This is a genomic window from Nocardia sp. NPDC004123 (genome assembly GCF_053603795.1).
Window position 1 is genome coordinate 1 of sequence record NZ_JBSGGG010000036.1, and the last position, 101,553, is coordinate 101,553.

The window sequence follows — 101,553 nt, forward strand, 5'->3', positions numbered from 1 at the left end:
GCCGGCCATGGCCTGCAGGCGGCCGAAATGCTCGGGAGCCGTGTCGCGCAGCTTCCGTGCGCCGCGTGCGGTGAGCACCGCCATCACGGCACGGCCGTCCTCCGCCGAGGCGCGGCGGCAGACCAGTCCCTGCTGTTCCAGGCCGGTGATGAGCCCGGTAACCGTTGCGCGCGTAACGCCGAGCACGGTTGCCAGCTGTGAGGGCGACAGCTCGCCCTCGGCGTCCTCCAGTGCGGCGAGCAGGCGGTAGCGTCCGGCCGAGAGTCCGAATCGCGCGAAGTGCGCCTCGGTCGCCTGGGTGAGCCTGGTACCGGTGGCCAGCAGCCGCACGGCGACGAGCACGACCTGCGGGTCGATGTCGTCTTCGAGGCCGTAGCGACGGATCTGCGATCGCGCCTGTTCCAGGGTGGGAGCCACGAGATCGTCGTCCGGATCCATCGCCATGGATTTAATATGGCACCTAACTATCTGTTCCGTCAAAGTTGAAACGAGATCGCCGTGGCCCCCTGTCTCGCCGGTGTGCACCATCTGAAGCTGCCTGTGTCCGATCTGCCGACCGGCATCGCCTGGTTCGAGACCGCGCTCGGCGCGCGACGAGTGGAGAGGTTCGACCACCGCCATCCCGACGGCACCCTGTTCGGCGTCATCATGCTGCTGCCCGGCGTCGCGATCCCGGTGGAATTGCGCCTGAATCCGGTGGCGGCCACCGCTATCGCGGGCTTCGATCCGGTCACCCTCGGCGTCGACGGGATCGAGGACCTGCGGGCCTGGGTGGCCCATCTCGACGCGGTCGGCATCGAGCACTCACCCATCCTCACCGGATTCATCGGACATCTGATCGAATTCCGCACCCCCGATGGACTTTGCGTGAGGATCTACACCAACCCGTCGGACGGGTTCGCCGAGGCTCGCATGCGTAGTCCCCAGGAATTGGAGTGACTCAGCACCGGGCTCGCGCGCGGTACACGACCCAGCCGTGCCCATCGCCGCGGGGTAGGCGTTTCCATGTGGGCGGGTTGACGTCGCCGCCGTGCGGCAACCGCGGCGGGCTGGATCCGGCCGACGGGCGCGGCGGGTTCGGGCTCTGATCGCCGGGGTCGGCGGATGCCGGGTCCGATCCGAAAAGCAGTGCTGCTCAGAGGAATCCGGTGCCGATAGCATGGCGAAGGCGGATCTTGCCGGGTGTGGTGGACATGGGTGCTCCTGAGGTCAGTGCGCGGACGCGGCGGTGCGGGATACTCGTTCGACGACCACGGCGGGACCGTCGCCGATGTCCCCGAGATGTGGGCGCAGGTCGCGGAAGAAGCGGTCCGGGTCGATCAGGGCTTCCGGGGGATGGACGCCCGGCCGACGTGCGGTGCCGTCGATGACCTGGGATAGGCCCAGTGCCAGCGGGATTCCGGTCGCGCGGCTCATATCGTCGATGAAAAGCGGTGCACCGGCGGCGGAATCGTCGGCCACGCGGGCCAGGACCAGTTGCGATAGTCCGTCACGGCTGCCGCGGACCGCGGCGAAGAACAGCGGCAACGTCTCGGGGGAGCGGAACCGTCCCGCCGCGGCTCGACCAGCACCAGGTGCGCAGCTGGGGATCGTGGCACCGCACCGCTGGACCCTGCTGGCCATGCTCGCCCACGCCTTCCTCACCGTTCTCGCTGTCGCCCACCGCACCGGCACATTCTCCACCGGCCTGATTACGTTGACCCGCAACGAAATCCGACATCTGCTCACCACGCTGTTCTCGCACCGGTCCACGCTGTCCGCCGATCGAGGATCCAGCTGCCGGCGCCGACGGTCGACACGCCGTAGATGACATCTGTGTTGCTGGTTGCGACCGGAACGGGCCGAGTCGGCTGCGTGAGGCGGGACGACGGGTGCGATCATCGGAGGCGCCCCCCGTACGCCACGAGCCCGAGCATCGAGGGCACTGGAATCTGGCGTTCGCGCCAGGAGTTTGTGCAGCACATCAGTGATTGCCACTGGTTAGCCTTCCGTGTGTTCTCGTGCACTCGAACACCGGTCGGTCAGAAGTGGCACGCATGCCGCGAAGGTGTGCGCGAGGCGGGACTCGGACCCCTCTGCGTGGCATCCGTGCCGGTCCGCCCGTGAAACCCGGGGCTTGTCCGGGAGAACCCGCGATGGTGTCGTGGTCTACGCGGGAGGACGGGTTGACGTGCTCGCTGTGAGAGGTCGTTGAGAGGGAGTGTTGGTGGAGGATCTGGCGCGGGGCGTGCGGCATCGGGCGGAGCTGACGCAGGAGTTGCTGGCCTACTTCGGGTCGATGGCCGAGATCGAATTGGCGCCGGAGGACGACATTTTCGCGCTCGGACTGGTGAATTCACTGCGGGCGCTGGAGATTGTCGTGCACGTGGAGAACACCTACGGGATCTCGGTCGATGTCGATGATCTCGAGCTCGACAACTTTCGGAGTGCCGCGCGTGCGGCGGCCTTCGTTGTCCGAAAGCAGGGCGGGGACAGCCACTCGTGATCGACGTGGACGACCTCGTGCAGGCTGCGGCCCGCGATGCGGCACGGTGGGATCGGGACGGTCTGCCCGACGAGATGATCGAGCTTGCGGCTCGGAATGGGCTGCTGGGAGCGGATCGGCCCGCGTGCTTCGGTGGTGCGGAGCTCGATGCGCGGGAGCTCGGGCGATTGGCCGCGACGCTCGGGCACGCGTGCACCAGCCTGCGTTCGCTGGTGACCGTGCACGGCATGGTGGCCGCGGCGGTGGATCGGTGGGGTACGGCCGCGCAGCGCGAGGCGTGGCTGCGCCGGCTCATCGCCGGTGAGGTCATCGCCGCGCTGGCGGCGACCGAAGCCGGTGCCGGAACCGAGTTGTCCGCTGTCACTACCGCTTTCGAGCCCGAGGGCACGGATATCCTGGTGTCCGGTACCAAGCTGTGGGTGACCTTCGGTCAGCGTGCGGACGTCTACCTCGTGCTCGGTCGAGCGCCGGGTGGACTGTGCGCCGCACTGGTGGATCGGGACCGGCCCGGGGTCGGTGTGGAACCTGCCGAGAGCGGTCTCGGGTTGCGCGGCGCCCGGCTGGCGACCGTCCGGTTCGACCGCGTGCGCATACCCGCCACCCAGCTGATCGCACCACCGGGGTTCGGTCTGTCCCATGTCCTCGGCACCGCATTGGATCACGGCCGCTACACCGTCGCCTGGGGTGGTGTCGGGCTGGCCCGCGCCTGCCTCGGCGATGCGGCCGCCCATGCGGCCACCCGCGTGCAGGGCGGCACCGCGCTGGCCGAACATCAGCTGATCCGCGCCACGCTCGGCCGCTGCTGGGCGGATGTGGAAGGCGCGCAAGCCCTCTGCGAACGCGCGGCCGATGCGCGGATCACGGGATCGCCCCAGGCGCTGATCTTCACGATTGCCGCCAAATACGCCGCCGCCGGTGTCGCGGCGGCGGTCAGCGAACGGGCCGTGCAGGTACTCGGCGCGGCGGGCTGCGCACCGGACAGCCGGATCGGGCGCTTCTATCGCGACGCCAAAGTCATGCAGATCATCGAGGGAGCACAGGAGGTCGCCGAGGTGGCCATGGGCGAGCACGTCATGCGGGGTGCGCGATCATGAACGAACGCGTGCTGCTGGGTCCGGTCGCGACCTGGTTCCCGGACCGGATCGCCGCGGTCGCCACGCTCGCGGAGTTGGCCGATCTGCCCCCGAACCGCCGGGAACACGCCCTGGCCCTGGGCATCGACACGGTGCGCGCCGCTGACGACATGACCGAGGTCGATCTTGCCGCCGAGGCGGCACGCGCGGCGCTGGACGAGGCCGGTCTCGCGGCCGCCGAGCTGGACGCGCTGATTCTGGTCACCGGCCGCGCGCCGCAGTACCTGCTCGCCTCGGAAGCGACCCGGCTGCAACACCGCCTCGGCGCGGCCCGCGCCTTCACCACGGCGGCCGGGGACCTCGGCTGCGTATCCGTCTCCGCCGCACTGACTCTCGCCGCCAGCCTGGTTCGCGCCGATGCCCACTGCCGCAATGTCCTGGTGGTCACCGCCGCCAGGACGCCCACCCGGAATCGCTACCGCGCCCCCATGACGCTGCTCGGTGACGGTGCGGCCGCACTGCTGGTCACCACCTCCGGCCCCGGCCGCTGGGAGTTCGTCGACCAGATCGTGCGCAGCGAAGGCAAATACGCGGACCTGTTCCGCATCGACTACCGCGATATCGACTCCGGCGAGTGGGCCGAGGTATGCGCGGACGAGTCCACCTACTCGTTCCGGCTCGCGGTCGAGAGCAAGAAGCGATTCGACGCCATTATTCCGGAACTGCTGCGGCGCAATGGCATTCGAGACGACGAGGTGGGACCGATCCTCATGCAGAACCTGTCGGCCGGCGCCTTCGCCTTCTGGGAGGAGGCCCTGGATCGCCCGGTCGACAAGGTCTGCCGGACCAATCTCGCGGCCTACGGCCACCTGGGCTCGATGGACATGATGATCAATCTGGAGGCTGCCGCGGCCACCCGTGCACCCGGTGCATACGCGCTGCTGTTGAACAGCAGCCCGGTCGCCGCGTGGAGCGCCGGCCTGCTACGGAGGGTGTAATGGCGGCGACAGTGAAATGCCTGGTCTGGGATCTCGACGATACGGTGTGGCCCGGCGTTGTACTGGAGTCGGACGGCGGCACACCGAAACCGGAAGCGCTGCATGCAATCCGGACACTGGATGAACGCGGCATCCTGCATGCCGTCGCAAGCCGTGGCGAACCAGATGCGGCCACAGCGCATTTGCGCAAGCACGGTATCGAGGACATGTTCTCGGCCGTCGAGATCAGCTGGGGACCCAAGTCGGAGGCCATTCGCCGGATCGCCGAATCCCTCAATATCGGCCGGGACACGATCGCCTTCGTCGACAACGATCCGTTCGAGCTGGCCGAGGTGGCCGCTGCCTTCCCGGAGGTCCGATGCTATCCGGCCGACCGGATCGCCGAACTCCCGGACCTTCCCGAATTCATCGTGGCCACAACGTCATCCGAGGCACGGCAGCGCCGGTTGCTGTATCGCGCGGAACGGGAGCGCACGACATCCGAAGCCGAATTCAGCGGCTCGGACGCGGATTTCCTGGCCTCGCTGGATCTGGTCATGACCGTCGGCGAGGCGACCGAGGCGGATCTGGTTCGCGCCCACGAGCTGACCGAACGCACCCACCAGCTCAACACCACCGGCGTCACCTTCGGCATGGACGAGCTGCGGGCATTGTGCGCGTCCCCGCGTCACGAGGTGCTCGTCGCTGCCCTGACCGACCGTTTCGGCGGCTACGGCACGATCGGGCTGGCGGTGACCGAACGGCGCGGCCCCGATGCGGTTCTGCTCCTGCTGCTCATGTCCTGTCGGGTCATGTCGCGCGGCGTCGGCACGACTCTCATCGCCGAGGTGGTGCGCCGTGCCCGCGCGGCCGGTTTGCGGCCTGCGGCGGAATTCGTTGCCACGCCACGGAATCGGGTCATGCTCGTGACTTTGCGCTTCGCCGGGTTCGAAGTGGCCGAGAAGGACGGCGATCGCATTCTGCTCGTGTGCACCGTGCCCGCCGAAAACATCGGCGGCACCGGCCATGTCGAGGTGGTTCGATGAGCGTGGATCTGCTCGGCGGCCTGATGTGCCAGTTCGAGCGGGTGCCCGATCGTCTCGCGGTCGTGGTCGGGGATCGGTCGCTCACCTACCGCGAACTGGACACCGCGACAATGGCTCTCGCACGCCGCCTGCTCGTGGCCGGGGCGCGGCCCGGGCAGACGGTCGTCGTCTACCAGCGGCAGACCCTGGACACCGTGATCGGCATGATCGCGGCCCTGCGCGCCGCCGCGGCCTGGTGTGTCATCGAACCCGGCCACGGCGGCGAGTCGTCGCTCGGTGCGGCGCTGGCGGCGCTGGACTGTGCCGCGGTGATCATCGACGGCCGGGATCCGCTCACTCCGGGCGATACGGCGGCGGCGCTGGCGGACGCGACGAATGGTCCAGCGGTGATCGACATCGCGGCGCGGGTGGATCCACCCGGGATCCCGCTGCCCGGCCCGCCGCCGCGGCTCGCCCCGGCCTACGCCATCACCACCTCCGGCTCCACCGGTGTTCCGAAGGCGGTGGTCGTCTCCCGCGCCAACCTCGCCACCCAGATCGGGTCCCGGAACAATGCGCACACCGATGGTGCGCTGGTCACCTTCTCGGCCCTGCGGCTGATCTGGGACGGTTCCCTGCTGGGTGTGGTCTGGCCGCTCGCGGTCGGCGGCACCAGTGTGTTCCCCGATTACCGGATGGTGCGAGATGTCGACGCCGTCGCCGAACTCGCTCGCAGCCGACGTGTTTCGCACTTCATCGCGACGCCGTCGTTCTATCGGCTGGCGCTGCCACGGCTGGCCGAGCTACGGCCGACGCTGCGAACGGTGATCCTGGCCGGGGAGGCGGTCCCGCCGCGCCTGGTGGACGAGCACCGCGAAGTCCTGCCCGCCGTGGCGCTGCACAACGAATACGGCCCCACCGAGGCGACGATCACCTGTATCGGCCCGTACGTCGCGGACACGCCGCGGCAGGTCGTCCCGATGGGCAAGCCGGCCGCGGGCACGACGGCTCACCTGCTGGACGACAAGCTGCGCCCCGTGCGCCGCGGCACTCGCGGCGACCTGTACCTCGGCGGCGGGCAGATCGCCGACGGTTATGCGGCCCGTCCCGGACTGACCGCGTCTCGATTCGTGGCCGACCCCTTCGCCACCGAACCGGGTGCTCGCATGTACTTCACCGGCGACCTCGCCCTCACGGACGAGAACGGCGACATCGAATTCCACGGCCGGGTCGACACTCAGGTGAAGGTCCGTGGCGTGCGGATCGAACGCGGCGCGGTGGAGGCGGTGCTGGAAGACCATCCCGCCGTGCGTGAAGCGGTCGTGCTGCCCGTCGCCGATGTCGACGACTCGGTATATCTGGCCGCCTTCTGGGTGCCGCTGGACACCACGGCGACCCCGCCCGCATCGAGCACGCTGGCCGGATTCTGCGCCGAACACCTCGTGCCGGAAGCGGTTCCGGCACGGTTCGTGACCGTCGATGCCCTGCCCATCACGCCGGGCAGCAGCAAGCTCGACGAGGCGGTGTTGCGCGCGCTGCTGACCGGTTCCACGGTCCGGCCGGCGGTGTCGCGGGACGACTGGACCGAGACCGAGCGTGCCCTCGGCGAGATCTGGTCGGAGGTGCTGCTGCACGACGAATTCGATCGCGCGGACCGCTTTCTCGACGTGGGCGGCAACTCCCATCGCGTGGTCGCGCTGCACATGCGCCTGCAGGCGCGCTGGCCGGGCGCCATCTCGGTGGGCCTGCTGTTCGATCTGGACACCGTGGCCGCGCAGGCGGCCGCACTGCCCGCCGACCTGTTACAGCCCGCCGCACCGGCGGACGTTCCCCTGGCATTCGAAGTGTGAAGGACATCGTGACCGCACCCGCACCACGCGACGGCGACATCGCCGTCATCGGCATCGGCGCGCGCTTCCCGGACGCGGCGAACCTCGACGAGTTCCGCGAGAACCTCGCCGCCGGCAGGGATTCGATCGGCCCCATGCCGGAGTCTCGCGCCTCGGCGACCGCCCTGGACCGCCGCGTCCGGTATCTGCCCATGGGGCACCTCGTCGATATCCACACCTTCGACTACGCGTTCTTCGGCCTCTCCAAACGTGAAGCGGCCCTGATGGATCCGCAGCAGCGGATCGCCCTGGAGCTGGCGCACCGCGCCATCGAGGATGCCGGCTACGCACCCGCCACCCTGCGCGCGGCCCCCACCGCGGTGGTGTTCAGCGCGCCCATGCCCAGCTATCACGCCATGGCCGTCGACCCGGGCCCCCTTGCCATGCTGGGCAATCTGCCCTTCGGCGTCCCCGCCCGCATCGCACACCTGCTCGGCTTCGACGGCCCCTGCTACGCCGTCGACAGCGGCTGCAACGCCTCCCTCATCGCCGTCCACCACGCCTGCCGCGAATTGCGCAGCGGCGACGCCGACTACGCACTGGCCGGCGGAGTCAGCGTCCGCGCGCACGGCGCTCCGGCCTGGGCTTTGCAGACCATGACCGAGATCGCTTCACCGAGCAGCCGGGTCCGAGCCTTCGACGCCGACGCCGACGGCACTGTCCCCGGCGAAGGCGGTGCGGCGCTACTGCTGACCACGCTCGAGCGTGCCCACGCCGACCGTGCTCCGGTCTACGCGGTCATCCGGGGCAGCGCCGTCCTGCACAACGGCCATGCCGCCGCAACCATCAGCACCCCCAGCGCTGCCGCACAGGCCCGGGTCATCGCGCGCGCCTGGCGCCAGGCCGGTGCCGATCCCCGTGATGCCGGATACCTCGAAGCCCACGGCTCCGCCACCCGGCTGGGCGACGCCGTCGAACTGGAGGGCCTGCGCACCGCGTTCGCCGAGCGCGCCACCGTCCTCCCGATCGGATCGGTGAAGACCAATATCGGCCACCTCGATCACGCCGCCGGTGTGGCCGGCCTGGTGAAGGCCGTCCTGTCGGTCGCCGACGGACAACTCTTCCCCTCTCTCCATTTCCACCGTCCCACCGGCGATCTCGACTTGGCCGCGGCCGGCCTCGAGGTGGTCACGCAACCGAGACCGTGGCGGTGCGACGGCCCGCGCCTGGCCGGTGTCAGCTCCTACAGCCTCGGCGGCGCCAACGCCCACTGCGTCGTGCAGCAGGCCCCCGATGCGGTACCGCAGCCGGAAGCCGAACCGGCCGAGGCGAGTCGCGAGCCGGTGTCCCGGCTGATCGGGGTTTCGGCGCGGACGGCGACTGCGCTCGCGGACCTGTGCGGCTCGCTGGCGGGGCGTATGCGGGACGATTCGATCGATCTCGCGGATGTGGCGTTCACGCTCGGCCGGGGCCGTGCGCACTTCGGCCATCGAATCGCGGTATGTGCGAGCAGCACAACGGAATTGGCCGATCTGCTCGAAACACGCGGCGCTGCCCTCGATTCGGACGGTGTGCAGCCGGTCGCGCCGCGAGTGGCGCTGTTGCTCTCGCCGGGTGCTCGGCCGACCGGGCAAGGTGGCGCCGCACTGCCGGAACAGTTGCCCGCGAACGGGGAGACGGCCGCGGTGCTCGCGGCACAGCTCGCGGTGCACGATCGATTGCGGGCCTGTGGGATTCAGTTCGCGGCCGTGCTCAGTGGGGGCGCGTCGAAGTTCGCGGCACGCTATCTGCTCGGGTCGTGGGAGCCTGTCGACCCCGGCGAAGTGGCTGTTGCCGCGGAGACGCCCGCGGTGGACCGGGCGCGTCTGCTCGCGGCGGCGGAACTGCTCTTGCGAGATGGGCCGGTCGTCTTCGTCGATCCCAGCCGGGACGGCATGCTCGGGCGGTACCTCACCGAGGACCTCGCGGGTCGTGCGGATGCCGAGATCCTGTTCGGCTCCGCCGATTCCGCGGGGGCGCTCGGCATCCTGGGGCGGCTCTACGAGCGTGGAGTGGATCTCGACTGGGCGCGGGTGCAGGACGGGACCGGTCGCAGGATGCGGTTGCCCGGGCACCCGCTGCACGGCACCCGGTGCTGGGTCGAACCGCCCACTGCGGCACAGCATGCCGAGATCGCGTCCGAGCCCGTCGAAGCTGTCGCCGCGCCCGAGCCTCCGGTGGCCGCCGTGCCGTCGGATGCGGCGGAGTGGTTGCGCGCAGTGCTGCGCGAACTGCTGCACGCGGAGACCGAAATCGGGCTGGATGACGACTATTTCGATGTCGGCGGCAATTCGATCATTGCCGTGCAGTTGGTCGAGCGGGCGGAGGAGGCATTCGGGTTCCGGCCGAAACTGCTCGATGTGTACGAGCGACCCAAGGTGGCCGAGTTCGCGGACCTGCTGCGGGAAGGGGCGCGCCCGGCGCCCGAGGTGATGCCGGGAGCCCGCGGGCTGCCGGCCATTACCCGCACCGACGAGCTGGTCATGTCGCCCGGGCAGGAACGGATGTGGTTCCACCATCAGCTCGTTCCGGACACCACGCTCTACAACTATCCGGTGGTCAACGTGCTGCGCGGGCCGATCGACGTCGACGCGGTCAAGGGAACATTCGAGGATTTCGCGGAGCGACACGAACCGCTGCGCTACAACCTCGTCGAGGTCGACGGTGTGCCGGCGGTGCGAGTGCGGCCCGCTCTCGGCGAGTTCTTCAGGGTCATCGATGTGTCCGGTGCAGGCGATCCGGTCGCCCGGGCACGCGAGCTGCTCCGGGAGGCCGCGGCCCGGCCGTTCGATCTGGGCCGCGACCCCATGGTGCGGGTGCTGGTGGTCGAGCTCGCTCCGGATATGCATGTGCTGCAGGTGGTGTGCCATCACTGCGTCACCGACGGTCAGACGCCGGGGATTCTCGCGCGCGAGATTCCGGTGCTCTATGCCGCCCGGCGGGAGGGGCGCCCGGCCGAGCTGGAACCGCTGCCGATCCGCTACCGCGACTACGCGCGCTGGCACCGGGAGCTGCTCGACTCCGGCGCGCTCGTGCACGAGCTCGAATACTGGACGCATATGCTGCGTGGCGCGCCGAAACTGCGGCTGCCCACCGACTTCCCGCGACCGGCGCGCAAGACGTTCGCCGGTGAGCTGGAGCCGTTCACGGTGCCGGCGACGCTGCTCGCCGCGGCCCGCACGGTCGCGAAGCGGGAGTCGGTGTCGCTGTTCGTGGTGCTGCTGTCCGCCTTCTATCTGCTGCTCGCCCGGCGCAGTGGTCAGCGCGACCTCGTCGTCGGCACGCCGACCACCGGCCGCACCCGCCGCGAGCTGGAAGGGCTGATCGGCTTCTTCAACAGCACCGTCGCGCTGCGCGCCAACCTCTCCGGTCCCGCGACGCTGGGCGATCTGCTCGAACGAGTGCGTGGAATCGTGCTGGGCGCGTTGGAGAATCAGGAGATCCCATTCGAGCGGGTGGTCAATGCCCTCGACGATCAGCGCGACATGTCCCGCACCCCGATCTTCGATGTGCTCTACGTCCACCAGGACCTCACCGGCGCCGGCTCGGCCAACCCGCTCGGCGGCGGGGCGACGGAGTTCTTCGACTCGGAGCACACCATCCACAATGCCTTCGGCGGATTGCCGCCCGGCACGGCCAAATTCGACCTCAGCCTGATCACCTACGATCGCAGCGACGACCTCGACATGCTGGCCTGCTTCGAGTACAGCACCGAGCTGTTCACCCAGCGCACCGCCGCGGGGTTGGCCGCGGCCTACCTCGAGATCCTCACCGAGGTCGTGGAGTCGGCTCCGGCTCGGTCGATCGAGGAACTGCTCGTCACCGTGCCATCGCCTGCCGGCGTGGATGCGGCGGAACAGGCTGTGGCACTGGATATTCCGACAGATCGCCCGCGCGGAACCGGCTCGGCCCGATACACGCCGGGGACGGTGCGCGAGCGGCTCGATGCCGTGCCGGGCGATGCGGACCTGCTCGCCGCCTGGGCGGCACTGCTGAGCTGGTACTCCGGCTCCGATGACGTAGTGGTCGGCTCGGCTACCGGCACCGCCCGAATGGACTTCGCCGACGAACCCACCGGGGCCGAACTGCTCGAACGAACCGTCGCGGAGTTGGCCGCGTCGGCCCAGGGTGACAGCCGGGCCGGGGCCATCTGGTTCGGCGACACCCCGCCGGACACTGCGGAACTGGCGCTCGACCGGGATCCCGGTGACCGTGCGGTCCTGAAACTGGCTTACGCCACAGAACTTTTCGACGAATCGACCGCGCAGCAGATGCTCTCGGATCTGACCCGGCTGCTGCACGGCCTGCTGGCGGCACCGAATGATCCGGTGCCGGATATCGCGGTGCGCTGCATCACGGAAACGGAGGTGACCCGATGACCGGAGTCGTGGCAGTGATCGGCGCGGGCACCATGGGCGCCGGCATCGCACAGTGCCTCGCGCAGGCGGGACGCGATGTCATTGTGGTCGAACCCGATCCGGCCGCCGTGGAGCGGGCGCGCCGCGGCCTGAACGAAGCGGTGCGCCTGGCGCTGCTGCTGGGCCGCGGTGATCGGCGGACGGCGCTCGAGACTGCTCGCCGGGTGTGCTGGACCGACCGCCTCGATGACCTCGACGCGGTCGAGTTCGTCATCGAGTGCGCGGTCGAGCGGATCGAATTGAAAGAGAAGCTCTTCGCCGAACTGGACCGTATCTGCCCGGCCGACGCCGTGCTCGCCTCCGCGACGTCGGCCATCCCCATCGCCCGGCTGGCCGCCGCGACCGGTCGCCCCGATCGCGTGCTCGGCCTGCACTTCATGAACCCGGCCCCGCTGACCGATGCGGTGGAAGTCGTTCGCGGGGCACAGACCTCGGCCGGCACCATGGCGCGCGCCACCGAACTGCTCACCGCGCTCGGCAAGCAAGCCCTCGTCGTCGGCGACCGCCCCGGGTTCGTCATCAACCGCCTCCTCATGCTGAGCATCGCGCAGGCCGCCGCCACCCTCGACACCGGTACCGACGCCGCGACGGTGGACGCCCTCTTCGAACGCTGCCTCGGCCACCGCATGGGTCCGCTGCGTACCGCCGACCTGATCGGCCTGGACAACGTCGCCGACACCATCGAGGTGCTGCGGCACGAGACCGGCGAGGACCACTACCGCATTCCGCCCGCGCTCGCGACGCTCGTCGCCGCAGGACATTTCGGCCGCAAGACCGGACAAGGATTCCATGACTATCGTTGAGACCACCCGCATCGCGACGGCCGGACCGCAGGTCCCCAGCGATACGCAACGCGCCGCCCTCGCGGCCGGTGATCGCTATGTCGACCTGTACATCGAACTGACCGGCTCGGTGGACGCGGACGCCCTGCGCCGGGCCATCGACGCCGTCATGACGGAATGCCCGTTGGTGCACAGTGTGTTCCGCGATGACGCAGGCGCGATCCAGGTGTCCCGGAACCCGCCCGCCCCGACTGCCGTGCTCAGCGCCGACGGGACGGATCCGGGAGATTTCGTCGCCGAGTGGATCGCGCACGAACGTGCGCGCCCGATGGATATCGCACACGGGCCGCTGTACCGGCAGGCCGTCTTCCGATTCCCCGATGGCCGACTCGGCTGGTACCAGCGCTATCACCGCCTGGTCAACGACCACCCGGGAGCGCTCGCGATCCTCGCGCGAGTGCGCGACCTCCTGGCCGGTGCGACCACCACTCCCGGTACGAATCCGCCGTTCGGCGCGACAGCGGACCAGCTGGAAAACGAACGCCGATACCGCGAATCAGGCGCGTGGTCCGCCGACCGGGACTACTGGGAGCAAACCCTCGTCGATGCCGCCCGGCCCGAACCTGCCGCCGCGGGTATCGCGCCTCCCTCCGGTGGTACGCCGGACGGGGCGGTCTGGGCAGCGGTGGGGGCAGTGGCGGAGCTGACCCGGATCGCGCGTACGTGCGGCGGCGGTGCGCCTGCGGTGGTGCTGGCGGCGTTGGCCGTCTATGCGTCTCGCCTGGCGTCTGCGGGGGAGTGCGTGCTCGCACTCGATACCGGGGAAACGACGGTGCCGCTGCGGATTCCGGTCACCGCGCAGGCGGGGTTCCGCTCGATCGCCGAACAGGTGGGGCGGGAGCTGCGCAAGGCACGGCGGCACAGGTTCATCCCCGATATCGATGAGCCGTGGGTGGATTCGCCGGTGCACGGGCAGTGGCCGCTCACGGTACGCATGCTCGGCGGTGTGGCGGTCGACGGTGTCGGCACGGCATCGGTGACCGAGTGTTTCGGGGGCGGCGACGAGTTCACCGTGTGCGTCGACGATCGGGCGGCCGGTGGCTGGCGGATCGCCGTTCCCGGAGCGCATCGTTCGCACCGGGACCGGCTGGTTCGGCTGCTGGAGCAGTTGGTCCGCACGCCGCATACGCCCATTGCCCGGATCGACATCGCCGCACCGGGGGAGATCGAGCATCTCATCGGCAGTCCCCCTGCCGACGTGGTCACGGCGTCCACGACACTCGCGGCTCTGTTCGCCGAGCAGGCGGCCCGCTCGCCGGAGGCGTCGGCGATCGTCGGACGCGATCCCGGCATGACCTACGCGGACCTGCACGGTGACTCGAATCGGCTGGCGCGCAGGCTGATTACCCTCGGCGTCGGGCCGGAACGAGTGGTGGCGCTCGCTTTCGGGCCATCGGCCGAACAGATCCTCGCGGTGCACGCGGTGCTGGCAACCGGCGCCGCATACCTGCCGCTGGACCCGGAGCATCCGCGTTCGCGTCATGCTCAGGTGCTCGACATCGCACAGCCGGTGTGTGTCCTCACCACGCGGCGGGACGGGTTCGACGCTCCCGATGGCGTCCGGGTGATCCACATCGACGAACTCGACCTGGCCGCCGACTCGGGCGCCACGGTCACCGACGACGATCGCGTCGCCCCGCTGCGTCCGGAAAACCTGGCGTACGTGTTGTTCACGTCCGGCTCCACCGGGCAGCCGAAGGGCGTGGGCGTCACCCACGCGGCGGTGTGCGCTCATCTCACCTGGATGCAGCACCTGCACCGCCTCGACGACACCGACACGGTCGTGCGCAAGACCGCCCTGACATTCGATGTCTCGGCCTGGGAGGTGTTGTGGCCGTTCACCGTCGGTGCTCGGGTCGTGGTCGCCGGGGCGGGTGCGCACGGCGATCCGAGCGAGCTGGCGCGAGCGATCTTCGACCACGATGTCACCACGGTGCAGTTCACGCCGTCCACGCTCGCGGCGCACCGGCAGGCGGTGGCCGCGCCGATGGCGCCGAGTGTGCGTCGCATACTGCTCGCCGGTGAGGCGCTCACGCCCGCACTCGCCGCAGCTCTGCCGACTGTCGCTCCGGGCGCCCGCTACGACAATCTCTACGGTCCGACCGAGGCGACAGTCGCCGTCACCCGGCACGCGATCGGTGAGAGCGGCATTGCCGCAGTGCCCATCGGTGCACCCGCGTGGCGGGTCCGTGCCCACGTGCTGGACGCCTTTCTGCGGCCCGTTCCGGCGGGCGTGCCGGGCGAGCTCTACCTCGGTGGCGCGACGCTCGCGCGCGGCTACGTGCGCCGGGCGGGGCACACCGCCGCACGTTTCGTCGCCGACCCGTTCGGTGATTGCGGGCAGCGGCTCTACCGCACCGGTGACATCGTGCGGTCCACCGGTCACGGCGAGCTGGAGTACCTCGGCCGCAGTGACTTCCAGGTGAAGCTGCGCGGTGTGCGCATCGAACTCGGCGAGCTCGAATCGGTGCTCGCCGCACAGGAATCCGTGGCCCAGGCGGTTGCCATCGTTCAGGACGCCGACCCTGCCGGTGGGGCCGGTGGTCGCCTGATCGCCTATGTCACCCCGGCCGCCGGGCACAGCATCGATCCGCACGCTCTGGACCAGCGGTTGCGTGCCGTACTGCCCAGGCACCTGGTGCCCGCCGTGATCATCGGTCTACCCGCACTGCCGGTGAACCGTTCCGGCAAGGTGGATCGAAAGGCCCTGCCCGCACCCGATGTCGAGACGGTGGCCTTCCGGGCCCCGCGCACCGACACCGAAACCGCGCTCGCCGCCGCCTATGCCGAGGTGCTCGGCCGGGACGGCATCGGTGTGGACGAATCCTTCTTCGCGCTCGGCGGCGACAGCATCATGTCGATCCTGCTGGTGTCGCGGGCACGGTCGCGCGGTATCGCGGTGACCGCGCAACAGGTCTACGAGCACCGCACCGTCGCCCGCCTGGCGGCCATTGCCGAAACCGCGGGCGGAGAGGAGATTCCGCCGCTCGCCGAACTTCCGGGCGGCGGCGTCGGCGAATTACCGCTCAACCCGGTGCTCCGGTTCCTGGTCGAGCGCGGTGGCACCTTCGACCGTTTCTGCCAGTCCATGACACTGGACCTGCCGGCCGGAATCGACCGCGGTGCACTGGTTTCCACCCTCTCCGCCGTCGTCGATCACCACGACATGCTGCGCTCGCGGCTCTACCGCGACGGCTCGGGGGACTGGCATGCGCGGGTCACGCCGCCGGGCAGCGTCGATGTGGACTCCCTCGTCCACCAGGTTGCCTACGACGCCGGCCTCACCGGTGATGAACTCGGGGCACTCGCCGAATTCGAACTGAACGCGGCCATCGACCGGATCGACCCGTCCGTCGGCGCGGTACTGCGGTTCGTCTGGCTGACCCCGGATTCGGGCACCGCTCCCGGAATGCTCGTCATCGCCGCGCACCACATCGCCGTCGACGGCGTCTCCTGGCGAATCCTGTTGCCCGACTTCATTGCCGCATGGGCGGCGGTCGCGGCGGGGAACACCCCGCGGCTGCCGGCGGTCGGAACATCCATGCGCCGATGGGCGCACGCCCTCGTCGACGCCGCGCACACCGAGGCGCTCACCGCGGAGCTGCCGCTCTGGCGCGAGATCGTCGAGGGCCCGGCGCCGTCCTTCGGCGAGCGGCCCTTCGATCCACACCGCGATATGGCAGCCGACGTCGCGCACACCTTTGTCGAACTCGACGAACGTGATACCGCCGCCATCCTCACCGCCATTCCCGAGCGCTACCGGGCCCGCGTCGCGGACGCGCTGCTGACCGCGCTCGCGCTGGCGGTGACGCGCTGGCGGTCGCGGCGCGGCGAGGACGAGCGGTCGGTGCTGCTGCGCCTGGAAGGCCATGGCCGCGAACAGGATGCGGTGCCCGGGACGGAACTGTCGCGCACCGTCGGCTGGTTCACCTCCATCGTCCCGGCGCGGCTGGACCTGACCGGAGTGGATCTCGACGACGCCTTCGGCGGCGGCCCGGCCCTGGGAGCCGCGATCAAGGCCGTCAAGGAACAGCTGCGGGCAGCGCCGCACAATGGCTTCGGCTACGGCCTGCTCAGATACCTGAACGAGGACACCGCCGCCGCACTGCCGGTGGGCGAGCCGGGGGAGATCTCGTTCAACTACTTCGGGCACATCACCGGCCTCGACATTCCGGAGGAGCTGGCCGGAATCGGCTTCCTGCCCTCCACCGACTTCGGCATGCTGGCCATTCGTCCCGACGCCCGCCGGGGCGCGCTGGGTGCCGTGGAAGTGGATTCCATCGTCCTCGGCCAGCGCCTGGTGACCGGCTTCGGTTACGCGCGAGGCATATTCGGCGAGGCCGCGGGTGCGGAACTGGTCGAGCTGTGGCGTGCGGCGCTGGGCGCGCTCGCGCGCCACGCGCGCGATCCCCATACCGGCGGCGGGCACACCCCATCCGACTTCCCGCTCGTGACCGTCACACAGGGCGATATCGACACCTGGGAACAGCGGTACCCGACGCTGAGCGAGGTGTGGCCGGCTGCGCCGCTGCAATCCGGCATGATGTTCCACGCTCTGTTCGATCCGGACGCGGTCGACGTGTACACGGTGCAGCTGGTGCTGGGTCTGGAGGGCGCGGTCGACGCGGCGCGCCTGCGGTCGGCCGCGGCGGCCGTGCTGGAGCGACATGCCAACCTGCGCACCGCCTTCGAGGTGGATGCCGCCGGGACCCCCGTCCAGATCGTCACCGGCGATGTGGTCCTGCCCTGGCGCGAGGTCGATCTGTCCGCGGCGGGCGGCGATGACCAGGGCCTCCTCGACGCCGAACGCACGATGCCGTTCGACCTCACCGCGCCGCCGCTGCTGCGCTTCCTCCTGCTCCGCCTCGGCGACGGGCGGACCCGGTTCGCCGTGACCTGCCACCACCTGCTCCTCGACGGTTGGTCCATCCCCCTGCTGCTGCGCGAGATCATGGCCGGTTACGCCGGTCTCGCGCTCGAACCTCCGCATCCTTACCGCCGCTACGTGGAATGGCTTGCCCGGCAGGACAACTCGCTTTCGCGACAGGTATGGGCCAAGGCCCTGGCCGGGGTCACGGAGCCGACGCTGCTCGCGGATTCCGCCGCCGTGCACGCCCCCACCACCCTGCCCCGGGAGCGGGCGTTCGACCTGGACGAGGCGCAGACCCGGGCGCTGACCCGGCTGGCGACCGAGTTCGAGGTGACGATCAATACCGTCGTGCAGGCGGCCTGGGCGATCCTGCTGGCGCGCACCACCGATCGCGACGACGTCCTCTTCGGCACCACGGTCTCCGGCCGCCCCGCCGACCTCGCGGGCGTCGAGAACATCGTCGGATTGTTCATCAATACGATCCCGGTGCGCATTCGACTGACCCCGGGCGAGTCCGTGGGTGCGCTACTGCGTCGCGTACAGCGCGAGCAGTTCGAACTGACGGCCCACCACCACCTGGGCCTGCCGGATATCGGCGCGCAGACGCAGGTCGGTGAGCGGAACCTGTTCGACACGCTCCTGGTCGTCGAGTCCTACCCCGTCGACGAGGCGAAACTGCGGTCGGACGCCCTCACATTCGCCGGGCTGGCCATCGGCGGATTCGAGTCCAGGGAGGCGACGCACTACGCGCTGACACTGACTGTCCGGCAAACCGATCGGCTGCACCTGCTGGCCGGCTGGTGGCCCGAGCTGCTCGACGCGGAGACCGTGTCACGACTGGGCGAACGGCTGACCCGGGTACTGGCGGCGCTCGCCGCGAATCCGAATGCCCCTGTGGCGGAGATCGATCCGATCGGCGAGGCGGAACACAACCGGGTGCGGGGCTGGCAGCGCCCCGCCGCGCCGGTGCCGGACGTGACGCTCGTGGATCTGTTCCGTGCCCAGGCCGCGGTGCGCGCAGATGCCGTCGCGGTGCGCTGCGGCGACCGCGCGCTGACCTACCGCGACCTCGACGCGGCCTCCGATGACCTGGCCCGCGCGCTCGCAGCGCACGGCGTCGGCGTGGAATCGCTGGTCGCCGTGGGTGTTTCACGATCAGTGGAGCTCATCGTGGCGCTCCTGGGAGTTCTCAAATCGGGCGCGGGTTACGTTCCGCTCGATCTCGGCAATCCGCCGCAGCGGCTCGAATTCATCCTCGGCGAGACCAACCCGGTCTGCGTCGTGACCACGGCCGCCGACCGTGCGGCACTGCCCGCGAGCGACCGGCCGTATCTGGTGCTCGACGGTGCCGACCGCGGCCACGCCAACGGCGCCGAGTCCTCGATCGCGCCGGGCCCGGACAATATCGCCTACGTGCTGTACACCTCGGGTTCCACCGGGCGTCCCAAGGGCGTGAGCGTGACGCATCGCAATGTCGTCGCCATGCTCGCCGCGACGCGCGGTCTGCTCGATACCGGCCACACCGATGTGTGGACCATGTTCCACTCGCATGCCTTCGACTTCTCGGTGTGGGAGATGTGGGGTGCGCTCGCGAGTGGCGGCACGCTCGTCGTCGTGGACGCCGGGTTGACACGCTCGCCCGACGAGTTCGCCGAACTGGTTACCCGCGAAGGCATTACGGTGCTGAGCCAGACACCCTCGGCCTTCGGCGCGCTCCTCGGCACCGGACTGCGCCCCGCCGCCGTGCCCGCGCTACGGCATATCGTGCTCGGTGGCGAAGCGCTGGATCCGGGCAGTCTGCGGGCGTGGTACGACACGGATCGGGCGGGGACGGCCCGGATCTCGAACCTGTACGGCATCACCGAGGCGACCGTGCACGCCACCCACTTCGCGGTGGACCGTGCACACGCCGGGTCGGCGCAGACCAGCGTCGTCGGTCGTGGTCTACCGGGAGTGACTGTGCGCGTGCTGGATTCGCGCCTGCGGCCGGCGCCGGTCGGCGCGCGCGGCGAGATCTATCTCGCGGGAGCCCAGCTCGCCCGTGGCTATCACGCCCGCCCCGCGACCTCCGCGGAGCGCTATGTGGCCGATCCGTTCGGTGCGCCCGGTGCCCGCATGTATCGCACCGGTGATCTGGCGCGCTGGAACGGCGGCGGGCAGCTCGAATATCTCGGCCGCGGTGACCAGCAGGTGAAGATTCGCGGCTACCGCATCGAACCGGGGGAGATCGAGGCCGCGCTGCTCGAGCACGAGTCGGTGGCTCGGGCGGTCGTCGTGGCCCGGGCCGGGGATTCCGGATCGGCACGCCTGATCGCCTATGTGGTTCCCGCCGTCGAGACCGCACCCGCGGTCGAATCGTTGGAAACGCATATCGCACACCGTGTTCCCGTCTACATGCGCCCGGCTGCCATCGTGCTGGTCGATACGCTGCCGTTGACCGGCAACGGCAAGCTGGACGTGGCCGCGCTGCCCGATCCCGTTCTGGTGCCGCGCTCGGATCGAGCGCCGCGGACCCCCGCCGAACAGGTGGTGGCCGAGCTCTTCACCGAGGTGCTCGGTGTCGGCCGGCCGGGCGTGGACGACTCGTTCTTCGCGCTCGGCGGGGACAGCATCATCTCCATTCAGCTGGCCTCACGGGCGCGGGCTCGCGGCCTGCACTTCACGCCGCGCGAGGTGTTCGAGCGCCGGACGGTGGCCGGGATCGCCGCTGTCGCAAGGACACCGGAGGCGGATGCCGACGCACCTCGGATGCTGCCGGAATTGCCCGGTGGCGGGGTCGGCGACATGCCACTGACGCCCGTGGTCCGGTGGCTGGCCGAACGTGGCGGCGGTTTCGGCCGGGTCAATCAGACCCTCACCATCGAACTGCCCGCTCGCACCGGGCACGATCACTTGATCCGGGCCGTCTCGGCGCTGATCGACCGGCACGATATGTTGCGCAGCAGGTTGTTCCGCGACGACTCCGGCGAATGGCGATTCGAGACCATGTCGACGGATGCGCTCGATGCGTCGGAGCTGGTGCACCGCGGCACCTTCGAGGATGCCGCGGACACCGATACCCTGCGCGAGCTCGTCACCGCGGAACTCGACGCCGCGTTGGATCGCCTCGATCCCGCCGCCGGGGTGATGGTGCAGTTCGTCCGGCTCGATGCCGCGCGGGGGAGTGTGCCAGGCCGATTGATCATCTCCGTGCACCATCTCGCCGTGGACGGCGTGTCCTGGCGCATCCTGCTGCCCGACCTGTTCGCAGCCCTCGCGAGTGCCGCGAGTGGCGTGGTGCCGCAGCTGGATCCGGTGGGAACCTCCATGCGCCGCTGGGCGCACGGTCTGGTCGACGCGGCGAACGCGCCGCAGCGGGCCGCCGAGCTCGAATTCTGGCGGCGGGTGTGCGCGACACCGGATCCCCTGCTGGGCTACCGGCCGCTGGATCCCGCCGTCGATAACGCCTCCGGGCTCCGGACGGTCGAGGTCGCCGTGGACGAAACGGTCACCGAGGCGCTCGTGCGGACTGTTCCCGCACGCTTCCACATGGGTGTCGACGAGGTCCTGATCGCCGCGCTGGCCGTGGCGCTCGCGGTCTGGCGTGCCCGGTGGGGCACGCACGCTCCGGTTTCCCTGCTGCGGCTGGAAGGCCACGGGCGAGAGGAACAGATCGCGCCGGGCGCGGACCTGACCCGGACCGTGGGATGGTTCACCTCGCTGTACCCGGTTCGGCTCGATCTTCGTGAGATCGGTATCGAGGCGGCGTTGGCCGGGACCGAGGCGATCGGTGCCGTGCTCAAGACCATCAAGGAACAGCTGCGTGCCATCCCCGACCACGGAATCGGCTACGGATTGCTTCGCTACCTGAATCCCGAGGCCGCCCAACAGCTCCCGGCGGCCATGCCCGGACAGGTCGGCTTCAACTACCTGGGCCGCGTCGACGACCTGGGTGCGGGAGTGCTCGCGACACCGGCTGCCGACCCGGATCCGGACCTGCCCGCGGCTGTCGCCGTCGACGTGAACGCGATCGTGACGGGCACCGAGTTGCGCGCCGGATTCACCTATCCCACCACGCTTCTCGACGACGCGGCGGTCTCGCACCTGGCGCAGCTGTGGGTGACCGCGCTCGGAGCCATCGCCGGCCACGCCCGGGACGAACGCGCGGGCGGGCACACGCCGTCGGACTTCCCGCTGGTGCAGGTGAGCCGCGAGGACATCACCGGCTGGGAGCAGGACTACGGCCCGCTCACCGACGTGTGGCCGCTCGCGCCTTTGCAGTCGGGGCTGTTCGTCCACGCCGTCATAGCCACGGCGGCCGCCGCCGACGTCGCCGATGTCTACAACGTGCAGACGGTGTTGCGGCCCGGTGGCGCGATCGACCGCGACAGGCTGCGACAGGCCGGGCAGCGCATCCTGCAGCGCTATGCGAACCTGCGTGCGGCCTTCGTCTTCGACGCTTCGGGCACGCCCCTCCAGGTGGTGCCCGAAACGGTCGAACTGCCCTGGCGCGAAGTGGATCTGGCCACCGCGGACGATCTCGTGGAGCTGGCCGCACAGGAGCGTGCACGTCGATTCGATCCGGCCCGTCCGCCGCTGCTGCGCTTCACGCTCGCGCGTGTCGCGGGGGCCGAGACGGTGCTGATCGTGACCTATCACCACATCCTGTTCGACGGCTGGTCGCTACCGCTGGTGCTGCGCGATCTGCTCGCGCTCTACACCGGTGGGGAGCCGCTGCCCGCACCGGCAGGATCCTTCCGCGACTACCTCGCCTGGAACCACGACCGGGACCCGGCCGCATCCACCCGGGCCTGGCGGCGAGTCCTGGACGGCGTGAGCGCACTGACCCTGGTCGCCCCGCCCGCCCGCACTCGCGAAAGCACGGTCACGACAGGGGAATACCGCTGGTCCCTCGATGCGGAGACCACCGGCGAACTCGGTGGGACCGCCGCCGAACTCGGCGTCACTGTCAACACCGTGGTGCAGGTGGTCTGGGCAATCCTGCTGGGACGCAGGCTCGGACGCGGTGACGTGGTCTTCGGAGTGACCGTCTCCGGCCGCCCGGCCGCGCTGCCCGGCGTGGAATCCATTGTCGGACTGTGCATCAACACCGTGCCGGTACGCGTGCAATTCGGTCCGAACACGCCCGTGGCGGATCTGCTGCACGCGGTGCAGGCCGAACAGGCCGAAATGATCGAACACCACCAACTCGGGCTGAGCGAGATCCACGCTGCCGCCGGTCTGCGCGACATGCTGTTCGACACGGTGGTCGTCTTCGAGTCCTATCCGGTGGATGCCGAGCGACTCGACGCCGCGCTCGCCGGGCTGGACGGTGTGACCGGCGCGCGCCTCGAACTCACCGACGGCACCCACTATCCGCTGTCGGTCACCGTCGATCCGGGACCCGAACTGAGAGTCCGAATCGGTTATCTCCACAGTGTTTTCGACGAATCACAGGTGGCCGAGATCGGATCCGTCATGCGAGACCTGCTGACCGCCATCGCCCGAAATCCCCACGCGACCATCGAGGAGCTAGCATGACCCGGCGCCTACCGCTGACGCGCGCGCAACAACACGTCTGGGTCGCACAGCAACTCGACGACACCGGGCAGCGTCTGATCGTCGGCGGCTACGTGCAGATTCACGGCGCGCTCGACGAGCAGGTGTTCGAAAGGGCACTGCGCCTCGTCATCGCCGGGGCGGAGTCACTGCGCGTGCGCTTCGACACCGAGGCCGACGGATCGGTCGTGCAGGTGGTGGAAGAAGTATCGGACTGGCCGTTGTACCGCAACAGCTTCCGCGCCGCCGCGGACGCGCACGGCGAGGCGCTGCGGTTCATGGAGACGGCCCTTGCACGGCCGTTAGACCTGGGGCGCGCGCCGCTGTTCGAACACCATCTGCTCGATGCCGGCGAGGCGGGCACGCTGTGGTTCATTCGCTCGCATCACGTGGTGCTCGACGGGGCGTCCTCGGCCGCCTTCATCCGGCGTGTCGCCGACACCTACACCGCGCTGCTCGACGGGCGTCCGGTCGCCGAATCGGTGTTCGACCGGGTGGCGGATCTGGTCGCCGAGGACGAGCGGTTCCGGACTTCCACGCGGTTCGCGGCCGACCGCGAATTCTGGGCGCAGCGGCTCGCCATCGGCGGGTCCTACGAGCCACCGCAGTTCGCCGCCGCGCCGGCGGCCGCGGACGGCAATCGGTACCTGCGGCAGGCCGGAGTGCTCGCCGAGGCCGAGTGGAAGACACTGCGCGCCCGGGCGGATGCCACCGGGACCCCGTGGCCGGTGTGGATGCTCGCCGCCATCGCGCTGCTGCTGCACGCGGATTCGGGCACACGCACGGTCACTGTCGGTCTGGCCGTGCCCGCCAAGCGCTCCCGGCACGCACTCGGCATGACGGCGAACATCCTGCCGCTGCGGATCACGATCGATCCGGCCGCCACCCTCGGCGAGCTCCTCGCCGCCGTGCGCGCCGAATCCCTGATCATCCTGCGCCACCAGCGTTTCCAGTACGGCGATATGCTCGCCGACCTGGGCGGGAGCGGGCTCGAGGGCGGCATCCTCGGGCCCACCGTCAATGTGATGCCCATGCAGCAGGATCTGCGCTTCGGATCCGAATCCGCCTCCCTGCGGCATTTGGCGGCCGGACGCTCCGACAATCTGAACATCAGCGTCTACGACAACGGCGACCCGGCGCTGTCGGTGGTGCTGGAATCGACGGCGCTGCGGTACTCCGAGCACGACCTCGCCGCGCACCACCACCGGCTCACCGAGACCGTCGCCGCCCTGGCCGTGGCCCCGGAGGACCTCCCGCTCGGCATGCTGCGGCCCACACTCGATCCGGCCGGGCCCGCGGACACCGACGAGGTAGCCGAAACACTCGTCGATCGATTCGACCGCATGGTGGCCGCGAACGGTGGGGCCGTCGCCGTGGTGCACGGCGACGAGCAGCTCACCTATGCCGAACTCGACGAGCGGGCTCGCAGACTGTCCCGGATCATTGCCGGATACGGGGTCGGCCCGGGGGAATTCGTCGGCCTCGCACTACCGCGCTCCATGGACCTCATCGTCGCCATCATCGCGGTGCTGCGCGCGGGTGCGGCCTATGTTCCGCTCGATCCGAGCTATCCGCGGGGGCGGCTGCGTGCGGTCCTCGACGATGCCGCACCGGCGCTCGTACTCACGGGTGCTGGAGTCGAACTCCCGGAGGGGATCTCGGCCGCGCCCGTCCTGCGCCTCGGGGACCCGGTGCAGGTCGTTCCGAGCGAGCGCGCTGTGCTGCGGTCGCCGCACTTGCCTGCCTACGTGATTCACACCTCCGGAACGACCGGCCGCCCGAAGGGCGTGGTCGTCACACACGCGAATGTGGTCCGGCTGCTCACCGCGACCCGGCCGTGGTTCGAGTTCGGGCCCGATGATGTCTGGACCCTTTTCCACTCCGCCGCATTCGACTTCTCGGTGTGGGAGATCTGGGGAGCGCTGGGCCACGGCGGCAAGCTGGTCATCGTCGACGCCGAGACGGCACGATCGCCGCGCGAATTTCTCGAACTGCTGGTGACGCAACGAGTCACGGTGCTCAATCAGACGCCTTCCGCCTTCGGGATGCTGGTCGACGCCGAGGCGAGCCGGCCGGCCGAAAGGGACCGGCTCGCACTGCGTTACGTGCTGTTCGGCGGTGAGCCGGTGGAGCCGTGGCGGCTGGCCGAGTGGTGGTCGCGGCATGAACCGCGGGCGCCGCGGCTGGTCAATATGTACGGCATTACCGAGACGACGGTGTTCACCACCGGAACGCCGCTGACCGGTGTCGCGTCGGCCGGCGAAATCGGCACGGCTATACCGGATCTGGCCGTGTACATCCTCGACGCCGCGCTGCGGCCCGCCGCGCCCGGGGTGCCGGGTGAGCTCTACGTCGCCGGTCCCGGCGTCACCGCGGGATATCTGCGCCAGCCGGGCCGCACCGCCGTGCGCTTCACCGCCGATCCCTTCGGCGGGCCCGGCGCCGTCATGTATCGCAGCGGCGATGTGGCGCGGTGGACCGAGAGCGGGACACTCGAATACCTCGGGCGAGCCGACCGGCAGGTGAAGATCCGTGGCTTCCGCATCGAACCGGGCGAGATCGAGGCCGCCCTGTGCGCACTCCCGGCGGTGCGTGCGGCGGTGGTGCTGATCGTGGAACACCGGCCGGGTGACCGGCGGCTGGCCGCCTATGTCGCCGGCCCGGGTATCGACATCGGCGCGGTGCGCAGCGCGATCGCGGAACGGCTTCCCGCACATGCTGTTCCGTCCATCATCGTGGCGGTCGACGCCATCCCGACGACCTCCAACGGCAAGATCGACGAACGCGCTCTGCGCGCGCTCACCGTTGATGGCACGGCGCCCGCCGACGGTGTTTCGCCGCGTGGCGATGCCGAGGCCCGGCTGCGCACCGTGTTCGAGGAAGTGCTCGGGCACAAGGGTTTCGGCGTCGAAGACGGTTTCTTCGCCATCGGCGGGGACAGCATCCTCGCCATCCGGCTGTCGGACCGGGCCCGGGCCGCCGGGCTCGCGATCACACCGCGGGATGTGTTCGAGCACCAGAGTATTCGTGCGCTGGCGCGCACGGTCGGGACGCCTTCGCCGGTACCCGCCCGAGCGGCGGTGAGCCCGCTCGCCATGCGCGACGGCCGTACCCTCCTGCCCGCGACTCCCTTGCAGGCCGGGCTGTTGTTCCACTCGCTGTACCAGGGCGGGGAAGGCGAGGACCCCTATCTCATACAGGTTGTGCTGACGGTGGACGGCCCGATCGACGCGGAGCGGCTGAGCGCTGCCCTGCGCGCGGTGCTCGATCGACATCCGCACCTGCTGGGCCGGTTCGTCGTGGATGGCGACACACCGGAATACGAGATTCGCGCTGACATCGAGTTGCCCTGGCGGGTAGTGGATCTCGGCGATCCGACTTCGGACGAGCGTGACGAGGCGGTGGAGCGGGTGCGCGCCGAGGACGCGCACACGGAGCCGCTGGTGGGTCCGTTGCTCACGGTCACTCTCGTTCGCACCGGGCCGAACTCCGCGACCCTGCTGGTGACGCACCACCATGCGCTGCTCGACGGCTGGTCGCTGGGCATCCTGCTCCGTGAACTGCTGCTGGGCTACCGCGGCCTCGAATTGCCCGCTGCCACACCGTTCACCGCATTCCTCGAACGGTCCGCGGCGCAGGACCGCGACGGCGCGCGCCGAGCCTGGGCCCAGGCCCTCGCCGGAGCCGAACCGTGCAAGGTCGCGCATGCCGACCGGCGGCGGTGGCGGCGGCCCGACGAGCGCAGCTTCATCCTGCCCGCCGCCACGGTCACCGCGCTGCGCGAACAGGCCGCGGCGCACGGGCTCACGCTCAACTCGATGATCCAGGCGCTGTGGGCGCTGGTGATGTCGAATCTCACCGGAAGCGACGACGTCGTCTTCGGCATCACCGTCTCCGGCCGCGATGGTGGTGATCTGGACGGTGCCGTCGGGCTGCTCATGAATACCGTGCCGCTGCGGGTGCGCTCGCGCATGCCGGAGACGCCGATCGAACTCGCGGTCCGGATTCAGCGCGATCGCGTGGCGTTGATGGAGCACGACCATCTCGGGCTGCCCGACATCCTGGCGGCGGTGAGTGCGAGCGACCTGTTCGACACCTCGCTCGTCTTCGAGAACTTCCCCATCGATACCGCTCTGCTCGACGATCCGGACGCGGACTTGCGGGTGACCTCCGTGAATGTTGTCGGCGGAACACATTTCCCGCTGACCGTCATCGTGGAGCCCGCTGCGGGCGCGCTGACCTTCCGAATCGCGGTGCAGCTCGAACAGGTCGATGCCCTCACCGAGGTCGATGAGCTGTGGTCGCGCATCCTGGTCGCCGCGGCGGCGCTCACCGCACCGCGGCAGTCCCCGGTCGGGCAGCTCGACCTGCTGCCGCCCGCGCGCCGGGCCGAACTGCTCGCCGCCGGACGCGGCACCGCGGCCGAAATCGGCAATGGCGGGCTCGCAGAGTGTTTCGAGTCGACCGTACGGGTGCACGCACACGATGTCGCGCTCTGGTGCGACGGTGCGGAGCTCACCTACGCCGAGTTGAACGCGCGCGCCAATCAGGTCGCCCGCTGGCTGCGCACCCGCGGTGCGGGACCGGGCGTGCCGATCGGCATCGCAGTGCCGCGCTCGGTCGATCTCGTGGTCGTTTTTCTCGCCATCGCCAAGTTGGGCGCGGTCTGCGTACCGCTGAGCGACCGCTACCCGCCCGCGCACGTGCGGCGGCTGCTGGCGTTCACCGGTGCCGAACTGGTGATACATGAACTCGACAGTGCGGCAACCGAGTTCGACGTCAGCGATCTCGGCGTCACCGTACTGCCCGATGCCGTGGCCACGCTCATGTTCACCTCCGGATCGACCGGGGCGTCCAAGGGCGTGGAGGTCACCCACCGCAATATCGTGGCGCGCGCCCGCGACCGGATCGGCCGGGACGACGGGCACCAGCGAATGCTGATGCATCTGCCCTACACCTGGGACATGGTGGTGTGGGAGCTGTGGCTGCCGCTGCTCAACGGCCACGCCGTGGTGCTCGCACGATCCGGCGTCCTCGATGTGCACGACTACACCGAGGTACTGCGCGCGGGCCGGGTCACCTCGATCATGCTGCCGCCGGGCCTGTTTCACCTACTCGCGGAGCAGATTCCGAATGAGCTCGCCGAACTGCGGATGATCGCGTCCGCCGGGGATGTGCTGCCGCCGCGGGCCGCCGCGACGGTACGGCGGGGTGAGCACCCGCCCGTGGTGAGAAATCTGTACGGGCCGGTCGAGGCGACCAGCTTCGCGCTCCACTTCGCGCTCCCGGCCGACATGTCTCCGGACAGTCCGGTCCCGATCGGACATCCGGCCGGCAATACCCGGGTCGTGGTACTGGACTCGGGCCTGCGACCGGTACCCGCCGGGGTGACCGGGGAGATCTACCTGTCCGGTGCGGGACTCGCCAACGGCTACCACCGGGACCCGGTCCGCACCGCGGAACGCTTCGTCGCCGACCCGTTCGGCCCGGCCGGTGCGCGCATGTACCGCACCGGTGATCTCGGGCGCTGGGGCGCCCACGGCCGGCTGCACTTCCTCGGCCGTGCCGATCGGCAGTTGAAGATCAACGGTTTTCGCGTCGAACCCGGAGAGGTCGAGGCGGCCATCCGGCGTGAACCCGGCATCACCGCGGCGATCGTCACGGCGCGCCGGGCCGCGAGCGGACAGTCGCTCATCGCGCACGTCGTCGGGGACAGCACCGTCGACACCGCCGCGCTGCGGACCCGGCTGGCAGCGTCCCTGCCGTCGTACCTGGTTCCGTCGGCCATCGTGGCCATGGACGAATTGCCATTGACTCCCATCGGCAAGCTCGATGTCGGCGCATTGCCGATGCCCGTCGCCGGTGATCACGTTCCGGTTCGCACGCAACGGCAGCAGGTCATCGCGACGGCGTTCGTGCGGGCGCTGGGTGTGGCGGAAGTCGGTGTCACCGATGACTTCTTCGCGCTCGGCGGCAACTCGCTGTCCGCGATCCGCGTCGTCGCAGGCTTGCGGTCCGCGCTCGGAGTCGCGGTATCGCTGCGCGATCTGTTCGAATCGCCGACCATCGCCGCCCTCGAGCAGACCCTGGATCGGCGCGAATCCCGGGATCTCCCGCAGCACATCGCCGCCGGGCGCCGCACGGACCCGATCCCGCTCGCGCCCGCCCAGCAGCGGCTGTGGACCGTGAACTATCTCAGCGGCAACCGCCCCGACTATCTGATCGCCACCGGACTCGAGCTGCACGGGCCGCTCGATGTGAGGGCGGTGGACGCGGCGGTGAACGATGTGGTCGAGCGGCACGAGATCCTGCGAACCGTCCTGCCGTATGCCCTGGACGGTCCCATTCAGCGCATCCTGCCCATGGAGTCCGCGCGGCCGGATTTCCGCGTCGTGGACGTCTGTGACAGCGAAACCATCGATAGGACAATCGATTCCGAGCTGCAACGCGGCTTCGACCTCACCACGGAACCACCTCTGCGCATCCGTCTCTTCCGCTCGAGCCCGGAGCATCACGTCCTGCTCGGCGTGCTGCACCACGCCGCCGGCGACGGCGAATCCCTGGCCGTGCTCCAGCGGGACCTGCTCACCGCCTACCGTGCGCGCGCTACCGGGCAAGCACCCCATTGGCACACTCCGGCAACACAGTTCGCGGACTACACCCTGTGGCTGAGGCAATCGCTCGACGCTGCCGGCGCGCACGGAGGCCTGCTGACCCGGCAGGCGCGCTACTGGCGCACCACACTCGACGGTCTGCCACCACATCCGGTGTTGCCCACCGACCGTCCGCGCGCCGAACGTCGGGAGAACATCGCGGCAGCCGTCCCCGTCCACATCGACGCCGCCACCCACCGCGCCCTCGCCCGCACCGCCCGCACCCACCGCGCGAGCACCTACATGCTCGTCCACACCGCCCTCGCGCTCGCCCTGTACGACCGGGGCGCGGGCCCCGACCTGCCCATCGGCGTCGCCCTGAGCGCCCGCGACGCCGAGGGCCTGCAGGACCTGGTCGGCTGCGTCGTCGACACCGCGATCGTCCGCGTCGACCTCTCCGGCGACCCGCCCCACTCCGACCTCGTCCAACAGGTCCGCGAACGCGTCCTCGCCGCCTACGACCACAAGGAGTTCCCGTTCGACAATCTCGTCGAACTCCTCAACCCACCCCGCTCTCGAACCCACCACCCGCTCTTCCAGGTCATGGTCACCTACCTTCGCGGAACCGAAATCGCCACAGCCGGAGCCGAACTGACCATCCGCCACCGCCCGGTCCCGGTCCGCCACACCCCCTGGGAACTTCTACTCAACCTGCGTGAGGAGTACACCCCCGACGGCGACCACGCCGGGATCCACGGCGAAATGATCTACGCCGCCGAACTGTTCGACCACGCCACCGTCGAATCCATTGTCACCGCCATGGCCTCCGCCCTGGAGACGCTGTGTACCGAACCGGCGCCCACCGCTCACCCGCACCACCGGGCAGACCACGGGGATCAGGTCCTACCCCAGTAGGCGGCCGATCCGGAGTCGGTGATCCGCGAGTCGCGGCGAGCGCACCCCAGGTGAGGAGCCAGGCGGGATCTCCTACGGCTCGCCGTACGGGGCGTCGTCGGCGCCGAGGCGATGAACCGCCACGGCGTGCCGTCGGAGGTGGACGCCCGGCGTGCTCAACCGCTGGTTCCCGGACGTGGCCTGGCAGGACAACGTCGTGTCGCGGCGGTTCGTCGAGCCCCGACGGCCCGTTACATTTTCGATAAGGCTGTAACAATTTCGGCGAACGGCTAGCGCCGAGTGCGCCTCCGCACTAGCTTCTACTCATCAAACTCGAACTCGAATCGATTACGAGTAATGTCACCTGGACCGCACGCGGCCCTCGATCCACAGGAGCATGACCATGGGCACCAAGCGAATAGTCTTCATCGGGGCCGCGGGCGAGATGTGTCGGCTTGCCATTGAACGGTTCGCCGTCGCTGGTGGGGACTGGGAGCTGGCCCTGTACGACATCCGTCCCGAGCTGCTCGATCAGCTGCTGCAGCGGCTGCCGTCCGGCCTGGCGACCGCCGCACAGCTCGACCTGTACGACCGCGAAGGGCTTCGCACGGCCATCGAGGGGGCCGCGCTGGTGGTGCTCGGCGCCGGTCCGTACAACCGCACCGCCGGTCCCGTGATGGAGGCGTGCCTGGAGGCCAGGGTGCCCTATCTCGATTTCGACGACGATATCGAGAGCACCCTGCACGCGCTGTCCATGCACGACGACGCCCGGGCGGCCGGAGTCCCGATGTACATCGGCTGCGGTGCGTCGCCCGGCTTCACCAACGTGCTGGTAGCCGACGCGGCCGGCGAGCTGGACCGGGTCGACAACATCGACGTGTACTGGGTCGTCGGCGATGAGCGCGGAGCCGTCGGCCGCGCGGTTCTCGACCACATGCTGCGGGTTGCCGCGGGTCCCTGCGTGACCTGGGAGAACGGCGGACCGGTGTTCCACCAGTCCTGGGTGGAGACCCGCTGGACGGAGCTGGGTGCCGGACTGGGGCTGACCATGGTGCACGAGACCGCTCACCCGGAGCCGGTGACCTTGCCGCGAAAGTACCCGGATGCCAAGAACATTCGCTGCTTCGGCGGGCTCGATCCGGCCCCCTACAACGGCATGGTCCGCGGCGTCGGCCTGGCGGTCCAGAAGGGCGACATGCCGATGAACAAGGCCATCGACTTCTTGGAAGCCGTGATGACGAACAAGTTCGGCAGCGTGAAGGGCTGGCGCAAGGTCCTGTCCGGATTGCGGAACCTCGTGCGTACCGGTGAGGCGACCCGCACCGAGCTGGTCAAGTTCCTTGCCCTGGCGGCGGTGGGCCATACCTTCCCCCACAAAACCGCCCTGAAGGTCGAGGTGACCGGCCTCCGAAATGGCGTGCCCACGGTGGTCAGCCGCCGTACTCCGGTGAGTGGACCTGGCACCTATCTGTTCACCAATATGGCCGCGGCGACGGGAACGGCCTGCGCCGCGTTCATGGTGGTGGCACTCGACGAAGAGCCCGGAACCCACGCAGGGGTATTCACGCCTGAAGAGTGGGCCGAGCCGGAGCGGTTCTACAAGGCCCTCGAACGTGTCGGCACCCCGCGCGAGGAGATCTTCGAAGTCGCGCACTAGGTGTCGGTTCCTCGACACGTCAAATATCGAGCCTCGAAACAAGGTTGGTCATGGATCTCAAAACCGCACTGTACGCACTCGCCGATCTCCTCATGATCGCCGCCGGGTTCACCACCGGCTGGAAGTTCATCCGGGACTACAGAAACTACTTACTCGGCCTCGAATGGATCATCGTCGCGACCTCGGGAACCAACTTCCTCATCTACGGGCTGGTCGGCGCGAACGAAACCAGTCCGATGTATCACCTCGCCTTCTTCTTCGATGCGTTCTCCCGGTCGGTCGGAATCACCGTGATTCTCGTCCTGGGTCTGATGCAGGTCACCCACGGGTTCAAGCCTTCGCTTGCCGGCGATATCGGCGTGTTCGGGCTGGCCATCGTGGGTGGACTGGTCATGTCCTTCTTCGCCGATGAACTCGGGCTGGCCGGGGCGATCTTCTATGTCGTGATGAACGCCCTGACCACCTTGTTCCTGCTCTATTTCGCGTGGCGGCTGTGGAACATCGGTGAGCGCGGTCACGCGATTGCGGTAGCGGCCGTCTCCGCTGCGGCAGCCGCGATAGCCGGGATGTACAACTTCTACCGCATACCCGGCGACGACGAGCACCACACGATCTTCTACATCCTGGCCCTCACCACCTGGGCCTCCCAAATGGTCGTGTACTACTTCGGCTATCGCGCGCTGCAAAAAAGCAATGACCGAATTGCAACTGGTCGAGCACCAGGGTCCTCGGTCGCGAGTTCGGCGGCAGTGTTCGACTGAGTTGATGCCGTCGCCGAAGCCACCTGGTTGAAGGACCTCGAACGTGAAAACTCCACCCTGAAAAGGCTTCTCGCCGAAGCTGAGCTGGAGAAGGCAGCCCTGAAGGAGATCGCCAAGGGAAAAGGTCGGTCCATCGCAGGTTTGTGATGGACCGACCTCCTTCCTGCCCGCATTCTGGCGAGGCTCGGGGGTGTTCAGTTCCCGACGGAACGCGCCTGGCGCCCGTCCATCAGGTCCTCGGCCAATGCCGTGAGGCGGACGGCGGGTCCACCGGTCGGGTAGATTCCGCCGACCGCGAAGGCACCGACGATGGCGAGGTGGAGCTGATCGGCGAGCCGATCGCCGTCCGGGACGCCGAGGCGTGCCGTCAGCGCGCGGAGCCGTCGCGCGAGTTCGTGTTCGTGCTCGGCGCACCGCTGCCGGATCTGCTCCGATTGCGCATTGCTGAATTCCGCGGCTGTGTTGACGAAAGCGCAGCCGCGGTAGCCCTCTCGCGTCGCGACGTCCTGAATCCAGGAGAGCTGGGCGTCGAGTTCGGCCCGTGCGTCGGCGTGACGCGACGCGGTCTGGTCCCAGTGGGCCCAGAACCGGTCGTCGCGCCGCTGCAGCACCGCGAGCACGAGGTCGTCCTTGGTGGGGAACCAGCGATACAGGCTCGCCTTCGCCATCCCCGCCCGTCGCACCACCTCATCGACACCGATGGCACGTACACCGTGGTCGTAGAAGAGGTCGGTCGCGATGCCGACGAGCTTGTCGCGCACCGCGATTCCGCGTAGCTGCTTGGGCTTTTCGGTCACACCGGATCCGTCGAGCTCACCGTGATCGCGGCCTTGCCGAAGCCACGCCGGTCCTTGACCCACTGCTGGGCATCGGCCGCCTGGGCGAGATCGAACTCGGCACCGACGACGACCCGCACCGCGCCCGAATCGACCAACTCCGCGATGGCCGTGAGGGCGGTGGGATCGGGTTCCACCAGGCACGAGGCCACATGGATACCTCGCTCCGCCGCAGCGGCCTGGTATCCCTTGACCGACCATGCGGTCGCCAAGGCGATCACGCCTCCGGGCGTCACGCGGTCGAACAGCGAAGCGCCGAAATCGAATCCGACCAGATCGATCGCCGCGTCGACCTTCCCGATCGCCGTGACAGCGTCCGGGTCGGTGTAGTCCACGCAGGTGTGCGCGCCCAATTCGTACAGTGCGGCATGGTGATCGGGACGCACCAGGGCAGTGACCGTGGCGCCGCGCGCGACCGCCAACTGCACCGCGAGGTGACCCACGCCGCCGGAGGCGCCACTGATCAGAACGTGCTGACCGGCGCGTGCCCCGACCGCGTCGAGCATCTGCCAGGCCGTCAGCGCGGCCATCGGCAAGCACGCCGCCTCCGCGAAGGAAGCCGACTTCGGCATCGGCACAAGGTGATACGCCGGCACCGTCATGTATTCGGCATACGTGCCCGCGGGATAGGGGAACCAGGCCAGACCGTAGAGGCGGTCGCCCACGGCATAGCGCGTCACTCCGTAGCCCACCGCATCCACCACACCAGCGACGTCCCACCCGGGGATGCAGGGCAGCCGCATGGACTGCTCGTAGCCGGAATTGTTGCCGGTGTGCATGTCGATCGGGTTCACGCTGGTAGCCCGCACCGCGATACGGACCTCACCCGCGGCGGGCTCCGGCCGTTCGACGTCGGCGATCTCCAGTGGTGATCCCCAGTTCTCGTGCCGAGCCGCGCGCATGGTGGTGGTGCTCGGCCGGCGAACGCCGACGATCATGACGCCCGCACCAGGGCGCTCGCGTCGACGCCGTACACGGCCATCGCGGCCGCCACGTCCTGTCGGTTTTTCGCCTCTGCCAATCGTTCGACGATCTGGACGGCTTCCCGCACGTCCAGTACCTGCGCAACCATGTTCGACTCGCCTCCATCGGGCCAAAATCGAGACTGACCTGTCTCGATTTCAAGATAGTGGTGGGGCCGCATCCGCGTCAAGCCGGGCGTACGTCGACCGGTCGTGGACTGCGCATGGCCAACGCGCCCGGATTCGTTGGTTCCCAACGCCTCTCGCCGGCTCGAGCGGGCACGCACGATAAAGGCCGCAGGTTCCTGACCTACGGCCTTTGCCATTTCATGCCGCTAGACCGGCGAGCTGGAGGTGAGCTTCGCTCGGCGCAGGGCGCGTAGTTCGTCCGCGCGGGGGTCGGCCACCTCATGGGATTCCGGGGCGTCGAAGACGCGAACGGTGCGGGTGGTGGTGTCGAAGCGGGACCAGCCCGGGTCGCCGTGGGTGGCGAAGCGCACCCAGGCGCGATGCACCTCGTCGGCCAGGGGCTGCGGTGGGTTCGAGCCGGTCAGGGTGTGGGCGGCGGCGAGTTGGTCGAAGACGAAAGGGACCTCGATGACGTGGCAGGCGCCCAGGTCGGCAATGGCTGAGCGCCAGGCGAATTCGTAGACGTGGGCCGGGTTGCCCGCTGCGGCGGTGGCTTCCGCGATGCGCATGGCGTCATCGCGGAAGACGAGGTCGGTGAGGACGGCGGCGAACACGTCCGCGGGTGTGGCGTTCGGCCGGTTGGCGGCGTAGCGCTCGGCGACCGATGGATCCAGACCGTAGCGCGCGAGGAAATGCGGCAGTGTCTGGTCGGTGATTCCGGCGGCGAGACCGGAGGGGAAGGTGAAGAATCGGAATTCCTCGGCGGTCCATCCGGTGAGCAGAGGCACGGTCAGATCCGGTTGAGCGGCAAGGATATCCGCCGGACGGTCCGGAATCACATCGCCGTCGATCATCGGGAAGAAGCTCATGATGCCGAGGCCGTTGGCGACGATCGACGCACCCCAGCGGTCCGGATCCGGGTCGGTCATCAGCGCCAGGGCGAGCGCATCCTGGGCGCTGCGCAGCTCCTGCGGCCCGAGCCGGCCGAAGGCGGACGCGGCGGGTTCGATGCCGAGCAGATCGGCCAGCTGCCGCGCCACCTTGCCCGCGTCCTCCGCGGTGGCGACCGCGGAACCATTGGCGCTCTGTGCGATCGCGCGCCGGAACAGCCCGCGCGCCCGCGGTGACGCGAGCAGCGCCACCACGCTCATCCCGCCCGCGGATTCGCCGAAGACCGTCACATTGCCGGGATCGCCGCCGAAGGCCGCGATGTTCTCGCGCACCCACTCCAATGCGAAGATCTGGTCGAGCAGACCACGATTCGACGCGGATCCGGGAATCGCGGCGAACCCCGAGATGCCGAGCCGATAGTTGATCGACACCACCACGACGCCGTCGCGCGCGAAGGCGGTGCCGTCGTAGATGCGCCGGGCGTTCGACCCACGGACGAACGCCCCGCCGTGAATCCACACCAGCACCGGCAGACCGGACCCCGTGTGATCGGGCGTCCACACATTGACGTTCAGATACTCGTCGCCGGGGATCCCGTCGCTGCCGATGAGGGCGTGAATCGGTGCCGGATACGGGGATTGCACACAGGTGGGTCCGAATTCGAGGGCTTCGCGCACCCCCGACCAGGCTTCGGCCGGTCGCGGGGCTTCGAACCGGGCCGGCCCGATCGGCGCCGCCGCGTAAGGGATGCCGAGGAAACGGGTGACGCCGCCCTCGCGCGTGCCCAGAACCTTGCCGCCGGTGACGGACACGATCTCTGCCATCTTGAACTCCTTCGCCGACATCAACTATCGCGCAGCGATCGCCGGGTGGACCCGATTCCGAGTTTTCCGGCTACGGTGCACGCGACTCGATGCGATGGCGCGATACACGCGCCGAGGAGCGGGCGGCGCGGCGATTTGGCAGACGGTAGGAGACATGTGGCGGACCGGACGTCTGGTCTCGCGGACTGCGTCCGATTATCGGACCACTCACCGAACCGACTCACCTCCCCGGAATCAGGGAAGCGGCCTCCGTAGACGTCAGAGCAGTGCGGGGTGCTCATGAGCGGCTTCCCTGTCGGACTTCGGCTTGGCGGCGGTTTCGTCCGGGCCCACCCCGGACTGGATTCGGCTGCTGGTACAGCACCAGCCGAACTCGGTCACCATCGATGCCATCCGCGCTCGCCGAGAGCGACCGCCGGCCAGGCCGTTGCTGGTGAGGCTGGTGTGGTCGCTGGGGGCACTGCGCGGGTTCGCGATTCCGGCCGCGGTCGGCAACAATCCGCCGATCGGGCATACCCGTGGTTACGATCGGGGTTGTCGGAGCCCAACTCGTCGAAGCAAATGAGCGGGCATGGTCGAACGGGAAAGTAACGGTACGCAGCCTGACCTGCGGATAGGGGTCGCCGAGGAACTCGCCGCGGCCGGGTTGGACGATGCCCTGGAGATCGGGCGGGGTGGTTTCGGGGTCGTCTACCGGTGTCACGAGCATTCGCTGGATCGGCTGGTCGCGGTGAAGGTGCTCGATGCGCGGTCGAGCGGGGATGAGCGGGAGCGGTTTCTCCGGGAACAGCGGGCGCTGGGCCGGTTCGGCGGGCATCCGCACATCGTTCAGGTGCTGTCCGCCGATGTCACGGTCACGGGGCGGCCGTATCTGGTCATGCCCTTCTATGCGCTCGGGTCACTGCAATCGCGGATTCGGGAGCGGGGGCCGCTGCCGTGGCAGGAGGTGCTGTCGGTCGGGGTGAAGATCGCCGGTGCGCTGGCGGCCGCGCACGGGCACGGGATGGTGCATCGCGATGTGAATCCGGCCAATATCCTGCAATCCGACTATGGCGAGCCGTTGCTGAGCGATTTCGGAATCGCCCGCATCAGTGGGGCTTTCGAGACCCGGTCCGGACTAATCGCCGGGACACCGGCATTCACCGCGCCCGAGGTGCTGCGGGGAGCCGAACCTGCCGAGGCCGCCGATATCTACGGCCTGGGCGCCACCCTGTTCTGTCTGCTCACCGGGCACGCCGCCTTCGAGCGCCGCGAGGGCGAGTCGATGGTCGCGCAATTCGTGCGAATCACCTCGGAGCCGGTGCCCGATCTGCGGAGCAGCGAGGTACCGGCGGCGCTGTGCTCGGCGCTGGAATCCGCTATGGCACAGGATCCTTCGGACCGGCCCGAGACCGCGAGGGAGTTCGGTGACCGGCTGCGCAATATCGAATTCGCCTCCGGGCTCGTAGTCGACTCGATGGCGCTGCCGGCCGACGCCGGAGCCCGGACGGTCACACCGCCTGTTCCCGTCCCGCCGCCGCGCTCGAGCCCGGCGCCGGCACCGACGCCGTCCACCCGGTACCGTCCGCCGAGCGCGCCGCGGCAGCCGGTACTGCGCGGGCGCCTGCTCGACCGGCTGCGGGAGGGGCAGGGCCGGCGGCTGGTGCTGATCCACGGACCCGTCGGATTCGGGAAGAGCACGCTGGCCGCGGAATGGGTGGATGTGCTTGCCGCCGAGGGCGTTCGAGCGGCCTGGCTCAGCGTGGACGACGATGACGACAACGTCGTCTGGTTCCTGACTCATGTGGTGGAGGCGATCCGCTACGCCCATCCGGGTGTGGCCGCGGATCTGGAACAGCTGCTCGAGGAGCATGCCAGTGATGTCGCGCGGCACGTCATGACCACCCTCATCGACGAGATCCACAACAGCGGCCAGACCGTGGCGCTCGTGATCGACGACTGGCATCGAGTGACCAGCCCCGCGACCGTGGCCGCGATGGAATTCCTGCTCGACCACGGTTGCCATCACCTGCAGGTGATCGTCACCAGCCGCCACCGTACCGGGCTTCCGCTGGGGCGCATGCGGGTTCGCGACGAGCTGACCGAGATCGACGAGTCCGCACTGCGATTCGACGACGCGGAAACCGCCGCGTTCTTCGCCGACACCAGCGGGCTGACCCTCGCCGCGGCGGAGATCGAGCGACTGCGCGAATCCACCGAGGGGTGGGCGGCGGCACTGCAACTGGCCTCGATGTCGCTGCGCGGCCGCGACGATCCGGGCGCGTACATCGATCAGATCTCGGGACGGCACTACGCCATCGGCGAGTACCTGATGGAGAACGTCGTCGACACCCTCGAACCCGAACTGCTCGAATTCGTCACGCGGACATCGGTTCCGACGCGCATCAACGGTGAGCTCGCCGAGGTGCTGACGGGCGTGAGCAACGGCCAGGACATGCTCGAACAGGTGCGGCAGCGAGATCTGTTCCTGCGCAGCATCGACGACGATCTGCGATGGTTCCGCTACCACGCGCTGTTCGCCGACTTCCTGCGCGAGCGGCTGATCCGGCAGTATCCGGGACTGCTCGAGGAACTGCACCTCACCGCCGCGCAGTGGTTCGAGGCCCACGACCTGCTCACCGAGGCCGTCGATCACCTGCTCGCCGCAGACGAACCCCAGCGGGCCTGCCGGCTGGTCGCCGAGCACGCCGGGCAATTGATAGAGCAGTCGCGCATGGGGACGCTGCTCGGGCTGGCGGCCAAACTGCCGGGCTCGCTCACCGCGTCGAATCCACAGCTGCAGTTGAACATCGCGTGGGCGAACGTAGCCATACAGCGCCCGGCCGCCGCGGAGACCGCCTTGGCACGCGCTGAGACAGCGCTCGCCGCGGCACGCGACCGCGATGGCGCATCCGCCGACCTCGAGCTCGAGCTGAAGCTGGTGCGTATCAGCCTGGCGCTCGCGACCGACCAGACGACGGTACTGGCGCCGGAGCTCGCACAGGAACGGGATTCGGTGCGGCCCTTCATGGCCCACGGGCTGGCAGTGGGGGCGATGATCTCGGCGCTGTATCGCTTCGACTTCGCCGAGGTGCACAGCTGGTATCGCTGGATCGAACCGTACCGCGACCGGGCGCGCGGACCGTTCGGCCCGGTGTACTGCGACTGCGTCGACGGGAGCGCGGCCTCCGAACAGCTCGATGCCGGCACCGCCGAGGCCCGGTTCCGCACCGCGCTCGGTCAGGCGCTGCAGACGGGCAGGCAGTCGCAGGCCACCCGGCTCGCCAGCGCGCTGCTCGGCGAATTGCTGTACGAGAAAGGCCAATTCACCGAGGCCGAGGAACTGCTCGCGGGCGGGCTCGGCGTCGAGGGCGGGGCGGTCGAGTTCCAGATGGCGGGCTACGGCACCGCCGCCCGCCTGGCCGCGGTGCGCGGCGATATCGACGCCATGAACGACCGATTGGACGAGGGAACCAAGCTCGCGGCGAACATGATCCTGCCGCGGCTGGCAGCCCGCATGATCAATGAACGCATCCGGCTGGGTCTGCCGATCACCGACACCGACCGCCGCGACCTCGAACACCTCGAGCCGTATACCGCCCATCCCGATGCTCCCACCGCGGTGGCCGCGGAACTGGCCCACGACTCGGCCATCCGGCTACTCCTCGGCAAGGGCACCCGGGCAGCGGCCGAACAGGCGTGCCGGCAAGCGCAGCGCCTCGTCGACGTGATCTCCACCCAGAACCGCCCGCGCGCGCTCACGAATGCCGAACTCCTGTACGGCTGCTGCCTGTCGGCCGCCGGCCGGACCGCGGACGCCGCGAAGTTCCTCGAGCCGACCCTGACCCGCTGCGCCGAACAAGGCCTGGTGCGCCTGGCCGTCGACACCGGACCGCAGCTGCAACCGGTAATCGAAACCCTGTACGGCGCAACGACATCAGCCCAGCACCAGATTCGAGCCTTCCTCCGTCACGTGCTCACCGAGTTCGAAGACGTACCGCTCCACCGCAACAACTCACCTGAAAACGGCTGACACGGCTCGAGGTCGGCAGCGCCCGTGACTCGCCGGTTCGCAGCCGCCGACTCGGCGTTGCGGTCGGAAATCCGGGTGGGTTCGGAGTTGGGCGGCTCGGGGTGCGGTCGCCATCCAGCGATCGACAGGTCGTCTGTGCGTGCGCTTTCGAGACTTGGCACGCCGAGGGGGAGGGGATGGCAGGGGAATCGTGCGAACTTGTGGCAACCTTGCCGGGGCTTCAGTGAAGGCTGGGATTGCGGATCGAGGAGCGGTGTATGGCGAAGATGGGTAGACGGAAGCGGTCTCGGCTCATTACCCAGGGGGTGATTGGTTCCGGGAAGGCACCGCGGGTCCTGGATGCGCAGGGGGCGAAGGCGGAGTCCGTCGTTTCGGAGGCTGCGGCGCCGGCCGTTTCGGAGCCGGTGGCGGTGGCGGCGGTTGCGGAGACTGGCGCCGCGGCGACGGGCGGAGCGCCGGATATCGAAGCGCTGGCCGAGCGGGTGAAGGCGCGGCGGCGCGAGAACGGGTGGACGCAGGCTGAGGTGGCCAAGAAGGGCGGGCCATCGGCAGGGGTGATCAGTCAGATCGAGCGGTGCCTGGTCGAGGCGCCCGCGGGGGATGTGCTGGACAAGCTGGATGCGGCGCTCGAGTGGCCGGCGGGGACGGCGGACGGCATTCTGCGCGGGGCGTCGGCCGAACTGGTGGGTGCCGCACAGTAGTTGTGGCCGTGGGCCCCGATCGGATCGTCGATCGGGGCCTTGCCGTATCGATCGGGGCCGTGCCGTATTACGTGTGGGCAGCGCCGTCGATGCGGATCTCGGTGCCGCTGATGAAGCGGCCGTCGTCGGAGACCAGCATGGCGATGACGCCGGCCACATTCTCGGGGCCCGCCAGTTCGGCCGGATTGTCCTGGGGCAGAACGGCGATCAGGCGGCCGAACAGCGACCAGTCGGCATCCTGGGGGAGGTAGCCGGGGGTGGCGTCGGTGATGCCGGACTTGATGCCGCCGGGGGCGACGCTCACCGCGCGCAACCCCTGCTTGCCGTATTCGAGGGCCAGGACATGGGTGAGAGTCTGGATGCCGCCCTTGCTGGCGGAGTACGCGGCCATGTACGGGTGGGCGAAGTTCGCCGAGGTCGAGCTGAAGTTGACGACCGTGCTGCGCGGGTTGGCGAGCAGGGCGGGCAGGGCCTCGCGGATCACCAGGAAGGTGCCGGTGAGGTTGACGTTGATGATCTGGTTCCACAGATCCAGCGACGTCTCGTGGGTGTGGGCCGCGCGCAGTATCCCCGCCGCGTTCACCACCGCGTCCAGTCCGCCGAGGGCATCGATGGCGGTGCGCACGCCCGCGACCACCTCGGACTCCACGCCGATATTCATCTCGACGGTGGTCAGCCGCGCGGCGGTGCCCGCCTCGGCGGCCTGCTTGCGGGTCAGGGCGAGGCCCTCGGCATTGACGTCGGCGCCGGCGACGACCGCGCCTTCGGACAGCAGACGGAGGACGGTGGCCTGGCCGATACCGGATCCGGCGCCGGTCACCAGAATGCGGCGCTGCTCGAGACGGTTCATGGATCACTTCCTGATCGGTGGAACTGGTTTCTGACACGATATGCCGAAAATGGCACGTCGCGCCATCAAACGTTTTCGACCTCGGTACAGTTCCCGGGTGACCAGCGAGCGAAACCGTGCCGGACGCCCGGCGCTCAGTGAGACCCGACGGGCGGCCACACGCCGGGAAGTGGCACTGGTGGCCGCCCGCCTCTTCATCGAAAACGGTTATGCCGCAACGACCGTGGACGAGATCGCGGCGGCCGCGGGAATGGGGCTGCGCACGTTCTACCGGTACTTCGCCGGGAAGGAGGACGTCGTCGCGCCGCTGCTCGCCATCGGAACCCAGGCCTGGGCCGACGAACTCGCCGCCTGCCCGCCCGAACTGTCGCTGCGGGAAGCCCTGAGCCGCTCGTATCGCACCGCGACGGTCGGCACGCTCGCGATCGAGGGCATTGCCGAGAGCCGCCTGCGCCCATTGGTCCGGGCCGCGACTCAACTGCCCGCCCTGCGCGCGACCTGGCTGCGCGTCCAATACGACTGCGAAACCCAGCTCATCCCGATCATCGCCGCTCGCACCGGCCGCCCCGCCGACGACCTGGACGTCGCGCTCGCCGCCGCCATGGCCAATACCGCCGTCCGCCTGGCGACCGAAATCTGGGCGGCGGGGGAGGCGTCCGGCTCCGCCGCCGACGTCGTCGACACCTGCCTCGCCCGCCTCGCCGCCAACAGCTTGCTCTAGCACCTGCCGCCGAACCCCGCCGCGCTCACACCGCCGGTTCTCCCGCGTGGTTCGCCCAGCTCGATCCACATTCATTTCCCTTGCTGGAGCGCAGTTTCAGCTGGGCTCGGGAACAGCCCTACAACCGCTGAGCGTCGGCAGGGGTGGTGCGCAGGCCGTCGAGGGTCACCGAGATCAGGCGTTCGGCGGCGTCGGGTGTCGTCTCGCAGGCGACGCCCAGGCCGTGCCCGAGCCGGATCAGATCGCGCGGCTCGATGTCGGCGCGGATGGTGCCCGCCTCCCGCGCCGCCTGTACCAGCAGGGAAGCCGCCCCGGTGATCGCCTCGCGGCACAGTGTGAAGGTCGGCGTGTTGTGGTCCATGCCCGCCTTGAGCGTGGTGGCGAGGACGCGATTGGCCATCACCCACTCCACCTGTTCGCGCATCCAGTACTCGAAAGCCGTCCCGGCCGTGTGGGTTTCGAGGAGGTCGTGGGCGCGTTGGCTCAAATGCTCGATGCTGGAACGGTAGACGGCCTCGATCAGCGCCTCACGATTGGGGAAGTGCCGGTACAGGGTGCCGATGCCGACCCCGGCGCGGCGCGCGATCTCCTCGAGCGGCGCCTCGGGGCCCAGTTCGGTGAAGGCCTGCTGGGCGGTGGTCACGATCCGCTCGTAGTTGCGGCGCGCGTCGGCGCGCATCGGCTTTCCGGTCGACGGTGCTTCCACGAACCCTCCACTAGAAACGGATGGACCCTCCGGTTAGTCTTGCGCAAGTGGAGGAACCCTCCATATGATAACTCCATCGGAAACGGAGGGTTCCTCCGTTTGTATCCCATTCGATGGAGCATTCCTTGTCGACCACCCTTCCCTCGAACGCTGCCGTGCGCGTGCCGGCACCCGCTCGAGCCCCCCGACTCCGGTCGGGAATTGTGCTGGCCATCCTGTTGACCTGCCAATTGATGATCGTCCTCGACATCACCGTGATGAATGTTGCGCTGCCGCGCATCCAGACCGACCTGCACTTCAGCGCCACCGGCCTGTCCTGGGTGATGAACTCCTACAGCCTCGCCTTCGGCGGATTACTGCTGCTCGGCGGGCGTGCCGGCGACCTGTTCGGCCGCCGCAACCTGTTCATTGCCGGCGCCACCCTGTTCACCCTGGCCTCGCTCGCGGGCGGGCTGGCGCCCTCCGCGGGCTGGCTGCTCGCCGCGCGCGTCGTGCAGGGCATCGGCGGGGCCATGGCCGGACCGAACACCCTCGCCCTGCTGACCACCACCTTCAGCGATCCGAAAGCCCGGATGCGCGTACTCGCGCTGTTCTCCGGAATGTCCAGTGCCGGTTTCGCTATCGGCCTCATCGTCGGCGGACTGCTGACCGAATGGCTGAGCTGGCGCTCGGTGCTCTTCATCAATGTGCCGTTCGGGTTGATCGTCGTGGTGCTGGCGCTGCGCTACCTGCCCAGGGCCGAACGGCAGCCGGCCCACCTCGACCTGCCCGGTGCGCTGACCGCCACCACCGGCGTGGCGGCTCTCGTCTACGGCTTCATCAACGCCGCCTCGGACGGTTGGGGGACTGCCACCACCGACATCTCGCTGGCGGCCGGCGCGATCCTGATCGCCGCGTTCCTCGCCATCGAATCCCGTGCGGCCCAACCGCTGCTGCCGCTGCGCCTGTTCGCCGACCGCAATCGCGCCACCGCCTACGCGAACATGTTCCTGGCGCCGATGGCGGGCATGTCGATGTTCTTCTTCCTCACCCAGTTCCTGCAGGACGTGCTCGGATTGAGTGCGCTGGCAACCGGTTTCGCCTTCCTGCCCACCGCCCTGCTGATGTTCACCATGATCCGGCTGATCCCGCGCCTGCTGCCCCGCTTCGGCCCGAAACCGGTGACCGTCACCGGCGCGGCCCTGATGGTGGCCGGCCTGGTCCTGCTCACCCAGCTGACGGCCGACAGCGGCTACTTCCCGCTGCTGTTCATCGCCATGATCCTGATGGGATGCGGTATCGGCCTGTCGGTTTCGCCTCTGAACGTCATCATCATGTCGAATGTCGACACCCATGAGGCGGGTGCGGCCGGCGGTGCACTGCAAACTCTCCAGCAGACCGGCGCGTCCCTCGGTCTGGCCATCCTGGTCACGGTCTTCGGCACCGCGTCCCGCAATGCCGGCGGCTCGCTCCAGCACGCGCTGGTCGGCGGCATGACCACCGCCTTCGCGGCGGCCGCCGCCATCGCGGCCCTCACCTTCGTCGTTGCCCTCACCTTCCGGGCCATCGGTCCGGTGACCACCGCGGCCCGGCGCGGCTAGCCCCGGCGGTATCCACGTCGGAGTAGGTAACCGGCGTGCGGCGAAGGTTTCATCGAACGATCGGCCCACCACGAATCGTGGTGGGCCGATCGTCGTCTACCGAATCCCGGTGCCCCACACGGCGGTCAGCCACACCTGCCGGACGGCGGCCATAGTGCGGGCGGCGGCCGCGGTGTCGGCGGCCGCGGTCTCTTCCCGCAGGACCGCGACCGTCATGGCGACGAGCACGCTGATCAGGGTGGGCAGGTCGGCCGAGGCCGGGCGCATGTGGTGGGAGTCGACCTGGGGCTGGATGAAGGCCACGAGCTTGTGCTCCAGGTTTCCGATGAACGCGTCCCACATGGCGCGCAACTGGGCGTCGGTGTCGCGGGATTGGGCGCAGGCGTTGAGGAGGTGGGCATTGTGGCGCCAGACCGCGACCGCGCCGTCGATCATGCGGATGGTGAAGTCCGCCGGGGGCTCCTGGTTGTCGTAGGAGGTCAATTCGCTTGTCTCCTGGTCTATTTCGGTCCAGACCTGCTCGAGGGCGGCGGCGACCACCGAGTACTTGGACTCGAAATAGAAGTAGAACGCGGGGCGGGAGACGCCGGCGTGCTTGGCGATCCGCAGCACCGACATATCGGTGATCGACACCGTGCGCAGCAGATCGGTGACCGCGTCGATGATCAGGGCGCGCTGCTGGTCGCCTCGGCTGGGCGGGCGGCGGTCCCCTGCGACGTTGCGCGCGGCTGCCTGCGTCATCGACTGCACCTCCGAATCCTGGGTTCGCGGTCAGTCTACCGGCTATTGACACACTGTCAGGTTGGCTGACAGTGTGTCAGGTATGGGTTGCTGTATTGCCGTGGCTTATCTGATCGCCCTCGCCGGGTTCGGCTGGCGGCTGCTGACCCGGCGTGGCGGGGCGCCCCCGACATCGGCGCCGCCGCCCGCCCGGCGGCTCGCGCCCCAGGCCGTGGCTCCCGCGCCGAGGAGTGCCCTATGACGATCGGCACGCTGTATCCACCGGGCAGGCGGACCCGTACGGTCCGGCTGAGCCTGCCCGAGGGCCTCGGCCGGATCGGCACGACGACGCGGCGAAAGCTGCTGCGTGCCATGGCCTGCTGGACCGTGGTGTGGCTGGCCGCCGCCACGGCCGTGCTCGCCGAGGTCTCGCCCGCGGTGACGTCCTTCGCCCTCGGGGCGGTCGTACCGGGCGGCGGCCTGCTCTACGCCGGGCATCCGCTGCTCATGGCGGCGGTCTGGCTGGGCAGCCTGGCGGCGCTGTTCGCCTGGTGGGCTTTCGGTCCGGTGGTGCTGCCGCCGCTGGTGTGGTTCGCATCGGCTCTGCTCGGTGCCGCGATGAGTGGTCACGCGGTGTGGTCCTGGGCGGCCGGGCTGGTCCTGGCGACACCCTTCGCGCTGGTATCGGTCGCGTTCATGGTCTTCCTCGTGCGGCGGGCGTCGCAGCGGAGGCGTGGCCGAGAGCTGAACGCGCGCTTGGAGTCCCGAGTGTTCACGATCACCGGTGCGCCGGAAGCGCCGCCGGTGGCCGAGCACTCGGCGGAAGACCTCGCGGCGCTGCGCTACGCCCTCGATCTCGCGTTGCAGCCGCTGGACCGGTTCGACGGCTTCACCAGGATCGATCAGTTCCGTGAGGCGGCCCTGCGCTACCAGCTCAACGGGCTGGGATACGCGTTGGCGACCGCCCAGTACACGCGAACTCCGGCTTTCACCGGTTATCTCGCCGAGGCGCAGCGCAATGCCATCGTCAAGATGCTGGACCGGCGGGTCTGGGGCTATTGGGCGCTGGAGAATCTCTGGGGCAATCTGCGCTGGAATCCGGACCCGGCCGACCGCGAGAACATCATGCTCACCGGTTTTCTCGGGCTGATGGTGGGGATGTACGAGACGCTCAACGACGATCGGTTCTCCGCCCCCGGCGCACTCACCTTCCGATGGAACGATCGCCGCGCATACCGGAACAGTTTCGGCACGCTCGCGGAATCGGTGCACCGCAATATGATCGCCGGGGACTACACCCTGTACCCGTGTGAACCGAACTGGCTCTACACGGTGTGCAACACCTTCGGGCTCAACACCCTGCTGACCCACGACCGCTTGCACGGCACCGCGCTCACGGCCGATGTCATCGACCGCCTGCACCACGCCTATGAATCGGAGTTCCTGCGCCCCGACGGCCGGATCATCGGCGTCCGCAGCGCCCGGCTGGGCGGATCCTGGAACTTCTGGGCGGGTCCGGCGATCCAGCTCACCACCGCCCTGTGGCTGCACGCCGGGTTGCCGGAGTATGCGCAGCGGGCCTGGTGGATCGTGCGCGACCAGGAAATCCATGCTCGCGGTGAGCATGTCGGGTTTCCGCTGCGGGCGAGCTCGCGGGTCGATGCGGGCAACTATCGGTTCGGCAGTGCCTACGGGCAGGTCATGATCGCTTCGGCCGCCCGTGAGGTGGGCGATGAGGATATTGCGCGGACGGCGCTGGCGGGGATCGAGGAATTCGGTGATCCGGTGAGCGCCAATGGCGTTCGCTACTACCAGGGGCTGTCCGGACTGGGCAATATGTATGCGCTCCAGTTCCGCTTCAATCGGGCCGCCGGTGTGCGCGATCTGATCGCTTTCGGCGCGCCGCCGCAGTGGCGGGCCGGGCCGGTGCTGGCGGAGGCGGCCTATCCGGACGTCCTCGTGGCCCGTGCCGTCACCGACGGCCGCGCCCTCGACCTGGTGCTGAGGCCAGGGAATGGCCTGTGCCGCACCACTTTACGGATATCGCGCCTGGATCCTGGGCGCGCCTACAGCGTGGCCGGTGCGCGGGACGCGGAGTTCACCGCGTCGTACGCCGGTGAAGCCCTCATCGATATCGATCTCGGAGGTCGTCATGAAGTACGCATTGCCCCGCGCTAGGGGCGGACTGATCTCCGGCCGCGCGCTCGCTCGCCGGCTGGCGGCGCTCGATCCGGTACGTGACAACGAGGAGGCCACCCGCCTCAGCATCGAAGTCCGGTACGGTGACGCCATTTTCGTGCATGCCGCCTACACGGTCGCCTTCGCCCGGCAGGTCGCGATCCCATCCATCTCGCGCATCGTGTATCGGCGCGGGACCGGCGACATGATGCACGACGTGCGCCGTCGCAACGACGACACCCTGGTGTTCTTCGGCGAGATGTTGCGTCACGGCCACAGCAGTGCGCGCGGGCGCGCGGCGATCGACCGGATGGAGGCCATTCACAGCCGTTTCGGGATCAGCGATCAGGACAAGCTCTACACCCTCGCCTCGCTGGCCCTCGAAGCGGACCGGATCCTCGAACACCTGGGTCTGGCCGTGTTCACCGACGCGGATCGACTGGCCCGCTTTCACTTCTGGCGCGGAGTCGGTGAGCGTATGGGCCTCGAGGTGCCTGACACCCGAGCCGACCTGCTGGCCTGGACCCTCGACTACGAACACGCCCACTACGCCTACACCGAGGGCGGCCGCGCGCTCGTCGACCAGCTCTTCGAGGACTGGCGGCAACGCTGGTTGCCCGGCCCGCTGCGCCCGCTGGCCGACAATGCCCTGCTGCTCGTCATCGAGGACCCGCTGCGCGCGGTCCACCGGCTCCCGAATCCGCCCGCCGCCCTGCAGCTCATCGCACCGCGAATCATCGATTCCTACATGACTTTCCAGTCCGTCCGCCCCCATCGGCTGGACCGATCCTGGGTCGATCATTTCCGCCGCGGTGACGCCGGCCCCGTCGACCTCGATCGGATCGGATACCAGCCGGGCCGGTACGGAATCGAGCGCCAACGCTGATCAGCATTCGATGCACTCGCGAGCGCGGCCGGGCCGGGAATGGCAGGATCGGGATTGTGAGTGAGCCGGTGCACCCCAACGACATTCGGATCTCCGACGCCGAACGGAAGAAACTCGAGGAGACGCTGCGCCGCGCTGTGGACGCCGGCGTGCTCGATCTCGGTGAGTTCGACAGCCGGGTGCAGTCGATCTGGCAGGCTCGTACCCGGGGCGAGCTGGCCAAGGTGTCCGCTGATCTGCCCGAGATGAAAGAGCCGGGGCCATCGGGCGGGCGGATCGCCATGACGGTGCTGACCATCGTGTGGCTGTCGCTCAGCGGGCTGAACTTGATCGTGTGGCTCTTGCTGGGCGTCACGCTGCAGTGGTTCTATCCGTGGTGGGTGTGGGTGCTGGTGCCGCCGGGGGCGGTGCTGGGGACCTTGTGGGCGTGTGGAATCGGTCGGAAGCCGCGCAACGAGTGACGGATCGTTACCGCAGCATCATCGATGTCCACATCGTCCTGTGGCGCGATGGCCTGGTCCTGCTCGGCGAGCGCGCGAACACGGGCTACGGTGACGGCCTGCTGAATCTACCCAGCGGCCACCTCGAGGACGGCGAATCGGTGGTGGACGGCGTGATCCGTGAAGCCATGGAAGAAATCGGAATCACCATCGACCCCGCCGACCTGCGCTTCGCGCACGTACTCCACCACCGCGGCGAGTCCGGGGCCGCCCGCATCGGCTTCTTCTTCGAAGCCCTCCGCTGGACCGGAGAGCCAGTGAACATGGAGCCCCACAAATGTGCCGGCCTGCTCTGGGCCGACCCGAATGCCCTGCCGCCCAATATCATCCCCTACCAGGCCGCGGGCGTTCGTAACTGTCATCTCGGCACTTCCTTCGCCCTGCACGGGTGGGACTGATCCGCCCGTCAGCTCTCCTGTGGGGCCGGGGTGCGCAGGTGCCGGCTCATGTCGCCGGTCAGCGTGATCTGTACTTGGCGCTCGGCGAACCGCCATTGCCCGGCACTGCGCTCGAAGCGGTCCCGGTAACGGCCCGCTGCCACGGGCTGCAAGGGCAGGTCCGGTGTGGCCTGGAAAACCGTGAAATAGGAACGCGCCGTGGCGGTATCGGTGTCCTCGCCGAATTCGACGGCGATGTTCGTGGTGACGTGATGGGTGCGCGGCGTCCCGTCCTCGTACACGATCACCATGCCCCGAAACATCTTCTCGATCCGCTCACTCCCCGCGACCGACCCACCGCTGCCGCTGAACACCCCGTGCTCGAACAACGCCCCCACTCCTGCGAAATCCCCACTGTCGACCAACTCGGCATACTTCGCGATCAAGTTCGTCACGGCGGTTGTATCAGCGACTGAGCTCATGCCACCCGAGAGTAGGCCACAGTCTCCCCGATCATGGGTCTGTGCACGTCGATCGCGTGTAGGGGCGGGACGGCGGAGATGAACAACCTCGGCGGTGCAAGAACTGCGGTCGAATGGGCGCAAGGTTGTGTGAAACGCAAAGATTTCACTGCCTTGTAGGACCGGTGGTGGGACAGTGGGGTATGGCGTCCGGAGGTTTGCTCAGGTGATGCGGGGCCGGGGTGGCGAGCCGTGACGGTGTTCGTCGGAACATCGGGGTGGCAGTACGCCGACTGGCGGGAGCTGGTGTATCCGCTAGGAATCGGGCAGCGGCGGTGGCTCGAGGTGTATGCCCAGGCATTCGGGGCGGTGGAGTTGAACGCGGCCTTCTATCGGCCGGTGGCCCGGACGACCTTCGAGGGGTGGCACGGCCGGACGCCGGAGGATTTCGTGATGGCGGTGAAGGCCAGTCGGGTGGTGACCCACTATCGCCGGCTGCGGGACGTCGAGATCCCACTGGAGCGGATGATCGATGCGGCGCGCGGACTGGGGGATCGGTTGGGGCCGATACTGATTCAGCTGCCCCCCACCCTGACCGTCGAACCCGAGCGGCTCGACCAGGTGCTAGGGCTGATCCCCGCCGAGTTGCGCGTGGCGGTCGAGCCGCGCCACGAGAGCTGGTGGGACGACCGGGTCCGGGCCGTGCTCGAAGCGCACCGCGCGGCACTGTGCTGGGCCGACCGGCTCGGCCGGCCGATCGCGCCGCTGTGGCGCACGGCCGACTGGGCCTACGTCCGTTTCCATGAAGGTCCCGGCCGGTCCGCACCCCGCTACCCGGAACGCGTTCTGGCCGAATGGGTCCGGCGCATCGAGGACACCTGGGATGGAAATCACGATGCCTACGTCTTCTTCAACAACGATGTCGGTGGCGCGGCCGTCCGCGACGCGATCCGGATCGGTGAGCTGGTCCGCGCCGCAGGACGGCCGGTAGCCCGCACGCCCGATCGACTCCCGCTCACACCCTGACTGCGACTCGCAGCCGTAGATGGCGCGATGAACGGGTAGCGGCCGGCCACCGTGGCGTTCTTGATGAGCCCGAACGCGGGATACATCACCGGCCAGGTCATCAACGTCGACGGTGGAATCGGCATGGGCCACTGAGCTTCTCGCCCAGTACTAGGCGGTAGTGGCGTAACCGCCGGATCCCGGGCACTTGCACTGCTACCCCAGGCATACGTTAAGGGCTTGTCCGGCTGGATATTTCACTATTTGATGGTTTTATGGCCTGGCTATCTGGAGGCAACTGAGGCGAGGCTCTGGGCTGCTGCTTTACGTTCGACCCGAGCTCGCCCCAGCCGAGGTCCTCGAGCTGCCGGGTGCATTCGGGGAGGTCTGGCGAGCCTTTGCGCATTCGGCCGACAACGCGGGTGCGAACCAAGCCTGGGCCGGTAACGGCGTCTGTGCATGGCGTGGTGGCCGCGGTTCCGCGATTGGGGGGCAGTCCAGCTGATATCGGACTGACTCGCGCAGCCGCCGGCTCTCGGCAGTGCCAGTACGGGGAGAGTCAGCGCGCAGAGGCTACCGCGGTGCCACTGCGTGGCTCGGTCGAACATCGGTCGTCCCCATTCCCAAGGGACAGCTGCGCGCCCTAATGCAGCTGCGGGGCAATCCCCGCAGCTACTTCTTCTGAACGGGCGCTCTCGACAGGATGGACGGTCGCGGCAAGTTGCAGCGACCGTTGTTTTCAGCGGTTTTCGCGCTCACCCTGCAGACGAATTCAGACCACTCGAGTACGAGCTCTTCAGTCTCGCATCCCGAATCAGGAGGCGGGCTTGGGCTGGCTCAGCTTCTGGACACCGGTGATCGCATCGAGGATGTTGTCGATGGTGTGAGTGCCCTCGTCGAGTGCCGAGCTGCCGGAGTCGAGCATGGAGGAACCGGCGGACGAGCCGGCCGAACCCGAGGACGAGCCGGCCGAACCCGAGGACGAGCCGGCGTCAGCGGAACCCGCGCCCTGGCTGGTGGCGGGGGAGCCGGCAGCGGAGGCCGCGGCGACCGGGCCGAGGAACAGGGCGGCGGCAGAGAGGGTGGCGGCGGCAACGATCTTGCGGGAGAACACGTATGGAGCTTCCTTTCATCTACAGATAACGACGCCATCACGGCGCATATCAAAATGTTATGAGGAAGAAATCTGCAAATCCACCGCTAATATTGTGGGATTAATCACCGTTAATAATGAGCTAACAGAACATTGTGCCGAGGTGAAGCTATTTGATCTTCATTCCGCCCGCGAATTCAATGATCAAATTCTATTGCTATTTCTACGGTGCTGCGTATCGGCCTGCGGCGGAGGGGATCTCGTAGCGGACCTCCGATCCCGGCACGGCGCGACCTCGAGCTGGACGACACGCTCGGGACCCGCTCGCATGACGGCGATCCGGCGTTCCCGGGCGAGGTATCGCGCGACGCGAGGGTGCGACACGCTCAGAACGCGATATCGTCCTGGACGTCTCCCCCGTGCTGTGCTATAGGGGCCGGTGGCTCGGTGTGACCTCATTGCAGCGCCTACGGCGCGCCGCCGCACCCCTGGATGGTCGGGTCGGTGCCCGTTGACGCGGCGTCCGGCTGCAACGGTAAGGAGGAAATCATCCCCGGTCACACCCACTATGCGGACCTGTTTCAGCGAGCTTCCGTGGCCAAGCTCGGTGCGGTGGTGCCGGACCGGCCACCGCGAGCGCCCGTGGACACACGGCTGGCGTCGACTCCGTTCGACGCCCTAATGCAGCTGTGCGGCAATCCCGGCAGCTACTTCTTCTGAGCGGGCACCCTCGACGGGATGGATGGTGGCGGCAAGTTGCGGCGACCGTTGCTTTTCGCGGTTTCCGCGCTCACCCAGCAAACGAACAGACCGCTTGAATACGAGCCCTTGGCAGTCACTACGCCAGCAGGCGCAGTGCGCTGCCGTGGGTGTGGCTCGCCATCATCTCCACCGGGTGCTCGAAGCCCCGGCGGGACGCGCCGGGGCATGGTGGATGCGGGCCCCTCGGCGAGCGGGCAGGATTGGCTGTTGGGTACCGCGCCCGCCGAGGGGGACTGCCGTGTGCAGCTCCGGCCCCGGTGTTGGCCGGGACCGTGGAGGCCGCCAAGGGCCAGCGGCCAACGGGGATCAGACTATGTCGGCGGCGCGAGTTTGCCCGCGCGGCCCGAGGCCATGCCTCTGCTGATTTGGGCCACCCTCAAACCCGCTGTGACCAGGCGACACGCCCGGGGAGACGCGACATTAGCTGATCAATTGCCGAATTGGGCTGGCGGAGGGGATCGGGTGGGAGATCATCGTCGGCATGCTCGACGACTCCTGGTGTGTCCGTTCGATACACAGCGCGGCAGTGCTGGTCGAATTCGCCGCCGGCCGCTCGATGTCCACAGCCGCCGCACTGGCCGGGACCGGGCTCACCGAAGCCGACCTGGAGGACCCGGAGCTCGAGATCGACATCGGCCAGGAGTTCCGGATCATCGGCAACATCCTCGACACCACCGGCGACGACCCGGGAATGGGCCTGCTGGCGGGGTTTTCGGTGCACCTGCCCATGCTGGGCAGCCTGGGCATCGCCCTGAGCAGCTGCTCCACGGTGCGCGAGATGGCCGAACTGTGGGCCCGCCACGCCGAATTGTCCTTCGCCTACTGCCGATTCACCATCGCCGACGCCGGTGACCGGGTGCTGGTGTCCCTCGACACCGAGCCCGTCCCGCCGCGCCTGCGCGCCTTCGCCCTCGAACGCGACCTGGCCGCCCTGCGCACCATTCAGCGCGAACTGCTGTCCTGGGACGTCCTGGTGCACCGGCTGGAGCTGACCCTGCCGTACGCCCCGGTGTACGAGGCGGTCGGTGTACTGCTCGGCATCGGCGACATCGTCTACGACCAGCCCGCCGACACCCTCTACCTCGACGCCACCGATCTGCAACGCCGGATGCCGCAGGCGAATTCGATGCTGCGCAGGCAGTACGGGCAGCTGTGCGCGGAGGTCGTCGAACGCCGCCGCGCCCGGGTCGGGCTGGCCGGTCGGGTCCGGGCCCTGCTGATGCGGCACGGCCGCGCCATCGATCAGGTCGCCATCGCCGCCGACCTGCACATGAGCGTCCGCACCCTGCGCCGCCGGCTGGCCGAGGAGGGCACCACCTTCCGCGAACTGGCCTGCGAGACAACGGGCCTGCTGGCCGAGGAGCTGCTGGCCGCCGGTTTCACCGTCGACACGGTGGCCGCCCGGCTCGGCTACACGAGCGCGTCAGCGTTCGCGACCGCGTTCCGGGACTGGAAGGGGCAGACCCCCGGCCAGTTCGCGCGTTCCGGCCTCGCCCCGCGGCACCGCCGCCGCACCGGCGGCATCGGCGCGGCGGGAAGCCCCGCCCGCCCGCACCCCGCCACGAATGAGCGCCGCCCTACCGGACAGCATGAAATCTAGGACGATTCGGGCGATCGGGACGCTGAACCCGGTTGCGGCTCAGGCCGGATCGAATCCGGCGAGCCGCGCGGCGTGCAGGGCGATGTACAGCTCGGCGGCGGCCTTCGGGTCCGAGCACCGGCGATCGGTCAGCGTCTCGATCCGCCGCAGCCGGTAGTGGATGGTGTTGCGGTGGTAGTGGAGCCGTTGCGCCACCTCGGTATTGGAGCCACCGCATTCGAACCACAGCTCGAGGGTATCGAGGAGGGTGTCGCGTTCCTCCGGCGGCAGTTCGAGCACCGGGCCCAGGACATCGTCCGCCAATTCCCGTGACGCCGAGGGCGCATGCGCGAGAACGAGCGGGATCGGCGTGCTGCCGTACGCGGTCACGGCCGGGCTGCCGGGCGGCGCGCACCTCCCGGCGAGTTCCGCCTCGCGCAAGGCGGTCGCCGCGGACCCCGGCGTCGGGAAGGGGCGGCTCACCCCGATGCGCCCGGTCGCATGGGCGCGCAGGCGCGACAGCACCCGCTCGTGCGAGCGTGCGGTGGCCACATTGAGCAGCCCGATCCGCGCGCCCGGCTCGGTGAGCCAGATCGACTCGACGAAGTCGGCCCGCAGCCGATCCTCGATCCCGAACAGCGGTTCGATTGCGCCGGAATCGGTTTCGGCGTGCACGACGACGAAACTGCCCAGCGGCGGCAGGTGCAGGGCCCGGGCGATGTCGCGCCGGGTGGGATCGTCGGCCTCGCCGTCGAACAGCCGCCGCAGCATGGCGCGGCGCTCCACGTCGTGGTGGCGGACCCGCTCGGTGAGGTAGTCGGCGTACGCGTCGGCGGCGGCGCCGGAATAGTCGTCCAGGAGCCGCCACATCTCCGAGCCGAGCTGCGGCAGCGCGTCCAGATTCGTCCCCCGCGCCGTGACGAGCGCGCGTTCCCACAGCAGCCGTCCCGCCAGCCGGTACGCGTGCAGCACCGCCGCGATCGGCACACCCAGCTCCGCCTTGACCCGGCCCACCACGGTCGCCGGTTGCAGCCGCCGCCCGGCGCTCCCGGAGAGTTGTTCGAGCAGGGCGGCCAGATTGTCGCGGACGACGAGGTGCAGCTGCGCCTCGGTCAGGGCGGCCTCCGCGTAAGCGTTCTCGCCGGTGAGGATGCGACCGACGAGTTCGGTGGTGAGGTCGTCGACCTCGACGAGCAGGGTGCGCGCTACCGCGGTCGAATCGCTCGGCGGCACTGCGGTCGAACCGCTCGGCGTTACCGCGGTCGAATCGCTCGGCGTTACCGCGGTCGAATCGCTCGGCGGCACTGCGGTGGAGCCGTTGCGCGGCGGGCCGGTGAGCGCTGTCATGGATTCGATAGTAGGCAACTGCTCTCGCCGCCGACTGTGCTCGAGCACAGTCGGCCGGGCGGTATCGGCAAACCCGCGCACATGGTGGGCGGATGCACCTGACCCGCAGTATCGACACCGACAGCGACAGTGACCCGGGTCATAGCCGACCCGGGTCGATCGATGAGGTGGAGAGAGGTGCCGACCGTGTACGACTACATCGTCGTAGGCGCGGGGTCCGCGGGATCCGTGCTGGCCAGCCGATTGTCCGAGGATCCGGCGATCCGGGTGGCCGTGATCGAGGCCGGGCCGCGCGACACCGCCGAGGAGATCCACCTGCCGGTCGCCTTCCCGTCCCTGTTCAAGAGCCCGCTGGACTGGGACTACGACACCGAACCCGAACCCCGGCTGCACAGCCGCCGCGCCTACCTGCCGCGCGGCCGCGTCCTGGGCGGATCCAGCTCCATGAACGCCATGATCTACATCCGTGGCGCCCGCGCCGATTACGACGCGTGGGCCGCGGCCGGCGCGGACGGGTGGAGCTACGACGAGGTGCTGCCGTACTTCGTGCAGGCCGAGGACAACGAGCGCGGCAAGGACGCCTACCACGGTGTGGGCGGGCCGCTGTCGGTCAGCGACAGCCGGTCGAATCATCCACTGGGCGAGGCATTCCTGCGCGCCGCCGAACAGGCCGGGCACACCCGCAACGACGATTTCAATGGCGTCACCCAACTCGGCGTCGGCCGCTACCAGGTGACCCAGCGCAACGGCATGCGATGCAGCGCCGCGGTCGCCTACCTGCACCCGGCGCTGGAGCGGGAGAACCTGACGGTCATCACCGACGCCCTCGCGCACCGGATCGTCATCGAGAACGGCCGGGCCACCGGTGTGGTGATCGGCCGCGAGGGCAGCACCGAGACCATTCGGGCCCGGCGCGAAATCGTGCTGGCCGCAGGCGCTTACGGTTCCGCGCAGCTGCTGTTGCTGTCCGGCATCGGCCCGGCCGAACAGCTGGCGGCCTTCGGCATCGAGACCGTCCGCGACCTGCCGGTCGGGCAGAACCTGCAGGACCACCTGTCGGTGTTCCTCAACTACCGCACCGACCGCGAATCCCTGATGACCGCGCTCACGCCCGAGAACCTGGGTCTGCTCCAGGAGTCCGGCCGCGGCCCGCTGACCTCGAATATCGGTGAGACCGGCGGCTTCCTCGAAACCCGTACCGGACTGGCGGGCCCGGACATCCAGTTCCACCAGGCCCCGGTCCTCTTCCACGGTGAGGGCATGGGCGCGGCGACCGAGCACGGCTACGCGTTCGGCCCCTGCCTGATCAACCCCACCAGCCGCGGCGAACTCACCCTGCGCTCGGCGGACCCGGCCACCGCGCCGCGCATCCGCCACAACTACCTCGATACCGAGGCCGACCGCGCGAGCATCATCGCCGGACTGCGCAGCGCCCTCGACATCGCCGGCCGGCCCGCGCTGCGCGAGCTCACCACCGGCGAATTCCTCACTCCCGCTGGTGATTCCGACGCCGACCTGCTCGACTTCGCCGCCCGCACCGCCCAGACCCTCTATCACCCCACCTCCACCTGCGCCATCGGCGCGGTCGTGGACCCGCGTCTGCGCGTACTCGGCGTCGCGGGCCTACGGGTCGCCGATGCCTCGGTCATGCCGTCGGTGGTGCGGGGCAATACCAACGCGCCCACGATCATGATCGGCGAGAAGGCCGCCGCCATGCTCGCCGAGGACGCCGACTCGGAAGGAAACGCATCGTGACCACCACCGCCGCGGCGACGATCGACGCCACCGTCTCCGCACTCCGGCAGGGCGAAATCGACTGGGCCCGAACCCCGTTGCCCGCCCGGCGGCAGCTGCTCGAACAGGTTCACGCCAATACCGCGCGCTACGCGCGGGAGTGGGTCGAGACCGCCGCCCGCATCAAGAAGCTGCCCCTGGACTCGCCGCTGCTCGGCGAGGAATGGGTGAGCGGCCCCTACTCGCTGCTCACCGGCGCGGCCGCGCTCGCCGAATCGCTGCGGGCACTGGAGCAGGGCCGCAGCCCGGTCGACGGCTACCCGATCCACGCCGCCCCCGGCGGCCGCACCGCGGTCGACGTCTTCCCGCACGGCGTCTTCGATTGGCTGCTGCTCAACGGATTCCGCGCGGAGGTCTGGACCAGGCCCGGCGTCGACGCCGAAACCGTGCGCGCCCGAGCCGGTCTGGGGCAGCGCACCCCGGCCGAGACCGGCGGCGTGGGCGTGGTTCTCGGCGCGGGCAATATCTTCTCGATCGCGCCACTGGACGTGCTCTACCAGCTCTACGCCGACAACCGGGTGGTGGCGCTCAAGCTGAATCCGATCACCGACCCGCTGCTGCCGGTGCTGGAGAAGATCTTCGCGCCCCTGATCGAGGGCGGCTTCGTACGCCTGCTCACCGGCGGCGCCGAGGTCGGCACGGCGCTCGTGCAGCATGCCGGCGTGGACGCGGTGCACATGACCGGCAGCGCGCTCACCCACGACGCCATCGTGTTCGGCACCGGCGAGGAAGGCGCGCGGAACAAGGCGGCGGGCACACCGAAACTGGACAAGCCCATCACCAGCGAACTGGGCGGCGTCTCACCCACCATCGTGATCCCCGGCCGCTGGTCCGACGCCGACCTCCGGTACCAGGCCGAGCACCTGGCCACCCAGCGTCTGCACAACAACGGCTACAACTGCGTCGCCGCGCAGGTCGCGGTGATCTCCGCGGACTGGCCCCAGAAGGACCGGTTCCTCGCCGAACTGCGCGCCGCGCTCGAGCGGGCGCCGCAGCGTCCGGACTACTACCCGGGCTCCGCCGCCCGCGTCGACGGCGCGCGCACGTCCTATCCCGACGCCGAGCGGATCGGCGCGCGCACCCTCATCACCGGCCTGGTGCCGCATCGGGACGAAACCGCGCTGCGCACCGAGTATTTCGCCCCGGTGCTGGGCGTGCTCGAATTGAGCGGCGACGCAGCGGAATTCCTCACGCAGGCCGTCCGCGTGTCCAACGAGGAGTTCGAGGGCACCCTCGGCGTCAATATCATCGCCGACCCCGCCACCATCGACCGGCTGGGTGCGCATTTCGAGCGAGCCATCGCCGACCTGCGGTACGGCACCGTCGCCATCAACGCCTGGACCGGCCTCGGCTATCTGACCGCCCGCGCCTCCTGGGGCGCCTTCCCCGGGCACACCCTCGCCGACATCCAGAGCGGAATCGGCGTGGTGCACAACGGCTTGCTGATCGCCGATCCGGAGCGCACCGTGGTCCGCGGCCCCTTCCGTCCCGTCCCGCGCTCGCTGCTGCGCGGCGAGTTCGCGCTCTCCCCGAAACCGCCGTGGTTCGTGACCAACCGCACCGGCGCCACCACCCTGCGGCGACTGACCAACTTCGCGAAGCGACCCGGCGCCGCCGCCCTGCCGGGCATCTTCGCCTCCGCGCTGCGCGGCTGAGCGCAGCGAACCGGGCCGGGCGCGCCGCTTCCGCGCACGGCGCACCCGGCCCGGTTCACCCCGGGCTGTACCCGAGAAAGACATCTGCACAATGACTTACGACGAGCTCGACCTGCCGATGCCCAGCACCATGCAGGACGAACCGCTGTCCCTGGCCACCCTGTTGCGCTATGCGAGCACGGTGCACGCCGACGCCACCGTCCGCACCTGGACCGGCACCGAATCCCGCGTCCTGACCTACCGTGAACTGGGGGAGCAGGCGGCCCGGCTGGCCCATGCCCTGACCGCACTGGGCATCGGCCGCGGGGATCGCGTCGGCACCTTCATGTGGAACAACAACGAGCACCTCATCGCGTACTGCGCGGTGCCCGCCATGGGGGCGGTGCTGCACACCATCAACATCCGGTTGTTCCCCGAACAGATCACCTACGTGACCGACCACGCCGCGGACCGGGTCGTGATCGTCGACGCCTCCCTGATCCCGGTGTTCGCACCCGTACTGCCGACCCTGCGCACGGTGCGCCACGTCATCGTCGCCAACGGTGACGCCGCGACGCTGCCCGCGCCCGAGGGCGTCACCGTCCATGAGTTCGACACCCTGCTCGCGCAGTATCCGGGCACCTTCGACTTCCCGGTCCTCGACGAGCGCTCGGCCGCCGCCATGTGCTACACCTCCGGCACCACCGGCGACCCGAAAGGTGTTGTCTACTCCCATCGTTCGAACTGGCTGCACTCCATGCAGGCCTGCACCACCGATGCCATGGGCGTGCGTGCCGGCGACCTGATGCTGGCCATCGTGCCCATGTTCCACGCCAACGCCTGGGGCCTGCCCTATGCCGCGCTCATGGCCGGGGCGTCGCTGGTGATGCCCGACCGCTTCCTGCAACCGGAACCGCTGCTGGCGCTCATGGCCGCCGAGCGGCCGAGTTTCGCCGCGGCCGTGCCGACGGTGTGGAACGGCGTGCTGACCGCCGTCGACGCGAAGCCGCAGGACCTGACCCATCTGCGGGCGGTCGTGGTCGGCGGTGCCGCGGTGCCGCCGCAGCTGATGCGCGCCTTCGAGGAACGGCACGGCGTGCCCATCATCCAGGCGTGGGGGATGACCGAGACCTCCCCGCTGGGTGCGCTGGCCTGGCCGCCCGCGGGCCTCGACGGTGAGGCCGCCTTCGCCTACCGCATCACCCAGGGCCGCATCCCGGCCGCGGTCCAGGCGCGGCTCATCGGAGACGATGGCACCGAGCTGCCCCGCGACGGAAAAGCGGTGGGAGAGCTGGAGGTTCGCGGCCCCTGGGTCACCGCCTCCTACTACTCGCCGGATGCCGGGGGAATCGGCGCCGACGCCTTCCGCGACGGCTGGCTGCGCACCGGCGACGTCGGCACCATCAGCGCCGACGGCTACCTCACCCTGGTCGACCGGGCCAAGGACATCATCAAATCCGGCGGTGAATGGATTTCCTCGGTCGATCTGGAGAATGCGCTGATGGCGCACCCCGACATCGCCGAGGCCGCCGTTTTCGGTGTGCCGGACGAGAAGTGGGACGAGCGCCCGGTCGTGGCCGCCGCACTGCGCGCCGGCGCCGAACCCGATGCCGGTGCGCTCCGCGCGTTCCTGTCCGGCAAGATCGCGAAATGGCAACTCCCCGAACGCTGGACCTTCGTCTCCGAGGTGCCCAAGACCAGCGTCGGCAAGTTCGACAAGAAGGTGCTGCGCGCCCGTTACGCCGCCGGTGAACTCGCCATCGTCATCCCCGACTGACCGCTGGCGAGGGTTGTGCGCCGCCGCGGGGAATCCCTGCGGCGGCGCACACTGTCATTTCTCGAAGTAGCGGCGCGGGTTTCGCACCAGGATGGTGTCGATGTCGTCCTCGGTGAGGCCCTTGGCTAGGAGGGCGGGGAGGACATCCTCGCTGATGTGGCGGTAGTTCCACTTCGGGGCGATCTGGGCCTTGGCGGCCGGATCGAACCAGTCCATGAAACAGGCGGCGTCGTGGGCGATGACGATCTTGTCGCGGTAGCCGCGGCGGACGAGTTCCACGATGGTGTTCACGCGGTCCTCGAACGGCAGCAGGACGTCGATGCCGAAGCGGTCCATGCCGAGATAGGAACCCGCATCGGCCAACTCGGCGAGGTAGTCCAGGTCGGTGGAATCACCGGAGTGGCCGATCACCACACGGGTCAGGTCCGCGCCCTCCTCCCGCAGCACCCGCTGGGCCACCAGCCCGGACCGGGTGTGCGGGTTGGTGTGTACGGTGATCGGCGCACCCGTCCGCACCGCCGCCTGACCGACCGCCCGCATCACCCGCTCCACACCCGGCGTCAGCCCGGGTTCCTCGATGGCGCACTTGAGGAATCCCGCGCGCACCCCGGTCCCGGCGATGCCCTCGGTGAGGTCCTTGACGAACAGCTCCACCATGGGCTCGGGCATGTCCATCATCAAACCCGGCCCGTTGTAATGGAATTGGAACGGCAGGTCGTTGTAGGTGTAGATGCCGGTGGCGACGACGATGTTCAGCTCGGTGCGGGCCGCGATCTGCTGGATGCGGGGTATGTATCGGCCCAGCCCCAGCACGGTCGGGTCCAGGATGGTGTCGATGCCCAGCGATTTCAGCTCGTCGAGCTGCTTCACGGCGTCGTCGACGCGGGCCTGCTCGTCCCAGTCGCCGTAGTTCTGCCGGTACTCCTCGCCGAGCACGAAGACGTGCTCGTGCACCAGCACCCGGCCCAGCTCGCTGGAATCGACGGTGCCGGTGACGGTGGGGACGATGCTCATCGGGATGCCTTGTCTGTGAACAGGTTCGGGTCGATGGCGCGCTTGAGGATCTTGCCCGTCGCGCCCTTGGGTAGCTGGTCGGTGAAGGCGAAGCGGTGCGGCACCTTGTAGGCGGACAGGCGTTCCTTGGCCCAGGCGCGCAGCTCCCCGGCATGGAGTTCGACGCCGGGTGCGGTGGCCACCACCGCGCCCACCTCCTCGCCGTAGTGGTCGTCGGGCAGGCCGATCACCGCCACCTCGACGATGCCGGGATGCTCGTAGAGCACCTCCTCGACCTCGCGCGGATACACGTTGTACCCGCCGCGAATGATGAGATCCTTTGCGCGGTCGACGATGTAGACGTAGCCGTCGGCGTCGACGCGGCCCAGATCACCGGTGCGCAGCCAGCCGCCGGACAGCTCGGCCGCCGTCGCGTCGGGCCGCTGCCAGTACCCCTTCATCACGCTGGGCCCGCGCATGAACAGCTCACCGACCGTATCGGCGGGCAGCACCGTGCCCTCCGGATCGCGCACCTCGATCGACGTGCCGGGCAGTGCGGTACCCACCGACCCGGCCCGCTGCTCGCGATCCAGGGGGTTGTAGGTCGCTGCCCCGCTGGACTCGGTGAGCCCGTAGCCCTCGAGAATGGTGCAGCCGAAACGTTCCGTGAAGGACCGGATCACCTCCGCGGGCAGCGACGCGCCACCCGAGCAGGCCAGCCGCAGGCTCGCGAAATCCTCCGGACCGTAGTCGCCGGCGCTGTGCAGCATGGCATTCCACATGGTCGGCACGCCCGCCACCACGGTCAGCCGGTGATCGCGGATCATCTCGATCATCGCCCCGGGGACGAACGGCGACACCATGGAGAACGAACTGCCCGCGTGCAGGGTGGTGATCAGGCACACCGCCTGCCCGAACACGTGGAACAGCGGCAGTCCGGTGCCGAAGCGCTCCTCGGGCGTGAGCCGCAGCTGATCGATGAAAATGCGTGCGGTCTCGATCAGATTGGCGACGGTGAGCTCCACGCCCTTCGGTTTGCCCGTGGTGCCCGAGGTGTAGAGCAGGATCGCGGTGTCGTCGGGTTCGCGCCGGACCGGTTCGGCGGTCGGCTGGGCTGGGGAGGCGTGCGCACCGGGCTCGAGCACCTGCACCGGGATGCCGCGCTCGGCGGCGGCCTGCTCGGCCGCGGTGCGGGCCAGATGCCAGGCGATGGCATACCGGGCACCGGAATCGTCGAGCACATAACCGATTTCGGGTGCGGTCGCCATGGTGTTCACCGGGATGGCGACGGCTCCGATCAGATGCGCGCCCAGGTAGGCGATCACGAACTCCGGCACGGTCGGCGCCACCAGCAACACGCGATCTCCCACCGCGACACCGGATTCGGTGAGCAGACCGCCGAAGGCCGCACTGCGGCGGGCCAGCTCGGCGTAGGAGAGGGTGTCGTCCAGGTGGCGCAGCGCGATGGCGTCGGGGCGTTCGGACGCGTGCTGCCAGATGCGGTCGGCGACATTTGTCATGGAACATCCAGTTATGTAGAGGTCGAATGAGACGGGGTCGGAGTGAGCGGCGTCACGACCCTGTGCGCGACCATATCTGAATCCGGTGTCAACTTCAATGATGCTGCTGCCGCGTGCGCCGGCGGGCCGAAGATCGTCGGCGTGGGACGATATGTGCTGGTATAAGCGGTGATACGGTGGCAATCGGCAGCCGTCCCTGCGACCGAGTGAGTGATCCGCCGTGACGTCCGAACCCATCGACCGCGAGGCCGCGCCTCGCCGGGTACCTCCGCGCACCAAGCGCGGCGAGCGCACCCGTGCCGCCCTCATCGCCGGGGCCCGCGAAGTGTTCGAACGCGACGGCTACCTCGACACCAGGATCGCCGACATCTCCAAGGCCGCAGGCGCCGCCGCCGGCTCGTTCTACACCTACTTCGACAGCAAGGAAGAGATCTTCACCGCCATCGTCGAGGAGGTGCAGGAGGAAATGCTGCACCCGCACGTGCGGGCCCGCACCGGCGTCACCGACCCGCGCGAGCTCGTCGAGGCCGCCAACCGGGAATACCTGCTGGCCTACAAGCGCAATGCGCGCCTGATGGGGGTGTTCGAGGAGGTCACCCAGATCAACGAGAACTTCCGCGCGCTGCGCCTGGAACGCAACCGTGCCTTCATTCAGCGCAATGCCAGGATGATCCGCGAACTGCAGGAATCCGGGCAGGCCAGTGCGGATCTCGATCCGCTGATCACCGCTCAGGCGCTGTCGGTCATGGTCAGCCGCATGGCCTACATGGTCTTCGTGCAGCACCAGCGCATCGCCTTCGAGAAGCTGGTCGGCACCCTGACCCAGCTGTGGGTCAATGCCCTGCAGGTGAAGTCCGAATAACTAGCGACCCACCTGATAGCCGGCGACTCGATAGCTCGCGACCCCGCGTGCGCGGATGGCGCGGTAGCTGCCGCGCGGGTCCGCAATCTGAATCCGGGTTCGAGTTCGTGTCGTTTTCTCGTGCATGACCTCGGCTTTCGAGTGCACTGTGTGCCGTATCACACGAGTTCGACCCCCTCGGCGGTATTGACCGCGGCGGGAGTTTGGCGCATGGTGGCGGAAGAAAATAAGCGCTTAGTAAGTTCCCTGCTCGGGGTCGGCCACGGGGCGCGGCGCGGGACCGCCGTGGCCGCGGGCGACCTGAAAGGACCTGTCCGTGAACAGATTCGAAGGCAAGACCGCCATTGTCACCGGCGCCAGCCGGGGTATCGGCCTCGGTATCGCGCAGCGCCTGGTGGACGAGGGCGCCAAGGTGGTGATCACCGCCCGCAAGCAGGAGGCGCTCGACGAGGCCGTCGCGGCGCTGGGCGGGCCGTCGAAGGCGCTGGCCGTGGCGGGGCGCGCCGACGATTCCGCGCATCAGGCCGAGACCCTCGAGCGGGCCGTCGAGACCTTCGGGAGTGCCGACCTGCTGGTGAACAACACCGGGATCAATCCGGTGTTCGGGCCGATGGTGGAGCTCGACCTCGACGCGGCCCGAAAGATCGTGGAGGTCAACTGTCTTGCCGCGCTGTCGTGGGTGCAGCACGCCTATCGGGCGTGGATGAAGGACCATGGCGGCGCGGTCGTGAACGTCTCCTCGGTCGCCGGGCTCAAGCCCGCGCCCGGCATCGGTTTCTACGGTTCCAGCAAGGCGATGCTGGCCCACATCACCCAGGAGCTCGCGGTCGAACTCGGCCCGGACATCCGCGTCAACGCCGTCGCGCCGGCGGTGGTGAAGACGAAGTTCGCCACCGCGCTCTACGAGGGCCGCGAGGAGCAGATCGCCGCCGCCTACCCGCTCAAGCGGCTGGGCGTGCCCGAGGACATCGGCAGCGTGGTCGCCTTCCTGCTCTCCGCGGACGCCGCCTGGCTCACCGGCCAGCTGCTCGTGGTGGACGGCGGCCTCACGCTGACCGGGGGCGTCTAGAGTGGCGGACATGCGGGCCTGGCGGGTCCACGAACTGGGCGAGCCTGCACAGGTGATGCGGCTCGACACGGTGGAGCGCCCCGAACCCGGCCCACGTCAGGTGGTCGTGCGGGTCACCGGTGCGGCGGCGAACTTTCCCGACGTGCTCATGTGCCGCGGCCTGTACCAGGTGAAGCCGCCGCTGCCGTTCACGCCCGGCGTCGAGCTGTGCGGGGAGGTCGTGGCCACGGGTGCCGAGGTCACCGGGATCGCGGTCGGTGACCGTGTGCTCGGCGGCAGCTCGCTGCCGTACGGCGGTTTCGCCGAGTACGCGGTCCTGGAGGCGGCCCAGACCTTCACCGCGCCAACCGCTTTGGACGATGCGGAGGCCGCGTCCCTGTTCATCGGTTACCAGACGGGATGGTTCGGACTGCATCGCCGTGCCGCGCTGCAGGCGGGGGAGACCCTACTGGTGCACGCGGCCGCGGGCGGGGTCGGCAGTGCCGCCGTCCAGCTCGGCAAGGCGGCCGGGGCCCGCGTCATCGGCGTGGTGGGCGGGCCCGAGAAGGCCGAGTACGCCCGCGCGCTCGGCGCCGACATCGTGATCGACCGCAGGAGTGAGGATTTCGTCGAGGTCGTCAAGCGGGTCACGGACAATCGCGGCGCCGACGTCGTCTACGACCCGGTCGGCGGCGACACCTACACCCGCTCGACCAAGTGCATCGCCTTCGAGGGCCGCATCCTGGTCGTCGGCTTCGCGGGCGGCGACATCCAGAGCGCCGCACTGAATCACGCACTGGTCAAGAACTATTCGATCGTCGGCCTGCACTGGGGGCTCTACAACGCCTACGACCCGGCCGCGGTCGCCGACTGCCACCGCGAGCTGACCCGGCTGGCCACCGCGGGCGCGATCCGCCCCCTGGTCAGCGAACGACTCGACTTGGCGGACATCGCCGATGGCGTCCAGCGCCTTGCCGACGGCAAGACCGTCGGGCGCGTGGTCTGCACGCCCTCGGCCTGATCGACACCGACCTGATCGCACCACAGAGGAGAACATCGTGAGCACGCAGACACCGCGGGTAGCGGTCGTGACCGGCGCGGCCCGGGGCATCGGCGCCGCGATCGCACGGCGACTGGCGGACGACGGAATGGCCGTCGCCGTCCTGGATCTCGACGAGCAGGCCTGCAAACCGGTCGTCGCGGAGATCGAGGCGGCCGGCGGCCGCGCCCTCGCCGTCGGCGCGGACGTGTCCGACGAGCAGGCCGTGACCGCGGCCGTGGATCGGGTGGCCGCCGAATTGGGCGCGCCCACCGTGCTGGTCAACAATGCGGGCATCCTGCGCGACAACCTGCTGTTCAAGATGAGCGTCGCGGATTGGGACGCGGTCATGGGCGTACACCTGCGCGGCGCGTTCCTGTGCACGCGGGCGGTCCAGCGTCACATGATCGAGCAGGGCTTCGGCCGCATCGTCAGCCTGTCCAGCACCTCGGCGCTGGGCAATCGCGGCCAGGCCAACTACTCGGCCGCCAAGGCCGGATTGCAGGGCTTCACCAAGACCCTCGCCTTCGAACTCGGCAAGTTCGGCGTCACCGCCAATGCCGTCGCGCCGGGCTTCATCGAAACCGAGATGACCCAGGCCACCGCCGAGCGCATGGGCGTCTCGTTCGACGACTTCCGGCAGGCGCTCATCTCCACCATCCCGGTGGCCCGCTCCGGCAAGCCCGAGGACATCGCGCACACGGTGTCGTTCCTGGCCAGCGAGGGCGCGGGATTCGTGTCGGGACAGGTCATCTACGTGGCCGGCGGGCCGAAGAACTAGCCGCGCAACGGAATCGAACGGAAGGACGCGAACAATGCGGGTATTCCAGGGGCTGCCCGAACTGGAGAAAGCAGTCGGCACTCATCTCGGCTACAGCGACTGGCACACCGTGACCCAGGAGCAGATCGACCGGTTCGCCGACGCGACCGGCGATCACCAGTGGATCCACATCGATCCGGAGCGGGCCGCCGCCGGTCCGTTCGGGACGACCATCGCGCACGGTTTCCTCACCCTGTCGCTGCTGCCCATGCTCACCGCGAGCGTGTACACCGTCGAGGGGCTGTCGATGGGAGTCAACTACGGGGCCAACAAGGTTCGCTTCCCGTCTCCGGTCCCGGTCGGTTCGCGGCTGCGTGCCGGAGTGGAACTGGTGTCGCTGACGCCGGCGAGCATGGGGTTCCAGGCGGTCAGCCGGGTCACCGTGGAGATCGACGGCGCGGCCAAGCCGGCCTGTGTCGCCGAAGCCGTCTCCCTGCTGGTGCCCTGAGACGAAGGAGCAGGACCGATGAGCGATACGGTTCGCGACGACCTGCGCCGGCGGGTGGAATCCCTGCTGGCCGAGCATGATCCGGCCACCACCGACCCGGTGACCTTCCACCGCGCCCGCTTCGACGCCGGACTGGCCTGGGTGTACTTCCCCGTCGGGCTGGGCGGCCGCGGCGCCGACCGCGACCTCCAGCTGTTCGTCGACGAGCTGTTCGAGCAGGCGGGCGCTCCGGGTCATCAGGCCGAACTCAACGGCATCGGCCTCGGGATGGCGGCGCCCACCATCGCCATCCACGGCACTCCGGAACAGCGGCAGCGCTACCTGCGTCCGCTGTGGACCGGCGAGGAGATCTGGTGCCAGCTGTTCAGTGAGCCGGGCGCCGGATCGGACCTGGCGGCGGTCGGCACCCGGGCCGTCCGCGACGGTGAGGACTGGATCGTCAACGGGCAGAAGGTGTGGACGTCGGTGGCCCACAAGGCCGATCTGGCGATCCTGCTCGCGCGCACCGACCCGGACCGTCCCAAGCACGCGGGCCTGTCCTTCTTCCTCTGCGATATGCGCCATCCCGGCGTCGAGGTGCGGCCGCTGCGCCAGATCACCGGCGAGGCCGAGTTCAACGAGGTCTTCCTCACCGACGTCCGCATCCCCGACACCCAGCGCCTCGGCGGGGTGGGGGAGGGCTGGCGCGTCGCCACCACCACCCTCAACAACGAGCGGGCGGCCATCGGCGGACGCGCGGTGCCGCGGGAGAGCGGGGTGCTCGCCGCGGTCGCCCGCACCTGGCGGGAGAATCCGGACAGGCACACGCCGGAACTGCACGATCGGCTGCTGCGGCTGTGGGTCGAGGCCGAAGCCGGGCGGCTGGCCGCCGCCCGCATGCGGCAGCGGACCTCCGCCGGTCAGCCGGGGCCCGAAAGTTCCGCGCTCAAACTGGCTTTCGCGCGGTCCAACCAGCGGCTGACCGGTCTCGAACTGGAGATCCTCGGCGAGGACGGCCTGCGCTACGACGACTGGACCATGGTCCGGCCCGACCGCGTCGACTTCGCCGGCCGCGGGCCCGGCTACCGCTACCTGCGCGCCAAGGGCAATTCGATCGAGGGCGGCACGTCCGAGATCCTGCGCAATATCGTCGCCGAACGGGTCCTCGGCCTGCCCGCCGAGGCGCGCGGGGACAAGGACACCGCCTGGAAGGACCTGGCCCGATGAGCGACGACATCCTGCTGCTCGATACCGACACCGAAGCGGCGCTGCGGCACGCGGTGCGCGATCTGCTTGCGGCCCACTGTGATCCGGCGGCCGTTGCGCGGGCCTATGCGGGCGATCGGTCGCTGACGCCGGGATTGTGGAAAGCGCTGGCCCGGGACCTGGGGCTGGCCGGACTGCTCGTCCCCGAGGAGCGTGGCGGCGCGGGCGGCTCCGCTCGCGACGCGGCGGTGGTGCTGGAGGAACTGGGGCGGTCCGTCGCGCCCGTACCGTTTCTCACCAGCAGTGTCATCGCCGCCACCGTGCTGCTCGCCGGTGATTCCGACCTGGTCGGGCAGCTCGCCGACGGTGCGGTGACGGTCGCGCTGCTCGCGCCCTTCACCGCCGCTTCGCCGGACGCGGTCCCGTCCTTCCGGAAGGATGCCGACGGCCGCGTGTCCGGCAGCGTGACCAGCGTCGCGGGCGTCCTGGACGCCGATGTGCTGCTGGCCGCGGTCGAAACCACGTCCGGCACCGAGATTCATGCCGTGCCGGTGGCTGCGGCCACGGTGATGCCGGTGGTCTCGCTCGATATGACCCGGCCGCTGGCCGATGTCGTGGTCGACGCCGCGCCCGGGCACCTCGTGGTCCCGGCCGAGGCGGGAGCGGCCGCGCTGCGAACGGCGCTGGAGACCGGCGCGGCGCTGCTGGCCTCGGAGCAGGCCGGTATCGCGGCGTGGTGCCTCGAGACCACCGTCGGCTATCTGAAGATGCGCCGCCAATTCGGCCGCGTGGTGGGCGGATTCCAGGCGCTCAAACACCGTCTCGCCGACCTGTTCGTGGAGGTCGAGGCGGCGGCCGCCAGTGCCCGCTATGCGGCGGGCGCGATCGCGGCGGGCGATCCCGACGCGGCCGTGGGCACCGCGGTCGCCGCGGCCTACTGCGCGGACGTCGCGGTGACATCCGCCGAAGAAGCGCTCCAATTACACGGCGGCATCGGCATGACGTGGGAGTATCCGGTGCATCTGTATCTCAAGCGCGCCAAGGCCGATCAGCTCGGGCTCGGCAGTCCCGGCCGGCACCGCGCGGTGCTGGCCGAACTGGCCGACCTCGGCTCGGCCACCGGAAAACGAAGTTGAATCCGGGTTCAAGTATAGTTTCGCCTGCGCGGCACAGACTATTTCGAGGAGTGAGCATGTTCGACATGACCGATCGGGCCCAGCGCTACCGGGACGATCTACTCGCCTTCATGGACGAGCACGTCTACCCGGCCGAGGCGGTGTACGAGGAGCAGATGGCGGAGTCCGGGGACCCGCACTTCCAGCCGCCGATCGTCGAGGAGCTCAAGACCGAGGCCAAGAAGCGGGGGCTGTGGAACCTCTTCCACCCGCATCCGGAGTGGGGCCCGGGCCTGACCAATCTGGAATACGCGCCGCTGGCCGAAATCATGGGCCGCAGTGCGCATCTCGCGCCGGAGGCCACCAACTGTGCGGCCCCCGACACCGGGAACATGGAGGTGCTCACCCTCTTCGGCACGCCCGAGCACAAGGAGCAGTGGCTGCGCCCGCTGCTGGACGGTGAGATCCGGTCCGCGTTCGCCATGACCGAGCCCGCGGTCGCGAGCTCCGACGCCACCAATATCCAGCTGCGCATGGACCGCGACGGCGACGACTACGTGCTCAACGGCCGGAAGTGGTGGACCTCCAACGCCTTGCACAAGAACTGCAAGGTCCTCATCGTCATGGGCAAGACCGATACCAGCGCCGCGACGCACCGCCAGCAGTCGATGATGGTGGTCCCGATCGATGCCCCGGGTGTGACCGTGCAGCGCGGCCTGCCGGTCTTCGGCTACCAGGACCGCGAGGGGCACGCCGAGGTGCTGTTCGAGAACGTCCGGGTGCCCAGGACCGCGCTGCTCGCCGGTGAGGGCGACGGTTTCATGATCAGCCAGGCCCGCCTGGGTCCGGGCCGCATCCACCACTGCATGCGCGCCATCGGCATGGCCGAGCGGGCCCTCGATCTGATGATCGACCGTGCGCAGTCGCGCGTGACCTTCGGTGAGCCGGTGGCGAATCGGGCCAATATCCAGGACTGGATCGCCGAGTCCCGCATCGAGATCGATATGGCCCGCCTGCTGACGCTCAAGGCCGCGCACCTGATGGACACCGTCGGCAACAAGGCCGCGCGCACCGAGATCGCGGCGATCAAGGTGGCGGCGCCCAATGTGGCGCTGAAGGTCGTGGACCGCGCCATCCAGGTACACGGCGGCGGTGGCGTCTCCGACGACTTCCCGCTCGCCAGCATGTACGCGCACCTGCGCACCCTGCGCCTGGCCGATGGACCGGACGAGGTGCACAAGCGTTCCATCGCGCAGTGGGAACTGCGCCGCCGCGACCCCGAGTGGGGCAAACGCGGCTGACCGCAACGAGTTTCGACACCATCCATTCTCCGAGGAGGATCCCATGGCCGATCCCTGCGTCGTCGTCGCGACCATGATCGCCAAGCCCGGCCAGGAAGACCTGGTCGAGCAGACCCTGCGCGCGGCCGCTCCGGCCGTGCACGCCGAGCCCGGCTGCCTGCGCTACGCGCTGCACCGGCATGCCAAGAACCCCGGGCAGTTCGTCATGATCGAGAAGTGGGCGTCCCGGGACGCGCTGCGCGAGCACGGCCAGGGCGCGGCTCTGCGCGAAGTCGGCACGGCCCTGGCCAACGCCCTCGCGGCACCGCCGGACGTGCAGGTCTTCGAACCGCTGCCCGCCGGCGACCCCGACCAGGGCGCGATCTGAGGAGGCCACCATGACGAAGACACAGCAGGTACGGCTGGCCCAGCGCCCCACCGGACTGCCCGGCGTGGGCACCTGGAAGGTGACCACCGAGGAACTGCCCCCGCTCGGCGCGGGGCAGATCCTGGTGAAGATCGACTTCATCTCGCTCGATCCGGCCATGCGCGGCTGGCTCAACGACGTGCGCTCCTACCTCCCGCCGGTCGGGCTGGACGAAGTGATGCGGTCGCTGGACATCGCGACCGTCGTCGAATCCACCCACCCCGATTTCGCCGTCGGCGACACCGTGAGCGGCACCTTCGGGGTGACCGAGTACGCGATCAGCGACGGCCGCGGCGTGCAGCATGTCGACCTGGGCGTCGCGCCCGGGCCGACCTGGCTGGGCGCGCTCGGAATGCCCGGCATGACAGCATATTTCGGGCTCCTGGAGGTCGGGAAGCTGAAAGCCGGTGAGACCGTGGTGGTCTCGGCGGCGGCGGGCGCGGTCGGGAGCGTCGTCGGCCAGATCGCGAAGGCCAAGGGCGCCACCGTCATCGGGATCGCCGGCGGGGCGGAGAAGTGCCGGCTGCTCACCGAGGAGTTCGGTTTCGACGCCGCGATCGACTACCGCGGTGAGGACGTGCTGCAGCGGCTGCGGGAGCTCGCGCCGAAGGGCATCGACATCTACTTCGACAATGTCGGCGGTGAGATTCTCGATGCGGCGCTGGCCAATCTGCGCCGTGGGGCCCGCATCGTGCTGTGCGGGGCGATCGCGGCCTACAACGACGACCAGCTGCGGCCCGGGCCGTCGCGCTACATGTCGCTGCTGGTGTTCCGGGCGTCCATGACCGGCTTCGTGGTCTTCGACTACGCCGACCGCTACGGCGAGGCGGTGGCGGACATCGCGAAGTGGCTGACCGAGGGCAGGATCAAGAGCCGGGAGCATGTCGTGCAGGGTGGGGTGGAGCATTTCGGCGAGACGCTGAATCTGCTGTTCACCGGCGGCAACACCGGAAAACTGGTGCTAGCGCTCTGATGTAAGACTGTCCAGGTGACCGAATCAGAGGATCGCTCGCGCGCGGACGAGACGCGGGCCCGACTACTGGACGCCGCGGTCGCCGCTTTCGCCGAGCGCGGCTTCCACGGCGCCACCACGCGCGACATCACCTCGATCGCGGGACTGAGCACGGCGGCCATCTACGTCCACCACCGCTCCAAGGAAGAGCTGCTCTACCAGGTTTCGCACACCGGGCACCTGGACACGCTCGAGCGGATGCGGGAGGCGGTGGCCGCCTCGGACGACCCGGTCGAGCAGTTGGTCGCGGTCATGCGGCAATTCGCGATTCACCACGCCCGCGCGCACACCGTGGCCCGGGTCATCAACTACGAACTCGCCGCGTTGAGCCCCGAGCATCAACGCGAGATCAAAGAGATCCGCCACGTCATCGATACCGAGATGCGGCAGTTGATCGAGCGCGGGGTCGACGCGGGCGTGTTCGACAACCCGAATCCGCGCATGGCGGCGGTGGCGCTGCTCTCGCTGGGCATCGACCTCGCGCGCTGGTACCGGGAGGGCGGGCCGCTGTCGCCCGAGGAGATCGGCGACTACTACGTGGATCTCGCGCTGCGGATCGTCGGCGCACGCAAATAGCCTGCGCCACATGGCAATTTCTGCTATTCACCCGCGTCTCTCCACCCTTGAAGCCGACATCGGATTCGGGTAAGCATGTGATGACGCACGTCACATCCGGTCGTCTCGCTGCGAGTGCCGCACGGCGACGGCCGGGTCCGGCGTCCTCCACGCAATGAGACATGGGAGCGACCTCGTGAGCACGCTTTCCCCCGCCACCGCCCGTCTGACCTACCGCGCCCTGGAACCGGTGCACGGCATGATCTACTTCAGCCCGCACGGGCCGCAGGTGTATCGGGAGCTGGGCATCACCGATCCGCGCATGATGTATTTCGCGTCCCGCTCGGCCGCGTTCGGGCCGGTGCCGGCCGAGGTCACCATCGCGACCTTCTTCAATTTCAATCCCGCGGCGGTCCGCGCGGTCCTGCCCGCCGCATGGAACATCGCCGCTCCCACCGACATTCTCCATGCCCGGCTGGCAGCCGCCGACCACTCACTGCGGCAGGCCTGGGGCGTGGACGTCGATGGGCCGGAAGTACGCGAGGCCGCCACCCTGGCGCGGCAGGCGGCTGAACGCGCCTGCGAACGCGCACCCGGACGTCCCCTGTTCGCGGCACACGCGGCCCTCCCGTGGCCGGCCGAACCGCATCTCGTGCTCTGGCACGCGCAAACCCTGCTGCGCGAATTCCGCGGCGACGGCCACGTCGCCCTCCTCCTGACCGAGGGCCTCAGCGGCCTCGAAGCCCTCATCACCCACGCCGCCACCGGCGAGATCCCGCCGGAAGTCCTGCGCATCAGCCGATCCTGGACCGAGCAGGACTGGGCCCGGGGAGTGGCCGCACTGCGCGACCGCAACTGGCTGACCGACCGCGACCTCACCCTGAGCACCCACGGCGCCGCGCGCCGCGCAGCGATCGAGACCCGCACCGACGAACTATCGACCCACCCCTACGAGGCGATAGGACCGGACGGCTGCGACCGCCTGCGAAAACTGTCCTCGGCCTTGTCGATTCGCATCATGGACGCCGACCTCGCCTTCCCGCCCATGCTGGCACAGCGCTACCGTGACACGGTTCGGTAAGGCCGGCGGTCCGGGGATCCGAAATTCGGTCAGAACGCCTTCAACAGTTCCGCGGCCAGCGGGACCGAGGAGGCGGGGTTCTGGCCGGTGTAGAGGTTGCGGTGCACCTGGATGTGCGGGGCGAAGGGGTCGGCTTCGCGGTAGTCGACGCCCAGGGCGATGAGGCGGTCCTGGAGGAGCCAGGTGGCGTTGTCGGCGAATCCGGCCTCTCTTCGGCATTGGTGAACGCCGCCACCCAGTATCCGGCGAACGGTGACCTGCCGTCGGCGAGCGTCCAGTGGTCGACGCCGGTCATGACGAACAGGATCTGTGCCATCGGATTGTTCCTCCGTCTCGCGGTCGATTCGGCGACGGACCGACGTTGCGTAGGGTTCGTCAGCTCGTCCCGGCGACCACGTTAGGAAGCTGTTCCGATACTCAGCGGCCATGGGAGCGTTCGCCTCGCAGGGTGGTGACGATGCTGGTCACCGTGGCGACCGGCTTGCCGTCCGCGCGGGTGATATCGCACTGGTAGTGGGTGATGGTGCGGCCGGAGTGGGTAGGGAAGGCGGTGGCGCGCAGCGTGTCCTGCCATACCGGGCGGAGGAAGACCGCGCGGAGATCGATGCTGGTGAACGTTTCGCCGGGACCCACGACGGTGGAGTGGGCGGTGCCGATGGCGGCATCGGCCAGTTCGGTGAGCAGGCCGCCGTGGACGGTGCCCTGCTGGTTGCCGTGCCGGGCGGGATCGGTGTCCATCTCGACGGTGGCGCGGCCGGGGTCGATGGCCACCAGCCGGATGCCCAGGGTGCGGGAAATGGCGGTGGGGTAATGGAATTGGCAGGTCAGGCCGTCGGTCCCGGTGCCGTCGAGCTGTGCGCGCAGGTAGTCCAGGACGGGCACTTCGGTGGTCGCGATCGTCATGGGAACGGACGGTAGGACGCCGGGTCAGGACGATCAAGAAATTGTCCTAGGTACAGTCGGATGATGCGGACCTACTCCGATGTCGCCACCGCCCTCGCCGGGCAGATCCGGGACGGGCGCTGGGCGCCGGGACAGCGACTGCCGACGCATCGGCAGCTGGCCGCCGAGCACGGTATCGCGGTGGCCACCGCGACCCGGGTGTTCGCGGAACTGAAGCGGGCGGGGCTGGTGGTCGGCGAACCGGGGCGGGGGAGCTTCGTGCGGGATCGGTCGGTGCGGCTGGCCGCGGCCGCGTACGGGCCGGGCGCGGAGACGGTGTGGGCGGATCTGGCCTTCACCCAGCCGCTGTCGCCGCGTCGAGAGGAATTGCTGCGCACGGGTTTACGTGAGCTGGCAGCCTCCGGCGATCTGGACGCCCTGCTGCGGCAGCAGCCGCCGGGCGGGCGGCCGCACGATCGCGCGACAGTCGCCGGGTTCCTCGGGCGGCGGGGGATCGAGGTCGATCCGGCGCGGGTGGTGCTGACCGCCGGGGCGCAGCACGGGCTGGATCTGATTGTGCGAGCGATGTTCTCACCCGGCGATGTGATCGCCGTGGACGAACTCACCTACCCCGGATTCAAGCTGCTGGCCCAGGCGCACGGGCTCACACTCGTGCCGGTTCCGGCGGCCGGGAACGGCCCGGATCCCGACGCCCTGGCGCGGTTGTGTGCGAAAAGGCCGGTGCGCGCGGTCTATACGATGCCGACCCTGCACAATCCGCTCGGCTGGGTGATCGACAGCGACCGGCGGCGAGCGCTCGTTTCCGTTGCGCGCCGGCATGATCTGTTCCTGATCGAGGACGCCGCCTACGCCTTTCTCGCCGATCCGGCCCCGCCGCCGCTGGCGGCCATCGCCCCGGAGCGCACCTTCTGGGTGTCGAGCCTGTCCAAGAGCGTCGCGGCCGGACTGCGTTTCGGCATGCTGGTCCACCCGGCCGTGGCCGCGCCGGCTTTGGCCCGCACCCTGCGCGCCACCATGGCCGGTCCGCCCGGGCTGACCAGCGCCCTGGCCACCCGCTGGCTCGCCGATGGCACCGTCGACACTCTCGAACAGGCGAGCCGCGTTGCCGCGCAGGAGCATCAGCGCATCCTGCACCGGGAGCTCGGCGATCGGAATCCGATCGCCCACCCGCGCTCGTTCTTCGCGTGGCTGCCCATCGATCCGGACCAGCGCATGGACCGGATCGCCGCCGAACTGTCCCGGCGCGGCATTCGCGTCTGCACCGCCGAGGCGTTCGCCACCACTGCGCACGTGCCGCACGGGCTGCGCATCGCGCTGGGATCGCCTGCCCCGGAAGAACTTCCGCTGGTGCTCGCGGAAATGCGCGCGGCCCTGGACAGCGTGCCGCTGTGACACCAGGACCGCGCGAGATCCGGGCCGGGCCGGGTCAGGGCCGGATGACCGTGACCAGATTGATCAGCGACTGCTGTCGCGGATTGTCGGGCGGAGTGCCGCCGAGGTCGTGAATGTAGTCGGTGAGATTGACGCGCTCACCGGTCCAGCCGTGGGCGGTGAACCATTCGATGGCGTCGCTGCGGGGCTCGTTGTAGATCATGTCCACCCAGTCCGAGCCGGTCTCGCCCTCCCCGGTCATCTCGGCGACCGACTCCGCGGGCAGCGGATCCATCTGCTCGATGGCGACCCGGCTGCCGTGCGCGCTGAGCCCCACGATGGCATCGAAGAGCTGGTCCTGCGCAGCCGGCGTCAGATAGATCAGCAGGCCCTCCACCAGCCACGCGGTCGGCGCGGCGGGATCGAATCCGCTGTCGCGCAGGGCCTTCGGCCAGTCTTCGCGCAGATCGACCGCCACCTCGTGCCGCTCGGCGCGGGGCCGGTGCCCGGCCGCGGCGAGCGTGTCCCGTTTGAAGTCGAGCACCTGCGGACGGTCGAGCTCGTAGATCACGGTGCCGTCCGGCCACGCCAGCCGGTAGGCGCGCGAGTCCAGGCCGGCCGCCAGAATCACCACCTGACGCACGCCCGCATAGGAGGCGGCGGCCATGTAGTCGTCGAAATATCGGGTGCGAGAGATCTGATGCTGCTGGAACTGCACCCCGAACTCGGGTGCCAGCAGCGGGTGTTCGGGCAGCCGGCCCGCCAGCAGCTCGGCCCATTCCCCGCCCGCGGCCCGCACGAACAGCTCGGCGAACTCATCGTGCGCCGGCGCATCGATCGCGCGGCCACCCAGCACCCGGGCGGCCGCCACGAACAATGCCGTGGATCCAACACTGGTCTTGATATCCCAGGAATCACCTTCGGTGCGCATATTCGCCAACGTACTCACGCGGGCGCACAAGGTCATTCCGCCGCGCGAAGTCGGCCGGAATCCACCACGGATCCATCATCTCGCTGCAATTCGCATTGTCGAATGTCCTGTCAGCGATCGATCTGGTCATCCTGATCGGCTGGAGCCTCGTAGATCCGCCGCACACCGCGCGCCTTTTCGACGCGGGACCCGTACCGTTCCGGGGCGATCGGCATCAATGCCGGCGGTCCATACCTGTGCCGCGCCGGTCGCCGATCGGGGAGGGGCGGTGGGGGGAATATCGGGCTGTGGCACGGTGGTTCCGCACGACGACAGAACGCACGCCCGGGACCCGGATCCGGCAGCTGTGCTCGGCAGGCAGCGGAGGAGGCCCGGTGAACGCCGGATTCGACCTGTTCGGTGAACACATCCTGTGGACCGACGCCGTCGGCAATCTGTTGTCCCTCGCGGTGGTGTGGCTGGCCATGCGCAAGACCATGTGGACGTGGCCCGTGCAGCTGGCCGGTGCGGTTCTGCTGCTGGCGGCGTCGGTGCACGCCCACGTGCCCGGCAATGCGCTCAAGCAGTTGTTGTTCATCGGGCTCGCGGGCTACGGCTGGCTGGCCTGGCGGCGCGGCACCTCCGAGCACCGGGATCTGATGGTCCGGCCCGCCACCCGCCGCGAACGCCTGACGCTGCTGGCCCTGCTGGCGGTCGGCACGGTCGCGGTGGCCGAGGCGTTCGCCCACCTCGGCTGGCTGCACATCGCGTGGTCCCCGTGGGCCAATGCCTATGTCTTCGTCGGCAGCGCCATCGCGACCTTCGCGCAGAGCCGGGCCCTGACCGACTTCTGGATCATCTGGATGCTCGTCGATCTGGTCGGTGTGCCGCTCGCGATGAAATCCGGCCTGTACGCCTCGGGCGCGGTCTACGGACTGTTCTTCCTGCTCGTGGTGCTCGGGTTCCTGCGCTGGCGTGGCGAATATCGTTCGCGCCGAGACGTTCCCGCCGCCCCGGCGGCCGTCGCTGCGCCCGCGGGCGGCGAGTGAGCCGGTCCCGATACCCGGTAATTCGCTGCTCTGCCCCTATTTGTTCCGGATTCTCGATTTGCCGACAGGGGAGCAGGCTGCTAGGCAGTAGCCACTGATCGAGGTCCATCCAGGCGGGTGGAGTGTTTTCCGGGGCGGGATATGAGTGACGGAACGTTCGGCGACTCGGGGTCGGTGTTCGGGCGGGTGGAACCGCCGAGCTTCGGCAGTACGCTGCGGCGGCTGCGGGAACGACGCGGCGTCTCGCGTGAGCGGCTGGCCTTCGGCTCGGGTGTCAGCGCCAGCTACATCACGCGCTTGGAACGCGGCGATCGCGACCACCCGACCGAGCAGGTGCTGACGGCCATGGTGCGCTATCTGCACAAGGTCGGCCCGGTGACCCCGGTCGAATACCGGCATCTGTTCGAACTGGCCGCCCTGCCGCAGCACCCGGCCGCCGCCCGCGGCCCGATCGCCGCGGACGTCTCGGGCATTCTCGCCGCCCACCTCCCGCACCCCGCGGCCTACCTGGACCGGTATCTGAATGTGCTGGCCGCCAATACCGCTCATCTGCGTACCTTCCCGGGCGTCGGCGAGGACGGCAACTATCTGCGGTGGATGCTCACCAATCCGTCCGCGCGTGCGGTGCTGCCGGCCTGGGAGTCCGATCTGCGGCGTGCGATCGCCACGCTGCGCGGCGTGATGGCCATCGTCGGCGAGGCCGCCGACGATGCCCGGCTGCTGACCGAGTTCGGCCGCTTCGAAATCTTCCGGCGCCTGTGGACCGAGGAGCGCTACAGCCTCACCGGGGCGCCGACGGTCATGCGCCTGCGCGATGCCGAGACCGGTGAACCGTATGCGCTGCTGTGGCAGATCCTGCGAGATCAGTCCACCCAGATGTACCCGGATCAGCCCCTGTTCATCGTCGGACTGCCCACGGCGAGTCGACCCGGAGACCGTCCGGTCGGCTCGTAGGATCGCCCGCGGAAGGTTCTTTCCACCCGGAGGGAGACCGAACGCGGTGCCTGTCTACAGTCTCGACCGGCCGATCGTGGTCGGTGTCGACGCCTCCGAGTCCGCCCTGCACGCCGTGCGCTGGGCCGCCGTGGACGCGGCCCTGCGCGGCGCGGCTCTGCACCTGGTGTTCGCGGTGCCCGCGGGCGGCGAATCGCCCCTGGACGAGAGCCCGGTCCGGCTGCTGCACGATCGGCTGCGCGACACCGCCCAGGCCGCCCTCGACGCCGCGGCCGAGATCGCGCGGAAAGCCGCCGGGGACCGCGAGATTCGCGATATCCGCACCTTCCTCGTCGATGTCCCGGCCGTCATGGTGCTGGCGGAGCTCGCCGCCACCGCCTACTACGTGGTGGTCGGCGTGCGCGGGATGAGCGCCTATCACCGCAGCCTGCTCGGCTCGGTCAGCACCGGTGTGGCGCGGCATGCGCAGGGGCCGGTGGTGGTGGTTCCCGGTGCGACGGACGGGCTGTGGGACCGGCCCGTGGTGGCCGGCGTGGACGGGTCGCCGCACAGCGTCCGCGCGCTCGAGATCGCCTTCGACGAGGCCTCCCGGCGCGGCGTGCCGCTGATCGCGGTCCAGGCGTGGGAGGTGTCCGGGGACAGCGACACCCGCTCCTACGACGACGCGGTCCAGCTGCTCACGCGCATGCTCGATCGCAATACCCGGGACTACCCGGGCGTCGAGGTGAAATCCGTTGTGAAGGAAGGACGTCCAGCCCGAGTTCTGCTCGATGCCGCCGCCGGCGCGCAACTGCTGGTGGTCGGAAGTCACGGGACCCGTGGCTACCCCGGTATGGCGCTCGGCTCGACCGGTCACGCGCTGCTGCACGGCAGCGAGTGCCCCATCGCCCTGGTCCGCTTGCGCAACTGAGCCGGGCGGCACCGCCGATTTCGCGCAGCGCATCCTCGGTTACGGGAGTTTCGCACCGGCACACCGGATTCGGACGCGACCGACCCGCGCGCTGTGCGACTGATGGCCGAACGTCTCCGTGTCAATGGCCGGCAAGCTCGCCGGGTCGTGCACACACGGCCCGCTGACATCGCGGTACGGCCAACAAAAACAGTGCGTGTGTAACTGTTTCGCCAGAAATCAAGAACCCCAGCAATTTTTGGGTACATCATGCGCAAGCCGGGCTCGACCCGGAGGTTATACAAATAAAGAAAGTTACGACCATGCGTAGAGCAACGGCGCTCTTCGCCGCATTACTGTTGGCCATCCTCTTTTCCATCACACACCTGGCGGCCCCGAAGGCCAATGCCGATGTCTGCACCGGTGATTGGGCGATCGGCATCGGCGGACTCGGCGACAACACCTCGTCCATCTTCATCCCGTACGTCGATCAGCCAGTCGGATACAACTCCGCCGACCCGATGTCGGGGTTGAACGAACTGGACCGACTGTTCTGGCAGCACCGCAACGAATGCCCGGGCGACCACATCCGGTTGATCGGGCACAGTGAGGGCGCCGGCATCGTGCACGCCTGGGTCACCGCACACCAGGATGTCGACAATGCCAATGCCATTCTGCTGTCGGATCCCAAGCGGGCCCCCGGCCCGGGTTGGGGCGGATTGTCCTCGACTCCCGGCAACGGGATCATCGGCTATCCGCTGGCCGGCGTCGACGACTGGTTCGGCGACTTCCCGGTTCTGACGGTGTGCAACCACGACGACCAGATCTGCGACACTTCGGCCGGCTGGTGGGGTTACCTCTTCGGGGGTGCACATGGTCGTTACGATTTCAATGTCTGGGACTACGGCGACTGGGATTCCGGCGTCTGGTACCGGTAATCACGTGATTCGAAGGGGATCAGTAGCCGAAAGGCACTGGTCCCCTTTGGCTGAACCCGTGCCCCATCGACGTGCACACGGCCGAGCCATTGAAGGTGATCTGACAGGTCGCGCCGGCATGGGTAATCGAGAACTGCGGATCGTGTCCGCTCACCTGCGCGATGGGGGCCAGACCCGGATTGCCGCCCGCGAGGGTGTGGCTGCCGTTGGAATTCCACTCCGGATGCGCGGGCAGCGCGGTCGAATCGATGGCAATGGCAGGCACATTCGAGAACGGCACCTGCGCCCCGGCATAGAGCACATTCATGGTGGCCGCCGGAACCGTCAGATCACACCCCACCGCGCCGGCCGCGCCGATCGAGCAGTTCCACTCGCCCATGCTGAAATACACGGTGTCGCCGACCTGGGTGGGACCGCCCGCGTCGTCGGCGTACGCGGCGCCCGCCCCGAACAAACCGGCAACAATCCCGAGAATTCCCCCGCAAACCCATGCGGCGGTCGCTTTCACAGCTCTCGACACGGCATCTCCCTGATGCGCATTAAGTGTTATCGGCCGAACCGGCCATAGAGAAAACGTATCACTTTACGGCGCAAAGGCAGAAGTTCTGTCGAGGGGGCTGACACAATTTTCGGCCACCGCGCCGGTCAATTCGCCTCAGCGACCGGCAAATCCTTCCGCGTTTCAGACCTTCAGCCCGTTGCGGGTGACGTAGACGATGTGGAAGGTGATCAGCCCGGCGAGGACCACGAGCCATTGCAGCGTGGTGGCCAGGGGAACGGCGTCGAGGGGCAGTGTATAGGCGAACGCCACCCGGACGACGGCGTCGAGGGTGAACACCGTGCCCCACACCGCGGTCAGCACGCGCAGTTGATGGCGGAAGCGAGAGTCGTTGTCCCAGCGGGCATCCCATCCTCGATAGCCCGTGCGCTTCTGGTCGGGGGTGCGGTCGGGGCCGGGGGTGTGCGGGGTGGTCGCGGGCAGCGCCATGATCAGGCGTCCTTCCGGGTGGCGCGGTCGAAGATGTCGGCGAGTTCCTGGGCGCAGGCCGCGGTGTCGAAGGCCGGGTCGGTGGCGGCGCGCGCGATGGCGGCGTCCACCGAGCCGCGGATGGCCATCAGCATGACGACCGGATCGAACTCGCGGAATGCCCCGTCGCGCTGGCCTTCTCGCAGTCGCTCGACCTGTGCCGCGGACACGCTGTCGAGCTGCTCGACGAGGCCGAACAGGTGCGGATCGTCGGTCCCGGCATTGGCCGCGATATTCGACAGTGCCCGCATGTGTTTCGGATATTCGTCGATCAGGGCCAGGTTCGCGGCGAAGAAGCCGCGCAATCGGCCCCGGTGTCCCGCCTCCGAATCGAGTTTGGCGACAACGTATTCGGCGGAGGTCTGCATGATGCGGGCGACCACCTCGCGGATGAGATCGCCCTTGCCCTGGAAGTGGTACGAGATCATGCCGGTGCTGCTGAGCCCGCCCTGCTTGGCGATCTTGGCGAACGAGGCGTTCGGATAACCCTGATCGGCAATGACCTCGATGGCCGCGTCCACGATCTGTGCGCGCCGGGCGACCTCGGTGAACGTCCGCCCCAATGCTTGCTTGCTTGGGCTGGAGTTTGCTTGCATGAGCAAAAACCCTACGGCGGTTTGCTCGGCCGAGCAAGAGAATCGTCCGATCCGCCGGCACTCATCGACCCGGAGGTAAGCCGAAAGTGGTACCTCGCCGTGTGCCGTCGGCTGATGGCCGCGCCGCGCCGCTCCGGAATCGTCGGAGCAGACACGGTGACGCAGCGGGCGTCGCCCCTCCGATACGAGGTGAACGGATGATTCAGGCGCGTGGGCTCGGCAAGCGCTACGGGGACGTGCCGGCGGTGGACAACCTGTCCTTCGATGTCCAGCCCGGCGTGGTGACCGGCTTCCTCGGTCCGAACGGGGCCGGGAAGTCGACCACCATGCGGCTCATGCTGGGCCTCGATCACGGCAGCGGCCGCACCCTTTTCGACGGGCAGCCCTACGCCGAGCTGACCGATCCGCTGCGCTCGGTCGGCGTCATGCTCGATGCCCGCGCCGTGCATCCCAAGCGCACGGCCATCGGGCATCTGCGCATGATCGCCGCCGGGGCGGGCATCGGCGAGGGCCGGGTCGAGGAGGTGCTGGGCCTGGTCGGCCTGTGCGATGTGGCCGGGAAGCGGGCGGGTGGGTTCAGTCTCGGGATGCACCAGCGGCTGGGTCTGGCGGCCGCGCTGCTGGGTGATCCGGCCACCCTGATCCTGGACGAGCCCGCCAACGGGCTGGACCCCGAGGGTGTGCGCTGGCTGCGCGATCTGCTGAAAGAGCTTGCGCACCAGGGGCGCACCATCTTCGTCTCCTCGCATCTGCTGAACGAGATGGCGCACCTGGCGGATTCGCTGGTCGTCATCGGCGCCGGGCGGCTGCTGGCCGCGGAATCGGTGCGTGAGTTCGTCGCCCGCAACTCCGCGCCCCACATCACGGCGCGCACCGATCGGCCCGCGGAACTGGCGAAGACGTTGAACCGCCATGGATTCCGCGCCCGGGTGGAGGCGGACGGCACGGTGACCGTCGAAGGTCACGACCGGCAGGGTGTCGCCGCCCTGGCCCTGCGCGCCGGGCTGCTGATCACCGAGCTGACCCAGGCGCGCACCAGCCTGGAGGACGCCTACTTCCAGGCCACCGCCGATTCCGCCCAGTACCGCGGCCACGTTGTCGCCTGACATCGAACAGGAATTCCGCTCATGTCCAATGCCATCCGCTACGAACTGACCCGGCTCGCCACCCTGCGCTCCACCTGGGCGCTGCTCGCGCTCGGCCTGGCCCTGCAGACCTTCATCGCCTATCTGTCCGCGGCCCGCGACTATGCCACGCCGAGCGAGCAATTCGCCGCATCGGTCTCGGGGCTGCCGTTGCTGCTGGCCGCACTCTTCGCCACCGCGGTGGCGGTCAATGCCTTCGGGCACGAATACCGTTACGGCACCATCACCACCACCGTGCTCACGGTGCGGCGGCCGGGCCGGGTCCTCGCGGCGAAGGCACTCACGGTGGGCGTGCTCGCCGCTCTCTACGGCCTCGCGCTGGTGGGCGTGAGCGTGCTCGTGCAGCTGCTGGTCTCGACGCTACCGGCCGAAACCTCGCATCTGGCAAGGGCTTTCACCGCAGTGCCCGTGTATGTGACGCTCGCCGCCCTGGCCGGTATGGGCATGGCCGCCGTCACCCGCAATGCGACCGTCGCCATGGTGGTGGCCATCGGCTTCCCGACCGTAGTGGAGACCGGTGCGGTGCTGGCCGGCGTCAGCCCGAAGATGATGCCCTTCCTGTCCGCCGGGCAGCTGGTGCAGCCCGGCACCGGGAATCCCGCCCTGCTGGTGTTGCCGCTGACGCTGGTGGCGGCCGGGTTGCTGGCGCTCGGACGCGTGCTGCTCGCGCGCCGTGACGTCTGAGAATGCCGAGCCCGACTAGGGTTGCCGGAATGAGCACGACGCGACGGATCGGCACGGTGATCCTCGACGTCGTGCTCGCCGCGCTGTTCGGCGCGGCCGGTTTCGAGGAGGTGCACACCTCCGCGATCGGCCTGCTGCCCGCCGCCGCGGGCCCGCCTGTGGCCGTCGTGGCCGGTGTCGCCCTGCTGGCGCGGCGCTTCCGGCCGCTGCCGGTACTCGGGGCGGCGCTGCTCGGACAGCTGCTGGTCGGCGCGTTCGCGCCCATGCTGCTGGCGATCTACACGGTCGCCCGGCGCTACGGCAACCGCCGCCCGACCTGGCTGGCGGCACTCGCGTCGGTGATCGTGGCGGTGGTGCCCTGGGGCGCGGGCAGCTGGTGGGAGCTGTTCTTCCACCGGGGCGTCATTGTCACGGTCGGACTCGCGCTGCCGCTGCTGCTGGGATTGTGGACCAACCAGCGCGCCGAAACCCTTGCGGCCCTGCGGGAACGCGCCGAGCAGGCCGAGCGCGAACGCGACCTGCGCGCCGCGGCGGCCGTGGAGGCCGAGCGCCTGCGCATCGCGGGGGAGCTGCACGATATTGTGGCGCACCGGATTTCGCAGATCACCGTGCTGGCCGGGGCGCTCGAGGTGTCCGCCGACGGCAAGCCCGCCGAGATCGCCGGCACCATCCGCGCCACCGGATCGCGCGCCCTGACCGAGATGCGGGAGCTGCTCGGCGTGCTGCGCGCCCGCGACGGTGGGGAGGCAGCGCCACTGCGTCCCGTGCCCGACCTGGGCGCCATTGCCGAGCTCGTCGCCGAGGCGGTCGCCGCCGGGCAGCAGGTGGACCTGTCGTTGCCGCCGGACCTGCCGCCGGTGCCGGGACCGGTCGGCCGGGCGGCGCATCGACTGGTGCGGGAGGCGCTGACCAATGCCGCCAAGCATGCGGCCGGGGCCGAGGTGCGGGTGGCGCTCACCATCGCCGACGATCGTCTCGACGTCGATGTCCGCAACGGCCCCGGTGAGCGGACCGCCCTGGCTGCCCAGGGTTCCGGCTTCGGTCTGCTCGGCATGCGCGAACGGGTCGAACTCGCCGGTGGGACCGTGCATTCCGGTCCGCTGGCCGGCGGCTACCGGGTGCACGCGACGTTCCCGCTGACGGCCGACGAATGACGATGTGGTGAAGGAGGTTTCGTGATCCGGGTGGTGCTGCTCGACGACGAGGAACTGGTGCGCTCCGGCATCGCCATGATCCTGGAGGCCGGCGGCGATATCGAGGTGGTCGCCCAGGACGGCGACGGCCGCGCCATCGTGGACCTGGTGCACCGGCACCGCCCGGATGTGGTGGTCACCGATATCCGCATGCCGCACGTGGACGGCCTCGAGGTGACCCGCCGGGTCCGCGGCCTCCCCACGCCGCCGGCGGTGGTCGTCCTCACCACCTTCGGACTGGACGAATATGTCTACGCCGCACTGGAATCCGGCGCGGCGGGCTTCCTGCTCAAGGACACTCCGCCCCGCGAACTCGCCCGCGCGGTCGAGGTGGTCGCCGCCGGTGACGCCATCCTCGCCCCCGCCATCACCAAACGCATGCTCACCGCCTTCACGCAGGGTCCCGGCGCGCAGCAACCGGACGCGCTCGCCCAGCTCTCCCAGCTCACCGATCGGGAACGCGAGGTCGCGCGGGCCGTCGCCACGGGTGCGGGCAATGCCGAGATCGCCCGCACCCTCCACATGAGCGAGTCCACGGTCAAGGTGCACATCAGCCGCGTCATCGCCAAGCTGGGTCTCGAAAACCGCACGCAGATAGCTATTCTCGTGCTGCGCGCCGGATTGGCCTGAATGCCGGTCAGTCCGGATCCCGCCAGTCGATGGTGAGGGAACCGCCGCCGAAGCGGGTGAGGTCGCGGGTGAGGATGTCGCGGATGCGGTGCAGGGCCGTGGCGTCGGTCGCGTCGATGCGCATCACGAGGGCCTCGGGTTCGGCGGTGAGGGTGCAGTGGCCCCAGGGGCCGAAATGGGCTGTGGTGCGGGTATCGGTGCTCTCGACGCGCAGGTGGATCTCGCCCGCGGCCCGGGGATTGCCGGCGTGGACGCGGTGGCCGCGCGGGGAGGCCATCGCCTCGGCGTGGGTGCGGAACTGACGCAGGTAGCGGGCCGATCGGTCGGTGGGGACACGGGATTCGAGTGCGGGCATGGGAATCACTGCCGGGTGAGGGCGGCGAGCCAGGCTGCCACCGGGGTCGGGCTGGGAAGGATGTCGAGGGTGGCAGGTTCGAGGGAATCGAGTCGCCAGCCATCGGTGAAGGCGGACTCGATATCGGTGCGGCTCAGCCGATGCGGACCCCAGGTGCCGGGCTGTCGATCGCTGAAACCGAGCAGGAAGTAGCGTCCGCCCGGCGCAATGATCGTGGCCAGGCCGTCGACCAGGGCGATCCGGTCCGCGCCGTCGAACAGGTGGAACAGGCCGCAGTCCAGCACGGTGTCGAAGGTCTCGCCGAGGGTGGCCAGGTCCAGGGCGCTGTGGCGCACGAACCGCGCCTGCAGGCCGCGTTCCGCCGCCTTGTGCCGGGCCAGTTCGAGCGCCTGCGCGGATTGGTCGATCCCGGTCGCGTGGAGACCCAGGCCGGCGGCGAGCAACGCGTGTTCGCCGGTGCCGCAACCGAGGTCGAGGACCCGGCCGCGCAGGGCACCGGCCTCGGCGAGGGCGGTGAAGGCGGGCTGGGGCCGGTCGATGTCCCACGGCGGTTTCGTCGCGTACAGGGTGTCGGGTGCGTTGGGGTCGTGGTATTCGGGGTGGGGGTCGTCGGTGGGTGGGAACACGGAATTCTCCTGTCGGGAGGGCCGGCCGTGACCTGATGCCTCGAATTTATCGAGACACTGTGTCTATGGTCAAGAGTTTGTGTCTGCAGGGCTGTCAGTCTGTATGGTTGAGCCGTGCCGAAGCTGTGGAACGAGACGATCGACGCCCATCGCCGCGAGGTGCGGGACGCGATCCTCGACGCCACCGCGGCCCTCGCCTTCGAGCAGGGGCTGCGCGGGGTGACCATGTCGCAGATCGCCACTCGCGCCGGCATCGGACGGGCCACCCTGTACAAGTACTTCCCGGATGTCGAGACCATTCTGCGCACCTGGCATGCCCGCCGGATCGAGGCCCACCTCGGGGAACTGGTCAAGGTCCGCGACGGCGAGGGCAGTGCGAGCGGCCGCCTCGACGCCGTCCTCACCGCCTACGCGCACATCACCCGCCAAACCGGCAGCCACGACCGGGAATTGGTGACATTCCTGCATCCCGACGCGCACATCGTCGCCGCCCTGAACCAGCTGCGCGACCTGCTCCGGCAGCTGATCGAAGAAGGCGCCGCCACCGGCGAACTGCGCGCCGACGTCCCACCCGACGAGCTGGCCGCCTACTGCCTGCACGCCCTGTCGGCCGCGGCCGACGCGACGTCGGAGGCCGCGGTGGGGCGCCTGGTATCGGTCACCGCGGCGGGACTGCGCGCGGTCTGATCCACCGCGCGGCTCCCGCCGGCCTGGGTCGGCGCGCTTCGGGCGGGAGCCGGGATCTCAGATCCGGTCGCGCGTAATCGTCGACCGCACAAGCGGTTCCAGCTGTGTGGCGATGCGATCCAAGGGTTCCGCGCTCTGCTGTGCGCGGCACATGGCCACGCTGCCCTCGACGGCGGCGACGATCAGGGTGGCCGTGCGCTCGGCCTCGGCGCGCTCTGCCCCGTGGGCACACATCGAGTCGGTCAGCAGCTCGGTCCAGCGGCTGAACGCCGCGGCGGCCGCCTCGCGCGGTGCGCCCTCGGCTTCGGGCAGGTCTTCCACGGCGACCGCCAGCACCGGGCACCCGGCGCGGAAGTCGGTGTCCACCACGACCTTCCGCCACATCTGCAGGAAGGCTCGCATCCCTTCGACCGGCCCCTGGTCCAGTTCGCGGGCGAGCAGTGCCGCCACGTGATCCCCGGCGAAGGTGACCGCCTCGGTCGCGAGCTGGGTCTTGCCGCCGGGGAAGTAGTGGTACGTCGAACCCAGTGGCGCCCGGGCGTATTTGGCGAGCTCGCGCACACTGGTCGCGTTCAGGCCGCGCCGCCGGATCATGTCGGCCGCCCCGGCCACGAGTCTGCCGCGCGAATCCGCGGCATCGCCCGGCGTCCCCGCCATCGACTCCTCCTTGTCTATAACAACCGTCATAGAGTACCGTCCCTCGATTATAACGACTGTTATAGACGGTCGGCCGGAAGCGAAGGAGCACGTAGATGCCGATGATTCACCTGACCCTGCCCGCCGGAGTGCTCACCGGGGACGCACGGGGCGAGCTGTCGCAGGCGCTACCCCAGACCCTGCTGAAGTGGGAGGGCGCACCCGACACCGCGTTCTTCCGTGCGCAGGCGTGGTGCCGCATCGAGGAGGTCGCCGATGGCGGATTCGGAGCGCTCGCAGACGATCTGCCCCGCTTCCTGGTCGACGTGACCGTCCCCGAGGACGCGCTGTCCGAACGCCGCAAGGCCGGTCTCATCGCCGAGGTCACCGAAAAGGTGCTCGCCGCAGCGGGTCTCGGTCAGAGTGAGGCGCTGCGGGTGTGGGTGCTGATCCACGAGCAGCCCGAGGGCACCTGGGGCGCAGCCGGAGCGGTCGTGAAGTTCAAGGAACTGGCCGCCCTCGCCCAGGGGCAGCGGTCGGATGCGTGAGCTGCAGTTCGTCCGGACCGGGCCCGCCGCTTGGGAGGACGCGCCCGCGGCGTACGCGGCGCACACCACCGAGCTGGTCCTGCACCGCGAGCGCCTCACGGTTTCCGAACCGGGCGACTAGTTTGCCCGTTGGGCTGCGGTTCGGCACGGGATTACCGCACACTGGGCTCCTGGCAAACGCCGTGTGAGGGCGGCGTTTTCACTCGGGAGCTAGCATGACCGCAACCCAGCCTCGATCCGATGATGAACGGCGGCTCGCCGAACTCGGTTACAAACAGGAATTGGCGCGATCCTGGTCCGGATTCTCCAATTTCGCGATCAGTTTCACCATTGTCTCGATTCTCACCGGCGGCCTGGCGAGTTACGGGATCGGCCTGTCCAATGGCGGGCCGATCACCATGGCGTGGGGCTGGCCGCTGGTCTCGGTCATGGTGTTGTTCGTCGGGCTGGCCATGGCCGAATTGGCCTCGGCCTATCCGACATCGGGCGGACTGTACTGGTGGGCGTCGGAGCTGGGTGGGCCGGTGTGGGGCTGGTTCACCGGCTGGTTCAACCTGATCGGGCAGATCGCGGTGACCGCGGCCATCGATTACGGCGCGGCCATCTTCACCACCGCGGTGCTGAACGTGATCGGATGGGATATCGGGACCGACCGCAACGCCATCTTCGCGGTGTTCTCCGGGATTCTGGTGCTGCACGCGGTGCTGAACATCATCGGCCCGCACCTGTCGGCGGTCATCAACAATGTGTCGGCCTGGTGGCATGTGGGCGGTGTGGCCATCTTCGTGGTGGTGCTGGGTTTCGGTGCACGCCACCACCAGAGCATCGGCTTCGTGTTCACCAAGACCGTGGACAACAGTGCGATCGGGTTCGGCGGGGTGGCGTTCAGCTTCCTGCTCGGGCTGCTGCACGCGCAGTACACGTTCACCGGGTACGACGCGTCGGCGCACATGTCGGAGGAGACGCACGACGCCTCGCGCATGGCGGCCAAGGGGATCATCAACACCATTGTGGTGTCGGCGATCGCGGGGTACCTGCTCATCATGGCGGTGACGTTCGCGATCCCGAATCTCGACGATGCGCTGGATCCGGCCAAGAACAGTGGCTATCCGGTCATCTACATCCTGCAGAATTCGCTGAATTCGTTCTGGTCGGGGCTGCTACTGATCATCGCCGCCGTCGCCCAATTGTTCTGCGGCTACGCCTCGGTCACCGCGGCCTCCCGCATGCTGTTCGCCTTCGCCCGCGACGGCGCGGTGCCGGGATCCAAGCTGTGGGCGAAGCTGTCGGCCCGCCGGGTGCCGGTGAACGCGGTCTTCTTCGTCTCGGTGTTCGCGTTCATCCTGCTGATTCCGTCGATGCTGGTGCCCGCCGCCAATGCCCCGACCGCGTACGCCGCCGCCACCTCGGTGGCCACCATCGGCCTCTACATCGCCTACGGGATTCCGGTGCTGCTGCGGCTGTTGCGCGGCAACCGATTCCAGGCCGGGCCGTGGCAGCTGGGCCGCTGGTATCGGCCGATCGGGATCATCGCGCTGGTCTGGATCGTGATCATCAGCGTGCTGTTCATCCTGCCGACCGACGACCACGGGTATCCGTGGGTGGACGGATTCACCTGGAACGCGGTGAATTACGCGCCCCTCACCCTGGTGGGGGTGGTGGGCGCGATCGCCGTCTGGTGGTTCGTCTCGGCCCGGCGCTGGTTCACCGGGCCCAGACGAACCGTGGAGGAGCCGCCGGAAGTCGACCAGGCCCCCGTCGGCGCCTGAACCGCAGCGCCCGAAAACCGTTGCGCTACAGGGGCGTCACGTACGCGCCCGCAATACCGCCGTCGACCATGAACTGCGAGGCGGTGATGAAGGAGGAATCGTCGCTGGCGAGGAAAGCCACGGCGGCGGCGATCTCCTCCGGCTCGGCGAATCGGCCGACGGGAATGTGCACCAGGCGGCGCGCGGCGCGTTCGGGATCCTTGGCGAACAGCTCCTGCAACAGGGGAGTGTTGACCGGTCCGGGACACAGCGCGTTCACGCGAATGCCCTGGCGTGCGAACTGGACTCCCAGCTCCCGGCTCATGGCCAGCACGCCGCCCTTGGAGGCGGTGTAGGAGATCTGGGAGGTGGCCGCGCCCATGACGGCCACGAAGGACGCGGTATTGATGACCGAGCCCCGGCCGCGTTCGAGCATGTGCTCGATGGCGTACTTGCTGCACAGGTAGACGGAGGTCAGATTGACCTCCTGTACCCGTTTCCAGGCGTCGATGCCGGTGGTGAGGATCGAATCGTCCTCCGGCGGTGAGATGCCCGCGTTGTTGAATGCGATGTCGAGGCCGCCGTAGGTGTCGACGGCGGCCTGGAACAGGTCCCGCACCTGCTCCTCGTCGGTGACGTCGACCTTCACGTAGAGCCCGCCGGCCTCGGCCGCGGCGGCCTCGCCGCTGGTGGCGTCGATATCGGCGACCACGACCTTCGCGCCCTCCTGGGCGAAGCGCCGGACGGTGGCCAGCCCGATGCCGCTGCCGCCGCCGGTGACGACCGCGACTCGATCCTGTAAGCGCTGCAACGTATCTCCTTCGATGAGGGGCGGGTTACTCGGTGGCGAGGAAGACGTTCTTGGTCTCGGTGAAGGCGCGGGCGGCGTCGGGGCCGAGTTCGCGCCCCAGACCGGACTGCTTGAATCCGCCGAACGGCGTCCAATAGCGCACGGAGGAATGGGAATTCACCGACAGGTTCCCGGCCTCGACCCCGCGGGCCACCCGCAGCGCCCGCCCGACATCGCTGGTCCAGATGGAGCCGGACAGACCGTAGGGGGTGTCGTTGGCGATGCGCAGGGCGTCGGCCTCGTCCTCGAAGGGCACCACCGCCACCACCGGGCCGAAGACCTCCTCGGTGAGCACCCGGTCCTCGGGGCTGGACGGGAGAACGACGGTGGGGGCGAACCAGTATCCGGGGCCGTCGGGGCGGGAGCCGGTGAATGCCACCTTGGTCGACGGTTCGAGGAATCCGGCGACGCGGTCGCGGTGGGCGGCGGAGATGAGGGGTCCCATCTCGGTCGACTCGTCGGACGGATCGCCCACCCGCACGCCCTGGACCGCGGGTTCGAGCAGTCCCAGGAAGCGATCGAAGACGCTGCGCTGCACCAGGATCCGGGAGCGGGCGCAGCAGTCCTGACCGGCATTGTCGAAGACGCCGTAGGGCGCGGTGGCGGCGGCGCGCTCGAGGTCCGCGTCGGCGAAGACGATATTGGCGCTCTTGCCGCCCAATTCGAGGGTCACCCGCTTCACCTGCTCGGCGCAGCCGGCCATGATCTGCCTGCCCACCTCGGTGGAACCGGTGAACACCACCTTGCGCACGGCCGGATGGGTGACGAGGCGGGCCCCGACCACCGCGCCGCGACCCGGGATCACCTGGAAGACGTCCTCGGGCAGGCCCGCCTCCACGGCGAGCTCGCCGAGCCGGATGGCGGTGAGCGGGGTGAGCTCGGCCGGTTTGAGCACCACGGTGTTCCCGGCGGCCAGCGCGGGACCGAAGCCCCAGGCCGCGATGGGCATGGGGAAGTTCCAGGGCACGATGATGCCGACCACGCCCAGCGGCTCGCAGAAGGTGATGTTCACGCCGCCCGGGACCGGAATCTGATTGCCCAGCAGGCGTTCCGGCATGCCCGCGCTGTAGTGCAGGACGTCGCGGACATTGCCGGCCTCCCAGCGGGCATTGCCGATGGTGTGGCCGGCATTGCTGACCTCGAGCCGGGCCAGCTGCTCGATCTCGGCGTCCACCGCCTCGGCGAAGCGGCGCAGCAGCCGCGCCCGGTCGCCGGGGGCGACGGCGCGCCAGCTCGCCGTCGCCCGGTGCGCGCGTTCGATGGCGGCGTCGGTGGCGGCCGTGTCGGCCGCGGCGATGGTGGCCAGCACCTGCTCGGTGGCGGGATTGACGATGTCGGTGGTTGTCACGGGGTGCGCTCCTTTCCGTACTGTGCCGCATGGTCGACCAGGGCCCGCATGAGGCGGAGGTCGGTCGGGTTCTCCTCGGGATGCCATTGCACGCCCAGCAGGAACGGGCCCTCGCGGGTCTCGGCGGCCTCGATGATGCCGTCCGCTGAGTGCCCGGTGGCGGTGAGGCGGGGGGCGAGCGTGCCGATGGCCTGATGGTGGTGGCAGTGCGCTTTCGCCTCGGGACCGACGATGGCGGCGAGGCGGCTGCCGGGGACCGTGGTGACGGTGTTGACCGTGAAGACGCCGGGGGAGCGGGAGTGGTCGGTGTGCCCCACGGCATCCGGGACGTGCTGCAGCAGGGTGCCGCCCAGGGCGACGTTCACCAATTGCAGTCCGCGGCATACGGCCAGGACCGGCAGGCCCGCGGCGCGGGCGAGCGCGAAGAGCCCGAACTCGGACTCGTCGCGGTCGGGGCGCAGGCCGCCGGTGGCGGGATGCGGTGGCGCGCCGTAGCGGGCGGGATCGAGGTCCGCGCCGCCGGTCAGCATCAGGCCGTCGAGCCGGTCGACGAGCTCGGGGCGCGGAGTTCCGCTGGGCGGCAACAGGACCGGGATGCCGCCCGCACGTTCGGTCAGGTCGACGTAGGTGCGGGCCAGTACCGCGGCGTCGACGTCCCAGTGACCGAAGCGGGTGCGTTCGGAGTACGTGGGCAGGCCGATGACGGGCCGGCGCCCGGGGTCAGAGTCGTTCGAAGCCACGGATCCGCTCCCAGTCGGTCACCGCCGCGTCGAAGGCGTCCAGCTCGACCTGCGCGGCATTGCGGTAGTGCCGCACCACCTCCGGACCGAACGCCTTCTGGGCGATCTTGCTGTCGCCGAACAGCTGCGCGGCCTCGCGCAGGGTGTGCGGGACGCGCGGGCGGTGCGAACGGTAGGCGTTGCCGTGGAACTCCGGCTCCAGCGGGAGCTGCTGCTCGATACCGTGCAGACCGGCCGCGATGGCCGCGGCGACCGCCAGATACGGGTTCACATCGCCGCCCGGGATGCGGTTCTCCAGGCGCAGCGACGGGCCGTGGCCGACGACGCGCAGGGCGCAGGTGCGATTGTCACGGCCCCAGGCCAGGGCGGTGGGCGCGAAGCTGTCGGCCTGGAATCGTTTGTAGGAGTTGATGTTCGGGGCCAGCAGGTAGGTGAGTTCGCGCAGGCAGTCCAGCTGGCCCGCGATGAAGTGGCGCATCAGTGCCGAGGGGTCGTCGCCGTCGGCGAAGACCGGCTCGCCCGCGCTGTTGCGCAGGCTCAGGTGGATGTGGCAGGAATTGCCTTCCCGCTCATTGTATTTCGCCATGAAGGTGATGCTGCGGCCCTCCTGGGCGGCGATCTCCTTGGCTCCGGTCTTGTAGATGGTGTGGTTGTCGCAGGTGACCAGGGCCTCGTCGTAGCGGAAGGCGATCTCGTGCTGACCGGGATTGCATTCGCCCTTGGCGGACTCGACATACATTCCCGCGCCGGACATGTCGGTGCGGATGCGGCGCAGCAGCGGTTCGATGCGGGCGGTGCCGAGCATCGAGTAGTCGACGTTGTACTGGTTGGCGGGGGTGAGATCGCGGTAGCCGCTGCGGAAGGCGGACTCGTAGGTGTCGTCGAAGACGAGGAATTCGAGTTCCGTGCCGACATAGGCGGACAGGCCGCGCTCGGCCAGGCGATCCAGCTGGGCGCGCAGCACCTGCCGGGGTGAGGCGGCCACGGGCTGCCCTGGCCGGCCGTGCGGGTCCACCTGCTCGACGTCGCAGAGCACCAGCGCGGTGCCCGGCCACCACGGCACCAGCCGTAGCGTGCCCAGGTCCGGGCGCAGCACGAAATCGCCGTAGCCGGTGTCCCAGGAGGACATCTCGTAGCCCTCGACCGTGGTCATCTCCACGTCGACGGCCAGCAGGTAGTTACACGCCTCCGTCGCCCGATCCAGTACCTCCTCCACGAAATACCGTGCCGAACAACGCTTTCCCTGTAATCGCCCCTGCATGTCGGTCATGGCCACCAGCACCGTGTCCAGCGTTCCCGCCTCGACCCGTGCCACCAGCTCCGCCACGCTCAGCATCCCGGCCCGCATTCTTGACCCCTCTCGACGTCAACCCCGCTCACGCTAGGCGAACCCGGGCTCCGTGTGTGCCCGAATACGGCAAGTGATCACCCGCGTGTCCATACCGTTTCGGAGCTGGAGGCCGGTGCCGCGTGGGCGAAGGCTCGATGCGTCGCGAAGCGCGGGCCGGCGCTAGCGGCCGACTTCGGTGAGAATCCGCCAGGCGATCGGCGCGGCGAGACCCAGGACGGTCAGGACGATCAGCAGTGCGAGGACCGTGCTCGTCGAGCACGCGCCGCCGGCTCCGCCACCGCCCCCGCCGCCTGCCAGCCGTCCCGATTCCCGTGCTGCCTCGAGCGCCCGTCGCGAGGCCTCGGACCCCTGCCAGTGTGGAGAGTTCATCGCCGTGCCGCCCTTCCTCCCGAATATGCCGACACCGCAACAGTATTGACCGACGCGGCACGCCGAATCCGCCGAAGTACTCAGCGCCGTTACTCACGGCCGGGGAGTCGGGCGACTCGCCGGGAGCGGAAATGTCGCTGCGGGGGCGGCGGCCCGTCGGCTACCGTCCGGACCATGCCCGGTCCTGGTGAATCCTCCGCCGTCTATCTGATCACCGGTATTCAGGCCGCCGGGAAATCGACCGTGGCGCAGGCCCTCGCCGAGCGGCTGCCGCGCTCGGCCCATGTGCGCGGTGACGTCTTCCGGCGTTTCCTGGTGGGAGGGCGCGCCGACATGACCCCCGAGCCGAGTCCCGAAGCGCTCGAACAGCTCCGCCTGCGGCACCGCCTCGCCGCCGAGGTGGCCGACTCCTACGCGGCGGCGGGGTTCACGGCGGTGGTGCAGGATGTCGTGCTCGGCGACCTGCTGCCCTACCTGATCGGCCGGATCCGCACCGACCCGCTCTACGTCGTGGTGCTCGCTCCGACTCCGGACGCGGTGGCGCGGCGCGAGGCCGCCCGCCCGAAGAACACGTACGGAACCTTCACCGTGAACGACCTGGACAGCGTCCTGCGCGCCGAAACCCCGCCCCTCGGCCTCTGGCTCGACAGCTCCGATCTCACCGTCGGCGAGACGGTCGATGCGATCCTCGCGAACGCCCGGCCGTTGGCCCGCTGACGAATGTTGCTGGGAAGCCCCGACTCTGGAGGTTGCCCAACATCCTCAGCGCCTTCAATGCCTTGGCTCGGCGCGATCACTCACTGTCACGAGGGTCCTTGCGGCACACCATCATTTGATCGGCACCCTGCTGGAATTCGTACTCGACCTCGACGACGTCGCTGGTGATACCGAGATTCAGAAGGTCACCGCGCAGTTCATTCAACCGCGGATAGACCTGCGCCGATCCGGTGGGCACCAGAGGGAAGATCCGCACGTCGCCGCGGCTGACCCGGATCAGCTCGGTGATCGTGCGCACGTGGAAGTCGTATCCGAGTCCGTCGGCATAGGAGAAGAGCAGATGTGAGCTCAGCACCAAGTCGAAGGCGTTGTCAGGGAACGGAAGTCGAGGCAGTTCCGCAGGAACATATCGATCCGGATTTCGCTGCCGATCGGCGACGAAGAGTTCGACCGCCGACCGCCGCCGCCGATGGTGATCATCCGGATCGGTGAAGAACGTCCAGCAGTAGTCGCCCGGATGGGCCCGGACATACCGGTCGCCTAGATCGGTCTGGGCTCGGCAAACCTCCCCGACCTCAACGCCATCGAAGTCGAAATACGCCGCGTCACAGGCGGTCACATCACCCCCGAACCCCGCCACCTCGGCGGCGAAGCTCGCCGCCCCAGCAGGGCAATCAAGGATCCGACCCCCGAGATCTGCAGGCCCGAGACCGAACATCGCCCGATACTCATCCAGCCCCCGCGAGGTGATCAGAAACCCGCCCACCTCATCGCCGAAACCCGTGTCATCGCCGAAGCTCATCCCGCAATCCTTTTCCTCTCGAATCAGCCACACCGACCGGAACAGGAAGCCGCAGAACACAAATCATGGCCGCCCGATGTGGCGGCCCAAACGCACAGTTCAAAGCCGCTGAGAAAGCAGCCACCAGCCCTGCGCAGACATCATCACGCCCCGATTGAACCACATGCCTCCACCCGCCACGCGACCGAATTCCCAGCCGGCAGTGATGGCATCGTGAACCCGCGCACAAGGTGCTGCGGCGGCCGGCCTTCGCCTAACCTGACCGTGACTCGATGGCGTTGCGGATCAATACTCGAGCCGGTTCGCCGGTTACCGATTGGCCGGCAAGCCCTTTGAACGCCCGGCTGTAGGTCGCTACCTCGCGGGGCTGAGTAATCGTCAGCTCCGCCGCCGTACCTTCCACCATGACGAGGCGGTTGTCGAACATGGCGAAGTTCGTGGAGACGACCAGAGCCTCAGCGGTTACCGGGATGATTCCGAGCGTGATGCGGGGCATCCCGAGGATGGTGGCCAACCGGTCGAGCTGGCCGATCATGACGGCGTCGGTACCGACCGTGGTGTACAACGCTTGCTCAGCGATGAGGAAGTGGAACAAGTGGTGCCGCTGGTACAGGATGCGTTGGCGTTCTATGCGTTTCGATACGGCCTCGTCGACATCGTCGGGTATCTGATGGAACTCCATGCCGCGCCGTAGTTTCGCTGCTGCGTATTCCGCGGTCTGGAGAAGGCCGGGGATGATCTGTGGCTGATAGTCGCGAATGTGGATTGCTTCGGCCTCGAGCTTCAGCGCTTTCTGTTGACGATGCTTCAATCCGGTGCCGAGGATGCGTCGCCATTCGAGGTAAGCGCTATCGATCGTGTGCAGGGTAGCCAGCAGATCAGCCGCCTGATTGTCCGCGCCGGTATACAGGCAGTAGGCCCGGATGTCCGCATCGGTCGGTGTGATTCGCCCGTATTCGATTTTGCTGACCTTCGACTCATGCCAACCGCACAGCTGAGCCAACTTGCGCCCGGTGAGACTCGCCCTGAGGCGAAGCTCCCGGAGACGTAGTCCGAGAGCTTCCCTCGCATCTTGAACGCCGCTCGTCACTGTCGGGCGTGCTCGTTCTCGACGTATTCGGTGAAAGGCGTGCTCAGGTCCCACAGTCGGTCCTTCACGCTGCGGGAGTACGCGACGATTCCCGGATCGGTGGTCACCGCGAGTCCCGCCGGTTTCCCGTTCTCGTTCACCAGGTTGTAGACAACCCTCTCGTTGTCGATGAGCCACCAGTCGTCCGGCGGGACTGTTCCCGCGAGTTGCCTCGGCACATAACGGATGTCCTCACCGGCTGTCGTGTTGGTGCCGGTCACCGACAGCAGCCAGCGGTGATAGTCGGTAATCGGTTCGGTGACTACGCGAATCCTGCTGACGATGACCCCTCGGCCGGTGGTCTCTCGGATCAGGTCGTTCCATCGGTCCTTGTGTTCATCCTGGAGAGCGGGCTCACCGGCCAGGAAACGGCGGAACCGTTCGGACTCTTGCGGTACCGCATAGGCGTCCCTGACTTCCAGGTGGAACGCGTCGTGCTTGCAGTCGCGGAACAGACTCACCCAGTCGGGCGGATCATGCGGCAGTAGTAGCACCGTAGAAGCTCCTCTCCGCCACCGGAACCTCGATCGCTGTCTCGTTCGGTTCCATAGCGAGCTCGTCCACAATCTCTGGGTCACACATCGGGTTTCCGGTCAGCGTGAACGTTCCACGGCCCGTGTCGGAAAGAGCCACGCCGATGAAGGTGTCCGGCGCGAGGAATCCGAGCAGAAGGTGCGGGATCTCCACGGTCTCGAGCCGATCGGTCATCCACCCCACTACGACGTAGGTACCGCGATCGGTGAGGTAGAGCGCTGGGCATTGCCCAACATCGGAACCGCCCCTACCAAGAAACGAAAGGCGCATGATGCTGCCCCCTGTCTAGCAGTGTGCGCAGGTTTTCCCGTGCATCAACCATAGTTCTCCGGTCAGCTCGGGCGTGGGCCACCGTGAAAGATTTGCAGCAAAGTCGAGCACACTGATGGCTCCCGCCAGGCCCGTCTTCGTACCGTCGGGACAGGCGCTCGGGTTCGGACGTGCATCTCCCGGTCCCGAGTTGCCAATCGAACGGCAGACGGGAGATCGAAATGTGGAGGCGTACACGGCTCTTCGAGTTCACAGGTGGTCTGATCGAGCTCCGGGACGCTGGGGAAGGGGACGAGGACTGCGCCTATGTGGACTTCCACGGAACTATCCCGCTCGACGGACACCAGGAGTCAGGGGTGATCATGCGATACAAGCCAACATGTCTCGGCTACCTCCGGACGGATGTGTCGGGGATGGGCCAGCTTTGGGACGAGACCCAGGTGCGGAGGCTCGCCGAGCGCTACGGCTACGACCTGGCCGAGGTGGTCGTCTACGACCCGAAATCGGGCCGGCCGCCGCTGGCCCGGCTGAAGGCTCGAGCCACTCGCCTCGACGCGGAAGCGGTCATCGTTCCCGGACCGGAGCATTTCACCGACGGGCAGATACCCCGCTCACTGGTGCGGCGGCTGGACGTCATCACGATCCACCCCGAGGAAACCCATGCCCGCGGTGCGGTCCTGCCGCTGCCGGATCCACCGCCGGTCAACTCGAGGGAGCGCGATCGCTGAGGCCCGGCTCCACGTCAGCTGAACTGGTGACCTCCCTCCGATGCGGAAGCGGCGCCGGGCTCGGCAGCGGGGCCAGGATTCCCAGATCAGCCCGTGCGCATGCGTAAAAGCGGTCTCGCGCATCGGAAGTTCCCGCCAGCGCTTGCCGCACCGACTCCGCGGTGATCGACGCGTCATTGTGTAAGCGTCGGAGTTCCCACACCTTCTGCTGCCACTCACGAGCTGCAGCCACAGTCGGCCCATCGGCCAGCAGCAGAATCGACTCCAGCAACGCAGCCCGCTCGTCTTCCGCAGTCACCAAGAGTGGCCACCCTGTGGGGATATCCAGTACCTCATGGCCGGGCCAGAGCTCGGGGTGCTTCGCAGCAGCCATCTTGACGTGGATCCGGACCTCACGTTTGACGGCTGCCGCATACGCGGAGTACGCCTCCCTCCGCGAGCCATCCCACCGCAGAGCTTGCTCCCGCTGCCAAGCGAAGAGCTCTTTCCGCGAGCCGAAATAGTAGCTCAACCACGCCGACGTAGCACCGGTGACCAGGGCGACCGCAGCACTGTAAAGCGCAAGCACCACACCAGGATACGGTTCACCGTTGTCCGTGATGCTCCACGCCACCCCGATCCCGACCCTCGAGGTCCGTGACCACCGAGACGGGCTAGGTCGCTCGCTGAAGTCTTCGACCACGTCGCGGATGAACGGCCGGTCCAACCGTTCTGAACGCGCACTACGGCTGAGGAATTGGCGCGAAACTGCTGTTCGACGGCGGTCTGTGCGGGATTGCACCGGTCGTCCGCAATTCGGCAGCCGCGCTGGCAGGTTTGGTCAGCGTGAAATGCGGCTCGGGCTCAATGGGGCACGGCATCACCGCGTGGATGATCGTGTCGGCGTGGAGGTTTGGGTGGGGGGCAGCTCACATGGCCGTGCTCGGCTGGTGGGTCGGGCGGGTCAGATGGAGGTCGATCGCGAGTTGCTCGACTGTTTCGGCGGCGCAGACGCGGTTTTCGCCGATTCCACCGTGTGCACCGCGTTTGGCCCATCCGACGACGTACACGCCGCGCAGAGGATCCCTGGTTGTCGGAGAAATGACTCTGCCGTTTCGGTTGAGGATCTGACCGTT

At 68.9% G+C, this 101,553-nt stretch carries 87 protein-coding genes and 1 pseudogene; 54 read left to right on the forward strand and 34 right to left on the reverse strand.

Annotation, left to right across the window (positions count from 1 at the left end):
• Nucleotides 1-444, reverse strand: a 444-nt coding sequence (locus ACWEQQ_RS39175) for a MarR family winged helix-turn-helix transcriptional regulator (protein ID WP_452351736.1), incomplete at its 3' end; no start/stop codon positions are given.
• A gap of 54 nt (nucleotides 445-498) precedes the next feature.
• Between ACWEQQ_RS39175 and ACWEQQ_RS39180 the strand changes: the two genes are divergently transcribed.
• Nucleotides 499-939 carry a VOC family protein gene (locus ACWEQQ_RS39180; protein WP_452351737.1) on the forward strand — a complete coding sequence of 147 codons (441 nt, stop codon included), beginning with the start codon at nucleotides 499-501 and terminating at the stop codon, nucleotides 937-939.
• A gap of 270 nt (nucleotides 940-1,209) precedes the next feature.
• On the opposite strand, the gene ACWEQQ_RS39185 is transcribed toward ACWEQQ_RS39180, so the two are convergent.
• Nucleotides 1,210-1,623 carry a hypothetical protein gene (locus ACWEQQ_RS39185; RefSeq protein WP_452351738.1) on the reverse strand — a complete coding sequence of 138 codons (414 nt, stop codon included), beginning with the start codon at nucleotides 1,621-1,623 and terminating at the stop codon, nucleotides 1,210-1,212.
• A 583-nt stretch (nucleotides 1,624-2,206) separates the two neighbouring features.
• On the opposite strand from ACWEQQ_RS39185, the gene ACWEQQ_RS39190 reads away from it, so the two are divergent.
• From ACWEQQ_RS39190 to ACWEQQ_RS39240, 11 genes are all read left to right on the forward strand, one after another.
• Nucleotides 2,207-2,485 carry an acyl carrier protein gene (locus tag ACWEQQ_RS39190; protein WP_452340307.1) on the forward strand — a complete coding sequence of 93 codons (279 nt, stop codon included), beginning with the start codon at nucleotides 2,207-2,209 and terminating at the stop codon, nucleotides 2,483-2,485.
• Nucleotides 2,482-3,579 (forward strand): acyl-CoA dehydrogenase family protein, encoded by a 1,098-nt coding sequence (locus ACWEQQ_RS39195; protein WP_452351739.1) that lies wholly within the window; start codon nucleotides 2,482-2,484, stop codon nucleotides 3,577-3,579. Before ACWEQQ_RS39190 ends, ACWEQQ_RS39195 begins: the two co-directional genes overlap by 4 nt.
• A complete protein-coding gene (locus tag ACWEQQ_RS39200; protein WP_452351740.1) occupies nucleotides 3,576-4,556 on the forward strand; it encodes a 3-oxoacyl-ACP synthase in 981 nt (326 codons plus the stop codon). The genes ACWEQQ_RS39195 and ACWEQQ_RS39200 overlap by 4 nt, the downstream gene beginning before the upstream one ends.
• A complete protein-coding gene (locus tag ACWEQQ_RS39205; RefSeq protein ID WP_452351741.1) occupies nucleotides 4,556-5,581 on the forward strand; it encodes an HAD-IIIC family phosphatase in 1,026 nt (341 codons plus the stop codon). The genes ACWEQQ_RS39200 and ACWEQQ_RS39205 overlap by 1 nt, the downstream gene beginning before the upstream one ends.
• Nucleotides 5,578-7,410 (forward strand): non-ribosomal peptide synthetase, encoded by a 1,833-nt coding sequence (locus ACWEQQ_RS39210; RefSeq protein WP_452351742.1) that lies wholly within the window; start codon nucleotides 5,578-5,580, stop codon nucleotides 7,408-7,410. Before ACWEQQ_RS39205 ends, ACWEQQ_RS39210 begins: the two co-directional genes overlap by 4 nt.
• A complete protein-coding gene (locus tag ACWEQQ_RS39215) occupies nucleotides 7,407-11,807 on the forward strand; it encodes a condensation domain-containing protein (protein ID WP_452351743.1) in 4,401 nt (1,466 codons plus the stop codon). The genes ACWEQQ_RS39210 and ACWEQQ_RS39215 overlap by 4 nt, the downstream gene beginning before the upstream one ends.
• Nucleotides 11,804-12,649: a 3-hydroxyacyl-CoA dehydrogenase family protein gene (locus tag ACWEQQ_RS39220; RefSeq protein WP_452351744.1), complete on the forward strand. Its 846-nt coding sequence runs from the start codon at nucleotides 11,804-11,806 to the stop codon at nucleotides 12,647-12,649. Before ACWEQQ_RS39215 ends, ACWEQQ_RS39220 begins: the two co-directional genes overlap by 4 nt.
• Complete coding sequence (locus ACWEQQ_RS39225) at nucleotides 12,636-23,078, forward strand: amino acid adenylation domain-containing protein (RefSeq protein WP_452351745.1); 10,443 nt, start codon at nucleotides 12,636-12,638, stop codon at nucleotides 23,076-23,078. The genes ACWEQQ_RS39220 and ACWEQQ_RS39225 overlap by 14 nt, the downstream gene beginning before the upstream one ends.
• Nucleotides 23,075-30,604 carry an amino acid adenylation domain-containing protein gene (locus tag ACWEQQ_RS39230; RefSeq protein ID WP_452351746.1) on the forward strand — a complete coding sequence of 2,510 codons (7,530 nt, stop codon included), beginning with the start codon at nucleotides 23,075-23,077 and terminating at the stop codon, nucleotides 30,602-30,604. Before ACWEQQ_RS39225 ends, ACWEQQ_RS39230 begins: the two co-directional genes overlap by 4 nt.
• 382 nt (nucleotides 30,605-30,986) lie before the next feature.
• Nucleotides 30,987-32,240 carry a saccharopine dehydrogenase family protein gene (locus ACWEQQ_RS39235; protein ID WP_452340297.1) on the forward strand — a complete coding sequence of 418 codons (1,254 nt, stop codon included), beginning with the start codon at nucleotides 30,987-30,989 and terminating at the stop codon, nucleotides 32,238-32,240.
• Between the two features lie 50 nt (nucleotides 32,241-32,290).
• Nucleotides 32,291-33,001: a transporter gene (locus ACWEQQ_RS39240; protein ID WP_452351747.1), complete on the forward strand. Its 711-nt coding sequence runs from the start codon at nucleotides 32,291-32,293 to the stop codon at nucleotides 32,999-33,001.
• Nucleotides 33,002-33,195: 194 nt separating this feature from the next.
• Here ACWEQQ_RS39240 and ACWEQQ_RS39245 read toward each other — a convergent pair whose 3' ends face one another.
• The 5 genes from ACWEQQ_RS39245 to ACWEQQ_RS39265 all read right to left on the reverse strand — a co-directional run bounded on the left by ACWEQQ_RS39245 (nucleotide 33,196) and on the right by ACWEQQ_RS39265 (nucleotide 37,027).
• On the reverse strand, nucleotides 33,196-33,798 hold the full coding sequence (locus tag ACWEQQ_RS39245; protein WP_452340295.1) for a TetR/AcrR family transcriptional regulator: 603 nt from the start codon (nucleotides 33,796-33,798) through the stop codon (nucleotides 33,196-33,198).
• Entirely contained in the window at nucleotides 33,795-34,775 is a 981-nt protein-coding gene (locus ACWEQQ_RS39250) for an NADP-dependent oxidoreductase (RefSeq protein WP_452351748.1), read from the reverse strand. The genes ACWEQQ_RS39245 and ACWEQQ_RS39250 overlap by 4 nt, the downstream gene beginning before the upstream one ends.
• Nucleotides 34,772-34,909 carry a hypothetical protein gene (locus tag ACWEQQ_RS39255; RefSeq protein ID WP_452340293.1) on the reverse strand — a complete coding sequence of 46 codons (138 nt, stop codon included), beginning with the start codon at nucleotides 34,907-34,909 and terminating at the stop codon, nucleotides 34,772-34,774. Before ACWEQQ_RS39255 ends, ACWEQQ_RS39250 begins: the two co-directional genes overlap by 4 nt.
• A 225-nt stretch (nucleotides 34,910-35,134) precedes the next feature.
• Complete coding sequence (locus ACWEQQ_RS39260; RefSeq protein ID WP_452351749.1) at nucleotides 35,135-36,643, reverse strand: carboxylesterase/lipase family protein; 1,509 nt, start codon at nucleotides 36,641-36,643, stop codon at nucleotides 35,135-35,137.
• Between the two features lie 258 nt (nucleotides 36,644-36,901).
• Nucleotides 36,902-37,027 (reverse strand): hypothetical protein, encoded by a 126-nt coding sequence (locus ACWEQQ_RS39265; RefSeq protein WP_452351750.1) that lies wholly within the window; start codon nucleotides 37,025-37,027, stop codon nucleotides 36,902-36,904.
• Between the two features lie 187 nt (nucleotides 37,028-37,214).
• On the opposite strand from ACWEQQ_RS39265, the gene ACWEQQ_RS39270 reads away from it, so the two are divergent.
• Both ACWEQQ_RS39270 and ACWEQQ_RS39275 read left to right on the forward strand, forming a co-directional pair.
• Nucleotides 37,215-40,655, forward strand: coding sequence for a protein kinase domain-containing protein (locus tag ACWEQQ_RS39270; protein WP_452351751.1), 3,441 nt, complete (start codon nucleotides 37,215-37,217; stop codon nucleotides 40,653-40,655).
• A 257-nt stretch (nucleotides 40,656-40,912) separates the two neighbouring features.
• On the forward strand, nucleotides 40,913-41,356 hold the full coding sequence (locus ACWEQQ_RS39275) for a helix-turn-helix domain-containing protein (protein ID WP_452351752.1): 444 nt from the start codon (nucleotides 40,913-40,915) through the stop codon (nucleotides 41,354-41,356).
• 67 nt (nucleotides 41,357-41,423) lie between these two features.
• Here ACWEQQ_RS39275 and ACWEQQ_RS39280 read toward each other — a convergent pair whose 3' ends face one another.
• A complete protein-coding gene (locus tag ACWEQQ_RS39280) occupies nucleotides 41,424-42,206 on the reverse strand; it encodes an SDR family NAD(P)-dependent oxidoreductase (protein WP_452340288.1) in 783 nt (260 codons plus the stop codon).
• A gap of 97 nt (nucleotides 42,207-42,303) precedes the next feature.
• Between ACWEQQ_RS39280 and ACWEQQ_RS39285 the strand changes: the two genes are divergently transcribed.
• Nucleotides 42,304-42,927, forward strand: coding sequence for a TetR family transcriptional regulator (locus ACWEQQ_RS39285; protein WP_452340287.1), 624 nt, complete (start codon nucleotides 42,304-42,306; stop codon nucleotides 42,925-42,927).
• A 118-nt stretch (nucleotides 42,928-43,045) separates the two neighbouring features.
• On the opposite strand, the gene ACWEQQ_RS39290 is transcribed toward ACWEQQ_RS39285, so the two are convergent.
• Entirely contained in the window at nucleotides 43,046-43,633 is a 588-nt protein-coding gene (locus ACWEQQ_RS39290; protein ID WP_452340286.1) for a TetR/AcrR family transcriptional regulator, read from the reverse strand.
• Between the two features lie 203 nt (nucleotides 43,634-43,836).
• On the opposite strand from ACWEQQ_RS39290, the gene ACWEQQ_RS39295 reads away from it, so the two are divergent.
• Nucleotides 43,837-45,213: an MFS transporter gene (locus tag ACWEQQ_RS39295; RefSeq protein WP_452340285.1), complete on the forward strand. Its 1,377-nt coding sequence runs from the start codon at nucleotides 43,837-43,839 to the stop codon at nucleotides 45,211-45,213.
• A 96-nt stretch (nucleotides 45,214-45,309) separates the two neighbouring features.
• Here ACWEQQ_RS39295 and ACWEQQ_RS39300 read toward each other — a convergent pair whose 3' ends face one another.
• On the reverse strand, nucleotides 45,310-45,954 hold the full coding sequence (locus ACWEQQ_RS39300; protein ID WP_452351753.1) for a TetR/AcrR family transcriptional regulator: 645 nt from the start codon (nucleotides 45,952-45,954) through the stop codon (nucleotides 45,310-45,312).
• A gap of 237 nt (nucleotides 45,955-46,191) precedes the next feature.
• Between ACWEQQ_RS39300 and ACWEQQ_RS39305 the strand changes: the two genes are divergently transcribed.
• From ACWEQQ_RS39305 to ACWEQQ_RS39320, 4 genes are read left to right on the forward strand one after another with little or no spacing between them, the layout of a single operon-like run.
• Nucleotides 46,192-48,111, forward strand: a complete 1,920-nt coding sequence (locus ACWEQQ_RS39305; protein WP_452351754.1) for a linalool dehydratase/isomerase domain-containing protein — start codon at nucleotides 46,192-46,194, stop codon at nucleotides 48,109-48,111.
• A complete protein-coding gene (locus ACWEQQ_RS39310; RefSeq protein WP_452351755.1) occupies nucleotides 48,086-48,997 on the forward strand; it encodes an oxygenase MpaB family protein in 912 nt (303 codons plus the stop codon). Before ACWEQQ_RS39305 ends, ACWEQQ_RS39310 begins: the two co-directional genes overlap by 26 nt.
• Nucleotides 48,998-49,053: 56 nt before the next feature.
• Nucleotides 49,054-49,458, forward strand: coding sequence for a DUF1707 SHOCT-like domain-containing protein (locus ACWEQQ_RS39315; protein ID WP_452340281.1), 405 nt, complete (start codon nucleotides 49,054-49,056; stop codon nucleotides 49,456-49,458).
• Entirely contained in the window at nucleotides 49,455-49,895 is a 441-nt protein-coding gene (locus tag ACWEQQ_RS39320) for an NUDIX hydrolase (RefSeq protein WP_452340280.1), read from the forward strand. Before ACWEQQ_RS39315 ends, ACWEQQ_RS39320 begins: the two co-directional genes overlap by 4 nt.
• Nucleotides 49,896-49,903: 8 nt before the next feature.
• Here ACWEQQ_RS39320 and ACWEQQ_RS39325 read toward each other — a convergent pair whose 3' ends face one another.
• Complete coding sequence (locus tag ACWEQQ_RS39325) at nucleotides 49,904-50,356, reverse strand: nuclear transport factor 2 family protein (RefSeq protein WP_452340279.1); 453 nt, start codon at nucleotides 50,354-50,356, stop codon at nucleotides 49,904-49,906.
• Nucleotides 50,357-50,587: 231 nt separating this feature from the next.
• Here ACWEQQ_RS39325 and ACWEQQ_RS39330 point away from each other — a divergent pair, with 231 nt between their 5' ends.
• A complete protein-coding gene (locus tag ACWEQQ_RS39330) occupies nucleotides 50,588-51,361 on the forward strand; it encodes a DUF72 domain-containing protein (RefSeq protein WP_452340278.1) in 774 nt (257 codons plus the stop codon).
• Between the two features lie 51 nt (nucleotides 51,362-51,412).
• Complete coding sequence (locus ACWEQQ_RS39335; protein WP_452340364.1) at nucleotides 51,413-51,496, forward strand: hypothetical protein; 84 nt, start codon at nucleotides 51,413-51,415, stop codon at nucleotides 51,494-51,496.
• Between the two features lie 658 nt (nucleotides 51,497-52,154).
• Here the strand turns inward: ACWEQQ_RS39335 and ACWEQQ_RS39340 are convergent.
• The gene (locus ACWEQQ_RS39340) at nucleotides 52,155-52,454 is read right to left on the reverse strand and encodes a hypothetical protein (protein WP_452340277.1); all 300 of its coding nucleotides are present in this window, start codon (nucleotides 52,452-52,454) and stop codon (nucleotides 52,155-52,157) included.
• A 483-nt stretch (nucleotides 52,455-52,937) separates the two neighbouring features.
• Here ACWEQQ_RS39340 and ACWEQQ_RS39345 point away from each other — a divergent pair, with 483 nt between their 5' ends.
• Together ACWEQQ_RS39345 and ACWEQQ_RS39350 are read left to right on the forward strand one after the other, a co-directional pair.
• Nucleotides 52,938-53,153, forward strand: a complete 216-nt coding sequence (locus ACWEQQ_RS39345) for a hypothetical protein (protein ID WP_452340276.1) — start codon at nucleotides 52,938-52,940, stop codon at nucleotides 53,151-53,153.
• A 523-nt stretch (nucleotides 53,154-53,676) separates the two neighbouring features.
• A complete protein-coding gene (locus ACWEQQ_RS39350; protein ID WP_452351756.1) occupies nucleotides 53,677-54,795 on the forward strand; it encodes an AraC family transcriptional regulator ligand-binding domain-containing protein in 1,119 nt (372 codons plus the stop codon).
• A 39-nt stretch (nucleotides 54,796-54,834) separates the two neighbouring features.
• On the opposite strand, the gene ACWEQQ_RS39355 is transcribed toward ACWEQQ_RS39350, so the two are convergent.
• On the reverse strand, nucleotides 54,835-56,121 hold the full coding sequence (locus ACWEQQ_RS39355) for a PucR family transcriptional regulator (protein WP_452351757.1): 1,287 nt from the start codon (nucleotides 56,119-56,121) through the stop codon (nucleotides 54,835-54,837).
• Between the two features lie 177 nt (nucleotides 56,122-56,298).
• On the opposite strand from ACWEQQ_RS39355, the gene ACWEQQ_RS39360 reads away from it, so the two are divergent.
• From ACWEQQ_RS39360 to ACWEQQ_RS39370, 3 genes are all read left to right on the forward strand, one after another.
• Complete coding sequence (locus ACWEQQ_RS39360) at nucleotides 56,299-57,876, forward strand: GMC family oxidoreductase (protein ID WP_452351758.1); 1,578 nt, start codon at nucleotides 56,299-56,301, stop codon at nucleotides 57,874-57,876.
• A complete protein-coding gene (locus ACWEQQ_RS39365; protein WP_452351759.1) occupies nucleotides 57,873-59,570 on the forward strand; it encodes an aldehyde dehydrogenase family protein in 1,698 nt (565 codons plus the stop codon). The genes ACWEQQ_RS39360 and ACWEQQ_RS39365 overlap by 4 nt, the downstream gene beginning before the upstream one ends.
• Nucleotides 59,571-59,688: 118 nt before the next feature.
• Nucleotides 59,689-61,326, forward strand: a complete 1,638-nt coding sequence (locus tag ACWEQQ_RS39370) for a long-chain fatty acid--CoA ligase (RefSeq protein ID WP_452351786.1) — start codon at nucleotides 59,689-59,691, stop codon at nucleotides 61,324-61,326.
• Nucleotides 61,327-61,380: 54 nt separating this feature from the next.
• On the opposite strand, the gene ACWEQQ_RS39375 is transcribed toward ACWEQQ_RS39370, so the two are convergent.
• Complete coding sequence (locus tag ACWEQQ_RS39375; protein WP_379395354.1) at nucleotides 61,381-62,340, reverse strand: phosphotriesterase family protein; 960 nt, start codon at nucleotides 62,338-62,340, stop codon at nucleotides 61,381-61,383.
• Nucleotides 62,337-63,839 (reverse strand): long-chain-fatty-acid--CoA ligase, encoded by a 1,503-nt coding sequence (locus tag ACWEQQ_RS39380; protein WP_452351760.1) that lies wholly within the window; start codon nucleotides 63,837-63,839, stop codon nucleotides 62,337-62,339. Before ACWEQQ_RS39380 ends, ACWEQQ_RS39375 begins: the two co-directional genes overlap by 4 nt.
• Nucleotides 63,840-64,059: 220 nt before the next feature.
• Between ACWEQQ_RS39380 and ACWEQQ_RS39385 the strand changes: the two genes are divergently transcribed.
• The 12 genes from ACWEQQ_RS39385 (at nucleotide 64,060) to ACWEQQ_RS39440 (ending at nucleotide 74,711) form a co-directional block, all read left to right on the forward strand.
• Nucleotides 64,060-64,701, forward strand: coding sequence for a TetR/AcrR family transcriptional regulator (locus tag ACWEQQ_RS39385; RefSeq protein ID WP_452351761.1), 642 nt, complete (start codon nucleotides 64,060-64,062; stop codon nucleotides 64,699-64,701).
• Nucleotides 64,702-65,017: 316 nt separating this feature from the next.
• The gene (locus ACWEQQ_RS39390) at nucleotides 65,018-65,770 is read left to right on the forward strand and encodes an SDR family oxidoreductase (RefSeq protein ID WP_452351762.1); all 753 of its coding nucleotides are present in this window, start codon (nucleotides 65,018-65,020) and stop codon (nucleotides 65,768-65,770) included.
• A 10-nt stretch (nucleotides 65,771-65,780) separates the two neighbouring features.
• Nucleotides 65,781-66,770: an NADPH:quinone oxidoreductase family protein gene (locus ACWEQQ_RS39395; protein WP_452351763.1), complete on the forward strand. Its 990-nt coding sequence runs from the start codon at nucleotides 65,781-65,783 to the stop codon at nucleotides 66,768-66,770.
• Between the two features lie 37 nt (nucleotides 66,771-66,807).
• Nucleotides 66,808-67,569: a 3-oxoacyl-ACP reductase FabG gene (gene fabG, locus ACWEQQ_RS39400; RefSeq protein WP_452351764.1), complete on the forward strand. Its 762-nt coding sequence runs from the start codon at nucleotides 66,808-66,810 to the stop codon at nucleotides 67,567-67,569.
• Nucleotides 67,570-67,603: 34 nt separating this feature from the next.
• A complete protein-coding gene (locus ACWEQQ_RS39405) occupies nucleotides 67,604-68,056 on the forward strand; it encodes a MaoC family dehydratase (protein ID WP_379385610.1) in 453 nt (150 codons plus the stop codon).
• An 18-nt stretch (nucleotides 68,057-68,074) separates the two neighbouring features.
• Nucleotides 68,075-69,262, forward strand: a complete 1,188-nt coding sequence (locus tag ACWEQQ_RS39410; RefSeq protein WP_452351765.1) for an acyl-CoA dehydrogenase family protein — start codon at nucleotides 68,075-68,077, stop codon at nucleotides 69,260-69,262.
• Complete coding sequence (locus ACWEQQ_RS39415) at nucleotides 69,259-70,377, forward strand: acyl-CoA dehydrogenase family protein (protein WP_452351766.1); 1,119 nt, start codon at nucleotides 69,259-69,261, stop codon at nucleotides 70,375-70,377. Before ACWEQQ_RS39410 ends, ACWEQQ_RS39415 begins: the two co-directional genes overlap by 4 nt.
• A 50-nt stretch (nucleotides 70,378-70,427) precedes the next feature.
• Nucleotides 70,428-71,657: an acyl-CoA dehydrogenase family protein gene (locus ACWEQQ_RS39420; RefSeq protein ID WP_379395339.1), complete on the forward strand. Its 1,230-nt coding sequence runs from the start codon at nucleotides 70,428-70,430 to the stop codon at nucleotides 71,655-71,657.
• A 43-nt stretch (nucleotides 71,658-71,700) separates the two neighbouring features.
• Complete coding sequence (locus ACWEQQ_RS39425; RefSeq protein WP_452340264.1) at nucleotides 71,701-72,024, forward strand: putative quinol monooxygenase; 324 nt, start codon at nucleotides 71,701-71,703, stop codon at nucleotides 72,022-72,024.
• Between the two features lie 10 nt (nucleotides 72,025-72,034).
• Nucleotides 72,035-73,036, forward strand: a complete 1,002-nt coding sequence (locus ACWEQQ_RS39430) for an NADP-dependent oxidoreductase (RefSeq protein WP_379395337.1) — start codon at nucleotides 72,035-72,037, stop codon at nucleotides 73,034-73,036.
• Nucleotides 73,037-73,051: 15 nt separating this feature from the next.
• Nucleotides 73,052-73,651, forward strand: a complete 600-nt coding sequence (locus tag ACWEQQ_RS39435) for a TetR/AcrR family transcriptional regulator (RefSeq protein WP_364624609.1) — start codon at nucleotides 73,052-73,054, stop codon at nucleotides 73,649-73,651.
• A gap of 175 nt (nucleotides 73,652-73,826) precedes the next feature.
• Nucleotides 73,827-74,711, forward strand: a complete 885-nt coding sequence (locus tag ACWEQQ_RS39440) for an SCO6745 family protein (protein WP_452351767.1) — start codon at nucleotides 73,827-73,829, stop codon at nucleotides 74,709-74,711.
• Between the two features lie 29 nt (nucleotides 74,712-74,740).
• Here the strand turns inward: ACWEQQ_RS39440 and ACWEQQ_RS39445 are convergent, their stop codons facing one another.
• Together ACWEQQ_RS39445 and ACWEQQ_RS39450 are read right to left on the reverse strand one after the other, a co-directional pair.
• The gene (locus ACWEQQ_RS39445; protein WP_452351768.1) at nucleotides 74,741-75,139 is read right to left on the reverse strand and encodes a hypothetical protein; all 399 of its coding nucleotides are present in this window, start codon (nucleotides 75,137-75,139) and stop codon (nucleotides 74,741-74,743) included.
• Nucleotides 75,129-75,614, reverse strand: a complete 486-nt coding sequence (locus tag ACWEQQ_RS39450; protein WP_354840086.1) for a PaaI family thioesterase — start codon at nucleotides 75,612-75,614, stop codon at nucleotides 75,129-75,131. Before ACWEQQ_RS39450 ends, ACWEQQ_RS39445 begins: the two co-directional genes overlap by 11 nt.
• 63 nt (nucleotides 75,615-75,677) lie before the next feature.
• Between ACWEQQ_RS39450 and ACWEQQ_RS39455 the strand changes: the two genes are divergently transcribed.
• Nucleotides 75,678-77,006: an aminotransferase-like domain-containing protein gene (locus ACWEQQ_RS39455; protein ID WP_452351769.1), complete on the forward strand. Its 1,329-nt coding sequence runs from the start codon at nucleotides 75,678-75,680 to the stop codon at nucleotides 77,004-77,006.
• Between the two features lie 34 nt (nucleotides 77,007-77,040).
• Here ACWEQQ_RS39455 and ACWEQQ_RS39460 read toward each other — a convergent pair whose 3' ends face one another.
• Nucleotides 77,041-77,916, reverse strand: a complete 876-nt coding sequence (locus tag ACWEQQ_RS39460) for an SAM-dependent methyltransferase (RefSeq protein WP_452340260.1) — start codon at nucleotides 77,914-77,916, stop codon at nucleotides 77,041-77,043.
• A 374-nt stretch (nucleotides 77,917-78,290) separates the two neighbouring features.
• On the opposite strand from ACWEQQ_RS39460, the gene pnuC reads away from it, so the two are divergent.
• From pnuC to ACWEQQ_RS39480, 4 genes are all read left to right on the forward strand, one after another.
• Nucleotides 78,291-78,944, forward strand: a complete 654-nt coding sequence (pnuC, locus tag ACWEQQ_RS39465; RefSeq protein ID WP_452340259.1) for a nicotinamide riboside transporter PnuC — start codon at nucleotides 78,291-78,293, stop codon at nucleotides 78,942-78,944.
• A 141-nt stretch (nucleotides 78,945-79,085) separates the two neighbouring features.
• Nucleotides 79,086-79,898 carry an MmyB family transcriptional regulator gene (locus ACWEQQ_RS39470; protein WP_452340258.1) on the forward strand — a complete coding sequence of 271 codons (813 nt, stop codon included), beginning with the start codon at nucleotides 79,086-79,088 and terminating at the stop codon, nucleotides 79,896-79,898.
• A gap of 46 nt (nucleotides 79,899-79,944) precedes the next feature.
• Nucleotides 79,945-80,808: a universal stress protein gene (locus ACWEQQ_RS39475; RefSeq protein ID WP_452351770.1), complete on the forward strand. Its 864-nt coding sequence runs from the start codon at nucleotides 79,945-79,947 to the stop codon at nucleotides 80,806-80,808.
• 302 nt (nucleotides 80,809-81,110) lie between these two features.
• The gene (locus ACWEQQ_RS39480) at nucleotides 81,111-81,725 is read left to right on the forward strand and encodes a cutinase family protein (RefSeq protein WP_364624593.1); all 615 of its coding nucleotides are present in this window, start codon (nucleotides 81,111-81,113) and stop codon (nucleotides 81,723-81,725) included.
• Nucleotides 81,726-81,744: 19 nt separating this feature from the next.
• Here ACWEQQ_RS39480 and ACWEQQ_RS39485 read toward each other — a convergent pair whose 3' ends face one another.
• The 3 genes from ACWEQQ_RS39485 to ACWEQQ_RS39495 form a co-directional block, all read right to left on the reverse strand.
• Complete coding sequence (locus ACWEQQ_RS39485) at nucleotides 81,745-82,245, reverse strand: hypothetical protein (protein ID WP_452340256.1); 501 nt, start codon at nucleotides 82,243-82,245, stop codon at nucleotides 81,745-81,747.
• 162 nt (nucleotides 82,246-82,407) lie between these two features.
• Entirely contained in the window at nucleotides 82,408-82,713 is a 306-nt protein-coding gene (locus ACWEQQ_RS39490; protein WP_452351771.1) for a hypothetical protein, read from the reverse strand.
• A gap of 2 nt (nucleotides 82,714-82,715) precedes the next feature.
• A complete protein-coding gene (locus ACWEQQ_RS39495; protein ID WP_452351772.1) occupies nucleotides 82,716-83,348 on the reverse strand; it encodes a TetR/AcrR family transcriptional regulator in 633 nt (210 codons plus the stop codon).
• A gap of 197 nt (nucleotides 83,349-83,545) precedes the next feature.
• On the opposite strand from ACWEQQ_RS39495, the gene ACWEQQ_RS39500 reads away from it, so the two are divergent.
• Genes ACWEQQ_RS39500 through ACWEQQ_RS39515 form a run of 4 tightly spaced genes read left to right on the forward strand, consistent with a single transcriptional unit; the run spans nucleotide 83,546 to nucleotide 87,000 of the window.
• Nucleotides 83,546-84,454, forward strand: a complete 909-nt coding sequence (locus tag ACWEQQ_RS39500) for an ATP-binding cassette domain-containing protein (protein WP_452351773.1) — start codon at nucleotides 83,546-83,548, stop codon at nucleotides 84,452-84,454.
• A 21-nt stretch (nucleotides 84,455-84,475) separates the two neighbouring features.
• On the forward strand, nucleotides 84,476-85,177 hold the full coding sequence (locus tag ACWEQQ_RS39505; protein WP_452351774.1) for an ABC transporter permease: 702 nt from the start codon (nucleotides 84,476-84,478) through the stop codon (nucleotides 85,175-85,177).
• Nucleotides 85,178-85,206: 29 nt separating this feature from the next.
• Nucleotides 85,207-86,331 (forward strand): sensor histidine kinase, encoded by a 1,125-nt coding sequence (locus ACWEQQ_RS39510; RefSeq protein ID WP_452351775.1) that lies wholly within the window; start codon nucleotides 85,207-85,209, stop codon nucleotides 86,329-86,331.
• Between the two features lie 21 nt (nucleotides 86,332-86,352).
• Nucleotides 86,353-87,000, forward strand: coding sequence for a response regulator (locus ACWEQQ_RS39515; protein WP_379395307.1), 648 nt, complete (start codon nucleotides 86,353-86,355; stop codon nucleotides 86,998-87,000).
• A gap of 7 nt (nucleotides 87,001-87,007) precedes the next feature.
• Here the strand turns inward: ACWEQQ_RS39515 and ACWEQQ_RS39520 are convergent, their stop codons facing one another.
• Nucleotides 87,008-87,355, reverse strand: coding sequence for a DUF2218 domain-containing protein (locus ACWEQQ_RS39520; RefSeq protein ID WP_452351776.1), 348 nt, complete (start codon nucleotides 87,353-87,355; stop codon nucleotides 87,008-87,010).
• A gap of 5 nt (nucleotides 87,356-87,360) precedes the next feature.
• Nucleotides 87,361-87,981, reverse strand: coding sequence for a class I SAM-dependent methyltransferase (locus ACWEQQ_RS39525; RefSeq protein WP_452340249.1), 621 nt, complete (start codon nucleotides 87,979-87,981; stop codon nucleotides 87,361-87,363).
• A gap of 114 nt (nucleotides 87,982-88,095) precedes the next feature.
• Between ACWEQQ_RS39525 and ACWEQQ_RS39530 the strand changes: the two genes are divergently transcribed.
• Nucleotides 88,096-88,668 (forward strand): TetR/AcrR family transcriptional regulator, encoded by a 573-nt coding sequence (locus ACWEQQ_RS39530; RefSeq protein WP_452340248.1) that lies wholly within the window; start codon nucleotides 88,096-88,098, stop codon nucleotides 88,666-88,668.
• Nucleotides 88,669-88,725: 57 nt separating this feature from the next.
• Here the strand turns inward: ACWEQQ_RS39530 and ACWEQQ_RS39535 are convergent, their stop codons facing one another.
• Nucleotides 88,726-89,355 carry a TetR/AcrR family transcriptional regulator gene (locus ACWEQQ_RS39535; protein WP_452351777.1) on the reverse strand — a complete coding sequence of 210 codons (630 nt, stop codon included), beginning with the start codon at nucleotides 89,353-89,355 and terminating at the stop codon, nucleotides 88,726-88,728.
• A gap of 65 nt (nucleotides 89,356-89,420) precedes the next feature.
• Between ACWEQQ_RS39535 and ACWEQQ_RS39540 the strand changes: the two genes are divergently transcribed.
• The 3 genes from ACWEQQ_RS39540 to ACWEQQ_RS39550 all read left to right on the forward strand — a co-directional run bounded on the left by ACWEQQ_RS39540 (nucleotide 89,421) and on the right by ACWEQQ_RS39550 (nucleotide 91,621).
• A complete protein-coding gene (locus tag ACWEQQ_RS39540; RefSeq protein ID WP_452351778.1) occupies nucleotides 89,421-89,852 on the forward strand; it encodes a tautomerase family protein in 432 nt (143 codons plus the stop codon).
• Nucleotides 89,845-89,973, forward strand: coding sequence for a hypothetical protein (locus ACWEQQ_RS39545; RefSeq protein WP_452340245.1), 129 nt, complete (start codon nucleotides 89,845-89,847; stop codon nucleotides 89,971-89,973). Before ACWEQQ_RS39540 ends, ACWEQQ_RS39545 begins: the two co-directional genes overlap by 8 nt.
• 94 nt (nucleotides 89,974-90,067) lie before the next feature.
• Nucleotides 90,068-91,621 carry an amino acid permease gene (locus tag ACWEQQ_RS39550; RefSeq protein WP_452340244.1) on the forward strand — a complete coding sequence of 518 codons (1,554 nt, stop codon included), beginning with the start codon at nucleotides 90,068-90,070 and terminating at the stop codon, nucleotides 91,619-91,621.
• Nucleotides 91,622-91,646: 25 nt separating this feature from the next.
• On the opposite strand, the gene ACWEQQ_RS39555 is transcribed toward ACWEQQ_RS39550, so the two are convergent.
• The 5 genes from ACWEQQ_RS39555 to ACWEQQ_RS39575 form a co-directional block, all read right to left on the reverse strand.
• Nucleotides 91,647-92,426, reverse strand: a complete 780-nt coding sequence (locus ACWEQQ_RS39555) for a 3-oxoacyl-ACP reductase (RefSeq protein WP_379385907.1) — start codon at nucleotides 92,424-92,426, stop codon at nucleotides 91,647-91,649.
• Between the two features lie 10 nt (nucleotides 92,427-92,436).
• Nucleotides 92,437-93,798, reverse strand: a complete 1,362-nt coding sequence (locus ACWEQQ_RS39560; protein WP_452351779.1) for an aldehyde dehydrogenase family protein — start codon at nucleotides 93,796-93,798, stop codon at nucleotides 92,437-92,439.
• Complete coding sequence (locus ACWEQQ_RS39565; protein ID WP_452351780.1) at nucleotides 93,795-94,538, reverse strand: gamma-glutamyl-gamma-aminobutyrate hydrolase family protein; 744 nt, start codon at nucleotides 94,536-94,538, stop codon at nucleotides 93,795-93,797. Before ACWEQQ_RS39565 ends, ACWEQQ_RS39560 begins: the two co-directional genes overlap by 4 nt.
• On the reverse strand, nucleotides 94,519-95,886 hold the full coding sequence (locus tag ACWEQQ_RS39570) for a glutamine synthetase family protein (protein WP_452351781.1): 1,368 nt from the start codon (nucleotides 95,884-95,886) through the stop codon (nucleotides 94,519-94,521). Before ACWEQQ_RS39570 ends, ACWEQQ_RS39565 begins: the two co-directional genes overlap by 20 nt.
• 162 nt (nucleotides 95,887-96,048) lie before the next feature.
• Nucleotides 96,049-96,258 carry a hypothetical protein gene (locus ACWEQQ_RS39575; protein ID WP_452351782.1) on the reverse strand — a complete coding sequence of 70 codons (210 nt, stop codon included), beginning with the start codon at nucleotides 96,256-96,258 and terminating at the stop codon, nucleotides 96,049-96,051.
• Between the two features lie 174 nt (nucleotides 96,259-96,432).
• Between ACWEQQ_RS39575 and ACWEQQ_RS39580 the strand changes: the two genes are divergently transcribed.
• Complete coding sequence (locus tag ACWEQQ_RS39580; protein WP_452351783.1) at nucleotides 96,433-96,975, forward strand: AAA family ATPase; 543 nt, start codon at nucleotides 96,433-96,435, stop codon at nucleotides 96,973-96,975.
• 76 nt (nucleotides 96,976-97,051) lie between these two features.
• Here ACWEQQ_RS39580 and ACWEQQ_RS39585 read toward each other — a convergent pair whose 3' ends face one another.
• The 4 genes from ACWEQQ_RS39585 to ACWEQQ_RS39600 form a co-directional block, all read right to left on the reverse strand.
• Nucleotides 97,052-97,810, reverse strand: coding sequence for a methyltransferase domain-containing protein (locus tag ACWEQQ_RS39585; protein WP_452351784.1), 759 nt, complete (start codon nucleotides 97,808-97,810; stop codon nucleotides 97,052-97,054).
• A 220-nt stretch (nucleotides 97,811-98,030) separates the two neighbouring features.
• Nucleotides 98,031-98,867 (reverse strand): DUF5753 domain-containing protein, encoded by an 837-nt coding sequence (locus tag ACWEQQ_RS39590; protein ID WP_452351785.1) that lies wholly within the window; start codon nucleotides 98,865-98,867, stop codon nucleotides 98,031-98,033.
• Nucleotides 98,864-99,400 (reverse strand): DUF6879 family protein, encoded by a 537-nt coding sequence (locus ACWEQQ_RS39595; protein ID WP_452340237.1) that lies wholly within the window; start codon nucleotides 99,398-99,400, stop codon nucleotides 98,864-98,866. The genes ACWEQQ_RS39590 and ACWEQQ_RS39595 overlap by 4 nt, the downstream gene beginning before the upstream one ends.
• Nucleotides 99,381-99,614 carry a hypothetical protein gene (locus ACWEQQ_RS39600; RefSeq protein WP_379438311.1) on the reverse strand — a complete coding sequence of 78 codons (234 nt, stop codon included), beginning with the start codon at nucleotides 99,612-99,614 and terminating at the stop codon, nucleotides 99,381-99,383. Before ACWEQQ_RS39600 ends, ACWEQQ_RS39595 begins: the two co-directional genes overlap by 20 nt.
• A 509-nt stretch (nucleotides 99,615-100,123) precedes the next feature.
• Here ACWEQQ_RS39600 and ACWEQQ_RS39605 point away from each other — a divergent pair.
• Nucleotides 100,124-100,438, forward strand: coding sequence for a hypothetical protein (locus ACWEQQ_RS39605; protein ID WP_452340236.1), 315 nt, complete (start codon nucleotides 100,124-100,126; stop codon nucleotides 100,436-100,438).
• A 908-nt stretch (nucleotides 100,439-101,346) separates the two neighbouring features.
• Here the strand turns inward: ACWEQQ_RS39605 and ACWEQQ_RS39610 are convergent.
• A pseudogene (locus ACWEQQ_RS39610) lies at nucleotides 101,347-101,553 on the reverse strand (hypothetical protein); the annotation flags it as partial.

Excerpts from the sequence above, each read along its gene's own strand:
- ACWEQQ_RS39185 (WP_452351738.1), bottom strand. The coding sequence starts at position 1,623 with ATGGCCAGCAGGGTCCAGCGGTGCGGTGCCACGATCCCCAGCTGCGCA.
- ACWEQQ_RS39200 (WP_452351740.1), top strand. The coding sequence starts at position 3,576 with ATGAACGAACGCGTGCTGCTGGGTCCGGTCGCGACCTGGTTCCCGGAC.
- ACWEQQ_RS39205 (WP_452351741.1), top strand. The coding sequence starts at position 4,556 with ATGGCGGCGACAGTGAAATGCCTGGTCTGGGATCTCGACGATACGGTG.
- ACWEQQ_RS39210 (WP_452351742.1), top strand. The coding sequence starts at position 5,578 with ATGAGCGTGGATCTGCTCGGCGGCCTGATGTGCCAGTTCGAGCGGGTG.
- ACWEQQ_RS39220 (WP_452351744.1), top strand. The coding sequence starts at position 11,804 with ATGACCGGAGTCGTGGCAGTGATCGGCGCGGGCACCATGGGCGCCGGC.
- ACWEQQ_RS39225 (WP_452351745.1), top strand. The coding sequence starts at position 12,636 with ATGACTATCGTTGAGACCACCCGCATCGCGACGGCCGGACCGCAGGTC.
- ACWEQQ_RS39230 (WP_452351746.1), top strand. The coding sequence starts at position 23,075 with ATGACCCGGCGCCTACCGCTGACGCGCGCGCAACAACACGTCTGGGTC.
- ACWEQQ_RS39235 (WP_452340297.1), top strand. The coding sequence starts at position 30,987 with ATGGGCACCAAGCGAATAGTCTTCATCGGGGCCGCGGGCGAGATGTGT.
- ACWEQQ_RS39240 (WP_452351747.1), top strand. The coding sequence starts at position 32,291 with ATGGATCTCAAAACCGCACTGTACGCACTCGCCGATCTCCTCATGATC.
- ACWEQQ_RS39250 (WP_452351748.1), bottom strand. The coding sequence starts at position 34,775 with ATGATCGTCGGCGTTCGCCGGCCGAGCACCACCACCATGCGCGCGGCT.
- ACWEQQ_RS39255 (WP_452340293.1), bottom strand. The coding sequence starts at position 34,909 with ATGGTTGCGCAGGTACTGGACGTGCGGGAAGCCGTCCAGATCGTCGAA.
- ACWEQQ_RS39260 (WP_452351749.1), bottom strand. The coding sequence starts at position 36,643 with ATGGCAGAGATCGTGTCCGTCACCGGCGGCAAGGTTCTGGGCACGCGC.
- ACWEQQ_RS39265 (WP_452351750.1), bottom strand. The coding sequence starts at position 37,027 with ATGGTGACCGAGTTCGGCTGGTGCTGTACCAGCAGCCGAATCCAGTCC.
- ACWEQQ_RS39270 (WP_452351751.1), top strand. The coding sequence starts at position 37,215 with ATGGTCGAACGGGAAAGTAACGGTACGCAGCCTGACCTGCGGATAGGG.
- ACWEQQ_RS39275 (WP_452351752.1), top strand. The coding sequence starts at position 40,913 with ATGGCGAAGATGGGTAGACGGAAGCGGTCTCGGCTCATTACCCAGGGG.
- ACWEQQ_RS39280 (WP_452340288.1), bottom strand. The coding sequence starts at position 42,206 with ATGAACCGTCTCGAGCAGCGCCGCATTCTGGTGACCGGCGCCGGATCC.
- ACWEQQ_RS39300 (WP_452351753.1), bottom strand. The coding sequence starts at position 45,954 with ATGACGCAGGCAGCCGCGCGCAACGTCGCAGGGGACCGCCGCCCGCCC.
- ACWEQQ_RS39305 (WP_452351754.1), top strand. The coding sequence starts at position 46,192 with ATGACGATCGGCACGCTGTATCCACCGGGCAGGCGGACCCGTACGGTC.
- ACWEQQ_RS39310 (WP_452351755.1), top strand. The coding sequence starts at position 48,086 with ATGAAGTACGCATTGCCCCGCGCTAGGGGCGGACTGATCTCCGGCCGC.
- ACWEQQ_RS39325 (WP_452340279.1), bottom strand. The coding sequence starts at position 50,356 with ATGAGCTCAGTCGCTGATACAACCGCCGTGACGAACTTGATCGCGAAG.
- ACWEQQ_RS39350 (WP_452351756.1), top strand. The coding sequence starts at position 53,677 with ATGCTCGACGACTCCTGGTGTGTCCGTTCGATACACAGCGCGGCAGTG.
- ACWEQQ_RS39355 (WP_452351757.1), bottom strand. The coding sequence starts at position 56,121 with ATGACAGCGCTCACCGGCCCGCCGCGCAACGGCTCCACCGCAGTGCCG.
- ACWEQQ_RS39370 (WP_452351786.1), top strand. The coding sequence starts at position 59,689 with ATGCCCAGCACCATGCAGGACGAACCGCTGTCCCTGGCCACCCTGTTG.
- ACWEQQ_RS39375 (WP_379395354.1), bottom strand. The coding sequence starts at position 62,340 with ATGAGCATCGTCCCCACCGTCACCGGCACCGTCGATTCCAGCGAGCTG.
- ACWEQQ_RS39380 (WP_452351760.1), bottom strand. The coding sequence starts at position 63,839 with ATGACAAATGTCGCCGACCGCATCTGGCAGCACGCGTCCGAACGCCCC.
- ACWEQQ_RS39395 (WP_452351763.1), top strand. The coding sequence starts at position 65,781 with ATGCGGGCCTGGCGGGTCCACGAACTGGGCGAGCCTGCACAGGTGATG.
- ACWEQQ_RS39405 (WP_379385610.1), top strand. The coding sequence starts at position 67,604 with ATGCGGGTATTCCAGGGGCTGCCCGAACTGGAGAAAGCAGTCGGCACT.
- ACWEQQ_RS39410 (WP_452351765.1), top strand. The coding sequence starts at position 68,075 with ATGAGCGATACGGTTCGCGACGACCTGCGCCGGCGGGTGGAATCCCTG.
- ACWEQQ_RS39415 (WP_452351766.1), top strand. The coding sequence starts at position 69,259 with ATGAGCGACGACATCCTGCTGCTCGATACCGACACCGAAGCGGCGCTG.
- ACWEQQ_RS39425 (WP_452340264.1), top strand. The coding sequence starts at position 71,701 with ATGGCCGATCCCTGCGTCGTCGTCGCGACCATGATCGCCAAGCCCGGC.
- ACWEQQ_RS39430 (WP_379395337.1), top strand. The coding sequence starts at position 72,035 with ATGACGAAGACACAGCAGGTACGGCTGGCCCAGCGCCCCACCGGACTG.
- ACWEQQ_RS39445 (WP_452351768.1), bottom strand. The coding sequence starts at position 75,139 with ATGGCCGCTGAGTATCGGAACAGCTTCCTAACGTGGTCGCCGGGACGA.
- ACWEQQ_RS39450 (WP_354840086.1), bottom strand. The coding sequence starts at position 75,614 with ATGACGATCGCGACCACCGAAGTGCCCGTCCTGGACTACCTGCGCGCA.
- ACWEQQ_RS39455 (WP_452351769.1), top strand. The coding sequence starts at position 75,678 with ATGCGGACCTACTCCGATGTCGCCACCGCCCTCGCCGGGCAGATCCGG.
- ACWEQQ_RS39460 (WP_452340260.1), bottom strand. The coding sequence starts at position 77,916 with ATGCGCACCGAAGGTGATTCCTGGGATATCAAGACCAGTGTTGGATCC.
- ACWEQQ_RS39470 (WP_452340258.1), top strand. The coding sequence starts at position 79,086 with ATGAGTGACGGAACGTTCGGCGACTCGGGGTCGGTGTTCGGGCGGGTG.
- ACWEQQ_RS39480 (WP_364624593.1), top strand. The coding sequence starts at position 81,111 with ATGCGTAGAGCAACGGCGCTCTTCGCCGCATTACTGTTGGCCATCCTC.
- ACWEQQ_RS39490 (WP_452351771.1), bottom strand. The coding sequence starts at position 82,713 with ATGGCGCTGCCCGCGACCACCCCGCACACCCCCGGCCCCGACCGCACC.
- ACWEQQ_RS39495 (WP_452351772.1), bottom strand. The coding sequence starts at position 83,348 with ATGCAAGCAAACTCCAGCCCAAGCAAGCAAGCATTGGGGCGGACGTTC.
- ACWEQQ_RS39500 (WP_452351773.1), top strand. The coding sequence starts at position 83,546 with ATGATTCAGGCGCGTGGGCTCGGCAAGCGCTACGGGGACGTGCCGGCG.
- ACWEQQ_RS39505 (WP_452351774.1), top strand. The coding sequence starts at position 84,476 with ATGTCCAATGCCATCCGCTACGAACTGACCCGGCTCGCCACCCTGCGC.
- ACWEQQ_RS39510 (WP_452351775.1), top strand. The coding sequence starts at position 85,207 with ATGAGCACGACGCGACGGATCGGCACGGTGATCCTCGACGTCGTGCTC.
- ACWEQQ_RS39520 (WP_452351776.1), bottom strand. The coding sequence starts at position 87,355 with ATGCCCGCACTCGAATCCCGTGTCCCCACCGACCGATCGGCCCGCTAC.
- ACWEQQ_RS39535 (WP_452351777.1), bottom strand. The coding sequence starts at position 89,355 with ATGACGGTTGTTATAGACAAGGAGGAGTCGATGGCGGGGACGCCGGGC.
- ACWEQQ_RS39540 (WP_452351778.1), top strand. The coding sequence starts at position 89,421 with ATGCCGATGATTCACCTGACCCTGCCCGCCGGAGTGCTCACCGGGGAC.
- ACWEQQ_RS39545 (WP_452340245.1), top strand. The coding sequence starts at position 89,845 with ATGCGTGAGCTGCAGTTCGTCCGGACCGGGCCCGCCGCTTGGGAGGAC.
- ACWEQQ_RS39550 (WP_452340244.1), top strand. The coding sequence starts at position 90,068 with ATGACCGCAACCCAGCCTCGATCCGATGATGAACGGCGGCTCGCCGAA.
- ACWEQQ_RS39570 (WP_452351781.1), bottom strand. The coding sequence starts at position 95,886 with ATGCGGGCCGGGATGCTGAGCGTGGCGGAGCTGGTGGCACGGGTCGAG.
- ACWEQQ_RS39575 (WP_452351782.1), bottom strand. The coding sequence starts at position 96,258 with ATGAACTCTCCACACTGGCAGGGGTCCGAGGCCTCGCGACGGGCGCTC.
- ACWEQQ_RS39580 (WP_452351783.1), top strand. The coding sequence starts at position 96,433 with ATGCCCGGTCCTGGTGAATCCTCCGCCGTCTATCTGATCACCGGTATT.
- ACWEQQ_RS39600 (WP_379438311.1), bottom strand. The coding sequence starts at position 99,614 with ATGACCGATCGGCTCGAGACCGTGGAGATCCCGCACCTTCTGCTCGGA.
- ACWEQQ_RS39605 (WP_452340236.1), top strand. The coding sequence starts at position 100,124 with ATGGGCCAGCTTTGGGACGAGACCCAGGTGCGGAGGCTCGCCGAGCGC.